This window comes from Flindersiella endophytica (genome assembly GCF_054779015.1).
The window spans coordinates 174,615-286,506 of sequence record NZ_BAAGYY010000024.1 but is presented as its reverse complement, the minus strand read 5'-3'; the positions used below and the strand labels follow the sequence as shown (position 1 = coordinate 286,506).

At 69.4% G+C, this 111,892-nt stretch carries 103 protein-coding genes, 4 tRNA genes and 2 pseudogenes (2 of these 109 only partly in view); 62 read left to right on the top strand and 47 right to left on the bottom strand.

Annotation, left to right across the window (positions count from 1 at the left end; all coding sequences use genetic code 11):
- The 5 genes in view from ACYVF6_RS29165 to ACYVF6_RS29145 are tightly spaced (at most 3 nt apart) and all read left to right on the top strand, a layout consistent with a single transcriptional unit that may run on beyond the window.
- On the top strand, positions 1–203 hold the final stretch of the coding sequence (locus tag ACYVF6_RS29165; RefSeq protein WP_460525807.1) for a discoidin domain-containing protein. 2,032 nt of this gene lie to the left of the window's left edge; 203 of the gene's 2,235 nt are visible here — the last part of the coding sequence; the start codon falls outside the window, past its left edge; it ends in the stop codon at positions 201–203.
- Positions 204–206: 3 nt separating this feature from the next.
- The gene (locus tag ACYVF6_RS29160) at positions 207–1,379 is read left to right on the top strand and encodes a CaiB/BaiF CoA transferase family protein (protein ID WP_460525806.1); all 1,173 of its coding nucleotides are present in this window, start codon (positions 207–209) and stop codon (positions 1,377–1,379) included.
- Complete coding sequence (locus tag ACYVF6_RS29155; RefSeq protein WP_460525805.1) at positions 1,376–1,612, top strand: hypothetical protein; 237 nt, start codon at positions 1,376–1,378, stop codon at positions 1,610–1,612. The genes ACYVF6_RS29160 and ACYVF6_RS29155 overlap by 4 nt, the downstream gene beginning before the upstream one ends.
- On the top strand, positions 1,609–2,376 hold the full coding sequence (locus tag ACYVF6_RS29150) for a sugar ABC transporter ATP-binding protein (protein WP_460525804.1): 768 nt from the start codon (positions 1,609–1,611) through the stop codon (positions 2,374–2,376). The genes ACYVF6_RS29155 and ACYVF6_RS29150 overlap by 4 nt, the downstream gene beginning before the upstream one ends.
- Positions 2,373–3,392, top strand: a complete 1,020-nt coding sequence (locus ACYVF6_RS29145; protein WP_460525803.1) for an ABC transporter permease — start codon at positions 2,373–2,375, stop codon at positions 3,390–3,392. Before ACYVF6_RS29150 ends, ACYVF6_RS29145 begins: the two co-directional genes overlap by 4 nt.
- Here the strand turns inward: ACYVF6_RS29145 and ACYVF6_RS29140 are convergent.
- Complete coding sequence (locus ACYVF6_RS29140) at positions 3,389–4,324, bottom strand: alpha/beta fold hydrolase (RefSeq protein WP_460525802.1); 936 nt, start codon at positions 4,322–4,324, stop codon at positions 3,389–3,391. The two genes, ACYVF6_RS29145 and ACYVF6_RS29140, sit on opposite strands and share 4 nt — an antisense overlap.
- Positions 4,325–4,445: 121 nt before the next feature.
- Between ACYVF6_RS29140 and ACYVF6_RS29135 the strand changes: the two genes are divergently transcribed.
- Complete coding sequence (locus ACYVF6_RS29135; RefSeq protein ID WP_460525801.1) at positions 4,446–7,388, top strand: AfsR/SARP family transcriptional regulator; 2,943 nt, start codon at positions 4,446–4,448, stop codon at positions 7,386–7,388.
- Between the two features lie 84 nt (positions 7,389–7,472).
- Here the strand turns inward: ACYVF6_RS29135 and ACYVF6_RS29130 are convergent, their stop codons facing one another.
- The 5 genes from ACYVF6_RS29130 to ACYVF6_RS29110 form a co-directional block, all read right to left on the bottom strand.
- The gene (locus ACYVF6_RS29130) at positions 7,473–8,009 is read right to left on the bottom strand and encodes a GrpB family protein (protein WP_460525799.1); all 537 of its coding nucleotides are present in this window, start codon (positions 8,007–8,009) and stop codon (positions 7,473–7,475) included.
- Positions 8,010–8,020: 11 nt separating this feature from the next.
- The gene (locus tag ACYVF6_RS29125; protein ID WP_460525798.1) at positions 8,021–8,995 is read right to left on the bottom strand and encodes a glycoside hydrolase family 88 protein; all 975 of its coding nucleotides are present in this window, start codon (positions 8,993–8,995) and stop codon (positions 8,021–8,023) included.
- A gap of 146 nt (positions 8,996–9,141) precedes the next feature.
- Entirely contained in the window at positions 9,142–10,722 is a 1,581-nt protein-coding gene (locus ACYVF6_RS29120; RefSeq protein WP_460525797.1) for a DUF5722 domain-containing protein, read from the bottom strand.
- Positions 10,719–11,903: a glycoside hydrolase family 88/105 protein gene (locus tag ACYVF6_RS29115; protein ID WP_460525796.1), complete on the bottom strand. Its 1,185-nt coding sequence runs from the start codon at positions 11,901–11,903 to the stop codon at positions 10,719–10,721. Before ACYVF6_RS29115 ends, ACYVF6_RS29120 begins: the two co-directional genes overlap by 4 nt.
- A 54-nt stretch (positions 11,904–11,957) precedes the next feature.
- Entirely contained in the window at positions 11,958–12,707 is a 750-nt protein-coding gene (locus tag ACYVF6_RS29110; RefSeq protein ID WP_460525795.1) for a TioE family transcriptional regulator, read from the bottom strand.
- Between the two features lie 62 nt (positions 12,708–12,769).
- On the opposite strand from ACYVF6_RS29110, the gene ACYVF6_RS29105 reads away from it, so the two are divergent.
- Positions 12,770–13,918, top strand: a complete 1,149-nt coding sequence (locus ACYVF6_RS29105) for an erythromycin esterase family protein (RefSeq protein ID WP_460525794.1) — start codon at positions 12,770–12,772, stop codon at positions 13,916–13,918.
- On the opposite strand, the gene ACYVF6_RS29100 is transcribed toward ACYVF6_RS29105, so the two are convergent.
- Both ACYVF6_RS29100 and ACYVF6_RS29095 read right to left on the bottom strand, forming a co-directional pair.
- On the bottom strand, positions 13,905–14,855 hold the full coding sequence (locus ACYVF6_RS29100) for a glycerophosphodiester phosphodiesterase (protein WP_460525793.1): 951 nt from the start codon (positions 14,853–14,855) through the stop codon (positions 13,905–13,907). The genes ACYVF6_RS29105 and ACYVF6_RS29100 overlap by 14 nt on opposite strands.
- Before the next feature lie 72 nt (positions 14,856–14,927).
- Entirely contained in the window at positions 14,928–16,460 is a 1,533-nt protein-coding gene (locus ACYVF6_RS29095) for a phytoene desaturase family protein (protein WP_460525792.1), read from the bottom strand.
- Positions 16,461–16,522: 62 nt separating this feature from the next.
- On the opposite strand from ACYVF6_RS29095, the gene trxA reads away from it, so the two are divergent.
- From trxA to ACYVF6_RS29075, 4 genes are all read left to right on the top strand, one after another.
- Positions 16,523–16,915: a thioredoxin gene (trxA, locus tag ACYVF6_RS29090; RefSeq protein WP_460526584.1), complete on the top strand. Its 393-nt coding sequence runs from the start codon at positions 16,523–16,525 to the stop codon at positions 16,913–16,915.
- Positions 16,916–16,942: 27 nt separating this feature from the next.
- Positions 16,943–17,884: a nucleotidyltransferase domain-containing protein gene (locus ACYVF6_RS29085; protein ID WP_460525790.1), complete on the top strand. Its 942-nt coding sequence runs from the start codon at positions 16,943–16,945 to the stop codon at positions 17,882–17,884.
- The gene (locus tag ACYVF6_RS29080; protein ID WP_460525789.1) at positions 17,881–18,687 is read left to right on the top strand and encodes a nucleotidyltransferase domain-containing protein; all 807 of its coding nucleotides are present in this window, start codon (positions 17,881–17,883) and stop codon (positions 18,685–18,687) included. The genes ACYVF6_RS29085 and ACYVF6_RS29080 overlap by 4 nt, the downstream gene beginning before the upstream one ends.
- A gap of 84 nt (positions 18,688–18,771) precedes the next feature.
- Positions 18,772–18,933: a hypothetical protein gene (locus ACYVF6_RS29075; protein WP_460525788.1), complete on the top strand. Its 162-nt coding sequence runs from the start codon at positions 18,772–18,774 to the stop codon at positions 18,931–18,933.
- Between the two features lie 175 nt (positions 18,934–19,108).
- On the opposite strand, the gene ACYVF6_RS29070 is transcribed toward ACYVF6_RS29075, so the two are convergent.
- The 5 genes from ACYVF6_RS29070 to ACYVF6_RS29050 all read right to left on the bottom strand — a co-directional run bounded on the left by ACYVF6_RS29070 (position 19,109) and on the right by ACYVF6_RS29050 (position 23,789).
- A tRNA-His gene (locus ACYVF6_RS29070) sits at positions 19,109–19,184 on the bottom strand.
- A 71-nt stretch (positions 19,185–19,255) separates the two neighbouring features.
- Positions 19,256–19,894, bottom strand: a complete 639-nt coding sequence (gene orn / locus ACYVF6_RS29065) for an oligoribonuclease (RefSeq protein ID WP_460525787.1) — start codon at positions 19,892–19,894, stop codon at positions 19,256–19,258.
- Between the two features lie 22 nt (positions 19,895–19,916).
- Positions 19,917–21,878: a vWA domain-containing protein gene (locus tag ACYVF6_RS29060; protein WP_460525786.1), complete on the bottom strand. Its 1,962-nt coding sequence runs from the start codon at positions 21,876–21,878 to the stop codon at positions 19,917–19,919.
- The gene (locus tag ACYVF6_RS29055; protein WP_460525785.1) at positions 21,875–23,272 is read right to left on the bottom strand and encodes a magnesium chelatase; all 1,398 of its coding nucleotides are present in this window, start codon (positions 23,270–23,272) and stop codon (positions 21,875–21,877) included. Before ACYVF6_RS29055 ends, ACYVF6_RS29060 begins: the two co-directional genes overlap by 4 nt.
- A gap of 55 nt (positions 23,273–23,327) precedes the next feature.
- Positions 23,328–23,789, bottom strand: a complete 462-nt coding sequence (locus ACYVF6_RS29050; RefSeq protein WP_460525784.1) for a MarR family winged helix-turn-helix transcriptional regulator — start codon at positions 23,787–23,789, stop codon at positions 23,328–23,330.
- 36 nt (positions 23,790–23,825) lie between these two features.
- Between ACYVF6_RS29050 and ACYVF6_RS29045 the strand changes: the two genes are divergently transcribed.
- Positions 23,826–24,605 (top strand): hypothetical protein, encoded by a 780-nt coding sequence (locus ACYVF6_RS29045; protein ID WP_460525783.1) that lies wholly within the window; start codon positions 23,826–23,828, stop codon positions 24,603–24,605.
- Between the two features lie 20 nt (positions 24,606–24,625).
- Here the strand turns inward: ACYVF6_RS29045 and ACYVF6_RS29040 are convergent, their stop codons facing one another.
- Positions 24,626–25,006 carry a hypothetical protein gene (locus tag ACYVF6_RS29040; RefSeq protein WP_460525782.1) on the bottom strand — a complete coding sequence of 127 codons (381 nt, stop codon included), beginning with the start codon at positions 25,004–25,006 and terminating at the stop codon, positions 24,626–24,628.
- 60 nt (positions 25,007–25,066) lie between these two features.
- Between ACYVF6_RS29040 and ACYVF6_RS29035 the strand changes: the two genes are divergently transcribed.
- The 5 genes from ACYVF6_RS29035 to ACYVF6_RS29015 all read left to right on the top strand — a co-directional run bounded on the left by ACYVF6_RS29035 (position 25,067) and on the right by ACYVF6_RS29015 (position 29,704).
- Positions 25,067–25,531, top strand: coding sequence for a MarR family winged helix-turn-helix transcriptional regulator (locus ACYVF6_RS29035; RefSeq protein WP_460525781.1), 465 nt, complete (start codon positions 25,067–25,069; stop codon positions 25,529–25,531).
- A gap of 19 nt (positions 25,532–25,550) precedes the next feature.
- Positions 25,551–26,009: a PadR family transcriptional regulator gene (locus ACYVF6_RS29030; RefSeq protein ID WP_460525780.1), complete on the top strand. Its 459-nt coding sequence runs from the start codon at positions 25,551–25,553 to the stop codon at positions 26,007–26,009.
- Positions 26,010–26,149: 140 nt separating this feature from the next.
- On the top strand, positions 26,150–27,130 hold the full coding sequence (locus ACYVF6_RS29025) for a DrrA family ABC transporter ATP-binding protein (RefSeq protein WP_460525779.1): 981 nt from the start codon (positions 26,150–26,152) through the stop codon (positions 27,128–27,130).
- Between the two features lie 14 nt (positions 27,131–27,144).
- On the top strand, positions 27,145–27,903 hold the full coding sequence (locus ACYVF6_RS29020; RefSeq protein ID WP_460525778.1) for an ABC transporter permease: 759 nt from the start codon (positions 27,145–27,147) through the stop codon (positions 27,901–27,903).
- 151 nt (positions 27,904–28,054) lie between these two features.
- The gene (locus ACYVF6_RS29015) at positions 28,055–29,704 is read left to right on the top strand and encodes a GGDEF domain-containing protein (RefSeq protein WP_460525777.1); all 1,650 of its coding nucleotides are present in this window, start codon (positions 28,055–28,057) and stop codon (positions 29,702–29,704) included.
- An 82-nt stretch (positions 29,705–29,786) separates the two neighbouring features.
- Here ACYVF6_RS29015 and ACYVF6_RS29010 read toward each other — a convergent pair whose 3' ends face one another.
- Positions 29,787–31,025: a Rossmann-fold NAD(P)-binding domain-containing protein gene (locus tag ACYVF6_RS29010; protein ID WP_460525776.1), complete on the bottom strand. Its 1,239-nt coding sequence runs from the start codon at positions 31,023–31,025 to the stop codon at positions 29,787–29,789.
- 47 nt (positions 31,026–31,072) lie between these two features.
- Between ACYVF6_RS29010 and ACYVF6_RS29005 the strand changes: the two genes are divergently transcribed.
- The 3 genes from ACYVF6_RS29005 (at position 31,073) to ACYVF6_RS28995 (ending at position 33,161) form a co-directional block, all read left to right on the top strand.
- Positions 31,073–31,615 (top strand): TetR/AcrR family transcriptional regulator, encoded by a 543-nt coding sequence (locus ACYVF6_RS29005; protein WP_460525775.1) that lies wholly within the window; start codon positions 31,073–31,075, stop codon positions 31,613–31,615.
- A 71-nt stretch (positions 31,616–31,686) separates the two neighbouring features.
- Complete coding sequence (locus tag ACYVF6_RS29000) at positions 31,687–32,427, top strand: N-acyl homoserine lactonase family protein (protein WP_460525774.1); 741 nt, start codon at positions 31,687–31,689, stop codon at positions 32,425–32,427.
- Between the two features lie 53 nt (positions 32,428–32,480).
- Entirely contained in the window at positions 32,481–33,161 is a 681-nt protein-coding gene (locus ACYVF6_RS28995; protein ID WP_460525773.1) for an IclR family transcriptional regulator, read from the top strand.
- Between the two features lie 6 nt (positions 33,162–33,167).
- Here ACYVF6_RS28995 and ACYVF6_RS28990 read toward each other — a convergent pair whose 3' ends face one another.
- From ACYVF6_RS28990 to hrpA, 3 genes are read right to left on the bottom strand one after another with little or no spacing between them, the layout of a single operon-like run.
- Entirely contained in the window at positions 33,168–33,485 is a 318-nt protein-coding gene (locus ACYVF6_RS28990; protein WP_460525772.1) for a hypothetical protein, read from the bottom strand.
- On the bottom strand, positions 33,482–33,751 hold the full coding sequence (locus ACYVF6_RS28985; RefSeq protein ID WP_460525771.1) for a hypothetical protein: 270 nt from the start codon (positions 33,749–33,751) through the stop codon (positions 33,482–33,484). Before ACYVF6_RS28985 ends, ACYVF6_RS28990 begins: the two co-directional genes overlap by 4 nt.
- Position 33,752: 1 nt before the next feature.
- Positions 33,753–37,670: an ATP-dependent RNA helicase gene (gene hrpA / locus ACYVF6_RS28980; protein ID WP_460525770.1), complete on the bottom strand. Its 3,918-nt coding sequence runs from the start codon at positions 37,668–37,670 to the stop codon at positions 33,753–33,755.
- Between the two features lie 88 nt (positions 37,671–37,758).
- Here hrpA and ACYVF6_RS28975 point away from each other — a divergent pair, with 88 nt between their 5' ends.
- Positions 37,759–38,049, top strand: coding sequence for a hypothetical protein (locus tag ACYVF6_RS28975; RefSeq protein ID WP_460525769.1), 291 nt, complete (start codon positions 37,759–37,761; stop codon positions 38,047–38,049).
- 214 nt (positions 38,050–38,263) lie between these two features.
- Here ACYVF6_RS28975 and ACYVF6_RS28970 read toward each other — a convergent pair whose 3' ends face one another.
- Both ACYVF6_RS28970 and ACYVF6_RS28965 read right to left on the bottom strand, forming a co-directional pair.
- A complete protein-coding gene (locus tag ACYVF6_RS28970; protein ID WP_460525768.1) occupies positions 38,264–39,745 on the bottom strand; it encodes a DNA polymerase ligase N-terminal domain-containing protein in 1,482 nt (493 codons plus the stop codon).
- 357 nt (positions 39,746–40,102) lie between these two features.
- Positions 40,103–40,176: transfer RNA gene (locus tag ACYVF6_RS28965), tRNA-Arg, on the bottom strand.
- A gap of 169 nt (positions 40,177–40,345) precedes the next feature.
- Here ACYVF6_RS28965 and ACYVF6_RS28960 point away from each other — a divergent pair.
- From ACYVF6_RS28960 to ettA, 5 genes are all read left to right on the top strand, one after another.
- The gene (locus ACYVF6_RS28960) at positions 40,346–42,001 is read left to right on the top strand and encodes a GTPase family protein (protein WP_460525767.1); all 1,656 of its coding nucleotides are present in this window, start codon (positions 40,346–40,348) and stop codon (positions 41,999–42,001) included.
- Positions 41,998–43,644, top strand: a complete 1,647-nt coding sequence (locus tag ACYVF6_RS28955) for a GTPase family protein (RefSeq protein ID WP_460525766.1) — start codon at positions 41,998–42,000, stop codon at positions 43,642–43,644. The genes ACYVF6_RS28960 and ACYVF6_RS28955 overlap by 4 nt, the downstream gene beginning before the upstream one ends.
- A gap of 87 nt (positions 43,645–43,731) precedes the next feature.
- Positions 43,732–45,993: a glycoside hydrolase family 2 protein gene (locus ACYVF6_RS28950; RefSeq protein ID WP_460525765.1), complete on the top strand. Its 2,262-nt coding sequence runs from the start codon at positions 43,732–43,734 to the stop codon at positions 45,991–45,993.
- A gap of 4 nt (positions 45,994–45,997) precedes the next feature.
- Positions 45,998–46,729, top strand: a complete 732-nt coding sequence (locus tag ACYVF6_RS28945) for a single-stranded DNA-binding protein (RefSeq protein WP_460525764.1) — start codon at positions 45,998–46,000, stop codon at positions 46,727–46,729.
- A 1,385-nt stretch (positions 46,730–48,114) separates the two neighbouring features.
- Positions 48,115–49,797, top strand: a complete 1,683-nt coding sequence (gene ettA / locus ACYVF6_RS28940) for an ABC transporter ATP-binding protein (protein WP_460525763.1) — start codon at positions 48,115–48,117, stop codon at positions 49,795–49,797.
- Between the two features lie 72 nt (positions 49,798–49,869).
- Here ettA and ACYVF6_RS28935 read toward each other — a convergent pair whose 3' ends face one another.
- Both ACYVF6_RS28935 and ACYVF6_RS28930 read right to left on the bottom strand, forming a co-directional pair.
- Complete coding sequence (locus ACYVF6_RS28935; protein ID WP_460525762.1) at positions 49,870–50,427, bottom strand: GNAT family N-acetyltransferase; 558 nt, start codon at positions 50,425–50,427, stop codon at positions 49,870–49,872.
- 428 nt (positions 50,428–50,855) lie between these two features.
- A complete protein-coding gene (locus ACYVF6_RS28930; RefSeq protein WP_460525761.1) occupies positions 50,856–51,368 on the bottom strand; it encodes a MarR family winged helix-turn-helix transcriptional regulator in 513 nt (170 codons plus the stop codon).
- Positions 51,369–51,466: 98 nt separating this feature from the next.
- Here ACYVF6_RS28930 and ACYVF6_RS28925 point away from each other — a divergent pair, with 98 nt between their 5' ends.
- From ACYVF6_RS28925 to ACYVF6_RS28900, 6 genes are all read left to right on the top strand, one after another.
- Positions 51,467–52,042 carry a YceI family protein gene (locus ACYVF6_RS28925; RefSeq protein ID WP_460525760.1) on the top strand — a complete coding sequence of 192 codons (576 nt, stop codon included), beginning with the start codon at positions 51,467–51,469 and terminating at the stop codon, positions 52,040–52,042.
- A gap of 113 nt (positions 52,043–52,155) precedes the next feature.
- Complete coding sequence (locus tag ACYVF6_RS28920) at positions 52,156–52,326, top strand: hypothetical protein (RefSeq protein ID WP_460525759.1); 171 nt, start codon at positions 52,156–52,158, stop codon at positions 52,324–52,326.
- 124 nt (positions 52,327–52,450) lie between these two features.
- A complete protein-coding gene (malQ, locus tag ACYVF6_RS28915; RefSeq protein WP_460525758.1) occupies positions 52,451–54,640 on the top strand; it encodes a 4-alpha-glucanotransferase in 2,190 nt (729 codons plus the stop codon).
- Complete coding sequence (locus ACYVF6_RS28910) at positions 54,637–55,035, top strand: hypothetical protein (RefSeq protein ID WP_460525757.1); 399 nt, start codon at positions 54,637–54,639, stop codon at positions 55,033–55,035. The genes malQ and ACYVF6_RS28910 overlap by 4 nt, the downstream gene beginning before the upstream one ends.
- Positions 55,022–55,411 (top strand): DUF5130 family protein, encoded by a 390-nt coding sequence (locus ACYVF6_RS28905; RefSeq protein WP_460525756.1) that lies wholly within the window; start codon positions 55,022–55,024, stop codon positions 55,409–55,411. Before ACYVF6_RS28910 ends, ACYVF6_RS28905 begins: the two co-directional genes overlap by 14 nt.
- A gap of 14 nt (positions 55,412–55,425) precedes the next feature.
- Entirely contained in the window at positions 55,426–56,256 is an 831-nt protein-coding gene (locus ACYVF6_RS28900) for a nucleotidyltransferase domain-containing protein (protein WP_460525754.1), read from the top strand.
- A gap of 247 nt (positions 56,257–56,503) precedes the next feature.
- On the opposite strand, the gene pepN is transcribed toward ACYVF6_RS28900, so the two are convergent.
- Complete coding sequence (gene pepN / locus ACYVF6_RS28895; protein WP_460525753.1) at positions 56,504–59,068, bottom strand: M1 family aminopeptidase; 2,565 nt, start codon at positions 59,066–59,068, stop codon at positions 56,504–56,506.
- Between the two features lie 143 nt (positions 59,069–59,211).
- Between pepN and ACYVF6_RS28890 the strand changes: the two genes are divergently transcribed.
- Complete coding sequence (locus tag ACYVF6_RS28890) at positions 59,212–59,853, top strand: mycothiol-dependent nitroreductase Rv2466c family protein (protein ID WP_460525752.1); 642 nt, start codon at positions 59,212–59,214, stop codon at positions 59,851–59,853.
- A gap of 121 nt (positions 59,854–59,974) precedes the next feature.
- Here ACYVF6_RS28890 and ACYVF6_RS28885 read toward each other — a convergent pair whose 3' ends face one another.
- Both ACYVF6_RS28885 and ACYVF6_RS28880 read right to left on the bottom strand, forming a co-directional pair.
- A complete protein-coding gene (locus tag ACYVF6_RS28885; RefSeq protein ID WP_460525751.1) occupies positions 59,975–62,833 on the bottom strand; it encodes a M36 family metallopeptidase in 2,859 nt (952 codons plus the stop codon).
- 105 nt (positions 62,834–62,938) lie between these two features.
- A complete protein-coding gene (locus tag ACYVF6_RS28880) occupies positions 62,939–64,216 on the bottom strand; it encodes an MFS transporter (RefSeq protein WP_460525750.1) in 1,278 nt (425 codons plus the stop codon).
- A 58-nt stretch (positions 64,217–64,274) separates the two neighbouring features.
- Between ACYVF6_RS28880 and ACYVF6_RS28875 the strand changes: the two genes are divergently transcribed.
- Positions 64,275–65,405, top strand: a complete 1,131-nt coding sequence (locus tag ACYVF6_RS28875) for an ROK family transcriptional regulator (RefSeq protein WP_460525749.1) — start codon at positions 64,275–64,277, stop codon at positions 65,403–65,405.
- Here ACYVF6_RS28875 and ACYVF6_RS28870 read toward each other — a convergent pair.
- From ACYVF6_RS28870 to ACYVF6_RS28860, 3 genes are all read right to left on the bottom strand, one after another.
- Positions 65,402–65,869 (bottom strand): RpiB/LacA/LacB family sugar-phosphate isomerase, encoded by a 468-nt coding sequence (locus ACYVF6_RS28870; RefSeq protein ID WP_460525748.1) that lies wholly within the window; start codon positions 65,867–65,869, stop codon positions 65,402–65,404. The two genes, ACYVF6_RS28875 and ACYVF6_RS28870, sit on opposite strands and share 4 nt — an antisense overlap.
- Complete coding sequence (locus tag ACYVF6_RS28865) at positions 65,847–66,479, bottom strand: hypothetical protein (protein WP_460525746.1); 633 nt, start codon at positions 66,477–66,479, stop codon at positions 65,847–65,849. The genes ACYVF6_RS28870 and ACYVF6_RS28865 overlap by 23 nt, the downstream gene beginning before the upstream one ends.
- A gap of 163 nt (positions 66,480–66,642) precedes the next feature.
- The gene (locus tag ACYVF6_RS28860) at positions 66,643–67,863 is read right to left on the bottom strand and encodes a GNAT family N-acetyltransferase (protein WP_460525745.1); all 1,221 of its coding nucleotides are present in this window, start codon (positions 67,861–67,863) and stop codon (positions 66,643–66,645) included.
- Positions 67,864–67,927: 64 nt separating this feature from the next.
- Here ACYVF6_RS28860 and ACYVF6_RS28855 point away from each other — a divergent pair, with 64 nt between their 5' ends.
- The 5 genes and pseudogenes from ACYVF6_RS28855 to ACYVF6_RS28835 all read left to right on the top strand — a co-directional run bounded on the left by ACYVF6_RS28855 (position 67,928) and on the right by ACYVF6_RS28835 (position 75,892).
- Positions 67,928–68,809 carry an EamA family transporter gene (locus tag ACYVF6_RS28855; RefSeq protein WP_460525744.1) on the top strand — a complete coding sequence of 294 codons (882 nt, stop codon included), beginning with the start codon at positions 67,928–67,930 and terminating at the stop codon, positions 68,807–68,809.
- 102 nt (positions 68,810–68,911) lie between these two features.
- A complete protein-coding gene (locus ACYVF6_RS28850; protein ID WP_460525743.1) occupies positions 68,912–71,278 on the top strand; it encodes a HelD family protein in 2,367 nt (788 codons plus the stop codon).
- Positions 71,279–71,306: 28 nt separating this feature from the next.
- The gene (locus ACYVF6_RS28845; RefSeq protein WP_460525742.1) at positions 71,307–73,109 is read left to right on the top strand and encodes an ABC transporter ATP-binding protein; all 1,803 of its coding nucleotides are present in this window, start codon (positions 71,307–71,309) and stop codon (positions 73,107–73,109) included.
- Positions 73,102–74,658 (top strand): annotated as a pseudogene (locus tag ACYVF6_RS28840) (ATP-binding cassette domain-containing protein); the annotation flags it as partial. The gene ACYVF6_RS28845 and the pseudogene ACYVF6_RS28840, both read left to right, overlap by 8 nt.
- 334 nt (positions 74,659–74,992) lie before the next feature.
- Positions 74,993–75,892 carry a Gfo/Idh/MocA family protein gene (locus ACYVF6_RS28835; protein ID WP_460525741.1) on the top strand — a complete coding sequence of 300 codons (900 nt, stop codon included), beginning with the start codon at positions 74,993–74,995 and terminating at the stop codon, positions 75,890–75,892.
- 24 nt (positions 75,893–75,916) lie between these two features.
- Here ACYVF6_RS28835 and ACYVF6_RS28830 read toward each other — a convergent pair whose 3' ends face one another.
- Positions 75,917–77,134 (bottom strand): DegT/DnrJ/EryC1/StrS family aminotransferase, encoded by a 1,218-nt coding sequence (locus ACYVF6_RS28830; RefSeq protein ID WP_460525740.1) that lies wholly within the window; start codon positions 77,132–77,134, stop codon positions 75,917–75,919.
- A 125-nt stretch (positions 77,135–77,259) separates the two neighbouring features.
- Between ACYVF6_RS28830 and ACYVF6_RS28825 the strand changes: the two genes are divergently transcribed.
- Both ACYVF6_RS28825 and ACYVF6_RS28820 read left to right on the top strand, forming a co-directional pair.
- Positions 77,260–78,306 carry a Gfo/Idh/MocA family protein gene (locus ACYVF6_RS28825; protein WP_460525739.1) on the top strand — a complete coding sequence of 349 codons (1,047 nt, stop codon included), beginning with the start codon at positions 77,260–77,262 and terminating at the stop codon, positions 78,304–78,306.
- Positions 78,303–79,337 (top strand): Gfo/Idh/MocA family protein, encoded by a 1,035-nt coding sequence (locus ACYVF6_RS28820; RefSeq protein ID WP_460525738.1) that lies wholly within the window; start codon positions 78,303–78,305, stop codon positions 79,335–79,337. Before ACYVF6_RS28825 ends, ACYVF6_RS28820 begins: the two co-directional genes overlap by 4 nt.
- A gap of 133 nt (positions 79,338–79,470) precedes the next feature.
- On the opposite strand, the gene ACYVF6_RS28815 is transcribed toward ACYVF6_RS28820, so the two are convergent.
- Complete coding sequence (locus tag ACYVF6_RS28815; protein ID WP_460525737.1) at positions 79,471–80,259, bottom strand: aminoglycoside phosphotransferase family protein; 789 nt, start codon at positions 80,257–80,259, stop codon at positions 79,471–79,473.
- A gap of 81 nt (positions 80,260–80,340) precedes the next feature.
- On the opposite strand from ACYVF6_RS28815, the gene ACYVF6_RS28810 reads away from it, so the two are divergent.
- A complete protein-coding gene (locus ACYVF6_RS28810; protein WP_460525736.1) occupies positions 80,341–80,766 on the top strand; it encodes a PPOX class F420-dependent oxidoreductase in 426 nt (141 codons plus the stop codon).
- Between the two features lie 42 nt (positions 80,767–80,808).
- On the opposite strand, the gene ACYVF6_RS28805 is transcribed toward ACYVF6_RS28810, so the two are convergent.
- Positions 80,809–81,858, bottom strand: coding sequence for a phosphotransferase enzyme family protein (locus ACYVF6_RS28805; RefSeq protein ID WP_460525735.1), 1,050 nt, complete (start codon positions 81,856–81,858; stop codon positions 80,809–80,811).
- 50 nt (positions 81,859–81,908) lie between these two features.
- On the bottom strand, positions 81,909–82,382 hold the full coding sequence (locus ACYVF6_RS28800) for an NUDIX hydrolase (RefSeq protein ID WP_460525734.1): 474 nt from the start codon (positions 82,380–82,382) through the stop codon (positions 81,909–81,911).
- A 25-nt stretch (positions 82,383–82,407) separates the two neighbouring features.
- Between ACYVF6_RS28800 and ACYVF6_RS28795 the strand changes: the two genes are divergently transcribed.
- The 3 genes from ACYVF6_RS28795 to ACYVF6_RS28785 all read left to right on the top strand — a co-directional run bounded on the left by ACYVF6_RS28795 (position 82,408) and on the right by ACYVF6_RS28785 (position 84,465).
- The gene (locus tag ACYVF6_RS28795; RefSeq protein WP_460525733.1) at positions 82,408–82,878 is read left to right on the top strand and encodes an HIT family protein; all 471 of its coding nucleotides are present in this window, start codon (positions 82,408–82,410) and stop codon (positions 82,876–82,878) included.
- A 33-nt stretch (positions 82,879–82,911) separates the two neighbouring features.
- Positions 82,912–83,394 carry a GNAT family N-acetyltransferase gene (locus ACYVF6_RS28790; RefSeq protein WP_460525732.1) on the top strand — a complete coding sequence of 161 codons (483 nt, stop codon included), beginning with the start codon at positions 82,912–82,914 and terminating at the stop codon, positions 83,392–83,394.
- Positions 83,395–83,808: 414 nt separating this feature from the next.
- Positions 83,809–84,465 (top strand): HNH endonuclease family protein, encoded by a 657-nt coding sequence (locus ACYVF6_RS28785; protein WP_460525731.1) that lies wholly within the window; start codon positions 83,809–83,811, stop codon positions 84,463–84,465.
- Here ACYVF6_RS28785 and ACYVF6_RS28780 read toward each other — a convergent pair.
- Positions 84,462–85,091, bottom strand: coding sequence for a hypothetical protein (locus ACYVF6_RS28780; protein WP_460525730.1), 630 nt, complete (start codon positions 85,089–85,091; stop codon positions 84,462–84,464). The two genes, ACYVF6_RS28785 and ACYVF6_RS28780, sit on opposite strands and share 4 nt — an antisense overlap.
- Positions 85,092–85,237: 146 nt before the next feature.
- On the opposite strand from ACYVF6_RS28780, the gene ACYVF6_RS28775 reads away from it, so the two are divergent.
- The 3 genes from ACYVF6_RS28775 to ACYVF6_RS28765 are packed head-to-tail and all read left to right on the top strand — an operon-like array spanning position 85,238 to position 87,203.
- The gene (locus ACYVF6_RS28775; RefSeq protein ID WP_460525729.1) at positions 85,238–86,017 is read left to right on the top strand and encodes an HNH endonuclease family protein; all 780 of its coding nucleotides are present in this window, start codon (positions 85,238–85,240) and stop codon (positions 86,015–86,017) included.
- 6 nt (positions 86,018–86,023) lie between these two features.
- On the top strand, positions 86,024–86,452 hold the full coding sequence (locus ACYVF6_RS28770) for an SMI1/KNR4 family protein (RefSeq protein WP_460525727.1): 429 nt from the start codon (positions 86,024–86,026) through the stop codon (positions 86,450–86,452).
- The gene (locus tag ACYVF6_RS28765) at positions 86,439–87,203 is read left to right on the top strand and encodes a glycosyltransferase family 2 protein (protein ID WP_460525726.1); all 765 of its coding nucleotides are present in this window, start codon (positions 86,439–86,441) and stop codon (positions 87,201–87,203) included. Before ACYVF6_RS28770 ends, ACYVF6_RS28765 begins: the two co-directional genes overlap by 14 nt.
- Here ACYVF6_RS28765 and ACYVF6_RS28760 read toward each other — a convergent pair.
- The 5 genes from ACYVF6_RS28760 to ACYVF6_RS28740 form a co-directional block, all read right to left on the bottom strand.
- Positions 87,193–88,074: a siderophore-interacting protein gene (locus tag ACYVF6_RS28760; RefSeq protein WP_460525725.1), complete on the bottom strand. Its 882-nt coding sequence runs from the start codon at positions 88,072–88,074 to the stop codon at positions 87,193–87,195. The genes ACYVF6_RS28765 and ACYVF6_RS28760 overlap by 11 nt on opposite strands.
- 3 nt (positions 88,075–88,077) lie before the next feature.
- Positions 88,078–89,097 carry an ABC transporter substrate-binding protein gene (locus ACYVF6_RS28755; RefSeq protein ID WP_460525724.1) on the bottom strand — a complete coding sequence of 340 codons (1,020 nt, stop codon included), beginning with the start codon at positions 89,095–89,097 and terminating at the stop codon, positions 88,078–88,080.
- Between the two features lie 39 nt (positions 89,098–89,136).
- A complete protein-coding gene (locus ACYVF6_RS28750; protein ID WP_460525723.1) occupies positions 89,137–89,823 on the bottom strand; it encodes an alpha/beta fold hydrolase in 687 nt (228 codons plus the stop codon).
- 26 nt (positions 89,824–89,849) lie between these two features.
- The gene (gene tig, locus ACYVF6_RS28745; RefSeq protein WP_460525722.1) at positions 89,850–91,277 is read right to left on the bottom strand and encodes a trigger factor; all 1,428 of its coding nucleotides are present in this window, start codon (positions 91,275–91,277) and stop codon (positions 89,850–89,852) included.
- Positions 91,278–91,355: 78 nt separating this feature from the next.
- Positions 91,356–91,432, bottom strand: a tRNA-Pro gene (locus ACYVF6_RS28740).
- Positions 91,433–91,623: 191 nt separating this feature from the next.
- Here ACYVF6_RS28740 and ACYVF6_RS28735 point away from each other — a divergent pair.
- Positions 91,624–91,694 (top strand) — tRNA-Gly (locus tag ACYVF6_RS28735).
- A gap of 97 nt (positions 91,695–91,791) precedes the next feature.
- Here the strand turns inward: ACYVF6_RS28735 and ACYVF6_RS28730 are convergent.
- A complete protein-coding gene (locus ACYVF6_RS28730) occupies positions 91,792–92,712 on the bottom strand; it encodes an aminoglycoside phosphotransferase family protein (protein WP_460525721.1) in 921 nt (306 codons plus the stop codon).
- Positions 92,713–92,725: 13 nt separating this feature from the next.
- Here ACYVF6_RS28730 and ACYVF6_RS28725 point away from each other — a divergent pair, with 13 nt between their 5' ends.
- Complete coding sequence (locus ACYVF6_RS28725; protein ID WP_460525720.1) at positions 92,726–93,520, top strand: nucleotidyltransferase domain-containing protein; 795 nt, start codon at positions 92,726–92,728, stop codon at positions 93,518–93,520.
- Here ACYVF6_RS28725 and ACYVF6_RS28720 read toward each other — a convergent pair.
- From ACYVF6_RS28720 to ACYVF6_RS28710, 3 genes are read right to left on the bottom strand one after another with little or no spacing between them, the layout of a single operon-like run.
- A complete protein-coding gene (locus tag ACYVF6_RS28720; RefSeq protein ID WP_460525719.1) occupies positions 93,517–94,299 on the bottom strand; it encodes a cysteine hydrolase family protein in 783 nt (260 codons plus the stop codon). The genes ACYVF6_RS28725 and ACYVF6_RS28720 overlap by 4 nt on opposite strands.
- Positions 94,296–95,843 (bottom strand): AtzH-like domain-containing protein, encoded by a 1,548-nt coding sequence (locus ACYVF6_RS28715; protein WP_460525718.1) that lies wholly within the window; start codon positions 95,841–95,843, stop codon positions 94,296–94,298. Before ACYVF6_RS28715 ends, ACYVF6_RS28720 begins: the two co-directional genes overlap by 4 nt.
- A 53-nt stretch (positions 95,844–95,896) precedes the next feature.
- Positions 95,897–96,478 carry a helix-turn-helix domain-containing protein gene (locus tag ACYVF6_RS28710; RefSeq protein ID WP_460525717.1) on the bottom strand — a complete coding sequence of 194 codons (582 nt, stop codon included), beginning with the start codon at positions 96,476–96,478 and terminating at the stop codon, positions 95,897–95,899.
- Positions 96,479–96,533: 55 nt separating this feature from the next.
- Between ACYVF6_RS28710 and ACYVF6_RS28705 the strand changes: the two are divergent.
- The 9 genes and pseudogenes from ACYVF6_RS28705 to ACYVF6_RS28665 all read left to right on the top strand — a co-directional run.
- Positions 96,534–96,767, top strand: a pseudogene (locus ACYVF6_RS28705) (hypothetical protein); the annotation flags it as partial.
- Positions 96,768–96,883: 116 nt separating this feature from the next.
- Complete coding sequence (locus tag ACYVF6_RS28700) at positions 96,884–97,435, top strand: MBL fold metallo-hydrolase (RefSeq protein WP_460525716.1); 552 nt, start codon at positions 96,884–96,886, stop codon at positions 97,433–97,435.
- Positions 97,432–98,616 carry an amidohydrolase family protein gene (locus tag ACYVF6_RS28695; RefSeq protein ID WP_460525715.1) on the top strand — a complete coding sequence of 395 codons (1,185 nt, stop codon included), beginning with the start codon at positions 97,432–97,434 and terminating at the stop codon, positions 98,614–98,616. Before ACYVF6_RS28700 ends, ACYVF6_RS28695 begins: the two co-directional genes overlap by 4 nt.
- A complete protein-coding gene (locus ACYVF6_RS28690; protein WP_460525714.1) occupies positions 98,613–99,347 on the top strand; it encodes an ABC transporter ATP-binding protein in 735 nt (244 codons plus the stop codon). Before ACYVF6_RS28695 ends, ACYVF6_RS28690 begins: the two co-directional genes overlap by 4 nt.
- Positions 99,344–100,147, top strand: coding sequence for an ABC transporter permease (locus tag ACYVF6_RS28685; protein WP_460525713.1), 804 nt, complete (start codon positions 99,344–99,346; stop codon positions 100,145–100,147). The genes ACYVF6_RS28690 and ACYVF6_RS28685 overlap by 4 nt, the downstream gene beginning before the upstream one ends.
- A gap of 9 nt (positions 100,148–100,156) precedes the next feature.
- Complete coding sequence (locus tag ACYVF6_RS28680; RefSeq protein ID WP_460525712.1) at positions 100,157–101,332, top strand: substrate-binding domain-containing protein; 1,176 nt, start codon at positions 100,157–100,159, stop codon at positions 101,330–101,332.
- Between the two features lie 8 nt (positions 101,333–101,340).
- Entirely contained in the window at positions 101,341–102,660 is a 1,320-nt protein-coding gene (locus tag ACYVF6_RS28675) for an FAD-binding oxidoreductase (RefSeq protein WP_460525711.1), read from the top strand.
- The gene (locus ACYVF6_RS28670) at positions 102,657–103,442 is read left to right on the top strand and encodes a creatininase family protein (protein ID WP_460525710.1); all 786 of its coding nucleotides are present in this window, start codon (positions 102,657–102,659) and stop codon (positions 103,440–103,442) included. Before ACYVF6_RS28675 ends, ACYVF6_RS28670 begins: the two co-directional genes overlap by 4 nt.
- On the top strand, positions 103,439–103,870 hold the full coding sequence (locus ACYVF6_RS28665) for a cupin domain-containing protein (RefSeq protein ID WP_460525709.1): 432 nt from the start codon (positions 103,439–103,441) through the stop codon (positions 103,868–103,870). The genes ACYVF6_RS28670 and ACYVF6_RS28665 overlap by 4 nt, the downstream gene beginning before the upstream one ends.
- A 201-nt stretch (positions 103,871–104,071) precedes the next feature.
- Here the strand turns inward: ACYVF6_RS28665 and ACYVF6_RS28660 are convergent, their stop codons facing one another.
- The 3 genes from ACYVF6_RS28660 to ACYVF6_RS28650 are packed head-to-tail and all read right to left on the bottom strand — an operon-like array spanning position 104,072 to position 106,762.
- Positions 104,072–104,908: a DUF4111 domain-containing protein gene (locus tag ACYVF6_RS28660; RefSeq protein ID WP_460525708.1), complete on the bottom strand. Its 837-nt coding sequence runs from the start codon at positions 104,906–104,908 to the stop codon at positions 104,072–104,074.
- A complete protein-coding gene (locus ACYVF6_RS28655) occupies positions 104,901–106,145 on the bottom strand; it encodes an MFS transporter (protein ID WP_460525707.1) in 1,245 nt (414 codons plus the stop codon). The genes ACYVF6_RS28660 and ACYVF6_RS28655 overlap by 8 nt, the downstream gene beginning before the upstream one ends.
- A complete protein-coding gene (locus tag ACYVF6_RS28650; protein WP_460525706.1) occupies positions 106,142–106,762 on the bottom strand; it encodes an ArsR/SmtB family transcription factor in 621 nt (206 codons plus the stop codon). Before ACYVF6_RS28650 ends, ACYVF6_RS28655 begins: the two co-directional genes overlap by 4 nt.
- A gap of 285 nt (positions 106,763–107,047) precedes the next feature.
- On the opposite strand from ACYVF6_RS28650, the gene ACYVF6_RS28645 reads away from it, so the two are divergent.
- The 3 genes from ACYVF6_RS28645 (at position 107,048) to clpX (ending at position 109,941) form a co-directional block, all read left to right on the top strand.
- Complete coding sequence (locus tag ACYVF6_RS28645) at positions 107,048–107,662, top strand: ATP-dependent Clp protease proteolytic subunit (protein ID WP_460525705.1); 615 nt, start codon at positions 107,048–107,050, stop codon at positions 107,660–107,662.
- Positions 107,663–107,698: 36 nt separating this feature from the next.
- Positions 107,699–108,358: an ATP-dependent Clp protease proteolytic subunit gene (locus ACYVF6_RS28640; RefSeq protein ID WP_460526582.1), complete on the top strand. Its 660-nt coding sequence runs from the start codon at positions 107,699–107,701 to the stop codon at positions 108,356–108,358.
- 275 nt (positions 108,359–108,633) lie between these two features.
- Positions 108,634–109,941 carry an ATP-dependent Clp protease ATP-binding subunit ClpX gene (gene clpX / locus ACYVF6_RS28635; protein WP_460525704.1) on the top strand — a complete coding sequence of 436 codons (1,308 nt, stop codon included), beginning with the start codon at positions 108,634–108,636 and terminating at the stop codon, positions 109,939–109,941.
- A gap of 312 nt (positions 109,942–110,253) precedes the next feature.
- On the opposite strand, the gene ACYVF6_RS28630 is transcribed toward clpX, so the two are convergent.
- On the bottom strand, positions 110,254–111,516 hold the full coding sequence (locus tag ACYVF6_RS28630) for an ROK family protein (RefSeq protein ID WP_460525703.1): 1,263 nt from the start codon (positions 111,514–111,516) through the stop codon (positions 110,254–110,256).
- A gap of 153 nt (positions 111,517–111,669) precedes the next feature.
- A protein-coding gene (locus ACYVF6_RS28625; RefSeq protein ID WP_460525702.1) for a DUF6807 domain-containing protein crosses the window boundary here: on the bottom strand, positions 111,670–111,892 show its 3' end. It continues 623 nt past the right edge of the window; the window shows 223 of its 846 coding nt (coding positions 624–846); its start codon lies off the right edge, out of view; it ends in the stop codon at positions 111,670–111,672.

Sequence of the window (111,892 nt, the reverse complement as noted above, 5' to 3'; positions counted from 1 at the left end):
TGGGTTCGGCGCGCCAGATCGGCACGGTCGGCCTGGACTGGACGACCGGTGCCGTGCCCAACGTGCGTGTCGATGTGTCCACCGACGGCCTGACCTACGTGCCGTTCAGCGGGTCGCCCGCGACCGCACGCTATGTCGCTGTTGTCGTGACCGGCTGGCAGAGCAGCCAGGCCGAACTGCGTGAACTCACAGTGGAAAGGTGAGCGATGCCTGGAGCTCTCGACGGGATCAGGGTCCTCGATTTCAGCCAGATGATGCTGGGTCCGTTCGCGACCCAGCTGCTGGGTGACCTCGGTGCCGACGTCATCAAGGTCGAGCGGCCGGTGACCGGCGAATGGGAACGCGGCCTGGCGATGCTGGGCGAGCTGCTGAACGGTGAGTCGGCGGCGTTCCTCGCGATGAACCGCAACAAACGTTCGGTCGCTCTCGACCTGAAGGATCCGCGTGCCAAGGACGCGCTGCTCGCCCTCGGCGCGACCTGCGACGTGGTGGTCGAGAACTTCCGTCCAGGTGTGCTCGACCGGCTCGGCCTGGGATACGAGGATTTCAAGGCGGTGAAGCAGGACATCATCTACTGCTCGGGATCGGGCTGGGGCCAGGACACGCCGGCCGCGAGAGAACGGCGCCCCGGCCAGGACCTGCTGATCCAGGCGGCGTCCGGACTCGCTTACCACACAGGCAAAGCGACCGAGCCTCCCACGTTCGCGGGCACCTCGATGGTCGATGCCAGCACCGCGCTGACGCTGGCGACCGGCGTACTCGCGGCCCTGGTGGCGCGCGAACGTCAGGGCATCGGGCAGCGCGTCGAGGTCGACTTGTTCTCGACGGCGATCGCCCTGCAGTGCCAGGAGATTTCGGCAATCGTCAACCAGGGCAAGGAAGCGCCGCGTTCGGAGGAGGGCATCGCCTCGCCGTGGCTGTCGGCGCCATGCGGAATGTACCGGACCGCGGACGGCTGGCTGGCGGTCGCGATGGCTCCGCTCGATCAGATCGCGAAGCTGGTAAGGGATCCGGACCTGGCCGAGCTCGACGCATGGATCGACCGTGACGAGGCCAAGCGCCGGCTGGACGCGGTGTTCCCCACCCGGACGACGGACGAGTGGCTGGCCGAGCTGGGCCCGGCCGGCGTCTGGGCGGCCCGTGCGCGCACGGCCACCGAGGCCGTCGACGAGCTGCGCGAGCAGGGCTCGCCGCTGATCAGCACGGTGGAGCACCCGGAGCACGGCACCATCGAGCTGATCAGCTGTCCGATCACGATGTCGGAGACCCCGTGGTCGGTACGCCGGCCGCCGCCGGTTGTGGGGGCGCATACGGCGGAGGTGCTGGCGGAGGTGCTCGACGCGGAGAGCATTCAGGCGTTGCTCGGGGAGAGCGCATGAGCGGACCGTTGCTGGAGGCGCGCGAGCTGACCCGGGTCTGCGGCCACGTCCAGGCGCTGCGCGGTGCCGACTTCGTGGTGAACGAGCGTGCGGCCGTCGCGCCGATTGGGTGTCCGATCACGATGGCGGAGACGCCGTCGTTGGTACGTCGGCGGCCACCGGTTGTGGGGCCGCATCCGGCCGAGGTCCTCGACGCCGAGAGTGTCCAGGCGTTGCTCGGAGAGTGCGCATGAGCGGACCGCTGCTGGAGGCCCACGAGCTGACCCGGGCCTACGGCCACGTCCAAGCGCTCCGCGGCGCCAGCTTCACCGCGTACGAGGGTGAAGTCGTCGCGCTGATCGGGGACAACGGCGCCGGGAAGAGCACGCTGGTCCGCTGCCTGTCCGGCACCGAGCTGCCGAGCGGTGGCGAGGTGCGGTTCGCGGGGGAGCAGGTCGCGCTGGACTCGCCGGCAACCGCGCGCCGGTTCGGGATCGAGACCGTCTTCCAGGACCTCGCGCTCGCTCCCGACCTGGACTCCCCGGCCAACCTCTTCCTCGGCCGCGAGGTGCGCAAGCACGGCTTGCTCGGGCGGCTCGGCGTACTCGACCGGTCGCGGATGCGTACCGAGGCCGTCGAGGCGTTCGCCGACCTGGGCATCGAGTTGCCCGACGTACAAGCGCCGGTCGGCGCGTTGTCGGGCGGCCAGCGGCAGTCGGTCGCGGTCGCGCGGGCGGCGATGTGGGCGACCCGCGTCGTCTTCATGGACGAGCCGACGGCCGCGCTCGGTGTGGTCCAGCGCGGCCGCGTGCTGGAGGTGATCCGCCGCATTCGCGACCGCGGCATCACGGTTGTCCTGATTTCGCACAACATGCCCGAGGTACTCGAAGTCGCCGACCGCGTGGAGGTGCTGCGGCTCGGACGGCGCGTCGCGCGTTACCGCGCGGCGGACACCACCGTGGAGGAGCTGGTCGCCGCGATGACCGGCGCCCTGGACGCGGAGGAGCCGGCCGCATGAGCACCCAGATGACCACGTCGATGACCGGCCGGCTCGGCTTCCTGCGTACGCGGGCCGCCGGCGCCAACACGCTGTGGATCTTCCTGGTTCTCGTCGTACTGCTGGTGTTCTTCAGCGTGCTGCAGCCCAACTTCACCAACCCCGTCAACCTGCGCAGCATCGCGGCCGACAGCGCGCCGCTGCTCGTACTCGCCATCGGCATGACGTACGTCATCGTTACCGCGGGGATCGACCTGTCGGTGGGCTCGGTGCTGATCTTCTCCGGCGTGATCGCCGCGAAGGTGATGCTCTGGCTCGGCGACGAGCAGTCCGGCTGGGGTGTGATCCTGGCCGGGAGCCTGGCGGGTGTGGTCGCCGGCGCCGCGTGGGGTGGGCTGAACGGTGTGCTGGTGGCCAGGGCCCGGGTGCCCGCGCTGATCGCGACGCTCGGCACGCTCGGGATGGCGCTGGGCGCGGCGTACCTCATCTCCGGCGGAACGGACGTGCGTGGCGTGCCGCTGACATTCGTACGCACGGTCGGGTTCGGCCGGTTGCTGGGCGTGGTTCCGTGGCTCGTGGTGATCGCGGTGCTGGTCGCCCCGGCGTTCGGGCTGGTGCTGGCGTACACGCGGTTCGGGCGGCACACGTACGCGATCGGCTCCAACCCGGAGGCCGCGCGGCGGGCCAGCATCGCGGTCGACCGGCAGCTGATCGTGGTCTACACCCTGTCCGGAACGCTCGCGGGCGTGGCCGGCTGCCTGTCGCTCGCCCACTTCCAGACCACGACGATCAGCGGGCACACGACCGACAACCTGGCCGCGATCGCGGCGGTCGTGCTCGGCGGGGCGAGCCTGTTCGGCGGCCGCGGCACGATAGCCGGCACGGTGATCGGCCTGCTGATCCCGGCGGTCCTGCAAAGCGGCTTCATCACGATCGGCGTCAACCCGTACTGGCAGTTCGTCGCCGTCGGTGCCGTCCTCGTCGCAGCGGTCTACCTCGACCAGCTCCGCCGCCGCAACCGCGAACGCGCGGGCTAGCGGCGTAGAACCGATTCGGCGAGCAGCGTGTTGAACTTCTCCGGTTCCTCGAACGGCACCATGTGCGCTGACTTCTCGAACCAGTGCAGCTGCTTGACCGGTGCCTCCATCAGCTCGAAATACTCCGCCGCGAGCTCGGCCGGCGTGTTCTGGTCGTACCTGCCAAGGACGAAATGGACCGGGACCTCGAAACTGCGGGCCGTGCGACGCAGGTCGGACGCGAGCAGCTCCGGCAACAGCCGGCCCATCGAGAACTCCTGCGCCGCCGAGGCGAAGTACTCCTGGCGAAGTCCTGGCTCGATGCGGTCGAACAGTGCCCCGGTGTCGCCGTGGACCTGGCCGCCGAACCGGTCGAGCCAACCCCGCTGAACCACGATCTCGGCGAACGTCAGTCCGCCATCCGGTGTGTACCGATCCTCGATCGCACGCAGGGCGCTGATGGCCTCGTGGTTCTGGAGCTCGACCGCTTTCCGCAGGGTGAAGGCGTACGACCGCTGTTCGTTGAGCATCCCCGCGACGCACTGCCCGACGCCGACGAACGCGTGGAGCTTCGCCGGGTGCCTGCTGGCGAGCGTCGCACCCACCAGGCTGCCCCACGAGTGCCCGAGCAGGTAGACCTTGCCCTGGGCGAAGCGTTCGGTCAGCCAGTCGATCAACTCGAGCGCGTCGGAGACGAACTGGCGTAGCGTCATCGTCTCGGCCGGAATGTCGGGGGAGTAGGACCTCCCGGCACCACGCTGATCCCAGTGCACCACAAGGAAGTGCTGCTCCAGATCGGCGTTGTACGTCGTGAACAACGGCATCTCGGCGAATCCTGGGCCGCCGTGCAGAATGAGCAGTAGCGGATTGCCGGCATCGGTGCCACGGACCAGCACTTCCTGGGGGAGCCCGCCCAACGCGACTCGCTGCCGCAGCTGCACGCCTTCGTTCATGGCCTGGCAGCCTACCCGCCGTTTCGAGGACGAGATTTTGCGAGGTATTTTGGAAATGCGGCCAACGTCTGGGTCAGTTGCGAACGTCGTACTACGTGCAGGCGACGCAGGGGGAATGCCCGTGGAGTTCCGTGTACTGGGACCGCTCGAGTTGTATGCCGGAGAGCGCCGAATCGAGATCGGCGCGGCCAAGCAGCGCGCGCTGCTCGCGCTGCTGCTGCTCAACGCCAACAAGGCTTGTGGCCGTGATCGGCTGATCGACGACCTGTGGGAAGGTGCGCCGCCGCGGTCGGCGAGAACGACCCTGCAATCCTGCGTATATCGATTGCGCAGAATGTTGTCGCTTTTATCCAATGACAATTCCAAACAGGGTGGGGTATACCTCCACACCCGGCGAGATGGATACCTCCTTCAAGTGCCGGACGAGGCCATCGATCAGCGCCGGTTCGAGCAGTACGTCAGCGAGGGTTGGCAGGCGATCGAGATCGGTGAGGCCGACTACGGCGCCGGCCGGTTGCGGTCCGCGCTGGAGCTGTGGCACGGCGAGGCGTACGCCGACATCGGTGTGCAGGCCGTACGCGACCAGGCTCGCCGCCTCGACGACCGTCGGCTCGAGGTGGTCGAGCAGTGTGTGGCGGCCGAGATCGGGCTGGGCCGGCACCAGACAGTCGTCGGCGAGCTGGAGGACCTCACCGGCGCCCACCCGCTGCGCGAGCGGCTGTGGGAGCTGCTGCTCGCGGCGCTGCACAAGTCCGGCCGCCGGGCCGACGCGCTGAGTGCGTACCAGCGGCTCTATCGCGTACTCGACGAGGAGCTCGGGGTCGAGCCCGGCGCGCGCATCCGTGACCTGCACATGCAGATCCTGAACGCCGATCCCGCGCTCGATCCCCCGCAGGAGGCGCCGCTGGACGTCACGTCCGCGCAGGTGCCCCTCTCCACCGCCTTGCCCACGGACGAACCGGTGGCCGAGCTCGCGCCGCCCGAGCCCGCGCCGGTCGGAGAGCTGACGCCCCGGCAGCTTCCGGTCAGCATCGAACGGTTCGCGGGGCGCGGTGAGGTCCTGGAGCAGCTCGACGCTCTGACGGTCGCCGCGTCGAGCCCGCTCGCCGCGCGGGACCCGGCGACAACGGCGACCTCGGTGGCATCAGCTGCATCGCCGGCACCTGCACCGGCGATCGCCGTGATCGTTGGGATGGCGGGCGTCGGCAAGTCGACGCTCGCGGTGCACTGGGCACACCGGGTCGCAGATCGCTTCCCCGACGGTCAGCTGCACGTCAACCTCCGCGGGTTCGACCGCAGTGGCGAGCCGATGCCGGCGGCAGAGGCATTGCGGGGTTTCCTCGACGCGCTGCAGGTGCCCGCCGCGCGGCTGCCGAGCGACGTCGAGGCGCGGGCAGCTCTCTATCGTTCGATCCTGGCCGGTAAGCGGATGCTGATCGTGCTCGACAACGCGCGCGACACCGAGCAGGTACGCCCGTTGCTGCCCGCGGCGCCGGGGTGCGCGGTCGTCGTCACGAGCCGGCGGATGCTGTCCGGGCTGATGGCGGCCGAGGGTGCGCACGTGATCAGTCTCGGGTTGCTCGATCCGGTGGACGCCTGGCAGCTGCTGGCCGACCGGCTTGGCGAGGACCGGGTGTCGGCCGAACCCGCGGCGACGCGCGACATCATCAGGATGTGTGCCGGCCTGCCGCTCGCGCTGGCGATCTCGGCGGCGCGGGCCGCGACCAATCCGGAGTTCTCGCTGGAGGTGCTCGCCGCCGAGCTCCGTGATGCCCGTGGCGGCCTCGACGCGTTCGCCGACGAAGACTCGACGACTGACGTACGTGCGGTGTTGTCATGGTCGTACCAGCAGTTGAGCGCGGAGGCTGCCGGCCTGTTCCGCTTGCTGGGGTTGCATCCGGGGCCCGATCTGTCGGTGCGGGCGGCGGCCAGCCTGGCCGGCGTACCGATCCGGCAGGCCCGGCGGCTGCTCGGTGAGTTGACTCGTTGTCATCTGCTCACCGAGCATGTGCCGGGACGGTATTCCTTCCACGACTTGGTTCGAGCGTTTGCCGTCGAGTTGGTGGAGGCCGAGGAGATGGCAGCGGATCGGATCTCGGCGATGCACCGGGTGCTCGACCACTACTTGCATTCGGCGTTCGGCGGCGTGCGCGTGATCTATCCCGACCGTGATCCGATCACCCTTCCTGCCGCCCTGAGTGGGGTGGTTGTGGAACGGTTCGCCGAACGCGAGCAGGCGATGGTGTGGTTCGCGGCCGAGCGGCGAGTCTTGGTGGCGATGATTTCCGCGGCCGCCGACAGCGGACTGGATGATCATTGCTGGCAGCTCGCCTGGTCGATCGCGACTTTCCTGGACTGGCAGGGCTACTGGCACGACTGGCGGCTGGTGCAGGAGACCGCGCTGGAGGCAGCCGTACGATCGGCTTCCTCTTCTGATCAGGCGCGGTGTTACAGCCTGGTCGGGCACGCCAACCTCCGGCTCGGCGATCACGAGGCCGCAGGAGCCAACCTCGCCAAGGCAATCGACCTGTACCGCTCCCAGTGCGACGATCTGGGCGAGGCGCGCGTGCACCAGATCTTCTTTCACCTGTACGAGCAGCAGGGCTACCACGGCGAAGGACTCGGCCACGCGCAGCGGGCACTGGAGCTCTACCGGCGGGCAGGCCAACGCCAAGGCGAAGCGCGGGCATTGAACGCAGTCGGCTGGTTCCACGCATTGCTGGGCGAATATCAGCAGGCAATCGAATACTCCGGCCGCGCACTGCCGATCCTGATCGAGCTGGAAGATCCGCAGGGCCAAGCCAACACCTTGGACAGCCTCGGCTACGCCTATCACCGCCTAGGCGACTTCGGCCGAGCCGCGGAGTCCTACCGCCGCGCGCTGGACCTCTTCGCCGAAGTGGGAGACCGCCGCAACGAAGCACAGACGCTGGTGCACCTGGCAGACTCGCAACACGCGGAGGGAAGACACGACATAGCCAGAAAGACGTGGCAACAAGCCTTGGACATCCTGGAAGAGCTGGGGTTACCTGAGGGCGGCGTCCTGATGGGAAGCCCCCGCTAGGGCAAACGCAGTAACAAAAAGGCATGGATGGAGAAAGATTCTTGAACCTCAATCACAGAAGGTTAACTACAGCGAACCCGCCCCTCACCCCTCCCACACATCAACAAGCGGAAGCCCTCGCGAAGCCCGCGCCGCGTCCACCATCTCCTGAATAAGCCCCGTCTTCGCCTTCGTGTACTCGTCCCCAACGCCCAGCGTCGCCGCCAGGCGCTCCTTCAGCGCCCCGTACCGCGCCGCCGCCTCCGGATGAGCCCGCAGGTAATCCCGCAGAAGCCGTTCGTTCCGCGTCTCCCACGTATCGGCCGAGACCACGTGCAAGTGATGCGTACGCCTCCCCGAGGCGTCGTCCCGTGGATAGAACAGCCGGTTGTGCATCACGCCCTCGAGCAGCACGTACCCCAGCCCCGCCAGCGTCTCCCGGTGCGGCGTCATCGCCGGGAGGGAGGCGGCCGAGGCCATCAGGTCGATCACCGGCTTCGCGGCCAGGCCAGGGACGGCAGTACTTCCCACGTGCTCGATCTCCAGGAACACACCGGGCAACGCCTGACGAAGCTCCTCGCACGCCTTCCGCGCCATGCCGGGCCATGCGGCGTCGTACGCCTCAACTGTCGAAATGGTCATACCAGCTGAGATTACGAGATACCTGGGCGGAAACTCCACTCGTAAACGCGACGCAATGCCAGGAGCAGCGGCCCCTGGCCCCAGGGGTAGACGCCGACCTCATCCGCGCGGTAGCCCGCGGCAGGCCCGCCAGTCGTGGGATCCGCCGGCACCGGCAAACCGCCGGAGGAGTCCAGCTGGTCGATCGCTGCTGCCAGGGCGCGTTCGCCCATGGACGACCAGCGGTCGTCGACGACGTTGGCGGCGACTCCGGCCAGGACGGCGTACGCCACCAGTACCGACACGCTGTTGTCCACCGGTGCGGTCGAGTCGTCGACGATGGTGCGCCAGCGGCCGTTCTCCTCGTACTGGGCCAGTGCGGTCAGTAGTGCCGTCGCGCGGGCGGCGAGGGTTGTGCGGAGGCCGCCCACGCACGCGGTCTCCACCAGGCCGTACAACGCCAGTCCCTGGCCGCGCCCCCAGTGCACGTGGTTGGCTTCGCCGGTTGCCACGTCGAACACGTGGGAGAACAAGCCGCTCTCGCTCTGCAGTACGCCCGAGACCTCTTCCAGGCTGTCGGCCGCTTCGCCGGGGAAACCCGACAACGTCAGGCCCGGGCCGTCGATGTGCATGCAGTCGACCCACACGGTCGTGGACCAGGGAGCGAGGTCTGGACGATGCACGCGCGGCAGGCCCGGCACCGGGCGGGGAGCAGTCCTGATCGCCTGTACCCAGCGGGCTACCGCGTCGGAGATGTCGACGCCGCGTACGGCATTCAACAATCGCAACAGATCCACCGGTATCAGGTGATCCGCGGGCGAGGGTGGCCGGAACAGCGTAGGTGTCACCAGGTCGACGACCCGGTCGATGAGATCGGGGCGGTCCAGCAACGACGCGGTCTGGACCACACCGAACAGGGCCGGGCCCTCTCCGAAGTCCCAGAGCTTGTAGTCGTAGTCCAGGGCCCGATCAGCCACAGCGAGTGCGAGTTCGCGTGGATCTGTCATCTGACCACCTAAAAGTCAGTTCTGCGCGTACGGCGAGTGTGCTCGATCCTAGGCGGGTTTGCCACCTTGGCGCGGCCGAGCAGAAGACACGCCGCATTTCGGGAATCACCAGCCTCGGCAGGCGAATTCGGGCAAGGCAGACAGATCTAGGAGTACGCGTAGCCGAGCAGTGACTCCCGCCGCTGGCCCTCGCAGTCGGATCGCGGGGAGACGAAATGGTCGCCGTTGCCGGGGATGTAACACCGGTAGAGCGGCACTGTTCCGCTCACCTGGCCGGTGTGGATGAAGCCCACCGGCCCCAGCGGCTGCAGTCCTTCGCAGCCCGGGGAGCGGGTCAGCAGGTTGTGGCCGCCGACCTTGCACTCGTACAACGCGACCGTGCCGGCCTGCTCGTGCCGCGACAGCCGCCAGGACTGCTCGGCCGCGAACCCGGCAGGCAGCAACCGCGACGACGCCCAGTGCCCACGCGAGGCGTTGTATCCGCGCACCAGCCTGGTGTACGGCAGCTGCTCGAATCCACACGACAGCTGCGCCGGCGAGAGGTCGTTGCGGTTGGCCAGCGCCCACGTCGTCCAAGCCGGCTTGGCGGTTCCGTCCGGATTGCGCAGGCCGAGCCCGAGCCCGCCCGCCACCTCGTCCGGGTGGTCCTTCATCCGGTGGTAGACGTAGTTGGTGATGCCAGGCGTGCCGAGTACGTTGCGGAACGAGTCGCAGACCGCGGTCGCCTGCTTGGCCGGGGACGAGGGCGACAGCGAGTTGATGCCGCTCTCGGTGAGCTGCACGTCGGACCAGGCCGCGGTCTGGTCCGGGAACGTCGCACGCAGCCAGCCGAGCAGCACGCCGAGGTTGCCGTACGTCACGCGCGGATAGTCGTCAGGCCCGAAGACGTTGCTGCGCAGGTCCGGCGGATACGGATGGAACGCCACCCGCCAGGCCCGGTTGCCCGCCCGTGCGTTCAGCCCACGCAGCACGGTCATGCCGGACAGCGTCGCGTCGTCGGCGCCCGGGCGTTCGAGCTCGGTGCCGAACTGGTGGTCCAGCGAGATGAGCACCTTCGCCGTCGGCTGCTCGGCCTGTGCGCGGTCGTAGGCGGCGTTGTAGTTGGCGGCGATCTCGTCGAGCCAGCGGTTGACGTCGCACGCGACGCCTTGCCCGCAACCGATGTCGAACCATGCGTTGCTGTTGACCTCGTTGTGGACGACGAAGTCGGCGACCCGGCCGTGGCCATGCTGGCCGTCGTAGCGCTGCGCGAGCATGCCCACGAAGCGGCCGTAGTCGGCGGCGTTGTTCGGGGTGCAGAACAGCTCGAAGCCGGGAGCGACAGGCGAGCAGGCCTTTCCGGCGCGCGCCCAGGCCGGCGTGCCGTAGACGACACCTGTGACCACGAGCCCCTGGTCGGTCCACTCTTTGATGTCGGCGTCCAGCGACTGCACCTGGAAGCAGTGTCCGTCGTACTCCTGCTCACTGGCAGCGCACGGCGGAGCCTTCACCTGCGGCTCCCAGCTCGCCCAGACGAGGTTCATCGCGACGCCGCCGGTGTTGTTTCCAGCGATCTCGTTCTTGTCGGGCCAGAAGTCGGGCTGGAGCGACTTGATGCGGTAGTCGGAGCGTTCGGGGTACGGAAGTGCCGCCGGGCCCGCGCCGGGCGAGTAGGCGGCGCCGGCGGGCAGCCCGACACCGAGCACGACGAGCATGGCGAGCAGGGCAACGACTTTCGTACGGATCATGCGGTCAACCTCGCGATCTCCGAGCCGGCCAGCAGGAATGCTCCAACTCCGAAGTCCTCGGTGTGGTTGGCCGCGACGGGTGCCGGGCGGTCGCCGGGCGGCTGGACGTAACCGAGGAAGCCGTTGTCATCGACGGCCGTTGCGACCATGGCGTTCCACGCGCGCGCCACCACCGGCAGGTGGGCCTCCCGGTCGAGCAGGCCGGCGGTGATGCCGTAGGCAAGCCCGAACACGAAGAACGCCGTGCCGCTGACCTCCGGTCCGCCGAAGTGCGCGGGGTCGCTGAGATTGGGGTACCAGAAGCCGTCGGGCTGTTGCGCCTGGCGCAGTGCGGCCGCGAGCTGCTGCAGTGTGTAGATGTATTCCGGGCCGCGTTTGTCGTTGTGTGGAAGGACCTCGAGCACTTTGGCGTGAGCGGCGAGCACCCAGCCGTTGCCGCGCGACCAGTGCACGGGCTTGCCGTTCGGCGATTTGCTCAACGGCCCGTCGACCTGGAAGTTCTGGTCGCGGTACCACAACGCCGACGACTCGCTGAGGTTTCCGGGCTGGACGTAGACACCGGCGATGCCGCGTTGGCGTTTGCAGTAGTGGTAGAGCCGGTACATCTTTACCCAGTACTGGTTGTTGGCCCGCAGCCGGCCGAACCGTACGAGCGGCGGCATCCCCATGTGCAGCGCGTCGACCCACCACCAGTCGTCGTTCTTGTCGGGTTGGTCGGTGAGCAGGTGCGCCAGTGACGCCTCGATGGCCGCGATCTTGCCGGCGCCGCCGACCTCTTCGTACAGGTCGAGGTAGGCCTGGCCGGCGCACTGGTTGTCGGCGTTGCGTGTCGTGACGCCACCGAGCAGGCCCCAACCGTTTTGCTCGCCCCAGCCGATGGCGTAGTCGAGCAGGCGTTTTTCGCGCGTGAGCCGGTAGTGGTGCATGAGGCCGGAGAAGTAGGTCGCGCGGGCCCAGCCGTTGTCGCCGGGGTCGGGGTGGGTGCCGATCCAGTGGTCGTCGACGCGGTTCATCACCGCGATCACGTCGGCGCGGCTCGGGAGAACCTCGGCGCGCGCTTGCTCGCGGGCAGCGGGTTCGGCGGGCGCTGGTTGCTCTGGTGCACAGCCGGCCGCTCCAGCGCCGACGAGGGATCCGGCTCCGAGGGTGGCCGTGCGCGCGAAGAGCTGCCGGCGGTTCATGGATTCCTCCCTCGTCGTCCTTTTTCAACGTAGCAAAAACTCGGGCACCCGTCGTCATTCGCGAGAGGCGGAGACAGAGGCAGAGGTGGAGACAGAGGTGGAGACAGCGGCAGAGGCGGTGAGGTACGCGTCCAGCCGGCCGGCGGCGTACAACATCGCGCGCGAACGGTCGTCCAGTCGCTGCCGCCACTCCGCGAGCATGCCCTCGAGCGGCTCCACCCCGCCGGCCTCCCGTACGCGCGAGACCACGACGCCGATCTGCTCCAGTAGGTAGCCGCCACGGCGGAGCTGCCGCACCAGCCGCGCGTCGCGGACGTCGGAGGGGGAGTAGACCCGGTATCCCGTCTTCGGGTCGCGGTCCGGCTGGATCAGGCCCGCGTTCTCCCACTTGCGCAGGGTGGCGGGCCGGATCCGGAGCTGGTGGGCGAGCGGTCCGACGAACATCGGCTCCGAGCCGACCGCTCCGACCGGCGTCAGGTCGCGCAGTGCGAGCTCGACCGCGGCCAGCGTCTGCCGGTCCTCCATCAGCTGCAGATGGCTGTCGTCGATCAGCCCGTACGCATCTCCCGTGGCGCCCCGGTTGACCGCCTGCATGATCGCCATGGCCGTCGGATGGCCGTGTGCGGGCACCAGGGCGAGGAACGCGCGTAGCGCCGAGGCGTGTACCTCGGTGTAGACCCGGTAGCCGGATTCGGTGCGCTCCGACGGGGGCAGGATGCCCGCCTCTTCGTAGTTGCGGATCGCCTGCGTGGAAAGGCGGTTCTCGCGGGCCAGATCGACCGGCCGGAGTCGCGAACGGAGCACGCCACCACACCTCACGCTTCGACGAAAGTTTCAACCGTTGGTTCAACGATACGGTCGAAGCTATGAATCCACGAGCCGACCTCACCGACTTCCTGCGATCACTGCCCGCCAGGCCGGCCCTGCTCGGCATCGGCGAGCCCACGCACGGCGTGGAGCAGTTTCCGCGCCTGCGTAACGACATCTTCCGGCATCTCGTCGAACGCGAGGGATACCGCTCGATCGCGTTGGAGAGCGACTGCCTGCTGGCGCTGACCGTCGACGACCACGTGGTCGAGGGCGAAGGCACGCTCGACGACGCGATGGACCGGGGTTTCAGCCACGGCATCGGTGCGTTCGCCGCCAATCGCGAGCTGGTCGCCTGGATGCACGACTACAACGCCGGCTGCGCCGATCCTGAAGACCGGCTTCGGTTCTACGGCTTCGACGCTCCGCTGGAGCTGCACAGCGCGGCCAGTCCCGGGCCTGCCCTCCTCGGGGCGCACGGCTACCTCGCCGGCCACCTCGGGTCCGGGCAGGTTCCGTACGACGCCGGCGAGATCCGCGACCTTGTCGGAGACGATGCCGTCTGGAGCAGCACCGAAGCGGTGCTCGACCACACCAAGTCCGTCGGCGGCTCCGAGGGAGCCGGCCGGCTGCGGATCATCGCCGACGACCTGATCGCCCAGCTGCTCATGCACGCGCCGCCGTTGATCGCCGCGACCAGCCGCACCGAATGGTGGCGCGCCAACCTCCACGCCCGTTCGGCCGCCGGACTGCTCCGCTACCACGCGGTGCTGGCGAGCCAGGGCATCGACCGGATCGAACGCGGATCGGCGGTGCGCGACCTGCAGATGGCCGACAACCTCGTCGCGATCCGGGAGTACGAAGCGCAGCGCGGGCCCACGCTGGTGTTCGCCCACAACGTCCATCTGCAGCTCAACCAGGCCACGATGCACATTCCGGAAGGCTGGCAGGAGCTCGCAGGCAGCACACTGCGGTGGTGGAACGCGGGCGCGCTCGCCGCCGCTCGGCTGGGGCGGCGGCAGTACGCCTTCCTGGCCACCGACTACGGCGAGCCGCCGCTGCTCGGCCTGCACACGTCCGCACAACTGGCCGCGCTGCCCGAGCTACGCAGCAACACCACCGACACCTACACGTACATCCCGTTCGAGCTCGAACGCCTCGACGGGCTCGACGGAATCATCTTCGCAGAACCGGTCAAGGACTCCTGAGCACGTCCTCGAGCACCGTCGGCCGGTTGGTCATGATCCCGTCGACACCCAGATCGATCAGGGAACGCATGGTGGCGGCGTCGTTGATCGTCCACACGTGCACGGCCAGGCCGTTGCGATGCGCGTCCCGTACGAAGTCAGGAGTCACCAGCCGCAGGCCGTTCTGCTCGATCGGCACCTGCAACGCATGCTGTCCAGGCAGTGGCACACCCGGCAGCGGGCCCAGCGAACTCGCCCAGAACAAGGCGATCTGGGCCAAGCCGGGTGCCGTGCTCACTTGCGGCGCGCTCAGCTTGAACCGCTCCACCGCGCCGTCGTTGAACGACGTCACGATCGTGTCGGTCGTACGGCCGAACTCCTCGAGCAGGTCCGCCAGCTGCTGCTCGTACGGGTGGGTCTCCGGCGCGGTCGCCTTGATCTCGATGTTGATCAGCGCGTCCGGGAACGTCGTGAGCACCTCGCGCAGCGTCGGGATCCGGAAGTCGTCCGGCGAGTATTCGGCCAGCTCCGGCGGGAGCGGCCGGGCGCCGGTGGCGAACCCGCGGTAGGAGTAGTCGCCCGCCGGCCGGTCGTGGCAGGTGCCGCAGCCGGGCACGAACCAGTACGCCGCGTCGGCGGCCTTGGCCTGCTGCAGGGTGAGACCGTCGACCCGGCCGGCGCCATCGGTCGTCCGATCGATCGTCGCGTCGTGGAGCACCACGAGCTGTCTGTCGGCGGTGGCGTGCACATCGAGCTCGAGCACGTCGGCGCCCTTGGCGATGGCGGTCTTGAACGCGAACGGCGTGTTGGACGGCGCCTCGATCTCGCCGCCCTGATGCGCGATGTTGAGCACGCGCCGGCCGAGCCACGGGTTGGAGGTCGCGGCCTGCGCAGGTGCGGCCAGTCCCGGAACCAGCACGGCCAGAACCACGCCGATCACAAGGAGAATGCGCTTCATGACTGGAAGCTAACACCGCGTCGTGACTTGTCAACCAATTGGCGGAGAACAACCTGCAGGCTGGTACACGGCCTAGCCGCGCTGGAGGATGGCGTGGGCGGCGTTGTGGCCGCCGATGCCGCTCACCCCACCGCCGCGGCGGGCGCCGCTGCCGCAGATCATGATGTTCGGCAGGTCGGTCTCGACGCCCCAGGTGCCGGCTTGTTCGTCGGTCTCGGCCCAGGGCCAGGCCAGGTCGCCGTGGAAGATGTGGCCGCCCGGCATGCCGACTTCGGCCTCGATCTCGAGCGGAGTTTTCGCTTCTACGCAAGGCTTTCCGTCGGCGTCGGTGGCCAGGCAGTCCTGGATCGGCTCGACGAGGTAGGCGTTCAGCGCGTTCAGGTAGCGATCAGCCAGGTCATCCGGCTTGCCACCCGCGAACAGTCGCGCCGGTGTGTGCAGGCCGAACAACGTCAGCGTGTGCCAGCCCTGCGCGACCAGCTCAGGCGCGAGGATGCTCGGGTCGGTCAGCGTGTGGCAGTAGATCTCCGCCGGTACACCACTCGGCAGCAGCCCGCCCAACGCATCGTCGTACGCAACCTGCAGTTGACGGTACGTCTCGTCGATGTGGAACGTGCCGGCGAAGGCCGCCCGCGGATCCGCGCCGGAGCGCAGGCGCGGCAGCCGGGTGAGCACCATGTTGATCTTGACCTGCGCGCCTTCGGGTACGACCGCGGGCGTGCGGCCCAGCAGCCGGTCGAGCACGGCCGGCGCCACGCCGGACGCGACGTACGCCGCGCCGGCCACCTGCTCGGTGCCCTCGGCGTCGACGTAACGGACCTCCGCCTGCCGCCCGTCCGGCTCGATCGACGTCACGGTCGCGTCGGTGACCAGTCGGACGCCGGCCGACCGCGCGGCCTCGATCAGCGCGCCCGTCACCGCGCCCATCCCGCCGACGGGCACCCGCCACTCGCCCGTACCGTTGCCGATCAGGTGGTACAGGAAGCAGCGGTTCTGCAGCAGCGACGGGTCGTGGGCGTGGGTGAACGTGCCGATCAGCCCGTCGGTCAGCACCACGCCGCGTACGGTGTCGTCGGCGAACGTCGACTCGATCACCTCGCCGAGCGGCCGCTCGACGAAGCGGTTCCAGCCCTCGCCGACCAGCGAGCGCAGCTGCCCGGCAGGCAGCAACGGCGAGGTCATCGTCCCGGCGACCTGCTTGGCCAGCGCGGCGAGCTCGCCGTAGAAGTCCTGCCACGCCGTGAACTCCGCGTCGGAGCCGGTGAGGGCGCGGAACGAGTCGCGGGTCGCCGCACCGGGCTCGCGCTCGACCAGCAGGCCGCGGTCGCCGGGGATCGGCGTGTACGACGCGACCGCGCGCGACTCCAGCCGCAGGTCGAGCCCCAGGTCGGCGACGATCTGGTCGGGGAGCAGGCTGACGAGGTAGGAGTAGCGCGACAACCGAGCGTCCACGCCCGGGAACACCGCGCCACTGATCGCCGCGCCGCCCAGGTGGTCCAGGCGTTCCAGGACGGCCACCGACCGGCCCGCCCGGGCCAGATAGGCCGCCGCGACCAGCCCGTTGTGCCCGCCACCGACCACCACGACGTCGAATCGTTCGCCCATGTCAGGCACTCTACGTGGCCCGGACCTGGGAATACCTCGTGCCGGATCTGGTTGTCGTGGGTATGGCGACGACCGAACTCACGGCTGAGAACTTTGATCAGACCGTACGCGACAACGACATCGTCCTGGTGGACTTCTGGGCCGAGTGGTGTGGGCCGTGCCGCCAGTTCGGACCAGTGTTCGAGCGGGCGTCGCAGGCCAATGACGACATCGTCTTCGGCAAGGTCGACACCGACGCCGAGCAGATGCTGGCCGGCCAGGCCGACATCCAGGCGATCCCGACGCTGATGGCGTTCCGTGACGGCATCCTGGTGTTCGCGCAGGCCGGCGCGCTGCCGCCGAAGGCGCTGGACGAGTTGATCGGTGCGGTCCGCGGCCTCGACATGGACGACGTACGCGCGCAGATCGAGGCTGAGGACGCCAAGGAGAAGGGCGAAAGCCCCGCCGAGGCCTGAGCCTCGCGGCTTGCGAGGATTGGCTCCGTGGCCAGATCGTCACGGATGCCCCAACTGCCCGACGGCACGCAGGTCGTGCTGCGCGAGGCAGCTCTCGACTCGACCGGCGAGACCGTGCAGAAGGGCGCGGTCGGCCGGGTGGCCGGCACTGATGAGGGCGGCCGGTACGTCGTGCGGCTCACCGACGGCCGCGAGGTCGCGGCGCGGCGGGAGCAGGTCTCGCTGCGCGCGGCGTATCAGTACGACCTGGCGATCGGCCGGGCCGCACCCTCCGGCGACGTGGCGGCGAAGCTCGTCCGCGAGCACACCATCTATGCGGCGGTTGTGGGCTCGCGTGCGTTCGGCCTGGCGACGTCGGAGTCCGACACCGACACGCGCGGGACGTACGTAGCGCCGACGGCTTCGTTCTGGTCGCTGGTCAAGCCTCCCGCGCACGTCGAAGGGCCCGAGCCCGAGTGGTTCTCGTGGGAGATCGAGCGGTTCTGCGAGCTGGCGCTGAAGGCGAACCCCAACCTGCTGGAGGTTCTGCACTCGCCGCTGGTCGTGCGGTGCACGCCGGTGGGCTCGGAGCTGCTGGCGCTGCGGCCGGCGTTCCTGTCGCAGCTGGCGTACCAGACGTACGGCGGGTATGTGCTCTCGCAGTTCAAGAAGCTGGAGGCGGACCTGCGGCAGCGTGGCGCGCCGAAGTGGAAGCACGTGATGCACTTGCTGCGGCTGCTGTTGTCCGCACGGGAGCTGCTGCGTACCGGAGCCTTGGCCGTCGAGGTGGGCGCCGAACGCGAACGCCTGCTGGCGATCCGGCACGGCGACGTCTCGTGGGACGAGGTTGAGGCCTGGCGCCTGCGGCTGCATCGCGAGCTCGACGACGCGCTGGAGCACTCGCCGCTGCCGGCGGTGCCCGACGTCGAGCGGGTGGACTCGTGGCTTCGGTCGGTGCGTTCCAGGAGTGCGTTGGGGGAGTTCTCATGACCGGAGCCGGCGAGGGCGACCGCGACATGACGGTGCTGGACATGGCCGAGCTGCGGGAGATCGTGGGTGAGCAGCCGTATCCGCTGTTGTTCGCAACGGTTTCCGGCGCACACCTGTACGGCTTCCCGTCCCGCGACTCCGACGTCGACCTGCGCGGCGCGCATCTGCTGCCCGCCCGCGAGGTGGTGGGTCTCCGGCTCGGGCCGGAGACGCTGGACCGGATGTGGAACCGGCAGGGCGCCGAGGTCGACCTCGTAACGCATGACGCGCGGAAGTTCTTCGGCATGCTGCTGCGGCGCAACGGCTACGTACTGGAGCAGCTGCTGTCGCCGCTGGTCGTGGTGACAAGCGCGGCGCATTCGGCGTTGGTCTCGCTGGCGCCTTCGCTGCTGACGCGGCATCACGCGCATCACTACCGGGGGTTCGCGCACACGCAGTGGGGGTTGTACGCGAAGACCGGCGAGATCAAGCCGTTGCTGTACACGTTCCGCGTCCTGCTGACCGGCATTTTCCTGATGCGTACGGGGGAGGTGCAGGCGCACCTGCCGACCACGCTGGCGGCGGTGCCGGAGGCGCCTTCGTACGTGGCGACCTTGATCGCCGCGAAGGCCGAGGGCGAGCACCGGCTGCTGGCCGACCTGCCGGACGTACCGTCGGGTCCTCAGCTCGAGTCGGACGTGGAGGCCCTGCACTCGGCGCTGTCCGCGGCGCAGGAGACGTCGAAGCTGCCGGAGTACCCCTCGGGCGCGGACGCCCTGCACGATCTGATGGTGAACCTGCGGCTGGCGGCACCCGGAGCCTAGGCTGGGCGTAGCTTGCCGGCCGGTTTCTCTTGGTTGGAACCCCTTTGCCACGGGGTATGCAGTGGCAGAGCCGAGGTGATGTACATGAGTACAGGCAGAATCGTCATGGTCTTCGCCGCGGTCCTGGCGGCCCTCGCCGTCGTCGCCGCGGCCATCATCGTCTCCAGCGCGCTGAGCAACGAACAGTCGACGAACAAGGGCGAGCTCCCCTTCGTCGCCGGCCTCGTCCTACCCGCCTCCGACTGACGCGGACAGTGACCTAGGCGTCGACCTGCCTCATCGCCCTGATCTTCGGGATCGTGGCGCAGGCAATTGCCGGCTGGACTTCGCGCCGACCGGGCCGGCAGTGCGGCGAGAAACGACTCGAGGCCCGCACTCTCGGCGAGCCTCGGCCCGGCTACCAGCGGAAACCGGGGAATCTTGGGGTGAGTGACGGGACTTGAACCCGCGGCCCCCTGGACCACAACCAGGTGCTCTACCAGCTGAGCTACACCCACCAAGAACGGCGTCTTACGCACCGCTGCCGCGACGAGCGCCGCGGCAGCGACAAGTGTAGCGGGTTCCCGCGCTAGTGCGCCGCCGCGGTAGGGCCTGCCGCGGAACCCCCGGTCGGCTCGCCGAGGATCTGTTCGGCGATGCCCTTCGCGGTCGCCGAATCCGGGCCGGGCTGGGGTACGAAGATCGCCGCGCGGTAGTAGCGGAGCTCGTCGATCGACTCGCGGATGTCGGCCAGGGCGCGGTGGTTGCCCGTCTTGGCCGGCGAGGCGAAGTAGACGCGGGGATACCAGCGCCTGACCAGCTCCTTCAGCGACGACACGTCGACGATCCGATAGTGCAGGTGCGACTCCAGGGCAGTCATGTCGCGCGCCAGGAAGGCCCGGTCGGTCGCCACCGTGTTGCCCGCCAGCGGCGCCTTCCCGGCCTCCGGCGCGTGCTGGCGTACGTAGGTCAGCACCTGCTCCTCGGCCTCGGCCAGCGAGACCCCGTCGGACAGTTCGGTCAGCAGGCCGGACGCGGTGTGCATCTCCCGAACGAGATCACCCATCTGGTCGAGTGCCTGTTGTGGCGGTTTCACCACCAGATCGATGCCTTCGCCGAGGACGTTCAGTTCGCCGTCGGTGACCAGGGCCGCGACCTCGATCAGCGCGTCAGCGCCGAGGTCGAGCCCAGTCATCTCGCAGTCGATCCACACCAGCCGGTCGTACATGGCCAACCACCCTATTTCGTCGCTACCCCGCTTGGCGACGGCCCCGGCGCACCCGGAGGTAGTCGGAGACCACGAAGTCGCCAAGCTGGTCGAGGTCGGGAGTGAACACCCGGCCGCCGTTGCGCCGCGCCACCGCGTCGACGAAGCGCGCCAACCCCTCGTCCTCGCCGAGCAGGAAGAAGTTGAGCGTCGCGCCGTACCTGGTCATCGCGTCGACCTCGTTGATCGTCGCACGCAACGTCTCGTGTGTCGTCGGCCAGTTGAAGAACGCGTCGCCGTCGGACAGCAGATGAGCCGTCGGCTCACCATCGGTCACGATCATGATCACCGGCTCGGCGTCCGGATGCCGGCGTACGTGCCGGCCGGCCAGCATCAGCGCGTGCTGCAGGTTCGTGCCCTGGATCCACTCCGGCTCGATCTCGGCCAGCTGGACGGGCGAGAGCCGCCGGGCGTGCCGGTCGAAGCCGATGATCTCCAGCGCGTCCTGCCGGAACCGCGTCGCGACCAGGTGCGAGAGCGCCAGCGCCGTCTGCTTCATCGGACCCCAGCGGCCTTCCTGGACCATGGAGTACGACAGGTCGACACACAGCGCCACCGCCGCCGACGTGCGCCGCTCGGTCTCCTTGATCTCGAAGTCGTCGACCTCGAGCCGCAGCGGCCGGACGTTGGACGAACGCAGCACGGCGTTGTGCACCGTGCGTACGGGATCCAGCGGCTGTTCGTCGCCGAACCGCCACTCGCGCGTCGTGCCGGTCGGCTCGTCGGCCGCACCTGTGCGGTGATCGTCGTGATCGCCGCGCCCGGTCTGCGACAGTTCGCGGAAGATCCGCCGCAGCGCCGTCTCGCCGAGCCGTCGCAGCGCCTTCGGCGTGAGCCGCAGCCCGTCGTGAGAACGCGAGACGTAGCCCTGTCGCTCCAGCTCTCGCTCGAGTTCGCGCAGTGCCCGCAGGTCCGTGCCGGCCTCACCGCCGAGCTGTCGCTCGAGCGTCTCGACGTCGACGTCGTCCAGCGACGCACCCGGATGTTCCTGCGCGAGCTGCTCGGCCAGCGCCTCCAGATCGGCGAGATCCGCCAGCGCCTCGACCGCCTCGCCGTACGGCAGGGGGTTCTCGCCGTGCATGTGGGACGGCGAGCTCCAGTCGAGGCCAGGCCGCAGCGCGCGCAGGTTGTCGCGCAGCGCGCCGAGCTGGGCCGACAGCGCGGGGTTGTTGCCGAACGCCTGCTGGATCAGGCCCGACAGCTCCTCCCGCTGTTGCGGCGTCATCGAACGCAGCATCCGCTCGGCCGCGGCCGCCCGGCGTGCCAGCGCGTCGATCAGCTCGTCGGTGTTACGGGGGTTCTCCGGGAAGAACTCGCCGTGCCGCTGCATGAACTCGTTGAACTTGTCGGTCGTGTCCTCGCCCCGCGCGTGCGCGGCCAGCAGCGCGTTGAGGTCCTGCAGCATGTCCTGCAGCGCCTGGCTGTCGGCCGGGTCCTGGTTGGACAGGGCGTCCTTCAGGCCGGAGAACTGCGAGTTGAGCACCTGGTCGCGCAGCATCTCCTTGATCTGGTCGTACGCCCGGCGCGCCTCGTCGGACCGCCATTGGTAGTCGGACAGCGCTCGGACGGCCCGCGCCACGTCGTCGGGGACGGTGGCCAGCTCCATCTCGGCCATCCGCGCGTCGTCGGACGGGTCGCTTGCCAGCGTGTCGCGCTCGGCGGCCATGGCCTGGTCGAGCAGGTGCCGGATCTGCGACAGCGTGCCGGTCAGGTCGCCGCGCCGGCGCGCCTCGGCCCGGCGGCGACGCACGTCCCTGAGCAGCTCGTCGAGGCCGCGCCGGCCGTCAGGCCCGCGGCGCAGCAACTCGCGGAGCGCCTCGCGGAGGCTGGAGCCGGACAGGACATCTCGGCCGAGCTCGTCGAGCGCCGACCTGATGTCGTACGGCGGGGCCAGCGGGTCGGGCCCGCCGGTCCATGGCTCGTAGCGGAATCGACCGGAGCTCATACGCCGTACACCGTCCGCCCGTTGACGTTCTCCTTGCCGAGCCGTCGTGCGAGATAGAGGCCTTCGAGGACGAACTCGACGGCCGCCGCGACCTCGCCACGCGTCGCCGCGTCTCCGAAGCCGAGCCGGTCGAGAACCTTGGCCAGACCGGGTACGGAGCCGAGTTGGCCGAGCAGTTCGTCGCCGGACACGAGCTCGCCGGTCTCGACGGTCGCGCCCTCGGCGAACCGGTCGGTGAAGCCGGACAGGTCGAGTCCGAGCAGCCGCTCGCGGTAGGTCTCGGCGATCGCGACACGCAGCAGGTGCTGGAAGATCTCCTGCTCGCGGCCTTCCTCGCCCATCTCGAACTCGACCTTGCCGTGCAGCGTCGGGAGCGCGCCGGGCAGGTCGCAGATGCGGGTGACGGGCTCGGTCTCGCCGGTCAGCGCTCCACGGCGCAGGGCGCTCGCGGCGGCGGTCTCGGCTGCGGTGATGCCGAAGCGGGCCGAGACGCCGGAACGCTGGTCGACCGACGACGACTCGCGCAGCCCGCGGGCGAACCGCGCGACGACCTCGGTGAGGTGCTCGGGCAGCGGCGCCGCCGGCCTGGCCTCCTGTGCGATCAGCGCGGCCTCTTCGACGACCTCGTGGGGGTAGTGAGTGCGAATCTCCGCGCCGAACCGGTCCTTCAACGGCGTGATGATCCGGCCTCGGTTGGTGTAGTCCTCGGGGTTGGCGCTCGCGACGAGCAGCAGGTCGAGCGGCAGCCGGAGGGCGTACCCGCGGATCTGGATGTCGCGCTCCTCCAAGACGTTGAACAGCGCGACCTGGATGCGTTCGGCCAGGTCAGGGAGCTCGTTGAGGCCGAAGATGCCGCGGTTGGTGCGGGGGACCAGGCCGTAGTGGACGGTCTCGGGGTCGCCGAGCGTGCGTCCCTCCGCGACCTTCACAGGGTCGATGTCGCCCACCAGGTCGCCGACGGAGGTGTCGGGTGTGGCGAGCTTCTCGCCGTACCGCTCGTCGCGGTGCTTCCAGGTGATCGGCAGGTCGTCGCCGGCTTCCGCGGCGAGTCGCTGGCAACGGGAACAAGTGGGGGCAAGCGGGTGGTCGTTGATCTCGCAGCCGGCGACGACGGGGGTCCATTCGTCCAGCAGGCCGGCCAGGGTGCGCATCAGGCGGGTCTTGCCCTGCCCGCGTTCACCGAGCAGTACGAGGTCGTGGCCGGCGAGCAAAGCACGTTCAAGCTGAGGTAACACGGTGTCGTCGAAGCCGACAATGCCGGGGAAAGCTGTCTTGCCATCAGCCAGGGCGGTCAGGAGATTGGCCCGGATCTCGGCCTTGACGGTGCGAGGGCTGTGGTTGGCGGAGTCAACAGAATCGGCGCGAAGCGCGCCAAGCGTAGTAGGTCGCGTCACCCCTCCGACCCTACGACGCCCTGCCCAATCGTTAGTCGGCTTAGAGCATGACCCGTCACGTTCCGGCCGCGTCGTCGTTGGCGTCCACCATCGCTTGGACGCGGTCGGCGAAGCGGCCGGTGAGCTCGGCGAGCGTCTTGCGGTCCTGCTCCGTCCAGCCGGCGAAGGCCTCGTCGAGGATGCGCCGGCGTCCCCTGTTGATCGCGGCGACGACCTGTCGCCCGGCGTCGGTGACCTCGGCGGTCTTGATCCGGCGGTCGTGGGCGGCGTCGGCGCGTCTGACCAGGCCCTCTTCTTCGAGGCGGGCCAACGTACGGCTGACCTTGGGATGGTTCTGCTCGGTCAGCTCCGCGAGCTCGAGGACTCCCATCGGGCCGCGGAGGTCGAGGTGGACGAGGTAGACGCACAGCTCCGGGTCGAGCGTCACGCCCGCACGATTCAGGATCAGCGCGATGAAGCGGGGCCGCGAGACCTGGCCAAGCATGCCGAGCCAGACGTCGTAGTAGTCCTCAGGCATATCCGTTCATTATGCACGGGTATAAATCCGTTCATTGTGAACGGAATTTCGACGCAGATCAACGCGGCCGTGCTGCACGGCCTCGGACAGGTGCCGCGGTACGAGTCGTTCCCGGCGCCGGAGGCCGGCGACGGCGAGGCGGTGGTGACGGTGAGTGCGGCCGCGCTGAAGCCGTCCGACCGCCTGATGGAGGCCGGTGCGCACTACGCGCCGACAGCGTTTCCGCAGGTCGTCGGCCTGGATGGAGTCGGCCGGCTGGCCGACGGCAGCCGGGTGGCGTTCTTCCTGCCGCGGCCGCCGTATGGCGGGATGGCCGAGCAGACCCTGGCCCGCGACGGCGCGTGGCTGCCCGTCCCGCCCGACGTCGACGACGTGACGGCGGCGGCCGTCCTGAATCCGGGCGGTGTCGCCTGGAAGACCGTTGTCTGGGAGGGCGAACTGGAGGCAGGCCAGTCGGTGCTCGTCCTGGGCGCGACCGGCACCTCGGGCCGGATCGCCGCCCAGCTCGCAGCGCGACAGGGGGCCCGGGTCGTTGTCGCTGGCAGGAACGCCCGAGTGCTGAACCATCTCGTCGCGCGCGGCGGGGGGCTGGCCGGCCTGCCGGCCCTCGCTCTCCGACGGGCGCCGATCGAGTTGATCGGCAGTGGCTTCCGCGGCCCGGCCGGCATCGAGGCAGCGACCGAAGGCTTCCACGGCGTCCTCGAACTGATCACGAACGGCGAACTGGAGCTCGACATCGAGCCGGTGCCGCTGGCTGACGTAGAGAAGGTGTGGCCCACGGCAACGGCCGATCGTCGCATCGTCTTCGTCCCATGAGGGACGGAGACGGACGAGGGCTACCGGTCGACCAGATAGGCCTTGCAGCCGAGCCGCTCGCCAATCTCGGTCAGGCGCTCGCCGAGGTTGCCCGTCCTGAGCTTCGGCAGCGAGCCGTTCAGCCGGTACTGCAGCAGGATGCCCTTCACCATCCACCGGTTCGTCTTGGCGATGTTGAAGACCTCGTGCCTGACCAGCGCGCCCTTCTCGTGCGGCTCCACGCTGGTCACGCCGCGATACCACCAGTGCCCCTCCTGGACGAGCCGGCGTTGTCCGTGGTCCATGGTCTGCTTTACGTACTCGTCGCCGCCGTCGTCCACGTAACCCTCGAACACGATGTCGGCGACCCGATCGACAGGTGCCTCGACCACGCCCTGCGTGGTCCACAGTAGTTCGTCCATTAGGATATTCCTATCCATCGTATATTTCGATGGATCGAAATATATGCCGGAGAGTGACAGATGCCAAGCGCGGACCGCGAACGGCTGCTGGCCGAGCTCGCCGACCTCGGACGCGACAACGCGGCACTCGGCCTGGCGATCCACCAGTCGATCGCGGAGAGCTTCGGGCTCGGGCCCACCGATCTGAAGTGCCTCGACCTGGCTCGTCACGAGGAGCACCTGACCGCAGGCCGGCTGGCCGAGCTGACCGGGCTGTCGACGTCCGCGATCACGGCAGCGATCGACCGGCTCGAACGCGGCGGCTTCATCGAGCGCCGCCGCGATCCGGCCGACCGGCGCAAGGTGATCGTGGCGCCCCGCCACGAGCGTGCGGCCGAGCTGGCGGCGGCATACGAGCCGGTGGCCGAGACGTTCGTCGGCGCGCTCGACGACTTCACCGATGCCGAGCTCGAGGTTCTCGTCCGCTACTCGCGACTGGTGAACGCCGGCGCCCGCGCGCTCACGCAGGGCCAACCGGGCCGATAGGAAGGAAGCAGGCAAGCCGATGTCGACCACCCGACTTCTCGTCCTGGGAGCCGTCAAGCTCGCTCAGCCGGTCCACGGTTACGACGTCCGCCGCGAGCTGCTCACCTGGGGCGTCGCGGACTGGGCCAACGTGCAGCCCGGCTCGATCTACCACCACCTCCGCACGCTCGAACGCGATCGGATGCTGGAGGTGGTCGCCGTCGACAGGGTGGGCGCCCGGCCGGCCCGCACCTCCTACCGCCTGACCGACGACGGCGACACCGCGTTCGGCGTGCTGCTTCGCGAGGCGTTCTGGAAGGTCACCGGCCGGCCCGCCGACCTGATGCGGCGCTGTCCTTCCTGCCGTATCTCAGCCGGGACGAAGCCATCGCGGCCCTGGAGAGCCGGATCAACCAGATCAACGACGCCATCCGGAGCATGGAGTTCTGGTCGCCCGAGATCTACAAGCCCGATCACGTCAGCGAGGTGTTCCGGCTGAGCGAGACGAGGCTGCGCGGCGAGGCCGACTGGGCGCGTGAGCTGATCGAACGCTTGCGGTCGGGTGCATACACTATGGCGGCGAACACTTGACTCAAAATAATCAAACTTGAATACCGGACCGCCATGAGAGGGGAGATCATGATCCAAGCCAGAGGTCTGAAGAAGACCTTCAAGAACCGCCGGGCCACGGTCGAGGCCGTGCGCGGCGTCGACCTCGACGTGACAGCCGGCGAGGTGGTCGGCTTCCTCGGCCCCAACGGTGCCGGCAAGACCACCACGTTGCGCATGCTGACCACGCTCCTGGAGCCGACCGCGGGCGACGCCACCGTCGCCGGCCACGACCTGCGGAAGGCCGCCAAGGACGTCCGGCGTTCGATCGGTTACGTGAGCCAGGCCGGCGGATCCGCGCCGGAAGCGGCCGTCGCCGAGGAGGTGGTGTTCCACGCCCGCTCCTACGGCCTGTCGCGCGCCGACGCCCAGTCGCGCGTGACGGAGCTGCTGCCCCGGCTCGACCTCGACGGGCTGGAGAAGCGGCTGATCAAGACACTGTCGGGTGGCCAGAAGCGCCGGCTCGACATCGCGATGGGCCTGGTCCACTCGCCCGAGCTGATCTTCCTGGACGAGCCGACGACCGGCCTCGACCCGCAGAGCCGGGCCAACATGTGGGACCACATCCGCAAGCTTCGGGACGAGCACGGCACGACCGTGTTCCTCACCACGCACTACCTCGACGAGGCCGACGCGCTGTGCGACCGGATCTTCGTCATCGACGCGGGCGAGATCGTCGCCTCGGGCACGGCCGACGAGCTGAAGCAGCAGGTCTCCGGCGACCTGGTGCAGGTGGTCGTCGAGTCCCGGGAGGCCGCCAGCACCGAGTCCGACATCGACAAGACCCGCGCGATCGCCGCAGCTCAGGCCGGTGCCACCGAAGTGTCGGTGGACGGCGCTACGGTGAGCCTCCGCGTGCCTGAAGGCAACAAGGCTGTGCTCGCCATGCTGCGCGAAGTCGACGCGGCCGGCATCGTCCTCACCTCCATGCAGGTGAGCCGCCCAACACTGGACGACGTGTTTCTCAAGCTCACCGGGCACGGCCTGCGTGACGAGTCTGCTGGGATCTGAGGGGAGAACTGACCGTGCTTCGCGACACCATCCTGGTCTTCAACCGGGCCATGAGGCTCAGCCTGCGCAACCCCGCGTGGGTGATCATCGGGCTGATGCAGCCGATCCTCTACCTCGTCATGTTCGGCCCGCTGCTCGAGCCGCTTGGCAACATGCCGGGCTTCCCGTCCGGCAGCGCGTTCCAGGTGTTCGTGCCGGGGATCCTGGTGCAGCTCGGGCTGTTCGGCGCCGCGTTCGTCGGCTTCGGCATCATCGCCGAGTGGCGTAGCGGCGTGATCGAGCGGATGCGGGTCACACCGATGAGCCGCACGGCACTTCTGCTTGGCAGGGTCCTGCGCGATGCTGTAGTCCTCGTCGTACAGGCCGTTATCCTGGTCCTGACCGCGGTCGTCTTCTTCGACCTCCGCGCTCCGCTGGACGGCGTCCTGCTCGGGCTCGTGCTGGTTGGCGTGCTCGGCATCACGATGGCGTCGATCTCCTACGGCGTGGCGCTGTCGTTGAAGAGTGAGGACGCGTTCGCACCCCTGCTCAACTCGGTGATGATGCCGGTGATGCTGTTGTCCGGGATCATGCTGCCGATGTCGCTCGGACCGGACTGGCTCTACAACCTGTCCCGGATCAACCCGATGTCCTACGTCGTGGATGGTGCCCGGGCGGCCTTCCGGGGCGACTTCGGCGCGCAGGCGTTCACCGTCGGCGCGATCGTCTCGGTGGTGCTCGCCGCCCTGGGCGTGGGGCTCGGCGGACGCATCTTCCGGCGAGAAAACGCGTAAGAACTGCTTACGGCGGTGCAGAACACGGCAAGATAGGGAGAGGAATCAAATGACGGAGCGTAGTCGCCACTAGACAGAACGTGAGCAGCGGGAGGATGATGAGCGGTATGGTTCCGGCCGGGGGAACCCACAGGTAGGCGGCTTTGGGCCCATGAACGAACAGATCTCAGAGCAGCTACAGCAGCACGGCCTGATGAATCCTCGTCCGGCCGAGCTGACCGATGTCACCGCGCTCCTCATCCGGGCACAGTCCGGACAGGCTCGCCAGGTGCTGACCGAGCTGGAGATGCTGCTCCGCCAAGCGGCGGACCAGCACGCTCACGAACACGCCCAGTGGCTGCGCTTCGTACGATTCGCGGCGTTGCACGATCTTCGGCAGTGGAGTGAGGCGGGCCGCGTAGCGCAGGAGATGATCCGGCTCGCCGAGCCTTACGACGACCGGATCTGGGAAGCCCTCGGGCACGCGCTACGCGGCACCGCGTTGCTGATGCAGAGCCAGTTCGAGTCGGCCTACGACGAGCTGGCGCGGTCGGTCGTCCTGCTGGAGGAGCTCGACGAGCCGAGCTACGTCGCCGGCCACACGATCAACGCGGCGGCGATCGCGCTGGTCCGGCTCGACCTCTACGAGCTCGCCACGGCCTGGCTCGAACGCATGCACGCGATCGCCGAGGGCCTGTGCGACGCGATGCTGAAGACGTTGTACGCCTACAACTCCGGCTGGCTGCACCTGCTGTGGGCGTCGGAGCTGGAGCTGATCGGCGAGCCGGAGGCCGCGCAGGACCACTACCGCCAGACACTGATCGCGTTCGACACCGCGCCGGCCGGCCTCGACACGATCCGCGAGTCGGCCTGGCCGAGCGAGGTCATCGTGCAGACCTGCGCGGCGCGCGCGATGCTCGGCGAGGGCACGACGCTGCTGGAGGAGTTGCGTAAGCATCTGGAGACGGTGGCGCCCACGCAGCGAGACGAGGCGACGCTGATCGGGCACCTCGCGATGTCGCGGGCCTACTCCAACGACGGGCATGCCGTCGAGGCCTTGGCGGAGGCGCAGGCGGCCTGCGGCTTCGCCGACGCGCTGCCGCGGCTCGAGGTGATCTCGGCGCGGGCCTACGCCGAATACGCCGCGCTGCTGCGCGAGCGCGACGGCATGTCGGAGCCGGCTGTCGCCTACGCCCAGCTCACCGCGCGCCTGCTGCGCGACCGCTGGGACGAGCGGCGGGCGCGGGTGGTGGCGTTCGAGGAACGGCTGGCCCACGAACGCATCCGCGACGAGCTCCGCCGGCGGGCGGCCGCCTATCTGACCGACACACTGACCGGGCTCGGCAACCGCCGGCTGATCGAGATCCGCCTGCCGGAGATGCTGGTCGAGGCCGCGGCGATCACCAAGCCGCTGGTCGTGGCGTTCGTCGACATCGACGACTTCAAGAGCGTCAACGACGAGATCTCCCACCTCGCCGGCGACGACCTGCTGCGCGAGCTGGCCCAGGAGATGCGCGCGGTGGTGTCGGAGGACGACGTGATCGCCCGCTTCGGCGGCGAGGAGTTCGTGATCGTCCTGCCCGGCCGCGACAGCGACCAGGGCTTCGGCGAGATGGACCAGCTACGCGCGCGGGTCGAGCAGCGTTCGTGGCGCTGCCTGCCCCCAGGTCGCCGGATCAGCATCACGATCGGGCTCGCGCAGTCGTGGCCGGGCGCGTCCCGCACCCAGATGCTCGCCGCGGCCGACGAGGCACTGCTGTCGGCCAAACGCGCCGGAAAGAACCAGGTCGAGATCCGCGCCTACCCGCTGACCACCGACTGACCCGCTGACGCACAGCTCTGCTGGAGCGCGCTGTCGTAGATCCGCGGCCTGGCCGCTGCACTCGGCCGGCGGGGCGCTCTCGCTACCGCTGGTCACCGGCCGGGTCGGTTCCTGCCTGCTGGTAGCTCTTGAGCTGGATCGCGTTCAGCACCTTGGTCGGGCTCTGGCCGAGCGCCGAGATCGCCCGCTGCACCGCCTTCGGCAGGCGCGAGAAGACGCGGGCGAGTTGCACGGTCGCGAAGATCTCGGCGCTGTTGCCCGGGATGATCGTGCCCATCGTGCTGGGTGCGATCTGCCGCGTACGGACGACCAGTTCGCGCATCTCCCGTTCGTAGGCCGCGAACGCGCGCACGTGGTCACCGCCGGCCGCCGCGAGCTCGCCGGCCAGGATGTACGCGCCGACCGCGGCCACGCTGCTGCCACCACCGACCGCCGGTGCCGGTGAATAGCCGGCGTCGCCGACGAGGGTGACGCGACCCCGCGACCAGCTGTCCATCACGACCTGGCTGATCGAGTCGAAGTAGAAGTCGCTCGCGTCGTCCAGGTGGCTCAGGATGCCGAGGATCTCCCAGCCTTCGTCGGCGAACCTCTCGCGCAGGGCCTTCTTCTGCGCGTCGACGTCGCGATGGTCGATGTCGAACGGTTCCTTGCGCCGGAAGAAGAAGCCGGCGCGGCCCTCGCCGGTCTGCCAGACCGCGGTGACGCCGGCCAGCTTGCCCTTGGCGATGTACGCGCGCAGTTCGTTGTCGACGTTCAGGTAGTTGGGCATGGAGAAGATGCCGAGGTAGCCACCGATATAACGCAGGAACTGCTTCTCGTCGCCGAACGCCAGCCTGCGGACGTTCGAGTGCAGCCCGTCGGCGCCGATCACCAGGTCGAACCGCCGCGCCGGCCCGGAGTCGAACTCGACGTCGATGCCGTCGGCGTCCTCGTGCAGCGCCTTGATCGAGTCGCCGAGGATGTACTCCACGTCGTCCTTGGTCGCGTCGTACAGGATCCTGGCGAGCTCGCCGCGCAGCAGCTCGATGTGCCGTTCGGACAGGCCGGCGCTCAGCCGGTCGCCGTCGACCCGGACCTCGCGCTTGCCCGGCCTGATCAGGACGATCCAGCGGTTCCGCGTGCGGGCCGCCTCCACCTCGGGCAGGACGCCCATCCGCTCGGCGATGTCGACCGCCGGGCCGAACAGGTCGATGGCATGCCCGCCGAGCCCGATACGAACGACTTCCGTGCGCTCGACGACGACCGGGCGGAAGCCGTACCTGCGCAGCCAGTACGCGACGATCGGGCCGGCGATGCTCGCGCCCGAGATCAGGACATCCACGAGGCCTCCTTTGTTTACTTACCGGAAAGTAAGCATAGACTCTTGTGGTGCCCCGATCCAGATCCGGCGAGACGAAAGCGCGGATTCTCGCCGTCGCCCTCGAGTTGTTCGGCGAGCAGGGGGTGCAGCAGACGAGCCTGCAGCAGATCGCTGACCGGCTCGGCATGACCAAGCCCGCGCTGTACTACCACTTCGACTCGCGCGAGGACCTGATCCGCAGCCTGTTCGAGCCGATGGTCGAGCAGATGGAGGCGTTCCTGGTCGCGCAGGAGGCCGCCGCGGGCGAAGCCACGCCGCGGGCGTTGCTCGAGGGCTACTTCGACCTGATGTACCGGTATCGCCGGTTCAACGAGCTGATCCTGCGCGAGCTGATGATGCTGGCCCACCTGGATCTGGTCGCGCGAGTGACCGACTGGCGGCTGCGGATCATGGCGATGCTGGTCGGACCGGAACCCACCCTGGACCAGCGGGCCCGCGCCATCGTCGCGATCGGCGGGCTGGCCGACTGCACCGTGGTCTTCGCCGACGCGCCTGCCGACGAGCTGCGGCAGGCCGCTGTCGGAGCAGCCTGCTCAGCACTCGGCGTCTGACGGTTTTCGCTGCTACGCTCGCTGGCGTAATGCGCGCGAGTTGCGCGCAATGCGCACAGACGGAGGGGCTCATGACCGTTCAGCTGTACGTCCTCGACGGAGGGCGGATCGACATCCTCGACTGGTCGATCTACGACCCGGCCGCGCCGGCGGGCACCCGGCGTACGATCGCGGATCCCGTGTTCCTGGTCGTCCACCCGCGCGGGAGCCTGGTCTGGGACACCGGGCTGGGCGACGAGCTCGCCGGGCGCGAGGAGCCGCTTCTCGTGGAAGACCACGCGTTGTTCCAGGTGACCGAGACGGTCGGCGACCAGCTGGCGGCGGCCGGGCTTCCGGCAGCCGGCGTCGGCTATCTGGCGTTGTCGCACTTCCATCCCGACCACACCGGAAACCTCGGGCTGTTCACCGGGGCGACGCTGCTGGTCCAGCACGACGAGTACGACGCGGCGAAGCGGGCCGGCGCGCTCGGCCCGCTCGCGAACCGGCCGGTCGTCCATCTGGACGGTGACCACGACGTGTTCGGCGACGGCTCAGTGGTGATCAAGCGGCTTCCCGGCCACACGATCGGACACCAGGCGCTGCTCGTGCACCTCGAGCAGACGGGAGCAGTCCTGCTGTCGGGCGACGTCACACACTCGACGGCCAACTGGCAGACCGGTGCGATCCCGAAGCACAACCATGATGTGGCGGAGTCCGAGAACAGCCTTGCGCAGGCTCGGGGGATCCTCGAGCGGCATCGCGCGGCCCTGTGGATCCAGCATGATCTCGATCAGTACCTGGGCCTGCGCAAGGTTCCGGAGCACTACACCTGATGCCCGCGGACCAGCAGCCCACACCTGCCCAGCGCCGATCGAGCGTGCAGTCGGTGGAACGCGCCCTGGACATCCTCGACGTGCTCCGCGATGCGCCCGGCCCGATGAGCGTGCTGGAGATCGCGAAGGTCACCGGCCTGGACCGGACCGTCGTCCATCGGCAGCTGCGCACGCTCGCGCAGCGCGGTATGACCGTCGAGGAGGGCGGGTCGTTCCGGCTCGGGCCGGCGAGCGTCCTGCTGGCCAGCCGGTACGTCGACAACCTGCAGGTCCGCCGGCTGGCGCTGCCGCACCTGCTCGAGCTCGACGAGCGCGTGATCCGGGATCGGCCCTGGACGGCGACGCTCTCGATCCCGGTCGGTGCCGTCACGGTTGTGGTCGAGCGGATCTGGACCCGCTCGGTCCCGCTCGGTCTCGTACTCGACGTCGGCGACACCCATCCGATCGACCGGGGGGCGGCCGGGCGCTGCCTGCTGGCCTATCAACCAGAACACCCGCCGGCGCCGGCCGAGCTGATGGAGCGGATCCGCGCGGCGGGCGGCGTCGCGTTGTCGCAGGGTGAGGCGAGCCCTGGCGTGTACGCGGTGGCGGCGGCCATCCGATCCCGGCAGGGCCACCCGGTCGCGGCGATCGCGGTCTCGGGCGCGGACTTGGGTGAGGAGCTCGCGTACGACTCCGGGCTCGCGCTCGAGCTGCGTCGCGCCGCCCATGCGATCGGCCAGGGGCTGACGTAGCGGAAGTCAGAGCTCGTACAGCGCCTTCAGCGCCGACTTGATCTTCTCCAGCGTCGCGCCGGTGAGCATGCCGACCAGCTCGCCTTCGTCGTACCGGAACATCGCCGGCTGGTACTGCGAGTAGACGAAGACCCAGCCCTCCATCGGATCCAGCTCGGACAGCCGCTGTACGAAGATCGACTCCGGCGGCTCCTCGGCCAGCGTCGTCACGATCCGCGCGGCTACGGGCGGTCCGATGAGCGGCCGCGCCTCGTCAGAGCTGATCAGTGCGACGTGCTGATCTCCCCGTAGGCCTTCCAGCCGCCAGACTTCGCCCCGTCTCACGGCGCCTCCGGGCGGCCCTTCAACGACTCGTCCAGTCGTGCCTGGGCCTCTCGCTCGGTCTCGGCTGCCCAGTCCGCGTGCAACTCGCGGACCTCACGATGCTGGGCAGCCCACGCACCGAGCCGGGAAGCGTCCGAACGGATCGCCTCGCGGCGTACAGCGCTTTCCAGCCAATCGGCCAAGGACGTTCCGGCAAGCCTGGCCTCGCGCTCGGCCATCTCGTAGACGTCTGACGCAACAGTGAGGTGAAGCTCTCGCGTCGCCATATCAGGAGAGTAGTGCATCGAGCGCTCTGCGGATCCGCTTCTCCGAGACCGGTTGCGGCGTGCCCAGCGTCTGCGCGAACAAGCTGATCCGCAGCTCCTCCAGCATCCAGCGGACCTGCCGCAGCTCGTCCGGCAGGGGTACGCCAGGGGGCAGTGCCGCCACCGCGTCGGCGTAGAGGTCGTCGAGGTCGCGGATCCGGCCGGTGCGTTCGAGGTCGCGGTGCGGCTCGTCGGGCAGCTTGTCCAGCCGGCGTTCGATTCCGCGTAGATAACGCCGCAGGTCGGTCAGCCGCTGCCAGCCCGCCTCGGTGACGAAGCCCGCGTGCACCAGGCCGGCCAGCTGCTCCTCCAGATCGGAACGGACCGGCGCGAGCGCGTAGCTCGTCAGCCCCGCGATCCGCAGTTCGGCACTGTGCGCAGAGGTGAGGATCGCCGCGACCTTCGCGACCGTCTCCAGCGTCAGGTCGTGCAGGTCGGAACGTACCCGGACGGCCAGCGCGTCGAAGCCCGCGCGATCCCAGGCCGGACCTCCGGCGTCGGCGATGACCTTGTCGACGACGCACGAGAGGCAGTCGTCGAACAGCGCGGTCGCGCTGCCGTGCGGTGCGCGGCTCAGCGCCAGCTTCTCCTCGGTCCTGAGATGGCTGAGGACGTACTTGTTGACCGACGGCGCCCCGAGCAACAGCAACCGCCGGGTGCCCGTCCACATCGCGCGTCGCTGCTCGGCCTCCGTCTCGAGGACGCGGATCGCGACGCTCGTACGTTCGTCGACCAGCGCGGGATAGCCGACGATGCGCTGCCCGTTGCGCTGCTCCTCGACGGACTTCGGCAGCGCGCCGAAGCTCCACTCGCGCAGGCCGGTCTGCTCGATGCCCTTGGCCGCCTTGGAGAGCGACTCTCGTAGCCGGCCGGTGAGCTGCCGCTTGAGCGCGGCGAGGTCCTTGCCCTCGGCCAGCGTCCGCTTGCCGTCGAGTACGCGGAACGTGATCCGCAGGTGCGCCGGAATCTTGTCGAGGTCCCAGGCGTCGCGTGGGATCTGGACGCCGGTGAGCCGCAGCAGCTCACGCCCGATCGCCTCGAGCATCGAGCCCTCGCCCGGAACGACGTTCTCCAGAACGGATCTGGCGTAGTTGGGCGCGGGCACGAAGTTACGCCGCAGTGACTTCGGCAGCGAACGGATCAGCTCGGTGACGAGCTCCTCCCTTCGGCCGGGGACCTGCCACTGGAAGTCCTCCTCCGACACCTGGTTGAGCACGGCCAGCGGTACGTCCACCGTCACGCCGTCGACGGAGGTGCCCGGCTCGAAGGCGTACGACAGCGGCATCGTGAGGTGGTCCTGCTGCCAGTCGTCGGGGAAGTCCTGCTCGCTGACGTCGGCGGCGGAGTCGTTGACCAGCATGGACTTCTCGAAGTTGAGCAGGTCGGGCTGCTCGCGTCTGGCCTGCTTCCACCAGGTGTCGAAGTGCCTGGCCGACACGACCTCGGCGCCGACCCGTTCGTCGTAGAACTCGAACAGCGTCTGGTCGTCGACCTTGATGTCGCGGCGGCGGACGCGGTTCTCGAGGTCCTCGACGTCCTCCAGCAGCCGGAGGTTGTCTGCGAAGAAGTGGTGGCGCGTCTCCCACTCGCCCTGGACGAGCGCGTGCCGGATGAACAGCTCGCGGGACATCTCCTGGTCGATCCGGCCGTAGTTGACCCTGCGCTGAGCGACGATCGGCACGCCGTAGAGCGTGACCCGCTCGTACGCCAGGACGGCCTCCTGCTTCTTCGACCAGTGCGGCTCGCTGTAGGTGCGCTTAACCAGGTGCTCGGCGAGCGGCTCGACCCACTCCGGCTCGATCCGCGCGACGATCCGCGCCCACAGCCGGGTGGTCTCGACCAGCTCGCCGGCCATCACCCACAGGGGGTTCTTCTTGAACAGGCCGGAGCCCGGGAAGATGGCGAACTTCGCGCCCCGGGCGCCTTGGTACTCGAACGAGTCGCTCTCCTTCAGGCCGATGTGGGAGAGCAGGCCGGACAGCAGCGCGGTGTTGATGTGCTGCGGCTGGCCGGGCGTGGAGTTGAGCGTGATGCCGAGCTGCTTGGTGAGCTGGCGCAACTGAGACTCGACGTCCTGCCACTCGCGGACGCGGAGGTAGTTGAGGTATTCGTTGCGGCAGAGCTTGCGGAACTGGTTGGAGGAGAGGGCTTTCTGCTGCTCCTGCAGGTAGTTCCAGAGGTTGAGGTAGGCGGAGAAGTCGGAGTCCTTGTCGGTGAAGCGCGCGTGCTTCTGGTCGGCCTGCTGTTGCTTGTCGGCCGGGCGTTCGCGCGGATCCTGGATCGCGAGCGCGGACGCGATCACCATGACCTCGCGTACGCAGCCGTTCTTGTCGGCTTCGAGGACCATGCGCGCGAGCCGCGGGTCGAGAGGGAGCTGAGCGAGCTTGCGGCCGATCGGTGTCAAGGTGCGGCTGGCGTCGGTCGTCTTCCCCGGCACAGCCGCGTCGAACGCGCCGATCTCCTGCAGCAGCTCGACGCCGGCCTTGACGTTGCGCTTGTCCGGCGGATCGACGAACGGGAACGCGTCGACGTCGCCAAGTCCGAGCGTCGTCATCTGCAGGATGACCGAGGCCAGGTTGGTGCGCAGGATCTCCGGCTCGGTGAACTCCGGGCGGCCCTCGAAGTCCTCCTCGGAGTAGAGCCGGATGCAGATGCCGTCGGACGTACGGCCGCAGCGGCCCTTGCGCTGGTTGGCCGATGCCTGTGAGATCGGCTCGATCGGCAGGCGCTGCACCTTCAGGCGGCTGCTGTAGCGCGAGATCCGTGCGGTGCCGGGATCGACGACGTACTTGATGCCCGGGACGGTCAGCGACGTCTCGGCGACGTTGGTCGCGAGCACGATCCGGCGGCCGGCGTGCGGCTGGAACACCCGGTGCTGCTCGGCCGCGGACAGTCTGGCGTAGAGCGGGAGCACCTCGGTGTTACGGAGGTTCTGCTTGCCGAGCGCGTCGGCGGTGTCGCGGATCTCGCGCTCGCCGCTGAGGAAGACCAGGACGTCGCCGGCCGGCTCGAGGGCGAGCTCGTCGACGGCGTCGCAGATCGCCTGGATCTGGTCGCGGTCCTCGTCGGCGGCCTCCTCCGCCCTTTGCTCTTGAAGGGGCCGGTAGCGCACCTCGACGGGATACGTCCGGCCCGACACCTCGATGATCGGCGCGTTGTCGAAGTGCTCGGCGAACCGCTCGGGGTCGATCGTCGCGGAGGTGATGATGAGCTTGAGGTCCGGCCGGCGGGGCAGCAGTTGCTTGACGTAGCCGAGGATGAAGTCGATGTTGAGGCTGCGCTCGTGCGCCTCGTCGATGATCAGCGTGTCGTACTGCCAGAGCATCCGGTCGTTCTGCAGCTCGGCGAGCAGGATGCCGTCGGTCATCACCTTGACGAGCGTGTTGTCGCTGGCCTTGTCGGTGAACCGCACCTTGTAGCCGACCGCCTCGCCGAGCGGCGTCTTCAGCTCCTCGGCGATCCGCTCCGAGACCGTCCGCGCGGCGATCCTGCGCGGCTGGGTGTGGCCGATCGAGCCGGTGATGCCACGGCCGAGCTCGAGGCAGATCTTCGGCAGCTGCGTGGTCTTGCCGGAGCCCGTCTCGCCGGCGATGATCACGACCTGGTGGTCGCGGATCGCCGCGGCGATGTCGTCCTTGTGCTGGGCGACGGGGAGCTCTGGGGGATAGGTGACGGCTGGGGCGTTGGCCCGCCGCTGCGCGACCCTCCGTTCGGCCGCGTCGACGTCCTTGGCCAGCTGCTCGATCGCCTTGGCGGCCTTCTCGGTGCCGGACTTTCGCACCCCGTCCAACCGTCGCGAAAGCCGCCGCCGGTCCCGCAACATGAGGTCGGGCAGCCGCCGGCGCAACCCGCCGATCGAAGGGGGAGCTGAGGTATGCATACGGCCTACAAGCCTATGCGTCGGCGCCAAGCCGACGCCTCCCAATATCGGTGCGCGGCTGCCGGGCACAGCGCTGGGGTCGCTGCCCATGTCGCGCCTGCTCGCATCGACAGAGTTGCTGGTCACCGCCGACCATCGGATGTTCGGCCTGTGCGACGACGGGCCGGACGGGCCGTTCTCGGCGCCGACACCTGGCAGCGACTGGCTCGGCGTCGGAACGTACGAGGTCGTCGTCGGCACCGCGCAGGATGGCGTCCAGGTGAAGCTGCGGCTGGAGGCCTGGGACGGTCAACCGGCGACTACCACGTCGAGCTGTCCACGACAGGCGGTCCCGAGACCGCGCAGGCGTACTCAGCGCTGTTCGACCGGTTCGATATAGCCAGCGCGATCCGTAGTCGGAACATTACGTTCAGTGCGAGCGATGGTGAGAAAATTGTTTCCCACCATCACGTTTTCCGATTTCCACTTGGAGGGGCTATAGTCTTCCCCCAGGGGCGACGGGTTCCCCCGTGCCTGTCGCCCCATCTTAATCTTTTGATTTCCCCATAACTCGCGTGAGCCGATCTTGCATGCCTTGATCGGCTCGCCCGTGGTTACGGACCCACCACTTTCTCACAAACGACCTCAGCCGGCGGCTTGTCGGCTCGAAGTCCTTTGTACACAGGCTTCTGCGTCGTGCCGTCGGCCGACCAGTCCTCGAACGTGACCTCGCACACCAAATCCGCTTCGACGAAGTTGGCGGAGATCGTCGAAGGCATTTCTGCGAGCCAGTTGCGACATTGCGGCAAAGCCGTCAGCGTTTCTCTCAACCGGCGCTCACCGTCGGCGTCCCAGCCGTTTTCCACCAGCCCGGCGTAGCGATATCCGGTGTCCGGTCCATCACTTTCGCGATAGGCGATCACCAACGCACCGATTCCGTCCGGATTGCTCCCGTTGGCCGGGTCACCGGGCAGCCAGCCGGCGATCGCGAACTCCTGCCGGTGCCCGCTCAGGACCTTCCGCCAGGCGTCGTCGCGCTCGCCCGGCAGGTACGAGCTGTCCAGCCGCTTGGCGAAGATCCCCGGCAGCCCGAGCTGCCGGCCCGCCTCCAGCAGATATCCGCCCTCGCCGACCTGCATGGCGGGCACCTGCCAGTGCTTGCCGGTCAGTTCCAGCGCCTCGAGCTCGCGGCGCCGCTCGGCGTACGGCACGTCGAGCAGCGAGCGCCCGTCGAGATGGAGCAGATCGAAGACGACGTACGTCACCGGTATCTCGCGGCGGCCTTTGCGAATCCATGCGTCAGACGTCAGATGCATGCGCCGTTGCAGCAGTTCGAAGCTCGGCTGCCCGGCCGGATCGAACGTCACGACCGTCCCGTCGAAGACCGCCCGGTGTCCACCGAGCTCGATCGCGAGCCCCGACACCTCCGGATAGAGCTTGCTCAGGTCTCCGAGGTCGCGTCCGTACAGCCGGAGCCGGCCGTGGTCGCAGTGGGCCAGCGCGCGCATGCCGTCCCAGTGCACCTCGTAACCCCAGGCAGCCCCGTCGTCGTCGCTGTCCTCCGGCAGCTCGGAGAGCGAGCCGAACATCGGCGGGAACGGCTCGGGCAGCGGCGTGTATCCGGGCTCCGGCGGATCCATCCGATGGATCAGCCAGTCCTTGTTGGTGCGGAACAGCGCGTACTTCCCGCGCACCCGCTCACCGTGCAGGTGGACGATCACTTTGTCGTCGGTGAACTTCTCGGTCTCGTATGTGCCGGTGTCCCAGATCTTCACCTGGCCGGCGCCGTAGCCCGACGGGATCTCGTCCTCGAACGTGAGGTACTCCATCGGGTGGTCCTCGGTGTGTACGGCCAGCCGGTTCTCCTCCGGCGTCTCCGGCAGCCCGCGCGGCACCGCCCACGACACCAGCACACCGAAACGCTCGAGCCGGAAGTCCCAGTGCAGGCTCCGCGCGTGGTGTTCCTGGATGACGAACCGGTTGCCGGGCTCGCCGTCCGGCTCGCTGTCGCCACGGGGTTCGGGCGTCTGGTCGAACGATCGCTTCCGCTGGTAGTCCTCGAGCCGCCTGGGCTCTCCGGCGTGCTTGCCTGGCACGCCCCCAAGCCTGCCAGCTGTCGCCGCGCCGCGCCGCCCGATCCCCCCGTTGCCGGCGCTGCCGAATCCGGGAAAGGCGGAGGCCAGACAAAGACGTCGAGAGCAGGAAATACTCTTACTTACGGCAAATCATTCTTATTGGAGCCAAACGGACGAGCTATTGCAATCTGCTTTCCTCCCACTGCGTACAGTAGTCGGCGAATCGCCGGAGGATGCTGTGGATTCCAGGGTTCCGGGCGCCTGCTTCCTGAACCGGCCAACGACTTTGTAGAGGTCGCTTCCAAAGCTCGCCAGACCGTTCGGCGGCCCCGTGACGTTGTCCTGGCTCATGGTTATACCAGCAGGTGGAAAGTGGTGCGCGCCCGGCAGGATTCGAACCTGCGACCGTCGGATTAGAAGTCCGATGCTCTATCCAGCTGAGCTACGGGCGCCTGCGGAAGGGGCGGACGGTAAGATCAGCTCGCCGTTCCAGGCCCGCAGAAAGACTAGTCGATTCTTGGTTACAGGTTGCGGCGGACCGGCTTTGGCGCCACTCTATGTGTCGAGACCCGGCCATGTCGGAGAGGTCATTGGGTGAGTATCGGCGGACAAGTTCATGAGTTGCGTCAGTCCCTTCGGGACCTGAGCACCCAGTGCAGCGAATTACCGCTGCCACTGGAGCTTCCTGGTGTCGAAGACGACCGGCGTACGGCCAGAGAACTGGCCGACCAGATCCGCGACTACATCCTGCCGCGGATGGCTAAACCGAAGGCGCCTCTGCTAGCCGTGCTCGGCGGACCAGCAGGCGTCGGCAAGTCGACGTTGGTCAACAGCCTCGTCGGGCGCATCGTCAGCGAGCCTTCCGTGCTGCGCACGGGTGTGCGCACGCCCGTCCTCGTCCACCACCCTCGCGACGACCGGTGGTTCTCCGGTCGCGGCGTCGGCGGGTTCTTCCCGGACCTGCCCCGCGTGGTCGACGGCGAGGTCGACAAGCCGGGCACGCTGCGGCTGGCCTCGATCCCGGCGGCCCCGATGGGCATGGCACTGCTCGACACCCCGGACCTCGACTCGATGTCCGAGGACAACCGCGCGCCCGCGGCCCAGCTCCTGTCGGCCGCCGACCTCTGCCTGTTCGTGACGTCGGCGGAACGGTACGCCGACGCGGCGTCCTGGCGGTTCCTGCGCACCATCGCCGACCGTGGCACGACGCTGGCCGTCGTGCTCAACCGCGTACCCGAAAGCGCGGCCCAGGAGGTACGCGAGGACCTCGCCTACCGCCTGGCCGAGGCCGGGCTGTCGCAGGCGCCGATCTTCGTGGTCGTCGAGGCCCAGGCCAACGAGCAGGGTGTGCTCCCGCCGGCCGCGCTCGGCCGGCTGAAGAACTGGCTGGCCCAGCTGCCGGCCGACGCCGCCACCCGGGAGGCGCTGGTTCGCCAGACGCTCGAAGGAGCGGTGCAAAGCCTGGTCCAGCGTGCCCAGGAGCTCGCCAACGCCCTGGAAGCCCAGGTCGGCGCCGCGGCGCGGCTCCGGCACGACGCTCAGGTCGCCTACGACAAGGCGGTCGAGCGCGTCGACCAGGCTCGCAGTGGCGAGTTGATGCGAGGTGAAGCGCTTGCCCGCTGGCGTGAGTTCGTCGACAGCGGCGAGATCCTCGCCTCGCTGAAGGTACGCACCCACCGAATCCGCCGTGATCTGTCGGAGGCGGCCGCGAGCCACCGCCGGCCAGGCCGCGAGCTGTCGGTCGCACTGACCCACGCCCTGGAGGTCGCGATCGCGAACGCGGCCGACCGGGCGGCGCAGCAGACCGAGGCGAGCTGGCGGGCCAGCCACATCGGCGACACGCTGCTCGGCTCCGAGCGAATGCTCGGCGCGTCCTCGCCCGACCTGCTACGGCGGTCGGGCAGCCGGATCGCGTCCTGGCAGTCCTACCTCCGGCGGCTGGTGGCCAAGGGCCAGCAGCACGACCAGGAGACGCCGCGCTACCTCTCGTTCGGGCCGTACGGCCTCGGGCTCATCCTGATGGCGATGACGGTCGCCGAGGACGACGAGCTGGCGCAGCAGCTGCCGGAGCAGGTGCTGAAGGCGGTCTACGGCTCGGCGCCGGCGCGGTCGTTCGTCCGGCAGTCGTCACGCGAGCTGAAGACCCGGGTGGCGGAGCTGATGACCGAGGAACGGTCTCGCTACGACCAGCTGCTGGATCAACTCAAGCTCACCGACTCCTCGGTTGAGCGACTTCGAGCGACGATCGGGTTCGTCGAGGCGGGGTGGTCTTGGTGACGACAGGTGTCGTCGAACGCATGGCGGACCTGTCGCGGGCCGTTGCTTCCGCGCAAGGCCGGATCGACCCGGAGACACTGGCGCAAGCCGACGACGTGCTGCGCCGTGTCCGCGAGCGCCAGCGCCTGCCCGAAGGGCACACCGTCGTGGCGATCGCGGGCGCGACCGGCGTCGGCAAGTCGGCGCTGTTCAACGCGTTGTCCGGGCTCGACCTCGCGACGGTCGGCGTGCGCCGGCCGACCACCGAGGAGCCGCTCGCGTGCGTGTGGGGCTCCGACGGCGTACGGCCGCTGCTCGACTGGCTCGACATCCCGCGCCGGCACCGGCTCAACCGGGAGAGCGCGCTCGACCTGACCTCGCGTGACGAGGACTTACAGGGCCTCGTCCTCCTCGACCTGCCTGGGCACGACTCGCTGGAGATCGAGCAGCAGGCGACGGTCGACCGGCTGATCGGGCTCGCCGACCTGGTGGTGTGGGTCGTCGACCCCACGAAGTACGCCGACGAGTCGCAGAACGTCTACCTCGAGCGGTTCAAGGAGCAGGAGAACGCCGTCGTCGTGGCGTTCAACCGCGCCGACACCGTGCACAGCGAGGCCACGCTCGAGTGCATGGAAGACCTCCGCAAGATGATGGCGGAGTCCGGGCTTCCCGACCTTCGCGTGGTCGCGACGTCGACACGCACCGGGCAGGGGATCAACGAGCTGCGTTCGGTGATCGGCGAGCGGGTCATCGGCCAGCAGGCCACCGACTACCGCCTGACCGCCGAGTTGAAGCACTGCGCCGACTGGCTGGCGTCGCTGACCGGCGAGAACCCCGCGCGGTCGCTCGCGGGACCCGACAAGGCGCGGGCGCTGTCGGCGTTCGCGGTGGCGGCCGGTGTGCCGGTGATCGTCGCCGCGGTGACGCGCTCGTTCATCCGGCGGGCGTGGCGCAAGATGGCCTGGCCGCCGCTGCTGTGGCTGGCCAAGCTGCGTCCGGACCCCTTGACGCGGCTGTTCCGCGCGCTGTCTCGCGGGCTGGCGCGGCAGAGCAAGCAGCAGTTGGGCGAGGGTGGGCTGCAGAACCCCGAGATCGCGCGGATGGCGCCGACCGAGCCGGTCCCGGTGCAACGTACCCGCGTCGACCAGACCGCACGCCGGATCGTCGGCGTCGCGGCGACGGGTCTCGGCAAGCCGTGGGAGACCGCACTGCGCGAGTCCGCCCGGATGCGGATGCCGGAGCTCTCGGACGAGCTCGACCGAGCGGTCGAGCAGACCGACCTCGGCGTTGCCGACGAGCCGACCTGGTGGTCGTGGGTGCAGCGGCTGCAGTGGGTGCTGCTCGCGGCCGCGGTGGTCGGTGGAGTGTGGACGCTTGGCCTGGCCGTGACGGGCACGCCGCGGTCGACGACGCCCCCCATCCTCGGGGCCTCGGCACCGATGTTCCTGCTGGTGTTCGGCGTGCTGTCCGGGCTGCTGGTGACCTGGATCGCTCGGGCCGCGGCGGGATCGGACGCCCGTAAGCGCGGCATGGAGGCTGACAAGCGGCTGCGGACGTCGATCGCATCGGTCGCCGACTCGAAGCTGTTCACGCCGGTGCAGCGGGAGCTCGGCGCCTACATGGCCTGCCGCGAGGCGCTCAACGGCGTACGCCACGGTCGCTGACCGCCTGACGTCCCCTCTCGGTCGCGTTCGTGGCCGGATGACGCCAGGGCCACGACATTCGGACTGGCGACTTTCTACGATGCCGGTATGGACGTCGCACTCGTCACGGACTGGCTGTTCGGTGGCCGGCTGAAGGACTCAGCCGCGACCCGGCCGGGGTTCGACGATTCCGGCTTCGAGCGCGTTACCGTTCCGCATTGCGTCGTACCCCTGTCGTGGCGGGACTGGGAGCCGTCGACCTGGGAGGACGTCTGGATCTACCGGCGGCACTTCGACCTGCCCGACGGCTTTACCGACCAGCGGATGTTCCTGGACTTCGAGGGCGTCCTCTCCGCGGCGACTGTGTGGCTGAACGGGGAGTCGCTCGGGGAGCATCGCGGCGGGTACCTGCCGTTCAGCCACGAGGTGACCGGGCGCCTGGCCGAGCGGGACAACGTGCTGGCGGTGGTTGTCGACTCGCGATGGCTGCCGGTGCCGCCGAGTGGGCACCCGGACGGGTCGGCCGGAGTCGACTACATGCAGCCGGGCGGGATCTACCGATCGGTGTCGCTGCGGGCGGTTCCGCAGGTGTTCGTGGCGGACGTGTTCGCGCGGCCGGTCTCCGTACTCGATGCGGAGCGCCGGCGGGTCGAGGTGGACTTCACGCTGGACGCGACTGTCGCTGCCGTTGACGCGGAGGTCGTGGTCGAGCTGCGTTCTGCCGCGGGTGCGGTGGTCGCGCGGGAGGCCGTGGGGGTCGAGGTCGTTGGGGGTGGGTCTGTCGCGGGGCAGGTGACGCTCTCGTCGTTGGGCGAGGTGGCGTTGTGGGACGTCGACGAGCCGAACCTCTACGACGTGCTGGCGACGCTGCGAGTCGGTGGCTCGGCGGTGCATTCGTACCGTACGCGGATCGGTTTTCGGGAGGCCCGCTTCGAGGACGACGGGTTCTTTCTGAACGGGCGGCGGCTGAAGCTGTTCGGCGTCAACCGGCATCAGATCTATCCGTTCACGGGCATGGCGATGCCGGACCGGGTGCAGCGGCAGGACGCCGAGATCCTGCGCCGGGAGTTCAACTGCACGATGGTGCGGTGCGCGCACTATCCGCAGGCGGCAGCGTTCCTGGACGCGTGCGACGAGCTCGGAATGCTTGTGTACGAAGAGATTCCGGGATGGCAGTACGTCGGCGATGCTGACTGGCACGGCTTGGTGCTGCGGGACGTCGCCGAGATGATCCGGCGCGATCGCAACCGGCCTGCGGTGGTGACATGGGGCGTACGGGTCAACGAGTCGTCGAACCATCCGGAGCTGTACTCGCGTACGGATGCGCTTGCCAAGCAACTGGATCCGAGCCGGCAGACGTCGGGGGCGATGCGCGGCGACCTGTACTCGACGGACGACTACGCGCACGACATGTTCGCGTACAACGACTACCAGCACGACGAGCTGGGCGCGCGGTTGCGGCCGCCGTTGGCCGGCATTCCCTATCTTGTGACGGAGGCGATCGGGTCGCTGGCGGGGCCGAGCTTCTACCGGCGGACCGATCCGCAGGAGGTGCAGGCTCGGCAGGCGTACCTGCACGCGCAGGTGCACAGCCAGGCCGCCGCCTCCGATCGGTATGCCGGGCTGGTCGCGTGGCAGGCGTTCGACTACGACTCCGAGAACGGGCGGATCGACCATCGGCTGAAGTGCAACGGGATCGGGGACACGTTCCGGGTGCCGAAGCTCGGGGCGGCGATCTATCAGGCGCAGGTGGATCCGCGGGTGCGGCCGGTGATCGCGCCGGCGTTCTACTGGGACTTCGGGGCGCCTGCGGACTGGTCGGCGGCGATGATCTGCTCGAACCTCGAGCGGCTGGATGTCTTCGTGGGTGGGGAGTTGCGGGCGCGGGTCACGCCGGACGTGTCGGGGTTCGGGGCGTTGGCATACCCGCCGTCGTTCGCGGATCTGGGGGTGTCGGAGGCGGATCGTGCGGCGCTTCCTGAGCTGCGGATCGACGGTTATGTGGGGGGTGAGCTCGTGCTGACGCGGTTGTTCGCTTCGGATCCGGCGGGCGATCGGCTGTCTTTGGTGGCTGACGACGGCGTGCTGGCTGCCGATGGTGTCGATGCGACGCGGGTGGTCTTTCGTGCGGTGGATCGGCATGAGGCGCCGCGGCCTTACGTGGGCGGGGCGGTGTCGTTTTCGCTGGTGGGGCCGGGGGAGTTGGTGGGCGACAACCCGTTTTCCCTGGGCGACCACGGCGGGGTCGGCGCGGTGTGGGTGCGGACGTGGGGCGGCGGTGCGGGCAGCGGTGCGGGCGGCAGGATCGAGTTGACCGCTTCGCACGCTTTGCTTGGCAGCAGGTCGGTGAGCATCCAGTCGCTGGCATGACCCGGTGCGCGTGGCCGTTTTTCGTCCACAGGTGACTCGTTTTCGCGCTTTTCCACAGAAACAATCTCTCGCTTCCCAATCGCCCCCTCTCCCGGCAGGCTCGATCTCGAGCACAGCCACGACGGTACAGCGGGAGAACCCCATGTTCGAAACACAAGTCACCCTGGTCGGCCAGGTCGCCTCCGACGTCAAGTTCGCCTTGTCCACGCGTCCTGAGGGCGAAGAAGACCTGCCGATCGCCAGGTTTCGGGTGGCCTCGACCATCCGCAAGTTCGACAAGGCCCAGAAGATCTGGGTCAACGGCGACACCATATTCGCCACGGTCGTCTGCTTCCGGCGAATGGCCGAACACGTCACCTCCAGCCTGAAACGCGGCGACCCCGTGCTGGTCAATGGCAAAATGCAGCTGCGGACCTGGCGGGAAGAGAATCGCAGCGGCAACGAGCTCGAGATCATCGCGACGGCCGTCGGCCCCAACCTGCAGTTCGGCACCGCGATGTTCAGCAAGTCCCTGTTCCGCGTACCGCCCGACTCCGCGGAGTCCGCCCCCGACGAACCGTTCTCGCCCACCCCGATGGCCGAAGTCACGCCCTTGCCAGGCGTCTCCGACATCCGAAGCGCCGGCCCGGTAGATGCGTCAGGCGTGCTGCCGACACGCCCCAGCGAGGAGAGGACCTCCCCCCACCCACCCTCCTCCGACCCATCCACCCCGGCCGACGAGCAGGCGGCCGCCTAAGGCCCGCCTGCCGCAGAAGAGACGGTTTTGCCACACGTCTCTTCCCCCGCTGCCGGGCGGCGGCGAGGTCCGCTCCGCGGTTGCCCCGCCAGTTCCACCGCCGACGCGCGAAACCCCGCCGCCCGGCAGCTTCCACCCATCCCCCCAACGAGAGGAGAACCCCCATGCCGCCCGCACAGCCCTCATCGCCCGGCACCCATCCTGCGGCGGCCGGCGAGCCACCGCCCAGATCCTGCGGCGGGGACGGCATCGACTCGCGACCAGCCCTGCGCCGGCCACGGAGCCAGGGCCCGCCCGCCCTGCGGAGGCGGCCATCGCCCGGCGCTCAACCAAGCCGATCGGCGAACCACCGCCCGCCCGGAGGTGACCATTTTGACCGGCGCCTAGCCCCGCGGAGCGGCGGACCGCGGCCCAGTCCCGCAGAGACGGCATCAGCCGCGACCAGCCCTGCCCTGGCCGCGAGCCATCGGCCCACCCTGCGGAGGCGTCCGTGACTGGCAGCCAACCCTGCTGGGCGGCAGAACCGCAGCCCAGCTCCTGCGCGGGGGCGGCATCGGCCCGCGACCGGCCCTGCCCCGGCCACGAGCCACCGCGCCCACCCGCTACTGCCTCTCGCCGCCGCAGCTGACAGTGCCGAGCCGGGCCAGCCCACGACCGCCCATCCCTGGCCGCCCACCGGGCCCGGTGCCACCCGACGCGAGCCGTCGCCGGCGGTCGCCATCAGCGGCCGACGACGGCCAGCACCCGGAAGCGACAGGATCCAACTGACCGGCACAGCCACCCGCCGGCATTGGCGTCCTCGCTGCCGCCGTCGGCGGCAGCGATCGGCGCCGCAGATCGCCGATGCCGTCTGGGCAGCCACTCGAGTCGACAGGCCTCGTGGCTCACCCGGCGTCAGCAGACTCGGGCGGTGCTGTCGCTGTCGTCGCTGTCGTCGCTGTCGTCAGCAACGGCGGGGCGCCTACGACAGGGGTAGCCGAGGCGACTCGGGCTGCACGCCCACCGGCGCGGCGGCGCGGATCGCGGGCGGTTGTGGCGGCAACCGATCCGCCTGGGCGCGGCAGGCGCTGGGCCGAGGCCTGTCGCCGCCCGGTCGAATGTTTTCCGTCGTCTCTGTAGCGCCGGCGCGGCTCTCACCTGCGTTGTCTCCCGGTGGCGGTGGTCATCCGCCGGCCACCGGGGTTGGCGCGGGTGGCGCGGACGCCGGGCGTACGTACGCTGGAAGCACGCTGCCGTCGTCTCCGGGGCACCGAGCGCAACGCGGTTGGCCGGCCGGTGGGGGAGTACGGCAGGATAGGTAGCCGTCTGGCTCCACAGAGGGTGACGCCCTCCTGGTCAGCCGGATCTATGACAAAACCCTCAACTTCTTGCCAGGTGGTTTGATCGTGGCTGAGTACATCTACACCTTGCGCAACGTGCGCAAGGCGCACGGCGACAAGGTCGTTCTCGACAATGTGACCCTGTCGTTCCTGCCCGGCGCCAAGATCGGTGTGGTGGGGCCGAACGGCACCGGTAAGTCCACGATGCTGCGGATCATGGCCGGCCTGGAGCACGCGAACAACGGTGACGCCATTCTGGCCCCGGGCGCGAGCGTGGGCATGCTCCAGCAGGAGCCTCCGTTGAGCGAGGAGAAGACGGTTCTGCAGAACGTCGAGGAGGGCGTCGCCGACACGAAGGCGAAGCTCGACCGGTTCAACCAGATTTCTGCCGAGCTTGCCGACCCCGACGCCGACTACGACACGTTGCTTGCCGAGATGGGTGACTTGCAGACCGACCTCGACCATCGTGACGCGTGGGATCTTGACTCGCGGCTCGAGATGGCGATGGACGCGCTGCGTTGTCCGCCGCCTGACGCCGAGGTGACGAAGCTGTCCGGTGGTGAGCGTCGCCGGGTCGCGTTGTGCAAGCTGTTGCTGTCGCAGCCCGACCTCCTGCTGCTCGACGAGCCGACCAACCACCTCGACGCCGAGAGTGTGCTGTGGCTGGAGCAGCACCTCGCGAGCTACCCCGGCACCGTGCTGGCGATCACACACGACCGCTACTTCCTCGACAACGTGGCCGAGTGGATCCTCGAGCTCGACCGCGGCAGGGCGCACGGCTACCAGGGCAACTACTCCACCTACCTCGAGACCAAAAGCGCGCGCCTCCAGGTCGAAGGCCGCAAGGACGCCAAGCGCCGCCGGATCCTCGAGCAGGAGCTGGAGTGGGTGCGGTCCAACCCGAAGGCGCGCCAGGCCAAGAGCAAGGCCCGGCTCCAGCGGTACGAAGAGCTGGCCGCCGAGGCGGAGCGCAACAAGAAGCTCGACTTCGAAGAGATCCAGATCCCGCCAGGCCCGCGCCTCGGCAACTCCGTACTCGACGTGACGAAGCTGACCAAGGGCTTCGGCGACCGCGTACTGATCAACGACCTGTCGTTCTCGCTCCCGCGCGCCGGCATCGTCGGCGTGATCGGGCCCAACGGTGTCGGCAAGACCACGCTGTTCCGCATGATCGTCGGCGAGGAGAAGCCGGATTCCGGCGACCTGAAGGTCGGCGACACGGTCTCGCTCTCGTACGTCGACCAGAGCCGCGGCAATCTCGACGGGAAGAAGAACGTCTGGGAGGTCGTGTCCGACGGGCTCGACTGGATCCGGGTGGCGAGCTTCGAGATGCCGAGCCGGGCGTACGTCGCGTCGTTCGGGTTCAAGGGCTCCGACCAGCAGAAGCCGGCCGGCATCCTGTCCGGCGGTGAGCGCAACCGGCTGAACCTCGCGCTCACGCTCAAGCAGGGCGGCAACCTCCTGCTGCTCGACGAGCCGACGAACGACCTCGACGTCGAGACGCTGCAGTCGCTGGAGAACGCCCTGCTGGAGTTCCCGGGATGTGCCGTGGTCACCTCCCACGACCGCTGGTTCCTCGACCGGGTGGTGACGCACATTCTGGCCTGGGAAGGTACGGACGAAGACCCCGCGAACTGGTTCTGGTTCGAGGGCAACTTCGCCGACTACGAGGCCAACAAGATCGAACGGATGGGACCGGAGGCCGCGCGCCCGCACCGGGTCACCTACCGGCGCCTCACCCGCGACTAGACGACGGAACGACGAGAACGCCGTGCCCGTCGGGAAACCCACGGGCACGGCAAGCCTCCAGGCAGAGGTAGATCAGCTCTGGCGGAGCTTTTCCCATTCCGGGGCCAGGATCGACATCACGGTGGCGTCGACCCACTCGCCGTCCCAGTACAGCGCGTCCCGCAGGACGCCCTCGGCCACGAAGCCGGCCTTCTCGTACGCGCGGCGGGCCCGCGGGTTGAAGGCGTACACCTCCAGGCTGATCCGGTGCAGCCGCAGCTCCTCGAATCCGTAGCCGACGATCAGCCGCGTCGCCTCCGTGCCGAGCCCTCGGTCGCGGCCTGCCGGGCCGATCAGGATGCGGAACCCGCACGACTGGTTGTTCGGATCCCAGTCGTTCAGCACGGCCTCGCCCACGCAGCCACCGGTCGAACGGTCGACGATCGCGAGGTCGAGCCGATCGGTCTGATCCTTACGGGTACGCATCCACTCCCGCGCCCGCTCCTCGTCGACGTCCCCGTGCGACCCGGTCAGCCGCACCACCTCCGGATCGTCCATCGCCACTCGCATCGCGTCGTAGTCGCCCTCGACGAGCGGCCGGAGAACCACCTTCGAGCCAGTCAACGTCGGGTTGTACGAGAAGTCCGTCACCGCCCCAGTCTGTCGACGACCGACGCGCCAACACCAGCCGATTCAGCCCCAGCCGACACCCGCCGGCTCGCCGCCGCAACGTGCGGAAGCGGAGACCGACCACGCGAACGTGGCGGTGGCGACGCGGCAACGGCCGCCGCGCGGCACTGGCGGGCCTGGAAGCTCCTGTGGCTCAGCAGATGCAGGCCGGTTCGTCGGCGTCGTTGGTGCGGGGGACCGGCCGGGCCGCCGTGGAAAGTGGAGAGCGGGCGACATCGCGCGCGAGTCCGGTGACGGCGTTGGTGCGGCGCCGGCGGAGTTCGGGAGCCGGCCCGGCTGCCATCCGCCGGCCCAGCGGCAGCGTCGTCGAGTCCGGGCCACCAGGACCCCGACCGCGCGTGCGTCGCGGGGAATCCATCGCGCCAGGACTGGTCCGGAGCGCGTGCCGGTTAGCTGATGCTGGCTGGTTCGTCGGCGTCGTCAGGGGAAGGCATGCCGTCAGGGTCCTCGGCGGAGTGTTCGGAGCGGTCGATCACCGCGCGGAAGACGCGGCCCAGCGCCTCGAAGTCCTCTGGGGTTGCCACGTCGACGAAGGCTTCTCGGACTCCGGTGACGTGGGACGGTGCGGCCTCGACCAGGCGCGCGTATCCCTTGTCGGTCAGTCGGGCGTAAACCCCGCGCTTGTCTGAGGCGCAGGTGAAGCGCGTGACGTACCCCGCCCGTTCCATTCGGGAGATCGTGTGGGTCAGGCGGCTCCGGGACTGGTGCACCCCGTTGGCCAGCTCCGCCATCCGCTGGGTTCGATCCGGTGCTTCCGACAGCTGCACCAGGATCTCGTACTCCGACAGCGACACTCCGTGAGCGCGCAGGTCCTTCTCGAGTCGGTCGTGCAGCCGGGCGTTGCCCAGCAGGTACGTGCGCCAGATCTGCTGTTGCTCGGCGCTCAGCCAGCGAGTCCCCATACCCCCAGAATACATCTAGTTGACAGTTCAACTAGCTCTCGCTATCCTGGCGGACGTAAGTTGTTGAAACTTCAATCGTCTTGGGAGAGTAGACGTACATGAGCACGACACAGCCGACCACGACGACTGACCTGGCGCCCGGCCTCACCGCCGGCACCTGGGCCATCGACCCCGCTCACTCGGAGGTCGCGTTCACGGTGCGGCACCTGATGACCAAGGTGCGCGGAGTGTTCCAGGAGTTCGAGGGCGCGATTGTCGTCTCCGAGCAGCCCGAGAGCTCGAGCGTGAACGTCACGATCCAGGCCAACTCGGTCAGCACCCGCAACGAGCAGCGCGACAACCACCTGCGCTCCAGTGACTTCTTCGGCATCGAGGCGCACCCGACGCTGGTCTTCAGCGCCACCGGGCTGCGGGTCACCGGCGCCGAGACGTTCGTCGTCACCGGCGATCTGACGATCAAGGGCGTCACGAACGCCGTCGAGATCGAGGCGGAGTTCCTCGGCGTCGACACCGACGCCTACGGCGCCACCCGCACAGGGTTCGAGGCGTCCACCACGATCAACCGCAAGGACTGGGGCGTCGACAGCAACGTCCCGCTCGGCGGCGACAAGATGCTGATCGGCGACCAGGTGACGATCCAGCTCTCCGTGCAGGCGGTACGTCAGGACGCCTGACCCCTCCAGCGACACAGAGCGACTCAGAAGGTTGCGAGCCGGTACGCGCCGGCGCGCAACCTTCTGTCGTTTGTGGGGGAGGATAGATGCGCCGAGAGCGATCGGGAGGTGCCGTGGCGACAGTGACAGCGATATGCCCGGTGTGCGGCGGCTCAGGCAGCGTCGCGGTCGACCGGATGGTGGTCGAGCTGGCCAGTGAACGAGGCGGGACCGGCCTCGTCAGCGAAACCTGCCGCGCCTGCACGGGCGAAGGAAAGCTGACCGGCGGCGGCACGCTCGCCTGAGGAGTCAGGAACGCCGGCGGGCCGACGCCGAACACCGTCGCGAAACCGTTCCAGCCAGCTCCTGCCAAAGAGCATCTGGAGCCGCGCAGTTTGCGGAAGTACTTTCGGGGCTAAGGAGGGCGCTGTGGAGGAGCAATCCGAGCTGGCCGAGCTGGCCGCCGCCTACGGCATCGCCATCGACTACTGGGACTGGCAGGGCCGGCACGTCAACGTCAGCACCAAGACGATCGCCGCCGTACTCGCGGCGCTCGACGTCGACGTGTCGACGCCCGAGGCCGCGCAGGCCGAGCTGGAGCAGGTCCGGCTGGTCGCCTGGCGGCGGATGCTGCCGCCCTGCGTCGTCACGACCCGTACCGCACACGCCGATGTGCTGGTCCACGTCGCCGCCGGCGCGGACGTCGAGGTCTGGGCCGAGCTCGAAGACGGCACGGTTCGGCGCGATCTCCAACAGCAGCACCACCTCGTTCCCGCGGGCCGGGTCGATGCCGCCCTGATCGGCGAGGCGAAGTTCCGCGTCCCCGCCGGCCTGCCGACGGGCTACCACCGGCTGCTCGCGCGTTCGGGCGACCGCACGGCCGAGGTCTCGCTGATCGTCACGCCCGACCGCCTGAACCCGCCGACGAAACGAACGTGGGGCTTCACCACGCAGCTCTACAGCGTGCGCTCCAGCCGGTCGTGGGGGATCGGCGACCTCGGTGACCTGGCCGAGCTCGCCAGCTGGAGCGGCCGCGACCTCGGAGCCGGCTACCTACTGGTCAACCCGTTGAACGCCGCGGGGCCGACGCTCCCGGTCGAGCCGTCGCCGTACCTTCCGACGACCCGCCGTTACGCCGACCCGCTCTACCTGGATCTGAACCAGGTCCCCGAGCTGGCAAGCCTCGAGCCCGCCGACCGGGAACGGATCGACCAGCTCGCCGGACCGCTGCGGCAGCTCAACCGCTCGCCCGCCCTGCTCGACCGCGACCGGATCTGGCCGGCCAAGCTGCGAGCGCTGGAGATCCTGAACGCCGCACCCCGGTCGACCGAGCGGGAGGCCGCGTACCAAGCCTTCCTCGAAAGCGAAGGCGACGCGCTGCTCGGCTTCGGCACCTGGTGCGTGCTGTCGGAAATCTACGGGCCTGAGTTCGCGCGCTGGCCGGAGCACCTGCGGCGGCCGGACTCGCCGAAGCTGGAGGCGGTCCAGGCGACGCATGCCGAACGCATCGACCTCTACCGGTACGCGCAATGGTTGCTTGACGAACAGCTCGACCATGCGCAGCGGCAGGCGATGGCCGCCGGCATGACGTTCGGCATCGTGCACGACCTGCCGGTGGGCGTCCATCCCCATGGCGCCGACGCGTGGGCGCTGCAGGACGTCCTCGCGCAGGGGATCGCGGTCGGCGCGCCGCCCGACGAGTTCAACCAGCAGGGACAGAACTGGTCGCAGCCGCCCTGGCGACCGGATCGGCTGGCCGAGACCGGCTACGCCGTCTGGCGCGACCTGTGCGCGCGGGCGTTCCGGCACGCCGGCGGCGTACGCGTCGACCACGCGATCGGGATGTTCCGCCTGTGGTGGGTACCCGACGGCGGTCCGGCCGACGAGGGCACCTACGTGCGTTACGACCACGAGGCGATGGTCGGAATCCTCGAGCTGGAGGCCGAACGCGCCGGTGCCGTCGTGATCGGCGAGGACCTCGGAACGGTCGAGCCCTGGTCGCGGTCGTTGCTGCACGAGCGCGGGATCCTCGGCACCAGCGTGCTGTGGTTCGAGCGCGGCGAGGACGGGCGGCCGCGCCCGCCGAACGAGTGGCGCGAGCTCTGCCTGGCGACGGTCACGGTCCACGACCTGCCGCCGACGCAGGCGTACCTCGCTGGCGCGCACGTCAAGCTGCGCGACGAACTCGGCCTGCTGACCCGCCCGGTGGGCGTGGAGCAGGCGGCGTTCATGGCCGAACGGGAGACCTGGGAGCGGACGCTGCGGGAGTACGGCCTGCTGGCCGCGCTCGCTCCGGGAACGGGAACCGGCCCAGAGGTTGGAGCAGACGTTGGCGCAGTAGCAGGTGCGGTAGTAGGCACTGCGGACGACGACGAGGCGATCCTGCTCGCACTGCACCGGTTCGTGGCCAAGACGCCGGCGGTGCTCATCGGTCCCGCGCTGACCGATGCGGTGGGCGACCTGCGGATCCAGAACCAGCCCGGCACGCATCACGAGTACCCGAACTGGCAGTTCCCCCTCTGCGACGGCTCCGGCCGGCCCGTACTCCTGGACGATCTGCCCGATCTGGCGAGGCTCCGGCGGCTTGTCCAAGCTTTGTCGGTACCGTGTTCTACGTGATGATCCAGAAGATTGGCCAGCGTCTGCTGGTGGTTGGCCTGGTAGCCGGCACGGCTGGGCTGGCGGTGGCGGGCCCCGCGCTCGCCGAGACGCCCGACACCTGGACCAAGCCCGCGCCGACGCCGTGGCTGGAGACGCTCGGGATCTTCGTAGGTATCCCGGCCTTGCTGTTCGTGCTGATCGTGTTGATGGTGCTGGCACCTTCGATGGTGCAGCGCGGCGGATCGCAGGCGGGCCTGACCTGGTGGTCGGCACCGCAGTGGTTCGGCCAGCGGCCGGTCGAGGCGTCGCCGGGCGAGGCCGCGCAACTCGAGGCGAGCGCGGCGGCCGAAACAGAGCCAGCCGAAGCGGAGCCGGCCGGAGCGAAGCGAGGTGGCGTCGGTGCCCGCTGGTGACGCGTTCAGCAACGCCGATCGTTACGAGATCGACCAGGCCGTCAAGCACGCCGAGCAGGCGTCCGGGCTGCACTTCTCGGTCTACGTCGGCACGTCCGACTCCGAGCTGCGGCCGTTCTCCGAGCGGCTGCACGCCCAGCTGCCCGACCCGGCGCACTCCGTCCTCGTGGTCGTCAACCCGGCCGCGCGGCTGCTGGAGATCGTGACCGGTGAAGAGGCCAAGCGCACGTTGCGCGACGAGGAGTGCCGGCTCGCGGCGCTCGCGATGACGTCCGCCTTCTCCGGTGGTGACCTGACCGGCGGGATCGTCGCCGGTGTCAACCAGCTCGGCGAACACGCCTACCGGCCCGCGACACTGCACGCCGACCAGGAGTGACGTTCGGTGCCTGAATGAGTGCCGCTTGGGAGCAGGCGCTCGACCCGCTGGCGGAGGGCTACCGCGACCTGTTCGCGAAAGTACACGTTGTCGCCGAGGCCGACGACCGGGTGCGCGCGCTGTGGCTGTCGGGTTCGCTGGCCAAGGGCACGGCCGACGTCGGCTCCGACCTCGACGTGCTGGTGGCGATCCGCGACGCCGACCTCGAATCGTTCGCCGAGGGCTGGCGCGAGTGGCTGGAGAGCATCACCACGCCGCTCGTCGCGCGCCCGTTGACGTTCGCGCCGGGCTCGTTCTACTCCACCAACGTCGACTGCCTGCGGCTGGACGTCGTGGCCGAGCCGGTCGGCAAGCTGCCGGAGAGCCCGTTCGCGACGCGCGTCCTGGTGTTCGACAAGGACGGTGTCGACGCGCGGGTGCCGGCGGAGGGGCCGGAGCGGCCGGGGCCGGACGTGGAGAAGATGAGGTGGCTGGCCGAGGAGTTCTTCCGGCAGCTGGCGCTGTTCCCGCAGGCCGTGGCCGGCCGGCAGGACTGGCTGATGGGCGTCGTCGGAGTGCAGGGCAACCGGCAGATGCTGTACGACGTGTTCGTCCAGGCGAACCAGCCGCTGCCGCCGATGGGCGTGAAGCAGTGGAGCAAGAAGCTCACGCCCGCGCAGCAGGCCGTCCTGAGGGCGCTGCCTCCGCTGGACGCCACCCCCGAGTCCGTGACCGCGGGCATGCGTGCCACGGCTGACGCGTGGGCAACGGCGGGGCGAGAGGCGCTGGAGTCGGCGGGCGCGGAGTGGCCGGAACAGCTGGCGGCTGGTGCCCGGGCCTACTTCGACCGCGAGCACCCGGCCTGACCCCACGCCCGGCATCCCTGTCCGCCCGCCCGCCGAGGCGCGAATGACCACGTTAACCACGTAATTGGCGGGTTAACCACGCCCCGGGGCGTGGCGAAGCACCTACTGGCGTGGCGATGTGCCGATTTTGCGGGCTCCGCCGCGTGGGCCAAACGCTTGGCGAGCCGCGAATGACCACGTTAACCAGCCAAATGCGTGGTTAACGTGGTCATTCGCGAACGCTGCCGCCCTGCTACGCCCCGCCCTGCTACGCCGCGGCCGCGTCCTTCACCTGAGCAGCCAACGCTCGCTCGACGTCGGCCAGGCCCTCCGACACCAGGCGGCGGACGGCTGGGCTGGGCTGCTGTGCCTCGAGCCAGCGGCGTACGGTCTCCGCCGTCTCGGGGGTTGGCAGGTGGCGCGGGAACAGCCCGATCAGCACGAACTGCGCCAGCTCGTTGCCCTTGCGGTCCCACACCCAGCCGGCCGCGTCGAGGTAGCGCTCGACGTAGGGCCGCAGCAGTTCGCCCTGTCCCGGCTGCCAGAAGCCGCGGATCATGCTGAGCATGGTCTGGTTCGGTACGTCGTCGCGTTCGACGGCGTCGGTCCAGGCCAGCTCCTTGGCCTCGGCGGTCGGCCGGGAGGCCCGCGCCTGGGCGGCGGCTTCCTGGCCCTTGATCGTGTTGTCGCGCTCGAGCTCGGCCGCGATCTCGGCCTCGTCGAACACACCGAGTCGCGCGAGGTTCTGGACCAGCGTCCACCGCAGGTCGGTGTCGACGGCCAGGCCCTCGAGCACCCGAGCGCCGGACAGCAGGTCGGCCAGCACCGCACCCTGCGCGGGCGTCATCACGGCGGCGGCGTACGACCGGACCAGCGCCAGCTGCATGTCGCTCCCGGGCGCGGCGGACTCGACCAGCGGCAGCAGCCCGTCGGCCCACGCGAGCTGAGCCTCCGAACGCCGTGACGGCGTGGTGTAGAAGTCGACCGCGGACTGGGCCGTACGCAGCAGCAGCCCGGCGACGTTGATGTCGGGCTCGGCCGCGACGCCCGCCAGCACCAGCCGGACGTAGTCGCGCGCCGACATCTCGGCGTCGCGGCACATGTCCCAGGCCGCGGTCCAGCACAGCGCGCGGGGGAGCGCGTCGGTGAAGTCGCCGATGTGCTTCACCAACGTCGCGAGCGAGCGCTCGTCGAGGCGGATCTTGGTGTAGGTCAGGTCGTCGTCGTTGAGCAGCACGAGGTCGGGCTGCTGCACGCCGGCCAGCTCCGCGACCTGGGTACGATCGCCGACGACATCCAGCTCGATCCGGCTGCGCCGGGTCAGGCCCTCAGACGTCAGGTCGTAGAGCCCGATCGCGATCCGGTGCGAACGCAGCGTCGGCTGCTCCGCGATCGCGGTCTGCTCGACGGCGAACGACGTGAACGCCCCCGCCGAATCGACCGAGAACACCGGCCGCATCGTGTTGACGCCCGCGGTCTCGAGCCACTCCTTGCTCCACGACTCCAGCTCGCGCCCGCTGGTCTCCTCCAGGCACGTACGCAGGTCGGCGAGCGTGGCGTTGCGCCACTCGTAGGCCTTGAAGTAGTGCCGCAGGCCGGCGAAGAACTCGTCGCGGCCGACCCACGCGACCAGCTGCTTCAGCACGCTCGCGCCCTTGGCGTAGGTGATGCCGTCGAAGTTGACCTCGACGTCCTCGAGGTCACGGATGTCGGCGGCGATCGGGTGCGTCGACGGCAGCTGGTCCTGCCGGTACGCCCAGGTCTTGTCGGTGTTGGCGAACGACGTCCACGCGTTGGTCCACCGCGTGCGCTCGGCCTGGCACAGTGTCGCGGCGTACGACGCGAACGACTCGTTCAGCCACAGGTCGTCCCACCAGGCCATTGTCACCAGGTCGCCGAACCACATGTGGGCGAGCTCGTGGAGGATCGTGTTGGCCCGGCCTTCGTACGAGGCATCGGTGGTGCGGCTGCGCCAGACGTACTCGTCGCGGATCGTCACGCAGCCGGGGTTCTCCATCGCGCCCATGTTGTATTCGGGCACGAACAGCTGGTCGTACTTCTCGAACGGGTACGGATAGTCGAAGGTCTCCTCGAAGAACGCGAACCCGCGCTTGGTCACATCGAGGATCTCGTCGGCGTCGAGGTATTCCGCCAGCGACTGCCGGCAGTAGACCGCCATCGGGACCTCGCCGGCGCGGCCGGCGTAGGAGTCGTGCACCGCGTGGTAGTGGCCGGCGACCAGCGCGGTGAGGTACGTCGAGATCCGCGGGGTCGTGCCGAACCGCCACACCGCCGTGCCCGTTCCGGGCAGTGACTCAGTCGCGGGCGTCGGTGAGTTGGAGATCACCTGCCAGGTCTCCGGAGCTGTCACCGTGAGCGTGAACGTGCCCTTGAGGTCGGGCTGCTCGAACGTCGCGAACATCCGGCGTGCGTCCGGCACCTCGAACTGCGTGTAGGTGTAGGCGCGCCCGTCGGCCGGGTCGAAGAAGCGGTGCAGCCCTTCGCCGGTGGTCATGTACGAGCAGTCGGCGACGATGCGGACCTCGTTGTCTGCGGCGAGGTCGTCGAGCCGGATCCGGCTGTCGTCGTAGACCTGCTCGGGGTCGAGTGTCCGGCCGTTCAGCGTCACCTCGCGCACGGTCGGTGCGATCAGGTCGACGAACGTGCCGGCGCCCGGCTCGGCGCAGCTGAACGTGATGACGGTCGTGGAGCCAAAGGTGTCTACACCCTTGTCCTCCGCACCGCTGAGGTCGAGGTCGACGGTGTAGCCGTCGACGTTGAGCAGGCGCGCCCGATCGGCGGCCTCCTCACGGGTGAGGTTCGTGCCTGGCATGCGCACAATCCTTTCATGGCGACCACGCGGCTTGTAGGTCGCTTCTACGGGACGATCGGACTGGACGTTCGGGAAGAGAATCGGGTAGGCCAGGGGTTGGCGCAAGTAGTTGTCGGTTCAGCTACCCCCGATGAAGGGTTGTCATGACGAACGAGGTCGCGGTTACAGAAGTTGCCGACTTCTGGTTCGACCCGAGGTGCCCGTGGGCGTGGATCACGTCGCGCTGGATGCTCGAGGTGGAGAAAGTACGGCCGGTAACCACGAAGTGGCACGTGATGAGTCTCTCCGTACTGAACGAGGGTCGCGACGAGCTCCCGGAGAACTACAAGAAGGGCCTCGCCACCGGATGGGGGCCGGTGCGGATCGCGATCGCGGCCGAGCAGTGGGCGCAGCGCGAGGGCAAGGACTCGAACGAGGTGCTCGGCAAGCTCTACACCGAGCTGGGCGTGCGGTTCCACCACGAGAAGCGCGAGAACAACGAGGAGACCTACGCCGACGCGGTCGCCGCGGCCGGCCTGCCTGCGGAGCTGGTGGAAGCAGCCGGGAGCGAGGACTACGACGAGGCGCTGCGCGCCAGCCACCACAAGGGCATGGACCCTGTGGGCTACGAGGTTGGTACGCCGGTGATCCACGTCGCGGGCACGGCGTTCTTCGGTCCGGTGATCTCGCCGATTCCGCGTGGCGACGAGGCGGGCAAGCTTTGGGACGGCGTGCTCGCGGTGGCGAGCAACCCGGGATTCTTCGAGCTCAAGCGCTCGCGGACGAACCCGCCGATCTTCGACTGAGCTCTGGTTGAACCTTCCGGGACCTTGGGCTCTTGCTCACCAAGGCCCCGGAAGAGCTTGAACCTTCCGGGGCCTCGGGCTCTTGCTCACCAAGGCCCCGGAAGAGTCTGAGTTGCTCCGGCTATGGCATCGGAGCGGGATCGGTGGCGTAGACCATCAGCTCCGCCACTCTGGTGTGGTTCGCCGCGCTGGTCGAACGGCAGTCGGACGTGGAGAGAGGGTCGGCGGACTGCTTGCCGTGGTAGGTGGGTGTGCCCGTGCACTGGTTGGCGAGCGGCACCAGGCGTACTGCAGTGGCTCGCGTGTCGGGTACGTCGAAGTCGCGGAACGTCAGGTCGGACGGCACCGGCCGCGGCCGGCCCGCGGGGAAGGCATCGGCCTGCGAGGTGTAGATCCGCTGCCAGCCGAGCTCGCGGCCCGGAGCGCAGTCGCGCCGGTCGCCCGCCTTGGCGGCGGAGCAGACCTCGATCGCGAACCGGCGCAGGGCGCTGAACCGTTCGCCGCTGCCGGTCAGCGCGCTTACGCGGACCGACCGCACCGTCCGCGGCTGAGAGCCGGCCAGGTCGACGGTGGCCGTGCCGCCCGCCTCGTCGGCCGTCCACACGGTCGCCTCGTCGTCGTCGATCAGCGCGTCGACGCCCTTGGCCCGGCCGTCGGAGGAGCCGGCGTCTGGTCCGTCGACTGCTTCGATGGTGTCCGCGGTCGTCTGGAGTACGCCGTCGGAGACAGCCGCTCCCGAAGCCGACGACACGAGGTTGCGGTGCAGCGTGAGCCTGAGCTCGTGACTCCGGCCCGCGGCGACTGTCTTGGCCGTACGCCCGAGGCCGTAGCCCGGCGCGGACCACGTGAAGGTGTAGTCGCCCGGCGCCATCCGCAGCGACGGCGGCAGCGCGGTGAGCGGATCGGTGTCGGCCACCGGTGTCGTGCCGGCGGCGTAGCGGCCGACCCGCAGCTTTGCGGCAACCGGAAGTCCGGTGTCGGCGTCGGTCGCCGTCAGCCGCAGCGTGCCGCCGGGCTCGAAAGGACTGCTGAAGGAGGGGCTCGTGTCCGTCCGGCGCGGCCCGGACGCTGACACCGCGCCAGCGTCCTGGTCGCGGCCGCCCAGGCCGCGCTGGGCGAACACGAGCCAGATTCGGCGGGCGTGCACTCCACCGAACCGCAGCCGGTCCGCGGCAAGCAGGGCGTCGCGGGCGTCCGGCATCGAGGTGGCGCTCTGCTGCAGGGCGAGGGAGTCGGCCAGCAGACGGGTCCAGGTGCGGGCGCCGAGGCGCTCGCGCAGGTCCCAGTTGGCCGCGGTCCAGATCGCGGAGTCGGACCAGGGATCGGCTCCGTCTCCGGGGAGGGAGTAGCCGCGGTTGGTGGCGTTCAGCGGGTTGGGGCCGACGGCGTAGTCGCGGATACCGCGAACCTGGTCGCCGGCGACATAGCCGCCGATCGCGGTCGCGTGTGCGGCCCCGTCGGAACCCCCGTGTTGCAGGAGGTAAGCCGTGGCCAGCAGGTCGGCCCACGACTCGGCCAGGAGCTCGCCGTCGGCGCCGGTGATCTGGTCGTCGGGCCCGCCGACCAGCCGCTCGATCAGCAGGTGGGCGTACTCATGAGCGACCAGGGTGCGGTCGAGCGCTCCGTCGGCGCACCGGCCGTACCACCGGCCGGCGACCGGCTCGAAGAGGTAGTGGCCGGAGATGCTCGGCAGGCCACGCTGCATGGTCACCTGGATCGCGCTGTTGCGGCCGAGGAACGTGGGATAGCCGCCGTTCTTGGCGCCGCTGCGCACGCTGGTCGACAGCGAGCCGGCCGTCGGAAAGCCGAGCTGGGCGGCCCAGGCGGCCATGTCGCTTTGCTGGGTGACGACCTTGGTGTAGGCCGAGATCGCGTGGTCGCGGCGCAGCGCGTCGATGTCGCAGCCGGACCTGTTCCAGGAGTCGAAGCGGGAGATGGGGTCCACCGTCCGGCCGGCCGGACGCACCGGGGCTTCGAGCAGCGCGGTCAGCAGAGGGGAGTCCGGAGCCGGGCGGAGCCGGACGCCGCAGCCGCCGAAGGCCGGCGCGCAGGGCACCGACCGGCCGAGCGGTGGACGCTGGGCGTGTCCCACGACACGCCCCAGGTGATCGACCCGATCGTGCCGGACGAGCACCTCGCCGGTCAGCGCGTCGACGAAGGACGTCGCGGCCAGCGCGTACCCGTCCTGGATGTCGACGACGTTGACCTCGTATGCGGGCCGGACGGCGACGCCGGACCCGCGCGCAGGACGACCGAGGGCGACCAGTCGTACCTGCTGTTCCTGAGCGAACCCCGTCACGCCGAACCGCTGCCAGCCGCCGGAGTCACCGGCGATCGGGTGCACGGCGCTCGGTACGACGTCGCGGCCGAGTCGTTTTGCTGCCGCCAGCCAGGCCTTCGCGGCCGACAGGCGGGCGGCCGGCAGCCGCGACGCGGAGCCGAACGCGGACGAGGAAACGTAGGTGACCTTGGAGCCGGCCAGCCCGACCGTGATCAGCCCGCCGTCGGCGGCCTGCAACCGGCCGCGCTGCTCCTGGCCGGCGTAGGCGAACCGCTGCCGGAAGCTGACCACCTGGGCGCGCGAGCCGGTGCCGGGAAGTGCCGCGGAACGGATGACCTCCAGCCGGTCGACGTCGGCGGCCTTGAGCCGGAACAGCGTTCGCTCGGTTCGGACGAACGCCCGCGCCGCCCGCTCGGGCGAGCCGCCGAGCCGGCCGCTGAGCTGGGTCCGCCGGCCGGGCTCCGGGCTGAGGGAGGCGGGCGTGCCGAACCGGTTCCAGGTGGCGATCGCTTCGAGCGCCTCGACCCGGGCCAGCTGGCGCTGGGTCGGAGAAACCGTTGCGGGATCGCGGTCGAGATCGTTGTGGTGCGGAGTGATGAGCCGGACACCGGACGGGCTGGGTGAGCCCTCCTCTTCGTCGGCATGGGCGCCGCTCACACCGAGGAGGCTCACGCCGGCGACCACTGCGACAGCGCCCATGGCGGTGCTGAAGGAGGGCCAATGGCGTGTCCTCGTGCGGTCCATGCTCCATTCAACGAAGGCGCGGGGGACTTGTTACGTAAAGACACGACAAAGCCAGAAAATTTAACTCACTGTAGTCTTCGTTAGGCTTCCGAGATCTTCGGCGCGGCTCGCGGGCGGGCGGCAGTACGGCCTGAGCGCGATGCCGACCCCGGCGGCCAGCAGGCCGAGAATCGCCACTGTGGACAGGGCTCCCGGCAGTCCGAGGTGGTCGGCCAGGAAGCCGATCAGCGGCCGCTCGACCAGGATGCCGATGCTGCCGAGCGGCGCGACCCGGCTGACGCCCCGGGGACCGCCGAGCGCGCCCGCGCGAGCGATCGCGATCGGGTAGATGTTGGCGACGCCGATGCCGACCGCGATGTAGCCGGCGAACGCGAAGCCCAGGTCGAGGTCGCCCGGCAGGCTGCCGGACCAGCCGGCCAGCACGATGCCGCAGGCCGCCAGCAGGCAGCCACCGATCAGGACGGCCGCGTCGCCGAGCTTGCGGATCAGCCTGCCGCCGGCGAGCCGGGTGACGGCGATCGCGCACTCGTACGTCGCGTACCCGAACGCCGCGACCGACGGTGCGGCGCCGACGTCCTCGCGAAGGTGGAGCACGGCCCAGTCGTTGTTGGCGAACTCCATGAACGCCGTGCAGAACGCGATCGCGCCGAACAGCCAGATGATGCCGTGCGCACCGGCCATGGCGCTCGAGGCCTTGGAGGGCGTGGCCGACGTGGCAGGCTCGCCGGGCTCCGGGCCGGCCAGGGCCGGCCCGGACTCGGCTTCGGTGGCCGGCGCCGGGCGGCCGCCGTCGCGTAGCAGGATCGGGCCGGTCACGAGCGCGACCAGCAGGCCGGTCGCGGCGACCAGGCCGAGGTGCGGTGCCGGCGTGAGGAACTCCGCGGCGACGCCGCCGATGACCGCACCGGCCAGCGAGCCCGTCGAGTAGAGCCCGTGCAGCGTGGACATGATCGGCCGGCCGGCGGCCGCCTCGGCCTCGACCGCGGCACTGTTCAGCGCGATCGTGAACGAGCCGTACATGAGGCCGTAGATCGCGAGGAACACACCGAGCACGTACACGGATCCGGCCAGGCCGGGCAGCGGCAACGTGAAGGCGGTGGCGATCCCGCCCACGACCACGAGTCGCCGGCTGCCGAACCGCAGGCAGAGCCGTCCGCCGGTGGCCATCGCGATCAGCCCGCCGATCGACAGGCAGAGCAGCGCGAGGCCGAACTGGGTGGCGGACGCGTGTACCTGGTCCTTGACGGCCGGGATGCGCACTGTCCAGTTGGCGACCATCACACCGGACAGGAAGAAGAAGACTCGAAGGGCATTCAGCTGCACGAGGTTGGGCTGCACGGTAGGAAAATTAACAGGTAGGGTCCCTAATAGATAGGCTTCGGCGAGAATCAGCAGAATGAGACCCGTGCCCGCCTCCTCGCGTACCGCCCGGCTGATCAACGACCGGGTCGCGTACGAGCTGCTGCTCGAGCACGGTCCACTGACCCGCGGGCGACTGCGCGAGCTGACCGGACTGTCCGGCCCTACTGTGTCCGAGCTGGTGCAACGGCTCGAGGAGTCCGGTGTGATCGCGCCGGTCGGCGAGTCGGGCAGCGAGCGCCGCGGGCCGAACGCCCGGCTCTACGGCATCGTCGCGTCGAGGGCGTACGTGGCGGGTGTCGAGGTCCGGCCGGCATCGGTGATCGCAGTGGTGACCGACCTGCTGGGCCGCCCGGTCGGCGCCGCGGAACAGGCGATGGACCGCACCCGGCCGCCCGACCAGCTGCTCCACGACGTGATCTCCGCTGCATTGACGGCAGCGTCGCTGGAATCCGGAGAGCTGCGGGCTGTCGTCGTCGGCACGCCGGGGCTGGTCGACCCTTCCTCCGGCGACGTCAGCTACGTCGCGAGCCTGCCGACCTGGCACTCGAACCTGCTGTCAGGTTTGCGCGAGCGCCTGGGCGTACCCGTGCTGCTGGAGAACGAGGTCAACCTGGTCGGGCTCGCCGAGCACCGGCTGGGTGCGGCTCGTGGGCAGGAGACGTTCGCGCTGCTCTCGCTCGGCGACGGCATCGGCGTGGCGATCGTGCTCCACGGGCGGCTCTACCGTGGGGCGTCCGGTGGCGCGGGCGAGCTGTCCTACCTCGGGCTGGGCGACGGACGCACTTTTCAGGCCTACGCCGGCGGTCCGGCGCTGCTCGAGATCGGACGTCGGCATGGCTTCACGACCGACCGGTTGGATGAGCTGATCACGGCTGCGGCGTCGGGGGAGTCGCCGTGTCTGGACGAGATCGCGGACCGGGTCGCACTAGGTGTGCAGGGCCTGTGCGCCGTCGTCGATCCGGGCTTCGTCGTGCTGGCCGGCGCGGCCGGCCGTGCGGGGGGTGCGGCGTTGGCGGATCGGGTGGCCGACCGGCTCGCCAAGCTCACTCCGCTGCCGACGACTGTGGTCGCCACCACGGTCGACGGGAATCCAGTGGTGCGCGGTGCCGTCCTGATCGCCCTCGATCTCCTGCGCGACGAGACGTTCCCCGTACACACCTCCTAGACGGTCGGCGGGAGCGTACCGTCCTGCTCGTAGTCGGCCAGCTGGGCGATCCGCCGCGCATGCCGTTCCTCGCCGGAGAACGGTGTGGCGAGGAAGATCAGCACGAACGCCGTTGCCTCGTCGAGGGAGTGCATGCGGCCGCCGATCGCCAGGACGTTGGCGTCGTTGTGCTGGCGGGCGAGCTGAGCGGTCTGCTCGCTCCAGGCCAGCGCAGCTCGGACGCCCGCGACCTTGTTGGCCGCGATCTGCTCACCGTTGCCGGAGCCGCCGACCACCACGCCGAGACTGCCCGGGTCGCCGACGACGCCGAGGCCGGTGCGCAGGCAGTACGCGGGGTAGTCGTCCTCCGGGTCGAACTTCTCCGGCCCGTGGTCGATGACCTCGTGCCCGGCCGCCTTCAGCTCGGCGACCAGATGTTCCTTGAGGTCGAAACCCGCGTGATCAGATCCCAGGTGCACCCGCATGAGGCAAGTCTGGCAGTGCTGCCGACCGGCCCCGGACCCAGGCCGCCAGCTCCGCCGCCACCGCGTCGGGTGACTGCGTGTCGGTACGCACGACCAGCTCGACCTCCGACCGCACGCGTGCGGCGAACGCCAGTTCCTCGGCCGGGTCGCGACGGCGCCAGGCCGACCGTTGCGCCAGCCGGGCCGACCGCACCTCGTCGGCGCAGTCGAGGCCGGCGAAGTGGATGTCGCCGATCCACCTCCGTGCCGGCAGCGCCGCCATCTCGCCCGGCAGGAACGTGCAGATCAGCACGGTCGCCCGGCGACCCTGCGCCACGCCGTGCGCCACCGCGAGCCAGGCGTCGCGAAAGCTCGTCCAGTCGATGGAGTCCGGCAACGACATCCGCCGGGTCGAGTCCAGGAGCCAGTTGACGTCGAACACCGCGCACTCCGGCAGCGCGTCGATCAGCGGCTGCCGGAGCGCGGTCTTGCCCGAACCGGCCGCCCCGGTGACCACGAACAGCGGCAGCCGCCGCGCCGGCTCGGAGAAGCCGCAGACGGGACAGACCGCCAGATCGCCCGGAGCCGGCGTCATCAGCTCCGGCTCCGGACAGCGTTCGCAGTAATGCATCAGGCCGCGCCTCCCAAATATCGCCTGACTCGCGACGCCCCGCATCCACGCTGCCGGCACCGTGAGCCTCGCCCGTATGCCCGACACGATCTTCGGCCCGCGGCACCGGCAGCGTGGCGCGGATGCGCCGCGAGCTTAACCGGCCCTCTTTGGGAGACACGACCTAGAACATGGTGTCGCGCCAGGGCAGGACGTCGGACGCGAAGGCCCGGCTGGCCACCGCGGCCGAGCCGCTCGTCTCCTCGGTGACCAGGCCCGCGGCGGTCAGCGCGCTGAACGAGCGCCCGCCGCCCAGGTAGGTCGCTCCCAGCTCGCGGACGTCGAGCATCAGGTCGGGCGAGTCGGTCACCCGCGAGCACTCGGCGCCGTCCGGTCCGCCGGAAAGCTTCCAGCGCCCGGCGTTCCACGGACACAGGTCGTCGCGTACCTCGAAGACCAGCTCGACGTCGAAGGCGTACCGCCGGTCGGCCAGCGCGCGGTCGACGTCGACCACGCGCGCCCAGAGCCCGTCGCCGACGCGGCCTGTGGCCCGTCGCGGGTCTACGAGCAGCGAGAGGATCGGGTCGTCGGGGGCCAGCTCGGCCCGAGTCGTGCGCATCAGGTCCTGGTCGAGCAGGAACCGCCACAGTGCGATGTGCGACGCCAGGTCCGTCGCGTGCACCCGCCGGACGTCGACGGTGCCGTCCGGCCCGCCGTCGCCCCAGTTCTGCTGGGTACGGAAGTAGGCGAACCCGGTCACATCGCCGTTCCGCTCGGCCAGCACGCACTTCAGCGTGGACGCGCCGTGCCGCTGGGACTCCGGGTCGGCCGTCAGCCGGTTCTGCCATGGCTCGGTCCACACGAACGAGCCCGGACGGTCGGCCAGCGCCGCGTCGTGGAGGCTCGCGCAGAGCTCGCGGGTCTTGACCGGATCGGCGTACCGCAGCTCCACCTCGTCGACGCCTGCGACCGGCCGCAGCTCGCGGGCGTGCCTGTCGATCTCGACGGAGATCTGGTCACCGGTCAGGCCGTAGCCGAACCGGCCGTAGATCGCCGGCTCGCTCGCCGACAGCGCGGCGACCGGCTCCAGGCCCTGCTCGTGCAGCTCGTGCAGCTGCTGCTTCATCAGCCGGCTGAGGATGCCCCTGCGCCGGTGCGTGGGTCGTACGGAGACCATCGTGACGCCGGCAACCGGCACCGTCCGGCCCGGAACCCGCAGGTCGAGCGACCAGATCGCGGTGTGACCGACCAGCTCGTCCTTGTGGTAGGCGCCGATGCTCCGCTCGGCCTCGTGCAGCGGTGCGACCAGCTCACGATCGGTGAACTCGCCGCCGAACGCGATGGCGACCAGGTCGGCGACCGTGTCCCAACCGCCGATCGTCCGGCGGATCTCGATGCTTGTCATGTTGATAGGTTGGCTGAGCCGCAAGGGAGCGGTCAACGGCGTTTGTACGGGTGGGGAGCCCAGCTTGACGTTGACCATCGCGGTGCTCTGCGCGGCCGTCCTGCACGCCATCTGGAACGCGCTCGCCCACTTCGTCTCCGACAAGGTGGTGTCCGGCGCCCTGGTCAGCACGGCGTTCGTGGTCTGCGGTCTGGTCGCCCTGCCGTTCGTCGGGATGCCCGCCGCACCGGCCTGGCCGTACCTCCTCGGCTCGGTCGTCGTGCATTTCCTCTACATGCTGGCGTTGCTGCAGTCGTACCGCCTCGGCGCGTTCAACCAGGTCTATCCGCTGGCCCGTGGCATGTCGCCGTGGGTGGTGGCGATCGTCGCGGTCACGGTGATCGGTGAGCCACTGTCGGCCGTGCAGACCGTCGGCGTGGTGGTGGTCTCGATCGGCCTCGGCCTGCTCGTGCTGGCAAAAGGCAGCCCGAAAGGTCGATATCAGGGTGGTTGGGAGGGGGCTGTGGGACGGCCGCACAAGCAGGAGGTTCCGGCGATCCTCGCGGCGACCCTGACCGGCCTGATGATCGCGACGTACACCGTGATCGACGGGGTCGGCGTCCGGCAGTCGGGCTCGCCGCTCGGGTACGCCGCCTGCCTGTTCCTCCTGCACGGCCTGACCGTGGTCGGTTTCGCGTTCCTGCGCAGGGGATCCGGCCTGGCGCGCTCGATGGCGTCGCTCTGGAAGCTCGGCGCCACCGCCGGCGTGTGCTCGGTGCTGGCGTACGCACTGGTGCTGTGGGCGCAGGCGCAGGGAGCGCTGGCGACGGTGGCGGCACTGCGCGAGACCAGCGTGATCGTCGGCGCGATCATCGGCGCGGTGTTCTTCAAGGAGCCGTTCGGGCGCTGGCGCACAGTGGCGACGGTCGTGGTCGCGACGGGAATTGTGCTGCTCAACCTGACGTGAGCGACCTTGAGTGAGCGGAAAAGAAATTAGCTCTATACAAAAGAAACCAGCCCTGTTACTCTCGGAAGGCTGTGTGTTTCCGCGAGATTTAGGGCTGGTGGAATGCTACGTAACAAAGAATACACCGACCCGGCGAAGCTGTCAAACCATTCGCCGGAAAACCCGGAAAACGGCGAGCTCGAGCAGGAACAGGCGTACGTATCGATGCTCTACGCACGCCTGGATGCCGTGCGCGCACAAACCGCCAACCGGCTCGGAGTCACCTATACCGGCCGGACCGCCGAAAACAACCAGGCCGCGTCCGAGCGTCAGACCATGAGCGACATGTACGTCGGCAAGCTGGCCCAGCTGACCGCCGTCGAGCGCGGCCTGTGCTTCGGGCGGCTCGACCTCGAGAGCGACGAACGCCTGTACATAGGGCGAATCGGCCTGTCCGACGAGGAGTACGAGCCGCTCCTGATCGACTGGCGCGCACCGGCGGCGAAGCCGTTCTATCGCGCGACTCCGGTCGAACGGCACGGCGTCGTGCTGCGCAGGCACCTGCGTACCAAAGGCCGTACGGTCGTCGGAATCGACGACGACGTGCTCGACTTCGCAGCGGTCGGCGACTCGGAGCGCCCGCATCTCACCGGTGAGGCCGCGCTGCTCGCTTCGCTTTCGGCCGGACGTACCGGCCGGATGTCGGATATCGTCGCGACGATTCAGGCCGAACAGGACGCGATCATCCGTTCCGATCTCAAGGGCGTGGTCGTCGTCGAAGGGGGGCCTGGCACGGGAAAGACCGTCGTCGCGCTGCACCGCGCGGCATATCTGCTCTACACCTATCGCGAAAGGCTGGCCAAACGCGGAATTCTCGTGATCGGCCCGAACTCCACGTTTGTCCGCTATATCGACCAGGTGCTGCCGTCGCTCGGCGAGACCGAGGTCGTGCTGGCGACCGTGGGCTCGCTGTTCCCGGGTGTCACGGTCACGGCCGTCGAGACGCCGGACACCGCGATCGTCAAGGGCGACCTGCGGATGGTCGACGTTGTACGGAACGCCGTCAAGGACCGGCAATGGGTCCCCGACGACCACCTGGACGTCGTGGTCGACGGCGATACGTACCGCCTGACCCGGGGGGTCTGCGCGCGGGCGCGCGCGGACGCCAGGCGGCTGCGCGACGACTTCAACGGCGGGCCCGAGGTGCACAACCGGGCGCGTCGGGTGTTCGTGCAGGCGATCCTCGACGAGCTCACCCGGCAGGAGGTCGAGCGACTCGGCGGCCCCGAGCTGCTGGAGCCCGAGAACATCGAAGACATCCGCAAGCTGTTCGCCTCCGACCCGGGGGTCTACTCCGCGCTCGACGCGTTGTGGCCGGAGCTGTCGCCACAGCGCCTGCTGACGGAGCTGTTCGTGAGCCGGGAACGCCTGGCGGCCGCCGCACCCGAGCTGACCGGCGCCGAACGCGCCGCGCTGCACCGGCCCGCGGGCTCACCGTGGACGGCCGCCGACGTGCCCCTGCTCGACGAGGCGGCCGAGCTGATCGGGCCGGTGGACGCCACGCTCTACACCGCGGCCAACGCCGGCGCCCAGCGCAAGGCGCAGCTCGAGGACTCCCACCTGTTCGCCACGCAGGTCATCGAGAAGCTCCGCGAGGACGGCGAGCTGCCCAACATGTTGGACGAGGACGTGGAGGTCTTCGCCAACCACATCGTCGGTCACTACGACGAGTCCGGTCCGCGGGGAACGCTCGCCGAGCGTGCGCTGGCCGACCGTGAGTGGACCTACGGCCACGTGATCGTCGACGAGGCGCAGGAGCTGTCGGCGATGGTCTGGCGCGTGCTGATGCGGCGCTGCCCGGCCCGGTCGATGACGGTCGTCGGCGACCTCGCCCAGACCGGTGCGCCCGACGGCGCGACGTCGTGGGCGCAGGTGCTCGACCCGTTCGCCGTCGGGCGGTGGCACACCGCGCGGCTCAGCGTCAACTACCGCACACCGAAGCAGATCATGGCGGTGGCCGACGAGGTGCTCGCCGCGACCGACCCGGCGCTCGAGCCGCCCACGTCCGTACGCGAGACGCCCGACCAGCCGTGGGCGATGCGGGTCGAGACCGACAGCCTGGAGGTCGACCTGCCGGCGTACGTCGGCAACGAGCTGACGGCGATCGGCGAGGGCCGGCTGGCGATCATCGTGCCGGATCCCCGGGCGGACGAACTGGTCGCGCTGATCGAGCGTGCCGTTCCCGGCTCGGCGTCCGGCTCGACCGCCAGGCTGCTCGACGCACCGGTGGCCGTGCTGACCTCCAAGCAGACAAAGGGCCTGGAGTTCGACGCCGTCATCGTCGTCGACCCCGCGGGCATCGTCGCCGAGTCTGAGCGCGGCCTGTCGGATCTCTACGTCGCGCTCACCCGCGCGACCCGTCGCCTCGGCATCGTGTACGAGGGCGACCTTCCGGACGTGCTGAAAGGCCTGCAGCCGTTGCGGTTCTGAGTCACAGGAGTTTCTGGGAGGGGGAGTAGTGCTCGCATTGGTTCGGTATGCCTTCGGCCTGCACAGAGGACTCACGATCGCCCTGGTGTCGTTGGCGATCGCTTCAGCAGGTCTTTCCGTTGTCCTCACGACGCTGATCGGACAGGTCGTCGGCTCCCTGCCGGCGGCCGTCCGCGGCGATTCCTCCACCTCGTTCGCGCTCCTGTTCGGGGCGCTGGTCGTGGTCTTCACGGGCAGCAGCGCCGTGCCGTTGCTGCACGAGCCCGTCATCCTCGGGCTCATCTTCCAGTCGCATCGTGCGGTCGCGCGCCGGGTCGCGACCGCGGTGCTCCAGCCGGTCCGCTCGACGCACCTGGACGATCCGGAGGTGCAGAACCACGTCGAACGCGCCCGCGGCACCAACACGTTCAACGTCGAGTTCGGCCTGAGCAACCTGTACTACGCGATCTCGTCCCGGCTGACAGCGATCGGCCTGGCGACCGTGGTGGGCGTGCTGTTCTCGTGGTGGGTCGGACTGGGTCTGCTGGTCTCCGTCGCGTTACTCGGGCAGGCGTGCGCCTGGGCGATCGGCAAGGAGTTCGACTCGTTCTTCACCAAGACCGACGACCGCCGCCGGTCGGAGTACCTCTTCGAGCTCGGCATGGGACCGGCCGCTGCCGAGCTGCGGGTCTTCGGGCTGTCCGGCTGGCTGGTCCGCAGGCATCACGGGCACTGGCTGGACGCACTGCGGCCGCTGTGGAAGGCCCGCAGGCGAGCGGGGATCGGTGCCTTGCTGGCGTTCGGGCTGCACGCCGTCGTCGCGGCAGGCGCACTGGCGCTGGTCGGGCAGGCGGCCCTGGCCGGATCGCTGTCGCTCGCCGCCACGGCGACACTCGTACCGACGGTGCTGCGGATGGCGATCGCGCAGGACGGCCAGGCCGTGGCGACGATGCGCCGAGGACTCGTCGCACTGCGAGCCATGCGGGACCTACCGGCGCTGATCGCCGAACGCCATCCCGAGCCGGCCGCTGAGCCCGAGGCGTCCGGACCGGCGCCGGTTCCAGTGGGAGCGATTCGGTTCGAGCGAGTGTGCTTCCGCTATCCGGGTGGCGACCGGACCGTGCTGCGCGACCTGGACCTCGAGATCCGTCCCGGTGAGGCGCTGGCACTGGTCGGCGTCAACGGGGCAGGGAAGTCGACACTGGTGAAGCTGCTGGCCGGCGTCTACGCACCGACCAGTGGGCGGATCACGGTCGGCGGGGTGGACCTGGTGTCGCTCGACCCGGTGGCGCTGGAACGCTGGCAGCGCAGGATCGCCCCGATCGTGCAGGACTTCGCGCGGTTCCCGCTGCCGGCGACCGACAATGTGGTGCTCGGCGCGATCGAACGTGGCTCCGACGCGGGGGCACTGCGAGCGGTTGCCGCCGAGGCCGGCATCGAGGACCTGATCGAGCGCCTGCCGGACGGCTGGGAGACCGTGCTGGACAAGAAGTACGAGGGCGGCGTCGACCTGTCCGGCGGCGAGTGGCAGCGGATCGCGCTGGCCCGTGCGTTGTTCGCCGTCCGCGCCGGTGCGGGCGTGCTCGTGCTCGACGAACCGGCGGCCGCGCTGGACGTGCGGGCCGAAGCCCGCTTGGTGGATCGCTATCTGGAGCTGACGTCCGGCGTGATGTCGCTGATCATCTCCCACCGGTTCTCGGTCGTCCGCGAGGCGGACCGGATCTGCGTACTGGAGCAGGGCCGGATCGTCGAGTCCGGCGATCACGTGGAGCTGATCGAGGCCGGCGGCCGCTACGCCACGATGTTCCGGCTGCAGGCCGAGCGTTACGGCGAGGGGAGCGTCCATGCGTAAGGCGATGCGGGCGCTGTGGCTGTGGGTGCGCACGGTGTTCCGGGCGGCACCGTTGCTGTTCGCTGTCGACGCCTGCCTGACAGCGCTGTCCGCGGTGGCGATGCCCCTGCAGGCCCTGGGCGTGAAGCTGATGGTCGACGGGCTGGCCGACCCGGCGTCGGGCACCCTCGCGCGCGGCATCGCTCTGGCCGGTGCCGGGCTGGCGATGCTGCTGGTGAACGTGGCGGTCGGCTTCAACCTGCAGACGTCCCTGCACGACAAGACCGATGTCGTCCTGCAACGCGACCTGCTCGGCATCGTCACGGGCATACCGGGTGTCGCGCACCATGAAGACCCGAAGCAAGCCGACCGGATCGCACTGATCGGCGAGCACTCGAAGGAGATGGCGCAGAGCGGCGGCTACCTGCTGATGACGATCTTGAACGTGTTCCAGGCGGCGTCTGTGGCTGTTCTGCTGGCGTCCGTCCATCCGTTGCTGGTGTTGCTTCCCGCGCTCGGCCTCGCCAGGATGTGGGCCTCGGCGGCGGTCATTCGCATGGTCGCGGGCGTACGGGAGCGGGTCGCACCGGCGGATCGCCTGGTCCGGGAGCTGCAGGACATCACGGTCTCGTCGCGAAACGCGTTGGAGACAAGGACGTTCGGCCTGAAGCAGGTCTTGCTGGACCGGATCGACCAGCTCTCCCAGTTCCGGTACGGCGAGCACATGAAGGCGGGGCGGCGAATGCTCCGGCTCGAGCTCCCCGTCCGAGTCGCGCTCGGACTCGCGTTCGGGCTGGCCGTGCTGTGGACGATCTGGCTGGCGCGGAACGGGCGGTCGACGATCGGCGATATCGCGCTGGTCGTCATGCTCGTGCCGCAGGTGGAGGGCGTGGCCGGCCGGGTGGCGATGAACGTCCGCCGGGTGGGCGAGATCGTGGAGCACTTCGGGCGGTACGTCGAGCTGCGCGACTACGCCCGTTCGAGCACATGGGCCGAAGGAACCGTAGCGGTGCCGGACCGGCTCCGATCGGGGATCGAGCTGCGGGACGTCTCGTTCCGCTACCCAGGTGCTGATCGGGCGGCGTTGGCGGGCGTCAACCTCTTCCTGCCGGCGGGATCGACCGTCGCGCTGGTGGGGGAGAACGGGGCCGGCAAGACGACGTTGGTGAAGCTGCTGTCGCGGCTCTACGACCCGTCGGGCGGCGCGGTTCTGGTCGACGGCGTGGACCTGCGCTCGCTGCCGGTCTCGGCTTGGCGGGCGAGGCTGGCGGCGGGCTTCCAGGACTTCATGAAGTACGAGTTCCTGGCGCGGGAGACCGTCGGCGTCGGCGATCTCGAGCGCCTGGATGACGAGCCGGCGGTGCTGGCGGCCGTCTCGCGTGGGGACGCGGACGACGTGGTCGACCGGCTGCCGGCCGGGCTGGCGACCCAGCTCGGTACGAGGTTCGCGGACGGGCGGGAGCTGTCCGGTGGGCAGTGGCAGCGGCTCGCGCTGGCACGCGCGTTCATGCGGGACGAGCCGCTGCTGTTGCTGCTCGACGAACCGACGGCGGCGCTGGATCCGGAGGCGGAGCACGCGCTGTTCTCGCGGATCACGGAGGCGTCGCGGGCGGCGGTCTCGCGTACAGGTGGCGTGACGCTTTTGGTGTCGCACCGATTCTCGACGGTCCGGATGGCGGACCTGATCGTCGTGCTGGCAGACGGCCGGGTGGCCGAGATCGGCACGCACTCCGACCTGCTGGCGCTGGACGGGCGGTACGCCGACCTGTTCCGTGTGCAAGCACGTGCCTACCGCTGACGTAGCGTGGTAGGCGGCCATTGACATCGTAAGAGTGCCAGCTCTACGGTCAGGACCGAAAGTCCACATCGGATATGACAGTAACGTCCCAGGGGTTGGGGAGTGCATGAGCGACAGCGCCGGAAGCACACTGCGAGTCGGTCTGCTGGGGGTGAACACCTCGCACGCGAGTGCGTACGCGCGGATTCTCAACGAGAACAAGGCGATTCCGGGTGCTCATCTCGAGTGGGTCTGGGGTGGTCACCTCCGCGAGGACCAGCCCGACACGGCGACGCTGGCGGAGAAGTTCGACATCGGTAAGGTCGCGGGCGAGCCCACCGAGTTCCTCGGCGAGACCGACCTCGTGCTGGTCGTCGACGACACCGGCGGCGGCGCCAACCACGTTCCGCTCGCGCGCCCGTTCGTGAAGGCCGGCGTGGCCACGTTCGTCGACAAGCCGATGTCCGTCGACGTCGGCGAGGCGCGGAGCCTCTTCGAGGTGGCCGCCTCCTCGGGCACGGCGGTGACGAGCTCGTCGGCGCTGCGGTTCGCGCGGGAGATCGAGGAGAACCGCGCGGAGCTGCAGGCGGTCGGCCAGCTGTCGTCGATCGTCTCGGTCGGACCGGGCGAGTGGTACTACTACGGCGTCCACGCGGTCGAGCAGCTCTACGCCGTCGCCGGTGGTGGAGTCGAGTGGGTGCAACGGACGGTCTTCCCGGATCGCGACGTGGCGGTGCTGTCGTACGCCGACGGTCCGACGGCCGTGGTGGAGACCCTGCGGGACGCGGCCTACACGTTCCACCTGACCGTCTACGGCAAGGACGGCCTGCACGCGGTCCGAATCGCCGACTTCGGCTCGTTCTACACCCGTCAGCTCGCCGCCGCGGTGGAGATGGCGCGGACGGGCACGCCGCCGATCTCGCCGGCGGAGACGCTCGAGCTGCTGGCCGTACTCAGGGCCGGCGTCCTCTCAGCGGAACGCGACGGCTCGCGCGTGACCGTGGCCGAGGCACTGACCACCCCGTGACGTCTCCCCGCCTTCCGCCGCTCCTCAGGAGTGGCGGAAGGCGGCCAGGACTTTTTGCACCGCCGTAACAATGTCCCGGATATCGTCTTCGGTGCCGGCCAGCGCACGTCCAGGCAACCAGACGGTGTCAGCGACGACCTTCTCAGTGGCGACGAGCTTCGGCTCGGGGTATGGAATATTGAGCCGGTCGGCAAGCCGTCCGATCTCTTCCCGGAGGGCGATGTTGAGGTGCAGCCCGCCATACCCCGCCACACCCGGGATGCCCTCGGCGACCAGCGCTTGGACAAAGTCGTCACGCCGGTCGGGACCACCGATCTTCGTGAGCCTGAAGAGGAACCCATGGTGTCCATGTGCCGTGACGGCCGGCTCGTCCGGCGGCAGCCGGACGCCGTCGACCGAGCGCAGGGCCTGGGTCAGCCGGTCCGCGTTGGCCGAGCGCGCCGCCCGGTGCCAGGCCTGCCGCGAGAGCTGGATCCGCAGGATCGCCGCCTGGAACGGTGTGAGGCGGAGGCTCTCGTCCGCCCGCAGCGGCGAGTCGCACGTCGAGAAGTCGCCCATGCTCGCGCTGGTCAGGGCCCGCAGCCGGGCCGCGAGCTGCTCGTCGTCGGTGACGACCGCGCCGCCGTCGCCGGCGCCGATGTGGCTGCCGGTCTGGAAGCCGAACACCCCGACGTCGCCGATCGCGCCGACCTTGCGGCCGCGCCACTCGGCACCGTGCGCCTGGCCGGCCTCCTCGACGATCGCGACGCCGTGGCGTTCGCCCAGTGCCGTGAACGCGTCCAGGTCGCACGGCCGGCCCGCGACGTGCACCGGCAGGATCGCCTTGGTTCGTTTGGTGATCGCGGCCTCCGCCGCGCCGGCGTCCAGCAGGTGCGTACACGGGTCGATGTCGGCGAAGACAGGAATGCCGCCGGCGAAGATCACCGCGGCCGCGGTCGCGACGAAGGCGTACGACGGCAGGATGACCTCGCTGCCTACGTCGACGCCCACCGCACGCAGGCCGGCGGCCAGGGCGAGCGTCCCGTTGCAGATGCAGGTGCAGTAGTTGGCATCCTGGTATGCGGCAAACTCGGCCTCGAAACGGGTAACTACATCGCCATGAGTACTGCTCGGCTCACCAGTGGTGAGCACCTCGAATACGGCCTTGGCCGCGGTGTCATCGGATGTCGGCCATTCCGGGAATGGCCGGTTGCGGACAGGCTTCCCGCCATGCAGTGCGAGTCCGCTGCTGTCCGGCGTCATCTGCGTTCACCTCGCGTGTTCTGGGAGGAAGCGTCCGTAGTGTCCCTGTCCGTACCGTGGATAGCGTTTCCCAGAATCCTTTTGAACCAGATAGATAAATGGTCTGAACCAGAACCTACCAAGGGATGGTGCAATCCGTGAAGGGTTCCCGACTGGGAGTTGTCGGACTCGGTGGCATGGGATCCATGCACGCTTCTTTGCTACGTGGTCTCGCCGCCGAGGGCACGCATGTCACGGAGGTTCACGCCTTTGACGACGTGGCCGACGTACGGGCAAAGGCTGACGAGCTCGGCATTACCGGACATCAGAGTCTTGAGTCACTTCTCGACGCGGTGGATGTCGTCGACGTGTGCACGCCGACCGACGTGCACGCAGAGGTCGCGCTCGCCGCGATCGACGCCGGCAAGCACGTCATCGTGGAGAAACCGATCACCCGTACCCTCGCCGAAGCCGACCAGCTCCTCGCCGCCGCCAGCGTGGCGGGGGTACAGTTGCACGTGGCGCACGTGGTGCGATATTTCCCCGAATACACCGCCGCGAAGAACGCGGTGGTTTCGGGGCAAATCGGCGAACCCGCCGTAATTCGCCTGACCCGGGAGGGGGGATTGCCGGCGGGCAGGGCCTGGTTCCTGGATTCGACGCGTTCGGGCGGAATCATCTGCGATGTCATGATTCACGACATCGACTTCGCGCGGTGGGTCGCCGGCGACGTCGTGCGCGTGTTCGGGCGGCAGCTGCGCCGGGTCGGCGAGGACAACGCCGTCACCCACGCCCACGCCATCCTCACCCACGCCAGCGGCGCCATCAGCCACCTCACGGCATCGTGGGCACGCGAGGGCGTCGGCTTCCGTACCAGCTTCGACATCGCCGGCTCGACCGGCCTGCTGGAGTACGCGACGGACGAGCGCGCCGCGACCCGGACGGCACCGCCCAGGCTGCTGCCCGCCGGCGAGTGGCTTCCGGGCGACAGCCCGTGGGCGCGGGAGCTGCGCGAGTTCCTGTCGGCGCTGCACGACGACGTACCCGCCCGGGTGTCCGCGGCCGACGGTCGCGCGGCGCTCGAGATCGCACTCGCCGCCGTCGAGTCCGCCGAGACCGGCCGCGCGATCGACCTGGCCGCCAGCAGCTCCAACTCCGCCAACCCCGACGTAGGTCAGGTAGTCCGCGCATGAACCAGCCCGTGAACAAGCGACTGAAGATCGGCATCCTGTCGTTCGCGCACCAGCATGGTGTGGGCTACGCCTCCGTACTCCGCAAGCGCCCGGATGTGGAGCTGCGGATCGCCGACGAGAACCACGAACGTGGAAAGCGGTGGGCGGACCAGCTCGGCGTACCGCAGATGGAGTCGTACGCCGACCTGCTCGACTGGGGTCCCGACGCCGCGATCGTCTGCTCGGAGAACGCCGGGCACCGGGCGCTGGTGGAGCTGGCGGCGCAGGCCGGCGCGCACGTCCTGTGCGAGAAGCCGCTGGCCACCACGCTCGCCGACGGGCGCGCGATGATCGAGATCTGTGAGAAGGCCGGCGTCAACCTGATGACGGCGTTCCCGGTGCGGTTCTCCGCGCCGATCGCGAGTCTCGAGAAGGCGTTGCGCTCCGGTGCGCTCGGGAAGATCCACGGCGTCGAGGGCGTCAACTTCGGCACGATGCCGGGCCGCTCCAACCCGTGGTTCGTCGACCCGAAGCTGGCCGGTGGCGGCGCGGTCATGGACCACACGGTGCACGTGGCCGACCTGCTGCGCTGGATGCTCGGGGTCGAGGCGACCGAGGTCTACGCCCAGGTCAACAGCCTGCTCTATCCCGACCTGCCGGTGGAGACCGCCGGCCTGGTCGCGGTGACGTTCGCCGACGGCACGGTGGCGACGATCGACTGCAGCTGGAGCCGGCCGTACTCCTACCCGACCTGGGGCACCGTCCGCCTCGACGTCATCGGCGACGCCGGGCTGGCGTCGGTGGACGCGTTCAAGCAGACCATCTCGGCCTACTCCGACGGCGACAACCGCGACGGCGTACGCGAGGGTCGCTGGCTCCCGTGGGGCGCCAACGCCGACGCGGGGATGCTCGAGGAGTTCATCACCTCGATCCGCGAAGGTCGCCCGTCGCGTCCGGACGGGTGGGACGGCTACCGCGCGACGGAGATCGCGATGGGGGCGTACAAGTCGGCGAAGACAGGCCAGCCCTTGCAGCTTCCGCTGGACGTCTGAGCTCTGATCTGGCGCGAATGACCACGTTAGCCACGCCAGCAGGTGCTTCGCCACGCCCCGGGGCGTGGTTAACCCGCCAACTACGTGGTTAACGTGGTCATTCGCGGGCGGGAGGGCCGGCGGGCGGGTGGTGTCAGGAGAGTTCGTCGCGCTGGGACTCGAGCCACTGGAGGCGTTGCTCCAGTTCGGTCAGCTTGCCCTCGCGCGCCCAGGTGGCCTGCGGCTCGATGCCGCCGTCGGCGAGCATGCGGGTGGTGTCGAGCGACGCCCGCTGGGTCGTGATCACCTCGTCGACCAGGCCCTCGGCCGAGCGCAGGCCGTATGCCCGCAGGAAGGTCTCCATCCGCCGTCGCCGGTCCGGCGGCGCGGGGTGACCGAAGTGCTTCATCGCCTCGCGGTCGTCACGCAGCGGGACGACGTACTCCATGGCGTAGGTGATGTCCTTGGTCGCGGGCGCGGGGTGCGCGAAGTCCCAGTCGATGATGCCGACCGGCCGGTGACCGTCCCAGACGATGTTCCAGGGGCCGAAGTCGCCGTGGCAGATCAACTCGCTGGGGTCACCGGTGTTCATCGTTCCGGCGGCCCACAGCAGGCTCTCGTCGGGCTGCCACTCCCACACGGCCTGGTGGTACATCCGCAACAGGCGGCCCATCGCCCACAGCCCACGCTCGTCGACGACCTTGGCCCAGCTGTGCAGGCCGGACTCGCCTTCGATGAACGTGAGGATCTCGTGCCCGTCGTCGACGCCGACGAGCCGTGGCGCGTACGGGAAGCCGACTGACTCCAGGTGCTGGAGTAAGGCGTGCACCGCCGGGGTCCAGGGATAGGTCGGCCGCCGCACGGTGTCACCCTGACGTACCACCTTGCGTTCCGCGTCGTCCTTGAGCACGTGGGTTTCCCTTGGTGCCTGCCCCTCAGACATGTGGGCGAGCGTAGTCGATGATCCTCGAGACTGCGCTTGCCGACGGTGGGAGGCGCGGCGGCGATGGGGTAGCAATGGCGCATGGAGAAGATGACTGAGGCCGAGTGGCGGGCGTACGTCTCGGAGGGCACGCGTACCGGCAAGGTGGGCGTCACACGCGCCGACGGGAGTCCGCACGTCACGCCGATCTGGTTCGTGCTGGACGGGCCCGATGTGGTGTTCACCACGGGAGAGACCTCGCTCAAGGGGCGTGTCCTGCGCAAGAACCCGCGGATCTCCATGTGTGTCGACGACCAGACGCCGCCGTACTCCCACGTCCTGATCACCGCGGAGGCGACGATCAGTGAGGACCTGGCGGAGCTGCGCAGGTGGGCGACCGCGCTGGGCGGGCGATACATGGGCGCGGAGCAGGCGGAGGCGTTCGGTGAGCGCAACGCCGTGCCGGGGGAGCTGCTCGTACGCGCCCGGATCACGAAGGTGATCGCTGCCCGCGACATCGCGGGCTGAGGCGGGTCGGCAGGCTCAGGTGGCTCTGCGGGCTCTGCGGGCTCAGCCGGCTCCGTCGGTTCGGCCGCACAGGTCGCGCTCGCGGTCCCGGAGCCAGGTCAGCCCGTCGACGACCGCGGTCAGCTGCCGGTGCACTTCGGGGTGGACGGCGCCGTCGTCCACCGACCATTGCACCTCCGACAGGCAGCCGATCCGGGCGAAGCCGCCGAGCAGGCCGAACGCGCCGGCGTCGAGCGGTCCGCCGGCGTCCAGGTAGGCGCGGAAGAACGCCGGCGGGTCGAGGTCCGGGTCGCCGAAGCCGACGCCCGCGACCTCCGCGACGATCGCGTCCAGGTGGCAGGCGTCGAAGTCGACGATGCCGGCCAGGCGGTTGTCCCGGAACAGCAGGTTGCGCGGGTTGAAGTCGCCGTGGACCGGCGCGACCGGCCCAAGGCTGCCCTCCGTGGTGAGCCGGTCCAGCCAGGGGTCGAGCGCGGCCACCTCACGGTCGATCGCGCCGGCCAGCCTCCGGTACTCCGGATCGGAGTGGAGCTTCTGCTCCAGTACGGGCCTGACCTCGTGCCACAGCCAGCGCGGCGACTCGTGTACGGCGTGGAACTCCGGTCGCTGGCCGAAGTCCAGCTCGTCGACGGCGACGCGGTGCAACCTGGCCAGCGTGACGGCCGACTCCTGGGTGCGTACCTCCTGGTCGACCTTCGTACCCACGACCCCCTCGACGAAGGGGAACAGCGACAGCCGCCAGCCGTCCTCGACCTGCACCGTGCGGCCGTCGACTCCCGGCAGCGGCGCCACGACCGGCTCGACCCACTCGTGCCACGCGGCCGCCAGCGCGTGCTCGTACTCGATCTGCTCGCGGCTGAGCTCCGCCCGGCTGACCCGCACCACGTAGCGCTCGCCGTCGTCGGTCGTGACGAGCCAGGAGCGGTTCATGAAACCGTTGCCGAGGTAGTCGAGGGCGTGCGCGGGCAGGCCGAACAGTCTCCGGACGGCGTGCAGGACGGTGCCAGGGCGGAGCCAGAGCGGCTGCCACCGCCCGAGGTCGTCGTCCCAGACCTGGGACCGGCGGAAGTCGAGGTCGCCCGATTTCGGCATGGGGCTCAGCATCCCAAGCCGCGCCCGACCGGTGCCACTCGTTTCCGGGCTCAGACGCGCAGCAGCGGATACCGCCCGTCCGGCCCGGCGATCGGGCCGCCCCGCAGGCCGGGCTTGCCGGCACCTCCTCGGAGCCAGGCCAGGCCCAGCTCCCGCGCCAGTCCGTACGCCTGGTCCGTGAGCCCCTCCAGTTCCTCGGCGGTGAACCAGCCCAGCGCCTCGATCTCGGCGTCCTGCGGCGCCGGCTCGCCGCCCGGATACGAAGCCGCGAACACGAACAACACGATGAACCCCCGATCGGCGACCGCGACCAGGTCACCGACCGCCACGTCCAACCCGGTCTCCTCCACCACCTCGCGCCGCGCGGTCTCGGCCAGTTCCTCACCCGGTTCGGACAGCCCGCCGGGCAACGCCCACAGCCGCTTGCCGTACGCCTGCTTGACGAGCAGCAGCCGTTCGCCATCCGTGACCAGCGCGAACGCCCCGACCTTCGCCGAACGTCCCTTGAGCTTTCCCTTCGCCACCGCTGAATTGTGGCAGTCTCCTGGCATGGGATGGATGCCAGAGGACAAGTGGAACGCGCTGAAACGCGGCGAGGACTGCCCGCTGTGCGCGAAGGTCGCGTCCGACGAGATCGTCGATCCGTACGGCCACACGGTCGGCTGGCTGTCGGTGAGCCTGCTCCGGCTGGTGCCCAACCAGTTCGTCAAGGGCTACTGCGTGCTGATCTATCGGGAGCACGTCGTCGAGCCGTACGAGCTGGACGTCACCGAGCGGAACGCGTTCTTCGACGACGTGATGCGCGCCGGCCAGGCGCTGGAGACCGTCTTCGGTCCGGCGAAGCTCAACTTCGAGATCCTCGGCAACGCCGTGCCGCACCTGCACTGCCATCTCAAGCCGCGTTACTACGGCGATCCCGCACCGTCCCGCCCAATCGATCCTGACGAGGGATCGGTCCTGCTCTCGCCGCAAGAGCTGGCGGCCAGGGCCGAGGCGATCCAGCGCGCGCTAAACCTGTAGCGACCGCAGCCAGCACGCGTCTAGCGTGGCCGGATGCTGATCCGCGACTGCCGAGCCGAGGACGTCGAGGTGCTGGAGCGCGTCGGGCCCACCGGCGCCAACCGGCGGCACGCGCGGAAGTACGGCAACCACAAGGCCGGGCGCAGCGCCTATCTGCTCGCCTTCGAGGGCGACGAGATCCTCGGCTTCTGCGAGCTGCAATGGATCGGCAGCCCGGAAGTGCGCGAGACCTATCCCGGCTGTCCCGAGATCAACGGGCTCACGGTGTTCGGTCCGCACCAGGGCAAGGGGATCGGCACGGCGCTCGTCCGCGAGGCCGAGGAGCGGGCGCGCAGGCGGGGCTGCCCACGCATCGGTCTTGCCGTCGACGACGACAATCCGAGGGCCGCAAAGCTGTACACCCGGCTTGGTTACCAACCGGGCCTCCATTACGAAGGCAGTTACCTCCACGTCGACGACAGCGGCACCCAGCACCGCATCGTCGAGCAGTTGACCTACCTGCTCAAGGAGCTCTAGGCGGGCGTTCCCGACGTTGGGAACTCCACCCTGCATCGCCGATTAGTGGGCGATGACGCCCGGCGGAGTGTGCCGCGCCGCCACCCAGGCATCGACCGACGGCAGGCCCCGTCGACGACCGAGCAGACGAAGTCGTCGTACCGCAGCGACGGGGAGATCCCCTCCAGCTCCGGGTCGTCCAGCGAGGCCGACCGCCGTGTACGCATCAGGTCGGAGATGTCCTCGACACCCTTCTCGTTTGGGCCGCCTGCGCGGCCGTCCTGTTTGCGGATGGAGCCGTGTCCGTTGTTGGCCAACCGGAGGGTTGGCAGCAAGGAGCCGTTCGCCTGTTGACGTCTTGTACCCGTGTGAACGCGGTGGCTATATCGAAACCGGGGGAATCGCCGCATTTTCCATACGGTCATGGAGGGCAACATGAAAGGTGTCCTGCGCTGGCTTGGCGTCGCGGCCGTGGTCGCTGTCGCAACGCCCCTGTTCGCTCCACCTGCCTGGGCCGAGACGTACTCCGCCCCGCTTCGAGATGCCGTCGCGAGCCTGCCGGTCGCCACCGAAGTACGGACCGGCTACAGCCGCGACCTGTTCCCGCACTGGATCGACGCCGACGGAGACGGCTGCAACACGCGCTACGAGGTGCTGATCGCCGAGGCCGTCACGGCGCCCAGCGTCGGCTCGGGCTGCACACTGTCCGGCGGCCGCTGGTACTCCTACTACGACAACGTCTACTGGACAGCGCCGTCCGACCTCGACATCGACCACTTCGTACCGCTGGCCGAGGCCTGGGACTCCGGCGCGCGCAACTGGACGACCTCGCGCCGGCAGTCGTTCGCCAACGACCTCGGCGACTCCCGGACGCTGGTCGCCGTCACCGACGACGTGAACCAGGCCAAGGGCGACAAGGATCCGGCCGAGTGGATGCCGTCGTACTCCAGTGCGCGGTGCCGCTACATCAACGAGTGGGTCGCGGTGAAGCTGCGCTGGCGGCTCACGGTCAACAGCGCGGAGAAGACCACACTGACCAACTACGCCAACTCCTGCTCCAACGTCACCATCACCGTCACGCGGGCCTTCTAGCGCGTGACCAGCAGTTCGCGGGCGAGCCGTTCGAGATCGTCCGCGAAACCGGTCAACCGGGGTTCCTGGGCCGCGCACAGCCTGGTCAGATAGGCGATCTGATCGGCCCAGGAGCCTTCCGGGGCAGGCGGAACTCCGATCCGCTCCCATCCCCTCCGCAACGACTCGGCGGCGATCCGCGGCCGGCCGCGGCGGACCCACTTGATCGTGCCGAGCGCGTTCATCAGCGCGCTTTCCGGCAGCGACCAGTCGTCGCCGCGCGCTTCTGGGTTGTCGACGTCGATGCTCTCGTCGAACGCCGCGGACTCCTTCCAGACCGCGAGATCGAGCCGCCAGAACAACGGAACACCGTCGAAGCGGACGAAGATCAGCCGGCGCGCCGCCGACCGCTGGAAGTCGGGGTCGGAGCGGAGCGAGGCGACGGGCCGAACGCCACCCAGGACGTCCGGAAGAGCGGCGACGGCGGCTTCGAACGCGTTGTCGGGCACGGACCATGCGAGGTCGATGTCGCTGTACTCGTCCGCACGTCCTTCTCCCAGCGAACCGCGAAGCTCGGTGCGCGAACCTGGGCAGGACGTCTCCAGGGCAAGGCGCAGTTGCGTGGCGAGGTGGGAACGTTCCAGCACAGCCGGAGACTTTATCCCGGTCAGGACTTGCCGGCCGTAGGGCATTCATGTGGCGGCCATCGGAATTTTGTCGCCGAGCCGATACCGAGTTGCTACGGCGAGTGATACTCGAACTTCACTCGTGAGCTGGCCGAGGAGGCGGCTGCATGTGTAAGGAGGAATCCGCTGCCGGCGAAGCGACGCCGACGATACCCAGCCAGCGGTCGGCGAGTCCGGAGACGGCCGGCCTTGACCAGAGCAGGCGGAGGTTGACGGCTCCCGCGGTTCCCGTGGAGGGTCTGGCCAACACTCCACTCGACCCGCGCCGCCCGCGCGTACACAGGGAATGGCGCGCGGGCGACCCGCCGGTCGACCCGGGTGATCTCGGTGTCCGGGACGAGGTCGTCTACGTTCGCGCGCCGGCCGGCCCGGCCACTCCGCCGCGCCGTCAGGGTCAGGCCGGGCCGGCGCTCGCCGACCCGGAGCAGTCCTGGCCGGAACCCTCGCACGGGCCGGCGTTCCGGCAGGCCCGGATCCGCGAAGGGCGCGAGCGAGGCGCGCAGGTGGTCGGCAAGGTCAACTGGTCCAACGCGCGGTACGCCGGACAGACGTATCTGGACGCTCTTCCAGAACCGGTCCGGAAGCGGTTTCCGCACGGCGTGACGTTCTCCTACGAAGGCTTTCCGATCTTCGACCGGTACGCGGTGAAGACCGTCCGCCTCGAAGCCGGCTTCGCGCCGCCGAAGGACAACGGCCGGCCCGACCGCTACTCCGACAACAAGAACGCGAACGCGGTCTTCGGCTGGCGCTCCGATCCGCCCGGCCTCACGTGGCACCACAAGGAGGACGGCAGGACGATGGTCCTCGTTGATTCAGATCTGCACGCGCTCGTGCGACACTGGGGAGGTATCAGGGTTTCGAGAACGAGCATCGCGCACGAGGAGTGACGTCTGGTGATCACGTTCGAGCCGCCGAATGGTGCCCTGTCCGACTCGGAGATCGTCGAAGCCGAGCACAAGCTGGGCCACAGGCTGCCGAAAGCGTTCCGGCGTGTCCTCCTCGAAACCGGTGGCGGCTCGCTCGGCGACAACGTGATCGTCCCCGGCTCGGCCGGCAGCGCGATCCTGACCCGCGTCTTCGGCCTCGACCAACTGATCTACCTGCAACGACAAGGCTTCAACGAGGTCGTGCCGCACGACTACCTCGTCGTCGGTGACGGCGGCGGCGGTGGGCTCTGCCTCAAGGTCGGCGGCAGCGACGAAGGGTCGGTCTGGTGGGCCGACTACGACCTCGCCGAGGAGCTCGACGCCGACGAGCCGACCGAGAAGATCATGTCGCGGTTAGCCGACGACTTCGACGCGTTCGCCCGTGCGGTCGACTGACCCCGCGATCCGCGCGGTCGTCGTCAACCACTCCACTTCCGCGTGGACCGAGCTCGCCGCCCGATCCCTGTACGCGCAGCATCCCGATCTCGATGTCGCGCTGACCATCTTCGACAACGCCTCCACCGACGACGCCGACCTGCAGTCGTTGCGCGCGGCCGCCGCGGAGCTCGGCGTTCCGGTCGTCGAGTCGGGCTTCACCACCGACCTGCCCGGCAACTCCCACGGTGAGGTGCTGAGCCGGTTCGTCCTCGATCCGGTGAACGCCGGCTGCGAGTACTTCCTGTTCCTGGACGCGGACATGTGCTTCACCCAGCCGCACACCGTCGAACGGCTGGCCGCCGCACTGGCAGCGGATCCCGCGGCGTTCGGCGCGGGACCGCGGATGTCGTGGGACGGCGAGCCGCTGACGCCCGAGCTGCTCGATCAGCAGCTCGCGAATCCCGCGCTCTATGAGGCGCGGCTGCATCCGTGCTGTGCGCTCGTACGCAACACGCCGCTGCTCCGTACGGCTGTCGCCGAGCTGGGGTTGTCGTGCGCGGAGCTGTTGTGGGGCAGTGGCAAGCGGGACTACCTCGACACGTTCGAGCTGATGACGCGCGTGCTGCGGACCCACGGGCAGCACCACCTGGTGGTCGACGACGTGGTGGTGCTGCACGCGTTCGGCGTGTCGTACCCCAACGAGTGGGAGAACCTGCTGCCTGCCAAGCAGGCCCGGCGCGACGAGTGGCTGCGGCGTTTCAGGCGCTGAGCTCGATGTCCTCGCGTACGTCGGGGTCGACGATGTCAAGGCCCTTGGCAGCGGCTTCCTGATAACGGATGAGGTTGCCGGCGTCGAACTGGGTGTTGTCGTGGTGGGCTTTCCAGTACGCGGTGGCGTGCAGGTCGTCGCGGGACACGTGCCACTGCTCGAGGACGTGCCGCCGGATCGCGCGGACGATGCTCGCCTCGCCGGCGATCCAGACCTGGGCGCGTTCGGCGGGCGGAGCGGGCTGCCGGGTGACCGCGGCCGCCAGGTCGTCGCGTACCCAGTGCGCGACCAGCCTGTCGTGCTGGGGGAGCAGCGCGCGATCGGAAGCGTCCAGCTCGGGCAGGTGCACGTTGATCCGGGCGCCGGGTGGCAGCGCCCGCACGCACGCGGCGATCGCGGGCAGTGCGCTGCGGTCGCCGACGAAGACGTAGTCGGTCGCCTCGGGATCGGCGGCGAAGTCGCGGCGCATCCCGGACAATGCGATGGCCGTGCCGGTGGGGTCGGACCGCAGCCAGCTCATCGCGTGCCCGTCCGCGTGGTCGGCGATGTCGAACGTCAGCGCCTGCTTTACAGGGGAGTAGTCGCGAACGGTGAACGCGCGCAGCACCGGCTGGGTCGTACCGTCGGGCCAGTACGGCAGGCCGTTCGGGCCGCGTTGCGGGTAGTCGATCCGGCGGGCGCCTTCGGGTGGGAAGAACACCTTGAACGCGTCGGCCGGATGCCGCTCCTCGTACCGTGAGAGCTCCTCGCCGCTCACGGTGACCCGGACGAACCCGGCCGACACGCGCTCGACCGCGTCGACACGTACGGGAACTGTGAAGGCCTGGTTGCGGCGGGCGAGCTCGCGGAGGTGGTGCCTGATCCCTGGCATCGCTCAGCCCACCAGCCTTCGCATCGCGGGGCGGAACAGGTCGAGCGTGTACGGCACGGAGTAGATGGTCGGGTTGCCGAACGCCGACGCGTTGTCGTTGGTGAGGAAGATCGTGGTCTGCTTCTTGACCGCCGGCAGCGAGTTCCAGCCGGCCACCTTGCCGAACTGCTCGGGACCGCCGGCCAGCGGCCACATCAGCACGACGTCGGCGCCGAGCAGGTCGATGCGTTCGGCGGAGACGAGGACCCGCGTGCCGCCCTTGGCGACGGTCTTGATCGCCGGGTGCAGCTCGAGGCCGGTCGCGGCGGTGATCAGCTTGGTCGCCGGGTCGTTCTCGTCGGCGACCAGACCGAACTGGCCGTCCTGGGTGAGCTGGCCGAACACGAACGTCTTGCCGGCAGCCGCGGGGAAGCCGGCGCGGAAGTCGTCGACCTGGCGTTCGGTTGTGCCGACGAGCTCGGCGGCCTTCGCCTCCAGGCCGAAGATCTTGCCGGCGGTCGTCGTCACGTCCTGCCAGGGATCGAGCACGGCCTTGGTGGCCATGACGGGAATGGTCGGCGCGACCTGGGAGAACTTGGCGTAGATCTCCTTGCCCGGCACGTAGCCGGCGAGGATCAGGTCGGGGCGGAACCTCGCGAGCCGTTCGAGGCTGACCTCCGTCGTGTCCGTCATCTCGACGATCTCGGACTTGTGCGCCGGCGTCCACTCGAACGTGTTGCCCGGGCCGTTGTAGCCGCGCGTGACGTACTCGCCGGTGATCGGCACGCCGAGCGCGATCAGCGCGTCCGTCCAGCTTCCCGTCATCGTGACCACCCGCTGTGGCCGTCCCGGGATCTTCGTGGACCCGAACTGGTGCTTCAACGTGATCGGGCCGGCGTCGTCGCTGCCGTCCTTCGCCGACGCGGAGGTCGTACTGCTGGAGCTCGCCGGCTCTTCTGCACTGCCACAGCCGGCAGCCACAGCGGCGACGGCCGCACCCAGGCCACCCACGAGCAGCGCGCGTCGCCTTACCAGAGAAGTCATGAGAGGTAAGGCTAACCTAATTCTCTGGCGGCGGGCGAGTCAGGCGGTGCCTGCCTCCGTGAATCCGATCACGGCTGCCACGAACTCCTCGGGCAGGGCCCGATGGACGCCGTGGCCGGCGGGCAGGCTGAGGAGCCGCGCGCCGGGGATGCGATCGGCCACCGCGGCCAGCTGATCCTGAAGGAATGGACTCTCAGGTCCACCGGCGATCACCAGAGTTGGTACGGCGAGCTCGGTCAGCCGCGTCCACCACGTCGGATCGGGCTCGTTCACCTGGCGCAGGAAGCCGATCCGCGCGTCCCAGTCGTACGGCAGCTCACCAACCGGGCGCTCGGGCACCGGCCGGTTCTGCCGGAACGGCGGCGGCGTCTCCTCCAGGACCAGCGCGCGCAGCCGTTCGGGATGGTCGAGCGCCAGCAGGTAGGCCGCGACCCCGCCCATGGAGTGGCCGACCAGGACGACGTCGGTCAGGTCGAGGGCGCGCAGGAAGCCCAGCAGGTCGTCGCGGAGGAGCTCGAAGGAGTACGTGCCGGGCCAGTCGCTGCGACCGTGGCCGCGCAGGTCGGGTACGTAGACCCGCCAGCGTTCGGCGAAGGCGTCGACCACGGCGTCCCACGACGAACCGTCGGAGGTGAGGCCGTGCAGCAAAAGCATCGGCGGCGAGCCGGGATCGCCTGCCAACCGGTAAGCGATCCCGACGCCGCCGCCGACGTCAACCCTGTGCATGTCTCCTGCGAGCCCAGCTCGGGAGCTCAGTCGTCGCTCTTGGCCTCGGCGTCGCCGGACTCGGATGCGGACGCAGCCTCGGCCTCGGCGGGCGCCTCGGTGCCGGCGTCGTCATCGTCGTCGGCGATCGTGCCGTCGCCGCGGACGCGCTGCACGTCGATCGTGCGGCCGGCCTCGTCGGTGACCTTCGTCGACTCGACGACCATGGTCAGCGCCTTCTGGCGGCGCAGCTCGCCCATGTATTCCTGCAGGTGGCCGTGCTCGACGGCGTGCTGGATGAACTCGTTGGGGTCGACGCGAGCCTGCTGGGCGCGCATCAGCAGGTGCTGCGTGAACTCGTCCTCGGCGATCGGGAACTCTTCCTGCTCCGCGATCGCGTCGAGGATGAACCCGGTCTTGGTCTGCTCGACGATGCTGTTGCGGAGCTCGGTGTTGAACTCCTCGTCGGTCTGGCCCTCGGAGGCGAGGTACTGCTCCTCCGACATGCCGAACTGAGCGAGCTGCTGCCGGATGGAGTTGCGCCGGGCCTGCACCTGCTCGTCGATCAGGCTGTCGGGGACGGGCGCCTCGGTGGCCTCGATCAGCTTCTCGATCACCTTGCCGCGCGCCGACTCGACCTGCTCCACGCGCTTGCGGCGTTCCTGCCGCTCACGCAGGTCGGCGGTGAGCTCGTCGAGCGTGTCGAACTCGCTGGCCAGCTGCGCGAAGTCGTCGTCGAGGTCTGGGAGCCTCTGCTCCTTGACGGCGGTGACGGTGACGGTGATGTCGACGTCCTGCCCGGCGTACTCACCGGAGGCAAGCGGCCCGACGAAGGTCGCCTCCTCGCCGGCGCTCTTGCCGCGTACGGCGTCGTCGAGACCTTCGAGCATGGAGCCGCTGCCGACCTTGTAGCTCACGCCGCTGGAGTTGGCGTCCTCGATCGGCTCGCCGTCCTTGCTGGCGGCCAGGTCGATCGTGAGGTAGTCGCCGTCCTCGGCCGCCCGCTCGACGGTCTCGAGGGAGCCGAACCGCTCGCGGAGCGCCTGCAGCTCCTCCTCGACGTCCTGGTCGGTGACGTCGGCGTTGTCGACCGACACCTCGAAGCCGGAGTAGTCGGGGACGGTGATCTCGGGCACGACGTCGAGCTCGGCGGTGAACGTCAAGTCTTCGCCGTCGACGATCTCGTCCTTGACGTCGACTTCGGGCTGGGAGAGCGGCTGCACCTTGTTCTCCTGCAGCGCGCTGACGTAAAGCTGTGGGATCGCGTCGTTGACCGCCTGCGCCACGACCGCCTGGCGGCCGACCCGCTGATCGATGATCGCGGCCGGGACCTTGCCCTTACGGAAGCCAGGGATGCTGATCTGCTTGGCGATCGAGCGGTAAGCCTCGTCGAGGTTCGGCTTGAGCTCCTCGAAGGGCACCTCGACGGTCAGCCGGACCCGGGTAGGGCTCAGGGGCTCGACGGTGCTCTTCACGATGGTGGTTCTCCCTACGAGGACGGATGGATGGATTCGGCGGTATACGCCCCTGGAACTCGGGAAGTCTACCCACCGTGGTCGGGAAGGCGGGATTTGAACCCGCGGCCTTCGGCACCCAAAGCCGACGCGCTGCCAAGCTGCGCCACTTCCCGGCAGCACCGTGGGTTGGCGAGGCAGGTACGCTTGCCGACGGTGCCTCGGGGAGTCTAGTCGACGGTGTCTCAGTGCATGTCATTAGGCGTCGGTCCGCGCGCGACCCGTTGCGCCAGGGCCCGGGATGCGGCTGCGGCTCGGGGCCTCTAAGATGCATTCTGTGGCCGCCGCCGTTTGGGCGTAGGTCCGTGCGGGTGTAGCTCAATGGTAGAGCCCTAGCCTTCCAAGCTAGTGGTGCCGGTTCGATCCCGGTCACCCGCTCCGTTTTGTGTCCGGCTGTCAGCCGAACTGCGCGATGGCGCTCGTTAGTAGCGCGGGTGGCACGCGGCGTGATTCCGCTACCAATTGCTGTGTGGTGTTACGCCATCAGGTCGGCTACCCGAGCGAGGAACGTGCTGACCCACGCCGGCTCCTCGTCATGGGTGGCGGCGATCGCGGCGTCGAGTTGGAGCCAGCGGTAGGCGCGGTCGCGGTCTGTCTGGGCGGCGTCGGCGAAGATGGCGAGGCGGCGGCGGAGCTCGGCGCCGAGGTCGGCCGCTTGGAAGAGGCTGTCGGCGCCGCGGACGAGGACCCGGAACGCGTCGGAGGCGAGGTCGCCGGCCAGGCCTTTCGGGTCGACGACGAGCCAGGGTTCGCGGTGGGAACGGACGACGTTTCCGAAGTGGAGGTCGCCGTGGACCATCGTCTCGGGCTGCTTCCGGGCGAGATCCTCGACGGTCGCCAGCGCCGCCTCCAGCGCCTTCCGCGTCAACCGGCTGCCGGGCCGGGCGGCGCCGTCGAGCAGCTCCTGCTCCCACGACCCGGCGCGATCGGACAGTCGCGGCAGCTCGGGCGGCGCCGGTACGGCCAGCCGGCGAGCAAGCCGCCCGAGAACGGCCGTCGCCTGGTCGATGTCGCCGAGGTCGTCGAGCGTCTGCCACTCGGCCTGCTCCAGGAGCATCGCGAACTTGGCGTCGTCCCGCTCGTACAACCGCACCGCGCCGCGCCCGCCCCAGACCGCGAACGCCTGCGCCTCGTACCGATTGCCAGGATGCGTGAACGAGATCTTCAGCACCGCCGGCAAGCCGTCGCGCCGCTGGACGGGCAGGATGACGCCGACCTGCCCGAACCGGATCGCCGCGGCCGGGGTGCAACCCCACCGCCGTAGCAGCTCGTCCGCCAACCCAGGCAGTCCCGCGACCCAAGCCCGGCCGTCCTCGCCCTCGCGATCGACGATGCCGCGGGCGAAGTCCTCCGGAATCTCGACCATCACGGCACGATAGCCATCGATCCGTCCCATAGGCTGCCTCGTCATGTCGTTGCCGCCGTTGGTCCAGGACGTGGCGACGGCGTACCTGCGGCTCGTCGATGACGCGGCGCCGGGGTTGGTCGAAGGCCTCTACTTCGACGGCTCGGTCGCGCTCGGCGACTTCCGGCCGGATCGGAGCGATATCGACTTCGTGGCGCTCGTACGACAGCCACCTACCAAAGCCGAGACCGGCCGGCTGGCAGGCGTGCACCAGGAGCTGGCCCGGCTCCACCCACGACCGTACTTCGACGGCACCTACCTCACCAGGGCCGATCTCGCCGCCGGGCCGGAGCAGTGCCCGGACGTGCCGAGCTGTCTGGAAGCCACCTTCACACCGAGTGGACGGCAAAAGCTCAGCCCGGTCACCTGGCACGAGCTCGCCGAGCACGGCAAGCGCCTCCGTGGCCCGGACCTGGCCGAGCTCGGCCTCTGGACCGACCGCGAGGCTCTGCTCGACCACACGCGCACCAACCTGCAGACCTACTGGCGTGGCTGGATCGGTGCCCTCGACCGGCTACCCACAAAACTGCCGGAACGCGCCGGCGACCCCTGGTTCGTCGAGTGGTGCGCGCTCGGTGTCGTACGCCTGCACGCGCTGCTGGCCACCGGTCGCCTGCACTCCAAGGGCAGCGCCGGCCGCTACGCGCTGGAGACGTTCGAGCCGCGGTGGCATCCGATCCTCACCGAGGCGCTACGCATCCGCACCGGCGACAGCGGCGCGTCGACTTACGACGACCCGGGGCAGCGCCTGCGCGACACCCGTGAGCTGGTCGCCGCGGTCGTCGGTTGGCACGGCTAGCCGGGGTCGACAGCTCCCAGCGCCGTGGTCAAGGCGGCGCTGGTGGTCGTGAAGCCGAAGCACTGGCGCACGTTGTAGACCGTGGCGTCCATGCAGAACGCGGGTGACGTGGTGCCCACCGCGTCTTCCAGGAGCACCACGTCGTAGCCGCGGTTGGCGGCGTCCATCAGCGTGGCGAACACACACTGGTCGGCGTTGACGCCGCCGAAGAGGAGGGTGTCAACCCGGAGGTTTCGCAGGATCGAGTCGAGTGGGGTGTCGACGAACCCGCTCATGCGGTACTTGTCGACGCAGACGTCGCCGTCGGCCACGGGGAGATCCGACACGATCGAGGCCGCCCAGGAGCCGGCCTCCAGCACCGGCGAGCCCGACGGCCCGCTGGTCGACCCGATGCCGGCTCCTTCGCCGGACGGGTCGTAGACGTGTCGTACGCCGGGCGGCAGGTTCGCCTGGTCGGGCCGGTTGCCCCAGTTCACCCACACGACCGGGACGCCGTGCGACCGCAGCCGTGGCAGGAGTGCGGCCAGGAACGAGATCGGCGCCTGCGCGCCGGAGATGTCGACGCCGATGCCGGCGAGCCAGCCGTCGGTGTGGCAGAAGTCGTTCTGCATGTCGACGACCAGGACGGCGGTCCGGGCCAGGTCGATCGTGAGTCGCTGCGGAACGGCGTCGAACGTGACGGGACGGGCCATCGGCACTGGCCGGCGCAGGTCGGCGGTGTCCGAGCTCAGCGTCCACGCGTTCCGGTGGACGGGTGCGAGCGGTCCGGTGGCGGTCATGCCGTCTCCTCGGTGATCAGCGCGAGCAGCGAACGATCGGCGTGCGGTCCACCGACCAGGCACAGGCCCGCGGGCAGCGCTCCGACCCGCGCGGTCGGCAGGCTCAGCGCGGGCAGCCCGGCCAGCGAGGCGAGGCAGGTCAGCCGCAACGTCGCGCCGCGTACGACGCCGATCGCGGCCGGGTCGGCGTCCACCGGCGGCGCGGCGCTGGACGCCGACGGCATCGCGAGAACGACGCCCGGCGGCAGCAACGCGCGCAGCTCGGCCCGCGCGTCCGCCAGCACCGCAACCGCCGCCTGCTCCTGCGAGCCGTCGACCTTCGCACCGGCATGGAAACGCTCCTCGACGGCCGGCTCGAACGCGCCCGGACGAGCCGCGACGAACGCGCCGTGGGTACGCCACGCCTCGGCCGTCTGCACGGTCCGGAACGCGGCGAACCAGGCCTCCAACGCCTCGGCGTCCAGCTCGGCGGAACGCACGGGAACGTCCAGCCGCAAGGCCAGCGCCCGTAGGGCAGCCTCGACCGCGAGCCGCGTATCCGGCGCCGCGAGCTCCATCAGCACGGGCGCCACCAGCAGTTCGCGGACAGGCTCAACCTCTGCCACAGGCAGGAGCGCCCCGGCGCCGGCGGCCAGCACCGACGGCGTCCGCGCCAGCACACCCACCGTGTCGAACGAGGGCGCCAGCGCGACCAGCCCCGACCGGTCCACCGCATCGTGCGTGGTGCGCAGACCGTAGACACCGCAGTACGAAGCCGGCACCCGGATCGAGCCCGCGGTGTCGGTCCCGAGCCCGATGTCGGCCCACCCGCCCGCCACCGCCGCAGCCGGTCCGCTGCTCGACCCGCCGGTGATCCGCCCGGACGCGGCGGGGTTCGACGGTGTGCCGTAGTGGACGTTCGTCCCCGCCAAGGAGAACGCGAGCTCGTCGGTCTGCGCGATGCCGGCGACGTCCGCGCCCGCGGCGAGCAGGGCCGCGACCGCACCGGCGTGCGAGGACTCGACCGGCGCCTGCGCCAGCCAGGCCGGGTTGCCGGCACCGATTCGTTGCCCGGCGACGGCGAACAGGTCCTTCACCGCGACCCGCATGCCCCGCAACGGACCAGTGGAAGCCCCGCGTACCAACGGCTCCGCTCCAGGTGCGACCCGCCAGGCCGCCGGATCCTCGGCAACGGGAGCGGCGAGAGCTGCCGGCACGTTCGAGACGTGCGCGACCGTGACCACCCAGCCCGCGGCCGAGCCCTCGGATCGCTGCCACAGCTGGGTCTGTACGCCGGTCCCACCGTCCGTGCGCGAGGTCTCCGCCACCACCACGTAAGCGTCCGGCGTGACCTCCCGCAGGTGCACGCGTTGCAGCCAACGCAGGGGCACCGGCGGCCGCCCGGCGCGGAACTCGGCGATGTGCTCGTGCCCGACGAGCGCGCTCCCGCCGTCGGCTCGCAGCGTCGCCTCACCGGGAGCGAACAGCGCGTCGAGCTCGGATGCGTCGTTGGCCAGGAGGGCGCGCTCGTAACGCATGAACGCGCGCAGCAGGTCGTCGGTCATCGGGTCGAGCGTAGGCGCCGATGTTGATCTGGTGAACATCCCGACCGAGATGCTTACGAACGCGAAACCTGCGCGTCATGTAGGCCAGGTGGAACGTGCGGGTCGTGCGGATCACCGTGCACCATCAGCACCACGCACGGCTCGGCGCTCGTCCGCCGGAACCGGTGGAACGTCCCGCCGGAATAGCTCACCGACTCGCGCGCGTGGAGCGTGGTGAACCTGCTCTCGGAAGTCTCGGCCTCGCGGGTCTCCACCTCCAGCGTCCCGGTCACGACGTACAGGAACTCCGGCCTGGCATGGGTGAAGAACTCCTCGAACTCCGGGCTGATCTCGGCGAACTCCGTGACATCGACGCCGCCTTCGTGCAGGAGCAGCCGCGTGCCCTCGCCGAGCCGCGGCGGCCCGCCCGCCGGCGGCGACACCGCCGAAAGCAGCGCCTGCTGAGTCGTCCCGAGTGCCTCGGCGATCAGGAACAGCGAGCGCATCGACGGGCGCGCGCGGCCGCGTTCGATCTGGCTGAGGAACGGATGCGACAGCCCGGTCGCCTCGGCGATCTCGACCAGCGTGTGCTCCCGGGCGTGCCGGAGCGAACGGATCGCCGCTCCGAGCCGGGCGTCGATCTCGCGCTGGTTCATGAAAGTGCACCTCGAGACGTTACGTGCCTGAAATTGTCCGCCCGTACGCTGCCAAATGTTACTCACATCAACATCCTGGGCGGGCAAGTTGACGGACTGGTTCGACGTACGCGATCTGGGCGAGGGCAGCTGGCTCATCGCCGAGCCGGGCCATGCCAACAGCTTCCTGGTGACCGGCGCCCACACGGCGCTGCTCTTCGACACCGGTACGGGCATCGCGCCGATCGGCCCGGTCGTACGCGAGCTCACCGGCCTGCCGCTGCTCGTGGTGAACTCCCACGACCATCTCGACCATCGCGGCGGCAACGCCGGCCTCGTACACGAAGCGCTCGACATCGCCGCCCACCCCGCGGGCCGGCACGAGGCGTCCGGCGCCCCGAGTTCCCGCGCGTCTACGAGCAGGCGATGCGTGCCGTCCACGCCGACTACCTGCGCTACCTCGAGCTGGACGCGCGGAACTTCTTCGTCGGCGCGCGATTGCCGCGCATGCGCGAAGTCCCTGACCTGTCGAGCTGGAACGTCCCCGCGCTGCGACCGACCCGGGCGCTGGCCGACGGCGAGGTTCTCGACCTGGGCGGCCGCGAGCTGCGGGTGCTCTTCACGCCCGGCCACGCGCCCGACGCGCTCTGCCTGTACGAGGCGGCGACCGGCACCCTGCTGGCCGGCGACACGTTGCTCGCGGCCGCGCACTGGCTGCACGGCCCGGGCGCCGACGTGAGCGCGTTCGCGGCCTCGACCGCACGACTCGCAGGGCTCGCACCGGCCCGCGTCCTCGTCTCCCACAACCTGCTGGCGGAGCTGCCCGGCCGGTACGCGGCCGAGGTCGCGCGCGCCGCGAACGCCGTCCTGCAGGGCGAATCGGTCCCTGTCGGAGCCACCGACCTGCTCGGCAACCCCGTCAACCGCCACGAGGTCGGCGGCGTCGTCATCCTCACTCCGGCGGAGGTAGCCGCATGAAGCCCGGCACCGTCATCCGTACGCTGCCCGGCGTACGCACGCAGGCCGGCGACCTGGTCGACGTCACCATCGAGGGAACGCGGATCGCCGCGGTCGAGCCTGTCACGCAGCCCGGCGGCTGGCGCGTACTTCCGGCAGCTGCCGAGCCGCACGCCCACCTGGACAAGGCCCTGACCGCCCACCGAGTGGACTGCGAGCAGAACGACCTGCCCACCGCGATCGCCCAGTGGCGCGCGCTCGCCGCCGGCCTCGACGAGCAGGACACCTACGACCGCGCGCGGCGGGCCGTCGAACGCTATGTGGCCAACGGCATCACGACCATCCGCAGCCACGTCGACCTACCCGGCTCGGGCGCGATGCCCGGCGTCGACGCGCTGCTGCGACTGCGTGCCGACCTCCGCGACCGGGTGACGCTCCAACTCGTCGCGCTCGCCGGCCACCTGACGCCGGACGCCGTCATCGAGGAGGCACTCGCCCGCGGCGTCGAAATCCTCGGCGGTTGTCCGCACCTCGCGCCGATACCCACCGCCGAGACCACCCGGCTGCTGGACATCGCCGAACGTACGGGCGTGCCCGTCGACCTGCATGCCGACGAGCAGGTCCCCGCCCCCGAGCTCGACCTCGAGGACCTCGCCAAGCAGGTGCTCGCCCGTGGCCTCACCCAGCGGGTGACCGCGAGCCACTGTGTACGGCTCGGCTCGCTGCCGCCCGAGCGCCTTGGCCCGGTGCTGGAGCTGGTCCGCGAGGCGGGCATCGGCATCGTCACCCTTCCGCTCACGAACCTCTACCTGCAAGGGCGGAACGCGAGCCACCTGACACCCCGCGGGCTGACTGCCGTCCGCGCGATCCTCGACGCCGGCATCCCGTTGGCCGCCGGCGGCGACAACCTGCGCGACCCGTTCAATCCCGTCGGCCGCGCGGATCCGTTCGAGACCACGGCGCTGCTCATCACGGCCGGGCACCTACGGCCGTCCGAGGCGCTGGCCGCCGTGACGACCGGCGCCCGTACGGTGCTCGGCCTGCCGCCGGCCGGCATCGAGCCCGGCTGCGCGGCCGACCTGATCCTCGTACCGGACAACGATCTCGGCGAGGTGCTCGCCGGCTGGGACGAGACCCGCGTCGTCGTGCACGGCGGCCGGGTCGTGGCTATCACCAGGGTGGACAGGGAGCTCTCACTATGACGAAGACCCTTGTGCTGGAAGAAGTCTCCAAGACGTTCGCCACCGGCACGGTCGCGCTCACCGGCGTCGATCTCGCGGTCGCGCCGGGCGACTTCGTCTCGGTCGTCGGCCCGTCGGGCTGCGGCAAGTCGACGTTGCTGAGGCTCGCCGCCGGACTGGAGGACGCGACCAGCGGCACGATCCAGGTGAACGCCGGCAGTACGAGCTACGTGTTCCAGGAGCCGGCGTTGCTGGAATGGCGTTCCGCGCTGGCGAACGTCGAGCTGGTCGGCGAGCTGCGGAACCAGCCCAGGGCCGAGCGTCGCCGCCGGGCGCAGGAGGCCCTGGAGCTGGTCGGCCTCACCGGCTTCGAGAAACAGTTCCCGCGCCAGCTGTCGGGTGGCATGCGGATGCGCGTGTCGATCGCGCGGTCGCTGGTCGCCGAGCCGCAACTCGCCTTGTTCGACGAGCCGTTCGGCGCGCTCGACGAGATCACCCGCCTGCGGATGCAGACGGAGTTGCAGCGGCTCTTCCAGCTCAAGGCGTTCGCCGGACTGTTCATCACGCACTCGATTCCCGAGGCGGTCTACCTCAGCAACCGCGTGCTGGTGATGAGCGGCCGGCCGGGCCGGATCGTCGCGGACCTCCCGGTGAAGTGGGACTACCCGCGACCGCCGGAGCTGCGGTACGAGCCCGAGTTCACCACGCTCACCGGCGCGGTCTCGGCGGCCCTGGGAGGAGATCACTCATGAAGGAACGGCCGTGGTACGTCAAGGTCCTCATCACTGCCGGGCCGATGGTCGGCGCGCTGGCGATGGCCACGGGGCTGTGGTATCTCGTGAGCTACTTCGTGCTCAGCCCGGACCGGCAGTTCATGCTGCCGCCGCCGCACCAGGTCGTCAAGACGTCGTTGCTCGACCCGGCGCACCTCGACCCGATGCTCGACGCGCTGTGGCTCTCGGTCCGGGTCGCGATCGTGGGGCTGCTGATCGCGGTCGTGTTCGGCGTCGTCCAGGCCGTCGTCATGGTGCAGGCGAGCTGGCTGGAGAAGGCGCTGTACCCGTACGCCGTCATCCTGCAGACCGTTCCGATCCTCGCGCTGGTGCCGCTGCTCGGCATCTGGTTCGGCTACGGCTTCAGCAGCCGGGTCGTGGTCTGCGTCATCATCTCGCTGTTCCCGATGATCTCCAACACGTTGTTCGGACTGCAGTCGCCGACGGCCGCCGCCCATGACCTGTTCACGTTGAACCGGGCAACCCGGTGGCAGCGGCTGCTCAAGCTGCAGCTGCCCGCCGCAGTTCCCGCCATCTTCGGCGGCCTGCGGATCTCGGCCGGACTCTCGGTCATCGGCGCCATCGTCGGCGACACGTTCTTCCGGCAGGGCCTGGTGGGCATCGGCGGCCTGCTCGACATCTACACCGCGCGGTTGCAGACCGAGGACCTGTTCACCGCGATCGGTCTGGCGTCGATGTTCGGCGTCGTGTTCTTCACCGTTTTCGCCACTCTCGACCGAGTCGTCGTCGGCCGCTGGTACGGCGTCGTCCGCAGATAGGAAACGCTCATGAACCGTAGGATCACCACCGCTCTCGCGAGCGTTGCCGTACTCGCGTTCGGCCTGGCCGGCTGTGGCAGCAGCGGTGCCGACACCACGACGCAGGCCGGCCAGCAGAACACCAGTACGGCCAGGGCCGACTCCGCCAAGGACCTGTCGGGCGTGTGCCCCAAGACCGTCGTGATGCAGCAGGACTGGCAGCCGGAGGCCGAGCACTCCGCGATGTACCAGCTGGTGGGCGCCGGCTACCAGATCGACGTCGGCAAGAAGCGCGTCACCGGTCCGCTCGTGTCCGGCGGCCAGGACACCGGCGTCGACGTCGAGGTCCGGGCCGGCGGGCCGTCGGTGGGCTTCCAGCCCGTGCCGGCGTTGATGTACCTCGACAAGAGCATCCTGGTCGGAGCGGTGAGCTCGGACGGCGCGATCGCCGGCTCGGTGAAACAGCCGACGACGGCCGTGGTCGCGCCGCTCAACAAGAGCCCGCAGATCCTGATGTGGGACCCGAAGACCTACCCACAGGCCAAGACGATCGCCGACGTCACCAAGACCGGCGCGGTCGTGGTGACCGCCGGCGACATCATCCCGAAGCTGCTGATGTCGAAGGGACTCATCAAGAAGCCTCAGATCGACACGGGGTACGAGGGCACGCCGGCCCGGTTCGTCGGAGACCCGAAGATCCTGCAGCAGGGTTTCATCAGCGCCGAGCCGTACATCTACGAGCACGAGGTCAGTGCCTGGAAGCAGCCGATCGGCAGCCAGCTGCTGGCCGACATCGGCTACGACATCTACCCGGAGGCACTGTCGGTGCGTACCGAGGACGTGACGAAACAGGCCGCCTGCCTGAAAAAGCTGGTGCCGATCCTGCAGCAGGCCCAGCTCGACTACCTGAAGAACCCGGAGCCGGTGAACAAGCTCATCGTCGAGCTGGTGCGGAAGTACAACACCGGCTGGACCTACTCCGAGGGCGTTGCGACGTACGCGGCCGAGTCGATGAAGAAGTACGAGATCATCGCCAACGATCCCGCGACAGGCAGCCTCGGCGGGTTCGACGAGAAGCGCGTGCAGGAGATCATCGACACGTTCGAGCCGATCCTGAAGCAGGGCGGCGCCGAGATCAAGTCCGGACTGACCCCGGCGGACCTGGCGACCAACGAGTTCGTCGACAAGTCGATCAAGCAGAGCTGAGGAGCCGCATGACGACGACGATTCCAGCCGGCCAGGTAGCGGAGTTCGCCGAGCTGCTGAAGCGGGAGTTCGGAACGTCGCTGGTCTCCACGGACCCGCGAACGATCCGGCGGGTCTCCTCCGACTGGGCGCGGCTGTCGCCGATCCTGATGGAGAAGATCCCGCCGGGCAGGTTCCTGGCCGACGTGGCGGTGCGCCCGGCCTCGCCGGAGCAGGTGCCGGCGGTGCTGGCGCTGGCGTACGAGCACGACGTTCCGGTGACGCCGCGCGGTGCCGGTACGGGTAACTACGGCCAGGCGACGCCGTTCTCCGGCGGTGTGCTGCTGGATCTGCGCGGGCTCGATCAGGTGGTCTCGGTCGACGCCGCCTCGGTGACGACACTGCCGGGCGCCCGGCTCACGCTGGTGGACCGGGAGGTGCGGTCCGCGGGCGCCGACCTGTGGATGTTCCCGTCGACGAAGGGCTCGTCGCTCGGCGGGTTCGTCGGCGGTGGCAGTGCCGGCACCGGGACGATCGAGCACGGTACGACCGCCGACGGCTGGGTCGAGTCGCTGGAGATCGCGCCGTGCGACGGCAGCGGGACGACGTTCCGCGTGTCCGGTGCCGAAGCGCTCGCCTACATCCACGCGTACGGCGTGACCGGCATCATCACCGAGCTCACGGTACGAACGACACCGGCGCGCGAGTGGGTGGCGTTCTACGCGGAGTTCGACACCTACCAGGCGGCCGTCGAGGTGCATCGAGCCCTGCCGGCACTGCCGGTGCTGCCTCGTCTGGCGTCGGCCGACGAGCCTCCGCTGGTGGCCAACCTGCCGGCTCCGGTGGACCTCGACCCGGCCAAGGTGAGCCTGCGGATCATCCTCGAACCGTCAACGGTGGCAGAGGTTTCGCGGGCGGTGCGTGCCGCCGGCGGTACGGTCGTCGCGGTGCTGGAGGGGTACGGCCAGACCGATCGGCTGAGCACGATGTCGTACAACCACCCGATCTTCTTCCTGCAACAGTCGGGCTATCCGTGCTTCCACCTCGAGGTGGGCGGCCTGCCGCTCTGGAACGATCCGGACGCGGTGAAGGCGGTCTATCCGAACTCGATGATCCATCTCGAACTCGGCTCGAACGGTCCGGTCGGCATGCTGACCGCCGACTACGAGAGCGAGGAGCAGGTGCTGGCCGGCTTCGCCGAGCTGGAGGCGCTCGGGATCGGCATCCACTCGCCGCACCAGTGGAACGTCGACAGGCACCTCGCGCAGATCCTGGAGACCGTGCCCCGGACGGACCCGAAGGGTTTGCTGAACCCCGGAAAGCTCAACCTGGAGGGGAGCTCGCTATGAACGCACCGATGTTCGCCGACCTCACGTTCCGGCAGATCGCGGAGCTGCCCGCCGAGACGGTCGCGGTGCTGCCGCTGGGCTCGATCGAGCAGCACGGGCCCCACCTGCCGGTGTCGACCGATCACGTGATCGCCTCGTCGGTGGCGGAGGCCTCGGTCGCCGCCGTCGCGTCGGCCGGTACGGCACCGGTCCTGTTGCTGCCGCCGCTCGCGTACACGAAGTCCGACGAGCACGCCTGGGCGCCCGGCACGATCTGGCTGTCCTGGGACACGCTGATGCGCACGTTGGTCGACATCGGCCGGTCGATCGCGAAGTCTCCGATCCGGCGGCTGTTCTTTCTCAACGGGCACGGGGGAAACTCCGCGCTGGGCCAGGTCGCGTGCCGCGAGCTGCGGCGGGAGTTCGGCCTGCTGACGTTCTTCGGGCATCCGTCCGTGCCCGTCGACCACGGAGGCGCGACGAGCGAGCTGTCGGAGCTCGGCATGGGCATCCACGGCGGCTTCCACGAGACGTCGATGATGCTGCACCTGCGGCCGGAGCTCGTACACCTGGAGCTGGCGTCGCCGGCGGTGCCGGAGCACCTGACCGCGTACCGCAAGATCGGCTTCGGCAAGCCGGTGAGCTTCGGCTGGCTGTCGGACGACTTCGGTCCGGCCGGCCACATCGGCGACCCGACCGGGGCCAGCGCAGAAGTTGGCAAGGCACATTTCGAGGGAGCGGTCGCCGGTACGGCGGCCGCGATCGAGGAAGCCGCACGGTTCGAGTTCGGGAGTGGAGCATGAGTGGTCTGCCACCCGTCGTCCGCAAGCTGGCGGAGTTGCCGGCCTATCTCATCTCGCCGGACGACACGGTCCGGCTGGCCGAGCTCGCCGGTCCGAAGCAGGGGTCGAGTGCGAGCGTCTTCCTGGAGATCTGGGAGCCCGGCGGCGCCCAGCCGGTGAACTCGCACGAGGACTCCGCCGAGATCTTCATCGTGCTGGCCGGCACGGCCCGCGCCCACAGCGACGAGCACACGGTCGACCTCTCGGCGGGTGACGTGCTCGTGCTGCAACCGGGCTCCGAGCACCGGATCGTCAACACCAGCGAGACCGGCAAGCTCATGACCATCACCGTGATGGCCGACGACGGCGGTTTCGCCAAGCTCGTCACCGACGGGACGCCGACACCGCTCCGGTCGGAGGAGATCAGCGCGCTGGTGGCCGGGGACTAGACGATCTGTTCCAAGGGGTCGCCGGTCAAGCGCGCGGCGCATGGCGCCGCGCTGGCAAGGCGGAGGAGGAGCCAGGAGGGGCCTCCGGCGATCGACGACAACGCAGCCAGCGTGGATGCCAGGCGTCGCGCGTCAGGCGACCCCTTGGAATAGATCGTCTAGGAGGCTGAGCGGGCCACGGCAGGGGCCTGCTTGTCGCGTCTATTCCGGCAACCGCTCCGCGTCGGCGGCGACGTGGAGCACGAACGCCGCCGCCTCCCGGCTGGCCGCGCCGCGGTCGGTGAACCGCGCGTCGACCGGCTCGTCCCGTAGATACGACAGCCCGTCCCGGACGATCGGGTGCCAGCGGGGTTCGAACATCTCCAGGGCGTACTCCCCGGCCGCCTCCTTGGAGACCACCTCGCCGGTCGCGATCGTGCAGTGCAGCCGGGGCGCGCCCAGCACGCCCCAGGCCGCCAGCCACCGCTTCGGCATCGGCCACCTGGGCGCGAGCTCACCCGCGAGCACGCGGTCGGCCCACGGCTGCCAGTAGCTGCGCAGGTTGTCGAGGTTCCACTCCCGCAGCCGCGACGGCTCCGGATCGAGCCCGAGGTCTCCGGCGTCCGGTCCGCGCAGCGCGACCCCGCGTTCGGCCAGCACCTTCCACTGGACGGGGTTGAGGTCGCCGCCCCTGCCCACGAAGAACCGCGCGCCGTTGTGCGCGGCGAGCGGCCGGATCCGCGTGACGGGCGTCGTGAGGTCGTCCTTCGAGACGTACATGCCGTTGGCCGTGCCCGGCAGCGCGAACTGCCCGCGCCCGATCGCGCGTACTGCTTGCGGCAGGTTCGCGGCCAGGTGCGCGACCCGCAGCCGGCGCAGCTCGTCGGTCGACAGCAAGCCGTCGACGACGGCCACGAAGTCGAGGTCGCTGTGGCCGTACCGGAACGCTCCGAGCGCCGTGGAACCGACGAGGTAGAAGGCCGTGATGCGGCCCGGCAGCATCCGGTCGGCGACGCGGAGGTAGTGCTCGGCGATCCGGAGTGCGCGCGGGTCAGTCATGGACCAGTACTTTCTCAGATCTCCGTTCGTCCATCCCCTTCCACTCAGGCTGCAGGCCCGGCAGCGTGGTCGCCAGGAAGTAGACAGCGCCGCAGACCAGCAACGCCGGCCCGAGCCCGACGCCCACGATCAGCGCGCCGCCGATCAGGCCGCCGAACGGCATGCCCGCCCACGCGACCGCGGTCGTGAGGCTGCTGACCCGGGCAAGCAGCTCCTTGGGGATCCGCTCCAGGATCACCGCGCCGATGATCGGGTTGAGGAAGCCGGAGCCCAGGCCGCCGATCGCGTGCACGGCGATCACGAGCCAGAGTGGAGCGCCGAACGCCAGCACCAGGAAGCGCGGCGCGCCGGCGATGAAGAACCCGAGCAGGTACGTGATCCGCCGCGGCAGGCGATGCGCCAGCGCGGCCGCGACCAGGCTCGCGACGATCGAGAAGCCGCTCAGCGTGCCGAGCACCAGCCCGACCGCGGCCGGCCCGTTCCCGGACCGGAGCGCCCAGACCGGCAGCAGGACCGCGGTCCAGGCCGCGTCGAGCAGGTTGGTCACGCCCACCATGCCGGAGATCGAGCGCAGCAGCCGGTCGCGCCAGAGGAACGCGAACCCCGCCCTGAGCTGCTGGAAGTAGCCCTCCTCGCTGGGCCCGTCGTGCTGCGCGGCCGCCCGAGCTCGTACGGTGGCGGCGATGATCGCCGCCGCGCCGAGGAACGAGAGCGCGTCGAAGGCCAGCGCGACAGCCGGCCCGAGCACGGCGACGACCGCGCCCGCACCCGCGGCACCCACCGTCGAGGCCAGGCGCTCGATCGTTCCGGACAAGCCGGTGGCACGTTCGAGCGGAACCTTGGCCTCCTCGACGACCTGCGGGATCAGCACTGACTTGGCGGAGTCGCCCGGGCCGCGTACCACGCCGAGCAGCGCGACCAGCACCAGCAGGACGCCGAAGTGCAGCCGGCCGAGAACGTGGAGGAGCGGGACGGCGCCGACCAGGACCGTGCTGACCAGGTCGGTCAGGACGCTCACCCGGCGTGCGCCCACGCGGTCGGTGATCGGGCCGGCCAGCGTCTTGGCCACGACGTACGGGCCGAGCTCGCAGAACGCGACCAGCCCGGTCTTGGTCGCGCTGCCGGTGCTGACCAGCACGAACCAGGGCAGCGCGATCGCCGACAGCCGGGTGCCGGACAGGGAAACCGCCTGCGCGGCCAGCACGCCGATCAGCCCGCGGCGGGACCGCCCGCTCATGGCTCGACGTCCAGCGCGCCGGGCCGGACGAACGCCTGGATCTGGACCTGCACCGGAGCGGCGTCCGGCGGCGCGCCCAGGCTGTCCTCCGGGTCGTACCGGCGGTAGGAGCGGATCAGCGTGCTGACGCGTTCGTTCAGCTCGTCCAGCTCGTCGGGGGTGAGCCGGAGGGCGTAGTCGCTCATCGTCTCGGCGTCCTGCCAGCGCAGTGGCAGGGTCGGCGACTGGTCGAGAGAGGCCTGGAGCTGCTCGATCGCGATCATGCCGACCGCGCGGAGGTAGGCGTGGCCGGCGGCCGGGTCGTCGCTCTCGGCGGCCTGCGGCACGTACCAGGTCGACCGGTGCGCCGCCCGCCACCAGCGGTCGCGGCCGGTGCCTCGTTCGGCGTCCTCGACGATGAAGCCGGCGCCGGCGAGCTGGCGCAGGTGGTAGCTGGTCGCGCCGGAGTTGAGGCCGAGGTGCTCGGCTAGGCCGGTCGCGGTGGCCGGGCCCTCGATGCGGAGGAGGCCGAGCAGCTTGACGCGTACGGGGTGGGCGAGCGCGCGCAGCGACCGCTCGTTGAGCAGGACCTCGTGCTCCGGATCGAAGTCCGGCGGAAGCGGTTTCTCGGTCGTCATGCCTGCCATGCTAGAACCGCAAACGGTTGTTTGCAAACAAATCTTTGCGAACGATTCTTTGCGATCCTCGTGGCCGCGAAGTGGGCCGCGTTGGATCGGCACGGCCGATGCGCCGTCAGCCCGGATGCTCGTGGGGCCGGAATCTGGACAAACCGGACGGCGGCAGGCCCCGGCTGCGCCGTCAGCGAACAGGGGCGTTCTGCCTCGTTCGTTCCGGAAGGCGTTGGCTAGGGTCGTGCACAGGTTTCTTTGCAAGCGGCAAGCGAGCCGACGTAGGTGGAGGACATGAAGGGATTCACACCCGTGGCACAAGGCGACAACGCCCAGGCGGGGCTGGACGAACACATCTACCAGCGGCTCCTCAAGGAGAGGATCATCTTCCTCGGTTCCGAGGTGCGCGACACCAACGCCAACGCGATCTGTGCGCAGATGCTCCTGCTCAACGCCGAAGACCCCAACAAGGACATCTGGCTCTACATCAACTCGCCAGGTGGTTCGGTCGACGCCGGACTGGCGATCTACGACACCATGCAGTACATCTCCAACGACGTCGCCACGATCGCCATGGGGCTGGCGGCGTCGATGGGCCAGTTCCTGCTCGCGGCCGGCGCGAAGGGCAAGCGGTTCGCGCTTCCCCACGCGCGGATCATGATGCACCAGCTGTCGGGCGGCATGGGCGGAACCGCCTCCGACATCAAGATTCAGGCACAGCAGAGCCTGCACCTGAAGAAGCAGCTGTTCGAGCTCACGGCGCTGCACACCGGGCAGGCAGTGGAGCGAATCGAAGCCGACGCAGACCGCGACCGCTGGTTCACCGCCGACGAGGCATTGGAATACGGCTTCATCGACCGCGTTGTGCAATCGGCCGGTCAGGTCAGCTCCGACGGACCCGTTTCCTGACCAGGCAGTGTGAGAGGACGAACTGAGATGGCGAGCATGCCAAACCTGCCGAACCTGGCGACCAACCCGGCTTTGCAGCCGCGGAACGACTATTTCATCCCGCGCTGGGAAGAGCGCACTCCTTACGGCTACCGGCAGATCGACCCGTACGCCAAACTGTTCGAGGACCGGATCATCTTCCTCGGCACGCCGGTCAGCGACGACATCGCCAACGCGGTGATGGCGCAGTTGCTCTGTCTGGAGTCGATGGATCCCGACCGTCCGGTCACGCTTTACATCAACAGCCCGGGCGGCTCCATGACCGCACTCTCCGCGATCTACGACACGATGCGTTACATCACACCGGATGTCTACACCGTGTGCCTCGGGCAGGCGGCCTCCGCCGCGGCGGCGCTGCTGGCGGCGGGTTCGCCGGGCAAGCGGTCCGCGCTGCCCAACAGCCGGATCGTGATCCACCAGCCGTACCTCTCCGAGGGCAGCTACGGCCAGGCCAGCGACATCGAGATCCAGGCCAACGAGATCCTGCGGATGCGCAACATGCTGGAGCAGATGATCGCGGAGAACACCGGCAAGTCGGTGGAGGAGGTCGCGCGCGACATCGAGCGCGACAAGTTCCTCAGCGCGGAGCAGGCAGTTGAGTACGGCCTGATCGACGAGGTGCTGACGACGCGCAAGAAGAGCCTCATCGACGCCTGATCTATGCCTAGACTTGGGGTCACCTGGCCGGAGACGGTGGTCGTGCATCAACTCACGACCGTTGTCAAGGGTTCCTCGGTTCGCCCCCGGCGTACAACGACGCGCTAACGAAATCGGACGTCAACGCGCGGAACGGAGTAGCGTCGGACGTGACCGGCTTGAAACGAGCTTGGAACGAGCCCGGCCAGGTGACAGAGGTCAGGTGTCAGAGACCCCCGGAAGATCGGTCGCCAGGAGCGGCGGACGGTTGACGATCGACGAGGAGACGTTCCGTAGTGGCACGCATCGGTGACGGCGGCGACCTGCTGAAGTGCTCGTTCTGTGCGAAAAGCCAGAAACAGGTGAAGAAGCTCATCGCGGGTCCGGGCGTCTATATCTGTGACGAGTGCATCGACCTCTGTAACGAGATAATCGAAGAGGAGCTCAGCGACAACTCGGAGCTGGGTCTCCAGGAGCTTCCCAAGCCGCGGGAAATCTACGACTTTCTCGATCAGTACGTCGTCGGCCAGGACAGTGCGAAGAAGGCGCTGTCGGTGGCGGTCTACAACCACTACAAGCGGGTGCAGTCCGGCCTCACCACTGGTGGCCGGCACGCCAAGGACGAGCCGGTCGAGCTGGCCAAGTCCAACATCCTGCTGATCGGGCCGACCGGTTCCGGCAAGACCTACCTCGCGCAGACGCTGGCGAAGATGCTGAACGTCCCGTTCGCCATCGCCGACGCGACCGCGCTGACGGAGGCCGGCTACGTCGGTGAGGATGTCGAGAACATCCTGCTGAAGCTGATCCAGGCCGCCGACTACGACGTCAAGAAGGCCGAGACCGGCATCATCTACATCGATGAGGTCGACAAGATCGCGCGTAAGAGCGAGAACCCCTCGATCACGCGCGACGTCTCCGGCGAGGGTGTGCAGCAGGCGCTGCTGAAGATCCTCGAGGGCACGACGGCGTCGGTGCCGCCGCAGGGCGGACGCAAGCACCCGCATCAGGAGTTCATCCAGATCGACACCACCAACGTGCTGTTCATCGTGGGTGGCGCGTTCGCCGGCCTGGAGCGGATCATCGAGCAGCGCGTCGGCAAGAAGGGCGTGGGCTTCGGCGCCACGATCCGTACCAAGGAGGAACGGGAGAAGGAAGACCCGTTCGGTGCGGTGATGCCGGAAGACCTGCTGAAGTTCGGGCTGATCCCGGAGTTCGTCGGCCGCCTCCCCGTGATCGCGACGGTCCAGCCGCTGGATCGCACGGCGCTGATGAAGATCCTGACCGAGCCGCGCAACGCTTTGGTGCGGCAGTACCAACGTCTGATCGAGATCGACGGCGTGGAGCTGGAGTTCAGCGAAGACGCCATCGAGGCGATCGCCGAACAGGCGTTACTCCGTGGCACCGGCGCCCGAGGCAACCGCGCGATCATCGAAGAAGTGCTGCTGAACGTCATGTTCGAGGTCCCCAGCCGCGACGACGTGGCCCGAGTGGTCGTGACGCGCGAAGTCGTCCTCGACAACGTCAACCCGACCCTGATCCCTCGCGAACAGGCGACGCGCAGCCGGCGCAGCAGCAACACCCAACGCCGCGAAAAGTCCGCCTAACCTTCCGCTCCGCCTCCGTAGGCGGGCGGCCAACCGCCCTGCCACCCACCTGTTTTGGGCTGCGCGAATGACCACGTTAACCACGCTTTTGGCGGGTTAACCACGCCCCGGGACGTGGCGAAGCACCTATTGGCGTGGCGAAGTAGCTGCGCGGGCGTCAGCGGCCGGCTGGTCCGGCCCCGCCGGATGCGGCGCGCGCGGGCCAGGAGGCCGGCCGTCGCCGGATCTGGTCGATCGACGTGAGCGCAGCACCGATCGCTGCCGCCGCGCCATGAGCTGAGCCGGTCACAAGGTCAGCGACAGCGTCGCCCCTTAAGGCGGTCGGGCGTTGCTGGCCGCCGGGTCGGTGGTGTCGGTGGTGTCGGTGGCGGCCAGCCAGGTGGCGGGGTGCCGGCGGATCTGGTCGATCGAGGTGAGGGCGGCGCCGATCACTGCCGCGTCGGGGCCGAGCATGGCCGGGCGGACGGTCACCGGCGCCCAGCAGGCCGTGAGCACACGTCGTTCGATCTCGGGGGTCAGGTGGGGGAGGAGCCACGACGACAGCAGCGCGAAGCTGCCACCCAGCAGCACCGTGCCGACGTCGAGTACATTCAGCGCGCCCGCCAGCGCGATCCCCAGCGCGGTGCCGGCCGTCTCCAAGGCTGCGAGCGTCGCCGGGTCGCCGGATTCGGCGCGGGCGCTGATGGCGGCCTCCGGTGTGGTGCCGGCCGGCGACGGCTGGTCGCCGAGGATCGCGGGGAGGCCGGCGTAGGCCTGCAGGCAGCCGCGGGCGCCGCAGTCGCACGGCCGGCCGTCGCCGGGAGAGACGGGGACGTGGCCGAGCTCGCCGCTCCAGCCGCGTTGGCCACGTAGGAGCTGCCCGGACAAGACGATGCCGGCACCGATGCCCAACCCGCCGGAGACGTAGACGAAGCTGTCCAGTGTGTTGTCGCTGGCGTACAGCTCGCCGAGCGCCGCGAGGCCGGCCTCGTTGCCGACCGCGACGGGCCGGGCGAGGTGCTCGCGCAGGAGGCTGCCAGCGTCGACGTCGTGCCAGCCGAGGGCCGGCGCCGACCGGACCACACCACCGTCGACCGGTCCGGGGACGGCGAGCGTCGCGGTGACCACGCCGAGCCCTTCGTCGCTGCCGACGGCGACCGCCGCATGGGCCATTCGCGCCACGGCGGCCAGTACACCCGCCGCGTCGTCCAGGTCCGCGTACGGCGCGAACGCCAGATGCCGGACCGCGCCAGTGAGGTCGACGACGCACGCGGCCAGCCCGTCGGCGCGGATGTCGAGGCCGAGCCCGGCCGGTCCGGTACGAGACAGCGTCAGCCCAACCCGCGGCCGCCCGGCCCGCCCGTCATGCGTCAGCCCGGCCTCGCCGACCAGGCGCCCCGCCAGCAACTCCTCGACGATCCGCGTGATCGTCGGCCGGGTCAGGCCGGTGGCCGCGACCAGCTCTGTACGCGAGATCGGCTGACCGGCAGCCAGGATGTGCCCGAAGACCAGCTCGAGGTTGCGGGCCCGCAGGCTCTGCTGCCGCGCTGGCTCGGCGGGCTCGCGGGGTCGGCTCGGCCGGATCGGTGGGTTCATGGCACCCTCACCGCGACCTCTTCGGCCGCGGCGGGCAGCCTGCGCGGGTCGCTGGGTGGCTCGGTGGGTTCGTGGCGCTGCGGCTGCGAACGCTTCGGCGGCTGCGGCCGACAACCCGTCGGCGACGACGATCAGCAGTCTCCGCGAGTGGGTTCATGGCGTCGCCTCCGCCGCGAGCTTTTCGGCGGCTGCGGCCGGGAGCGCGCCGTCGGCGACGATGGCGAGCAGTCTTCGCGAAAGCGTCTCGGCCGGCGCGAGTACGAGCGGGCGGTCCCAGCACGGCGAGAGCCCGACGCCGAGGTAGTCCCGCGCCCGGACGAACCAACGGTCCTGTGCGGTCGCCGAGTCGCCGGGTACGAGCAGCATCGTCCACTCG

Excerpts from the sequence above, each read along its gene's own strand:
- ACYVF6_RS29160 (WP_460525806.1), top strand. The coding sequence starts at position 207 with ATGCCTGGAGCTCTCGACGGGATCAGGGTCCTCGATTTCAGCCAGATG.
- ACYVF6_RS29155 (WP_460525805.1), top strand. The coding sequence starts at position 1,376 with ATGAGCGGACCGTTGCTGGAGGCGCGCGAGCTGACCCGGGTCTGCGGC.
- ACYVF6_RS29150 (WP_460525804.1), top strand. The coding sequence starts at position 1,609 with ATGAGCGGACCGCTGCTGGAGGCCCACGAGCTGACCCGGGCCTACGGC.
- ACYVF6_RS29145 (WP_460525803.1), top strand. The coding sequence starts at position 2,373 with ATGAGCACCCAGATGACCACGTCGATGACCGGCCGGCTCGGCTTCCTG.
- ACYVF6_RS29140 (WP_460525802.1), bottom strand. The coding sequence starts at position 4,324 with ATGAACGAAGGCGTGCAGCTGCGGCAGCGAGTCGCGTTGGGCGGGCTC.
- ACYVF6_RS29130 (WP_460525799.1), bottom strand. The coding sequence starts at position 8,009 with ATGACCATTTCGACAGTTGAGGCGTACGACGCCGCATGGCCCGGCATG.
- ACYVF6_RS29125 (WP_460525798.1), bottom strand. The coding sequence starts at position 8,995 with ATGACAGATCCACGCGAACTCGCACTCGCTGTGGCTGATCGGGCCCTG.
- ACYVF6_RS29120 (WP_460525797.1), bottom strand. The coding sequence starts at position 10,722 with ATGATCCGTACGAAAGTCGTTGCCCTGCTCGCCATGCTCGTCGTGCTC.
- ACYVF6_RS29115 (WP_460525796.1), bottom strand. The coding sequence starts at position 11,903 with ATGAACCGCCGGCAGCTCTTCGCGCGCACGGCCACCCTCGGAGCCGGA.
- ACYVF6_RS29105 (WP_460525794.1), top strand. The coding sequence starts at position 12,770 with ATGAATCCACGAGCCGACCTCACCGACTTCCTGCGATCACTGCCCGCC.
- ACYVF6_RS29100 (WP_460525793.1), bottom strand. The coding sequence starts at position 14,855 with ATGAAGCGCATTCTCCTTGTGATCGGCGTGGTTCTGGCCGTGCTGGTT.
- ACYVF6_RS29095 (WP_460525792.1), bottom strand. The coding sequence starts at position 16,460 with ATGGGCGAACGATTCGACGTCGTGGTGGTCGGTGGCGGGCACAACGGG.
- trxA (WP_460526584.1), top strand. The coding sequence starts at position 16,523 with ATGGCGACGACCGAACTCACGGCTGAGAACTTTGATCAGACCGTACGC.
- ACYVF6_RS29080 (WP_460525789.1), top strand. The coding sequence starts at position 17,881 with ATGACCGGAGCCGGCGAGGGCGACCGCGACATGACGGTGCTGGACATG.
- ACYVF6_RS29075 (WP_460525788.1), top strand. The coding sequence starts at position 18,772 with ATGAGTACAGGCAGAATCGTCATGGTCTTCGCCGCGGTCCTGGCGGCC.
- orn (WP_460525787.1), bottom strand. The coding sequence starts at position 19,894 with ATGTACGACCGGCTGGTGTGGATCGACTGCGAGATGACTGGGCTCGAC.
- ACYVF6_RS29060 (WP_460525786.1), bottom strand. The coding sequence starts at position 21,878 with ATGAGCTCCGGTCGATTCCGCTACGAGCCATGGACCGGCGGGCCCGAC.
- ACYVF6_RS29050 (WP_460525784.1), bottom strand. The coding sequence starts at position 23,789 with ATGCCTGAGGACTACTACGACGTCTGGCTCGGCATGCTTGGCCAGGTC.
- ACYVF6_RS29040 (WP_460525782.1), bottom strand. The coding sequence starts at position 25,006 with ATGGACGAACTACTGTGGACCACGCAGGGCGTGGTCGAGGCACCTGTC.
- ACYVF6_RS29035 (WP_460525781.1), top strand. The coding sequence starts at position 25,067 with ATGCCAAGCGCGGACCGCGAACGGCTGCTGGCCGAGCTCGCCGACCTC.
- ACYVF6_RS29030 (WP_460525780.1), top strand. The coding sequence starts at position 25,551 with ATGTCGACCACCCGACTTCTCGTCCTGGGAGCCGTCAAGCTCGCTCAG.
- ACYVF6_RS29025 (WP_460525779.1), top strand. The coding sequence starts at position 26,150 with ATGATCCAAGCCAGAGGTCTGAAGAAGACCTTCAAGAACCGCCGGGCC.
- ACYVF6_RS29015 (WP_460525777.1), top strand. The coding sequence starts at position 28,055 with ATGAACGAACAGATCTCAGAGCAGCTACAGCAGCACGGCCTGATGAAT.
- ACYVF6_RS29000 (WP_460525774.1), top strand. The coding sequence starts at position 31,687 with ATGACCGTTCAGCTGTACGTCCTCGACGGAGGGCGGATCGACATCCTC.
- ACYVF6_RS28985 (WP_460525771.1), bottom strand. The coding sequence starts at position 33,751 with ATGGCGACGCGAGAGCTTCACCTCACTGTTGCGTCAGACGTCTACGAG.
- hrpA (WP_460525770.1), bottom strand. The coding sequence starts at position 37,670 with ATGCATACCTCAGCTCCCCCTTCGATCGGCGGGTTGCGCCGGCGGCTG.
- ACYVF6_RS28975 (WP_460525769.1), top strand. The coding sequence starts at position 37,759 with ATGTCGCGCCTGCTCGCATCGACAGAGTTGCTGGTCACCGCCGACCAT.
- ACYVF6_RS28950 (WP_460525765.1), top strand. The coding sequence starts at position 43,732 with ATGGACGTCGCACTCGTCACGGACTGGCTGTTCGGTGGCCGGCTGAAG.
- ACYVF6_RS28930 (WP_460525761.1), bottom strand. The coding sequence starts at position 51,368 with ATGGGGACTCGCTGGCTGAGCGCCGAGCAACAGCAGATCTGGCGCACG.
- ACYVF6_RS28925 (WP_460525760.1), top strand. The coding sequence starts at position 51,467 with ATGAGCACGACACAGCCGACCACGACGACTGACCTGGCGCCCGGCCTC.
- ACYVF6_RS28900 (WP_460525754.1), top strand. The coding sequence starts at position 55,426 with ATGAGTGCCGCTTGGGAGCAGGCGCTCGACCCGCTGGCGGAGGGCTAC.
- pepN (WP_460525753.1), bottom strand. The coding sequence starts at position 59,068 with ATGCCAGGCACGAACCTCACCCGTGAGGAGGCCGCCGATCGGGCGCGC.
- ACYVF6_RS28890 (WP_460525752.1), top strand. The coding sequence starts at position 59,212 with ATGACGAACGAGGTCGCGGTTACAGAAGTTGCCGACTTCTGGTTCGAC.
- ACYVF6_RS28885 (WP_460525751.1), bottom strand. The coding sequence starts at position 62,833 with ATGGGCGCTGTCGCAGTGGTCGCCGGCGTGAGCCTCCTCGGTGTGAGC.
- ACYVF6_RS28875 (WP_460525749.1), top strand. The coding sequence starts at position 64,275 with ATGAGACCCGTGCCCGCCTCCTCGCGTACCGCCCGGCTGATCAACGAC.
- ACYVF6_RS28870 (WP_460525748.1), bottom strand. The coding sequence starts at position 65,869 with ATGCGGGTGCACCTGGGATCTGATCACGCGGGTTTCGACCTCAAGGAA.
- ACYVF6_RS28865 (WP_460525746.1), bottom strand. The coding sequence starts at position 66,479 with ATGCATTACTGCGAACGCTGTCCGGAGCCGGAGCTGATGACGCCGGCT.
- ACYVF6_RS28860 (WP_460525745.1), bottom strand. The coding sequence starts at position 67,863 with ATGACAAGCATCGAGATCCGCCGGACGATCGGCGGTTGGGACACGGTC.
- ACYVF6_RS28850 (WP_460525743.1), top strand. The coding sequence starts at position 68,912 with ATGCTACGTAACAAAGAATACACCGACCCGGCGAAGCTGTCAAACCAT.
- ACYVF6_RS28835 (WP_460525741.1), top strand. The coding sequence starts at position 74,993 with ATGAGCGACAGCGCCGGAAGCACACTGCGAGTCGGTCTGCTGGGGGTG.
- ACYVF6_RS28830 (WP_460525740.1), bottom strand. The coding sequence starts at position 77,134 with ATGACGCCGGACAGCAGCGGACTCGCACTGCATGGCGGGAAGCCTGTC.
- ACYVF6_RS28825 (WP_460525739.1), top strand. The coding sequence starts at position 77,260 with ATGGTGCAATCCGTGAAGGGTTCCCGACTGGGAGTTGTCGGACTCGGT.
- ACYVF6_RS28820 (WP_460525738.1), top strand. The coding sequence starts at position 78,303 with ATGAACCAGCCCGTGAACAAGCGACTGAAGATCGGCATCCTGTCGTTC.
- ACYVF6_RS28815 (WP_460525737.1), bottom strand. The coding sequence starts at position 80,259 with ATGTCTGAGGGGCAGGCACCAAGGGAAACCCACGTGCTCAAGGACGAC.
- ACYVF6_RS28810 (WP_460525736.1), top strand. The coding sequence starts at position 80,341 with ATGGAGAAGATGACTGAGGCCGAGTGGCGGGCGTACGTCTCGGAGGGC.
- ACYVF6_RS28805 (WP_460525735.1), bottom strand. The coding sequence starts at position 81,858 with ATGCCGAAATCGGGCGACCTCGACTTCCGCCGGTCCCAGGTCTGGGAC.
- ACYVF6_RS28795 (WP_460525733.1), top strand. The coding sequence starts at position 82,408 with ATGGGATGGATGCCAGAGGACAAGTGGAACGCGCTGAAACGCGGCGAG.
- ACYVF6_RS28790 (WP_460525732.1), top strand. The coding sequence starts at position 82,912 with ATGCTGATCCGCGACTGCCGAGCCGAGGACGTCGAGGTGCTGGAGCGC.
- ACYVF6_RS28785 (WP_460525731.1), top strand. The coding sequence starts at position 83,809 with ATGAAAGGTGTCCTGCGCTGGCTTGGCGTCGCGGCCGTGGTCGCTGTC.
- ACYVF6_RS28775 (WP_460525729.1), top strand. The coding sequence starts at position 85,238 with ATGTGTAAGGAGGAATCCGCTGCCGGCGAAGCGACGCCGACGATACCC.
- ACYVF6_RS28760 (WP_460525725.1), bottom strand. The coding sequence starts at position 88,074 with ATGCCAGGGATCAGGCACCACCTCCGCGAGCTCGCCCGCCGCAACCAG.
- ACYVF6_RS28755 (WP_460525724.1), bottom strand. The coding sequence starts at position 89,097 with ATGACTTCTCTGGTAAGGCGACGCGCGCTGCTCGTGGGTGGCCTGGGT.
- ACYVF6_RS28750 (WP_460525723.1), bottom strand. The coding sequence starts at position 89,823 with ATGCACAGGGTTGACGTCGGCGGCGGCGTCGGGATCGCTTACCGGTTG.
- ACYVF6_RS28730 (WP_460525721.1), bottom strand. The coding sequence starts at position 92,712 with ATGGGACGGATCGATGGCTATCGTGCCGTGATGGTCGAGATTCCGGAG.
- ACYVF6_RS28725 (WP_460525720.1), top strand. The coding sequence starts at position 92,726 with ATGTCGTTGCCGCCGTTGGTCCAGGACGTGGCGACGGCGTACCTGCGG.
- ACYVF6_RS28720 (WP_460525719.1), bottom strand. The coding sequence starts at position 94,299 with ATGACCGCCACCGGACCGCTCGCACCCGTCCACCGGAACGCGTGGACG.
- ACYVF6_RS28715 (WP_460525718.1), bottom strand. The coding sequence starts at position 95,843 with ATGACCGACGACCTGCTGCGCGCGTTCATGCGTTACGAGCGCGCCCTC.
- ACYVF6_RS28710 (WP_460525717.1), bottom strand. The coding sequence starts at position 96,478 with ATGAACCAGCGCGAGATCGACGCCCGGCTCGGAGCGGCGATCCGTTCG.
- ACYVF6_RS28700 (WP_460525716.1), top strand. The coding sequence starts at position 96,884 with ATGCGTGCCGTCCACGCCGACTACCTGCGCTACCTCGAGCTGGACGCG.
- ACYVF6_RS28695 (WP_460525715.1), top strand. The coding sequence starts at position 97,432 with ATGAAGCCCGGCACCGTCATCCGTACGCTGCCCGGCGTACGCACGCAG.
- ACYVF6_RS28690 (WP_460525714.1), top strand. The coding sequence starts at position 98,613 with ATGACGAAGACCCTTGTGCTGGAAGAAGTCTCCAAGACGTTCGCCACC.
- ACYVF6_RS28685 (WP_460525713.1), top strand. The coding sequence starts at position 99,344 with ATGAAGGAACGGCCGTGGTACGTCAAGGTCCTCATCACTGCCGGGCCG.
- ACYVF6_RS28680 (WP_460525712.1), top strand. The coding sequence starts at position 100,157 with ATGAACCGTAGGATCACCACCGCTCTCGCGAGCGTTGCCGTACTCGCG.
- ACYVF6_RS28675 (WP_460525711.1), top strand. The coding sequence starts at position 101,341 with ATGACGACGACGATTCCAGCCGGCCAGGTAGCGGAGTTCGCCGAGCTG.
- ACYVF6_RS28670 (WP_460525710.1), top strand. The coding sequence starts at position 102,657 with ATGAACGCACCGATGTTCGCCGACCTCACGTTCCGGCAGATCGCGGAG.
- ACYVF6_RS28665 (WP_460525709.1), top strand. The coding sequence starts at position 103,439 with ATGAGTGGTCTGCCACCCGTCGTCCGCAAGCTGGCGGAGTTGCCGGCC.
- ACYVF6_RS28660 (WP_460525708.1), bottom strand. The coding sequence starts at position 104,908 with ATGACTGACCCGCGCGCACTCCGGATCGCCGAGCACTACCTCCGCGTC.
- ACYVF6_RS28655 (WP_460525707.1), bottom strand. The coding sequence starts at position 106,145 with ATGAGCGGGCGGTCCCGCCGCGGGCTGATCGGCGTGCTGGCCGCGCAG.
- ACYVF6_RS28650 (WP_460525706.1), bottom strand. The coding sequence starts at position 106,762 with ATGACGACCGAGAAACCGCTTCCGCCGGACTTCGATCCGGAGCACGAG.
- ACYVF6_RS28645 (WP_460525705.1), top strand. The coding sequence starts at position 107,048 with ATGAAGGGATTCACACCCGTGGCACAAGGCGACAACGCCCAGGCGGGG.
- ACYVF6_RS28640 (WP_460526582.1), top strand. The coding sequence starts at position 107,699 with ATGCCAAACCTGCCGAACCTGGCGACCAACCCGGCTTTGCAGCCGCGG.
- ACYVF6_RS28630 (WP_460525703.1), bottom strand. The coding sequence starts at position 111,516 with ATGAACCCACCGATCCGGCCGAGCCGACCCCGCGAGCCCGCCGAGCCA.